Origin of the sequence: Arthrobacter sp. 1088 (genome assembly GCF_031455315.1) — a bacterium.
GTDB lineage: Bacteria > Actinomycetota > Actinomycetes > Actinomycetales > Micrococcaceae > Arthrobacter.
Window position 1 is genome coordinate 1 of the sequence record NZ_JAVDSM010000013.1, and the last position, 113,608, is coordinate 113,608.

A 113,608-nucleotide genomic window follows, 5' to 3' on the forward strand; every position below is an offset into this window, starting at 1 on the left:
ATCACCCGGCCCGGGCTCGAAAGCACCTACAAATACGACGGGCTCGGCAGGAACCTCACCACCACCGACACCACCCACTACGGCACCCACGAAACAGCCACGGCGTTCAACGGGCTCACACCCCTCCAAAACACCGACAACCACGGCGCTGGCAGCCAAAACACTACGAACCTGATCCCCGACAACCTCGGACACGTCACCCTGCAAACCGGCACCACCACCATCGAAGACCGGTGGGCACTACTCGACAAACTCGGCTCCACCATCGCCCAAACCACCGGCACCAACGACGGCAACGGTGTGATCAGTGAGCTGTCCGAATACACCGACTACGGCATCCAGGAATACGGCACCACCGGATGGGACGCCGACCCCAACTACACCGGACAAACCACCAACTCAACGTATGGCACCCACCGCTTCCACGCCCGCACGCTCGACCCATCCACAGGAACCTGGACCGGACAAGACACATGGCGCGGACTCCTCACCCAACCGAAGTCACTACACCGCTACAACTACGTCAACAACAACCCCGCAACATTCATCGACCACCTCGGCTACGACCCAGTCCTATCCGACGGCACCGACTGGAACGCGATCAGCCCGTCATCCTACGGCTACGCCGACGACTGGGTCACTCCCATACCCAGCAATCCCGGCCCCTGGCGAACCGGATACGTCTACCCAACACCGGTGGCACCCACACCGCCGCCACCAGCACCCGCCCAAAACCAGACTGGCGAAATGATCGGCGGCGCAGCGGGAGCCCTACTCCTGGGCGGTTTGTGTACTGCATTGACGCTAGGAGCCTGCGCTCCCTTCGCGATCGCGGGCGGAATCATCGGCGCAGGCATCGGCTACGGCCTCTCCAACCAAGGACACACAACGGCAAACGGATACATCAACTCCATGGCCGGGGGTGCCCTCTGGGGCTTGCCTCTGCCCGTAAAGGGCCCCGGTGCACTCAGTGCATTCCCTCTTCGGCACCCTCAATACACGGCAAAATTCGGTGGCGAATCGTACCTAGCGGACCATTTTGCCCGGCATGGATCTGCCCTTGGTGCTACATCTGCTGCAGGATACGAGAAAATGGCCGCAGAATTTCTACAGGGCCCAATTTCACCTTCGACCATCGAGAAGGTTAGGACCAACGGGGATATCGTCCGATTTAACAGTTCAACCCAAGAGTTTGGCATCCTTAGTAAGGATGGGGTCGTCAGGACCTACTACGTTCCAGATCCCACGAAAACTGGCATGTCCAACCTGGAATACTTCCTTAAAGAAGGCAGCAAGTGACGTATTTTTGCCCGGTATGCGGGTTTCCAGGCATCAACGAACCTCCTTACTCATTGAATGAAATCCCAAGCTCTGAGATCTGTCCTTGCTGCTGGATCGAATATGGCTATGACGATGGAGGCCGAGTTGGGGAAAGTCTCCAAAGTGTCCTGGCCAAGCTAAGGGACGAATGGATCGAAGCCGGAATGCCCTGGACTAGAGGTGCTCCACCCGTTGGGTGGGACCCGACCGCTCAATTAAGAAACCTGCTGATGGACCGAGGTCCGGAAGCCGGACCTGAGCGCTACCGGTACGAGCCGTGACCCCTCCGTGGCCGGTCGCACCCCGGAACTTACCTAATGATGCTCAACCTAAGGTCCTCGAACGAGGAACCGGAGAACAGGCCGGACCGGATTGAACACATCCTTGGAAGGCACCTAGACGATTTGGCAGCAAGTGGTTCCCTTCGGTACGGCTGGATTCCGTCTTTGGCAAACCGCCGTCACGCACAAAGGTCGTTCATGAGGGCCCGGTGTGGCGCTCCCAGTCGCGCCCAACCGGCGCGTCATGTTCTTGAATGACGTGTCCCCTCCAATTCGCGATGATCGCCGGGGTAGCAATCTGAACGCTGGAGATTGCGCAGGCCCAAATGGTTATAGGCGCCTAGCTCGTGCCGCCAGCCGCCGAGCTCTGCGCAACATTTTCGTCCCGAATGTTGTCCCAAATCTCCTGCCGTGGACAGCAGCCACAAAGATAGCTTCCGGGACAGTTCCTTTGTGGGCCTCAGGAGTCCATGGCTAGGTATCGGTAGACGGTGGCGCGGCTGGCTCCGATGATCTTTCCGATGTCCGTCGGTTTGAGCCCGCGAGCTTTCAGTTCATGCGACCTTTTGACCTTCTCGTGGTCTGTCGTGATTTCCCGGCGGCCTGCTTTGCGTCCGTTAGCAGCTGCAGCCGCCATGCCGGCCTTGGTGCGCTCGGAGAGCTGGTCTCGTTCAAGCTGGGCGAACGCGGAAATGATGGTGACCATGGCCTGGGCCATCGCTCCCCCGACCTCGCTGGCTGGGTCGGTGGCGATGCCATCCCTTAGGGAACGGAACTTGATGCCTCGCACCTTAAAATCATCCAGGAGCTCGAGCAAATGACGGGTGTTTCGTCCCAACCGGTCCAGTTTCCACACCACGACCTCATCTCCTCGGCCGAGACGGTCCAGCATCCGGTCCAGCTCCGGACGATTGACCCGCGTCCCGCTGATCCCCTGGTCTTTATAGATTCGCTCGCACCCAGCTGCTTCCAGTTCCCGGATCTGCAAATCGGTGTTTTGGTCAGCCAGGCTGACGCGGGCGTATCCAAGGCGTGCCATCACTTCTCCGGGTCTTATCAAAGGGCCAATATGGGTGATGTTGAGAATACCTTAGTGAGACACATTGTTGGGACAATCGACGTGCCGGAAATCCGCGAGCCTGAATCCTTAACCAGGCCCGGCCCTGCGGTTCTTATCAAAGGATCCTTTGCTGAGACCTGCGGGACTGTGGGTGGTCGACGGTGCTGGCTCGCGTGTGAATCGCAGCGGTAAGTGGTGGCATTTTGGTAGCGCTAAATGTCGCTCTGGGTGCCCGAAAGCCGAAGGGGCCGGAGACTGGCCATCCCGCCCAGGCCTGTTGACTCAGCCATTAGGCGCTGATTGCGGAGGACGAACAGTGGGCCTGCCTCTGCCCATGGGAGTGGGTGAATGGCTGCACGAACAGGTCGGTGGAAATCCGCAGCGGATTGCATCACTGAGGCGCCTACGGCACGACACCCATAAAATCGACGACCGCGGGCGGATCTGCATCCTCGATTGGGGCGGGCATGCTTGGGGCCGGACTGGGTCGATGTCGTCTGCCTGCTTCTGGAGTCCGATGCCGGGTCTCAGGACCTGCAGGGCTTGTTCGGTCAAAACGAACGGGTTGCGGCCGCGGATCCACTGGCCGTTGACGCTTTCCTCACGGTCCTTGCCAGCTGCTGGCGGCATGCCGCCACCCTCACCGATGGCGTGCCCTCTGAGCTGAAAGGCCGCCGCGAGTTCTCCAGCAAGAGCACCCTCCAATGGCTCCAACAGCGGTGGCACAGCTAATGCCACAAGGAGCGGTCAGAGGCTTGTTGAGGGGACTCCGATGGTTGAAGCCTGGGGCACAGTAATGATTTCACCCGCTACTGGCGGCCTCGTCGGTGGCTTAGGGCGAATGATCCCGACGCTTTTGCCTCAGACGGTGACGTTGAGGGTTGCGGTGTAGCCGGTGGTGGTTGCGCCTGTCATTGTTGCAAGCTGGTGAATGGCGCCGTCGTCGCCGAATACCATGTCGGAGTGCAGTGGCGTTCTGGGGAAGACGCGGGCGCTGGTTTCGTAGCCTGCCGTGGCGTAAACATCGGCGCAGGCAGTTTCGGGGAGGGCAATTTGGGATACTCGTAGGATTTGTCCTGCGTTGGTGGCGTTGTTCAAGGCCTCGAATACTTCGAAGTGGATGTGAGGCCATCGGCCTCTGTAGGCGCCGGGGAAGATGGTGGTGAAGGTGATCCGGCCTTCGGGGTCGGTTTCCTGGACACCTCGGAGGTAGTTTTCGTGTTCAAGGTTAGTGTCGTACATGGAGTACCGGCCCTCGCTATCGCAGTGCCAGACATAGACCGCGGCGCCTGCTAGTGGCTTGCATCCGCTGCTGTTGTCCAGAAGGGTCAGGGTCACGGTGAGGGGAACGCCGGTGGCCTTGGTGTTGGAAGTCCCGAAGCTGGTGGTGATGTCTTGCCGGACGACGCCGGAGGCCTCGAGCACGTTGGGTCCGTTGGATCCGTCGCCGGGGAAGGGCCCGGCGGTTTCTTCGGTAATCTCGATGCCGCACTCGGCGATTGCCCGGGTGACCGAGGGGGTAGTCAATCCGGCAGGGGGAACGGTGGCCTGTGCCGGGCTTGCAGAGGTCGGGGTCGGCTCGTTAGTCGTGGTTCCCGGCGGAGGCACGAAGCCGTCCGGGATGCAGGCGGCCAGAGCGGTTGCGGCAGCCCCTCCAAAGAGTACGCCGAGGGTTCTGCGTCGGCTGAGCAAGGTTGAGAGGTCGAATTCCAGCCCACGGTCATGGTCCGGGTGCGGCTGAGGGGACTTCGCTACTGTAGGTCTCCGGGATTCGTCATTGTTGGTCATGGGACCGTCCTTTCGGTGTGTGGCCATTCCTGACGTCGGTTCATGCTGTTGGCGAAGCCAATGATGATCGCGGTCCAACAGAAAGATTGCGAGAGCAGCAGTGCCGCTAGGTGTGTCTGGTACCGAGGACGGCGCTGACGTCCTTGAACCGGGTGCCCTCGGGAAGGGGGCATGGAGGCGCCGCATGAGGACCCGCCAAAGTGGATGGGCGTGATTGCGGGTGTGTGCCGTGTGGGTTCAGTATCCTGCGAAGGAATCCGTTTGGATGCGTTTGGCGCCGGCGGTCCGCGCGGCGGTGCGTAGGAAGCTAACGGCGGATGGTGAGCCTGAAATGTAGACATCACGGGCAGTGATGTCCGGGACCAGGTCCCGGAGTCTGCGGTGGTCGATCCTGTGCGGTCCCGCGTTTTCCATGAATGGTGCGGGGGCTGAGCCGTCTGAGGTTCTTGCGATGATGCGGGCGCTGGCGGCTTCAAGTTCTGGGGAGTAGGAAAGTTCCGTGTTGCTTCTGGCCAGGTACAACAGCACCGCGTCACGCTTTCCGTCTGAAGCCTGGGCTAGATGAGCCATGAACGGGGTGATCCCGATACCTGCCGCAATGAGTAGCACGGGTGTGTCTGGATTGTGTGGGGGCAGGAAGTCCCCGCCGATTGCTGTGGCGCTCACCACGTCGCCAGGTTCAAGGGCCAGCAGGGATTGTTTCGCCGCAGAGACCGGCCCGGCTGTGCCGACGCCGACCTTCACCTCGGGCGAGCCGGGTGCGCTGGTGATGCTAAATACCCGCCGTTGTCCTTTTCCGTCGGAGCGGCGGTGGGGCAGGTGGAGTTCGATGAACTGGCCCGGGGCGTGCCGAACGGGCCGGCCAGGTTTGAAACGGAACTCGGTGGCGGACGTGCTGAGGGGACGGGACCCCGTGAACGTCAGCAGGACAGCGCCCCGTTGTCCCAGAAGGAACGCGACGAAGTTGCCAACGAGCAGGGCCAGCTCCGGGGAATTGGCGATGACGCCCAGGTGGTATGGCACCGCGAACAAGACGGCAACGACAACGGCCAGCGCGAGCTGCTGCCTGCGGCGCGGCGGCAGCGTGAGCGGTTCCGTAAGCATGAATCCGACGAAGAAGAGCAGCGGCCTCTGAGCCAACGTTTGCCAGAGTGCAGCACCAGGATCAGCCACGGTGGGCAGCAGTTGGATGACGATGATCATCGTGCTGGTGAACATGAATACAGCGGCCATTAGGGACTTGCGGGTGCGGCGCACCACCAGCACGACGCCGGGAACGAGGAGCCACAGCATGGCGGGGGTTGCTGCCCACCACGTTGCGATGTTCAAACCGGTGAGGCCTGTGATGAAGGCGCCAGCGGCTGCAGGGTTGAGAATGTGCCGGCCACGGAACGCCAGCACGTATTTGGAAGCCGTTGCCAAAAGGCATGCCAGAGCGATACCGGCGACATCCGACACCCTCATCGAGGGGTTCAGTTCCGTCGGCCAGAACAGGAAGTACAAGAGGAGCCCCGTGATGAGCGAAGACTCCGAATGCGGGTGGACCTTGAACAGCTTGGCCATGAGACTGTTGGAGCCATAGGTCAGTCCCAGGCACAGCCCCAGGTGCGCCAGCATCTCGGGCAGGCCAAACGTCAGCCAACCCAGGAGGTTCAGCACCATGCTGTAGACCGCAAGAACCGCAAGAACCCACAGAACCAGCCTGTACATCGTGAGCTTGCCCAAGGCAGTGTCAAGCCGCGTCTTCATGGCGTTCATACAAACAAGCTCCTTTTAAATCCAGTTGAAAACGCTGCGCTGCCATCGGAGAAAACCTGCAGCCAGTCAAAGTTGAATTCCTTGGCAAGGACAGCGGGGTCCATCAGGAACAGTGCTGTGGCAAAGGCATCGGCTTCCATGGCCGTCGCTGCCATGGTCCAGGTGGCTACGACAGTCTGCACTGAGCGTCCGGTGACGCCGTCCAGGACATGATGAAGGCCATCGCCCCACGCACGCCGGTTTGCCGCAGACGCGCAGAGGGCTCCGCCGTCGATGGTAACTACGCCAATCGCCTGGCTGGAATCGTATGGGTGTTCCAAGGCGACTTCCAGCGGTTCAAAACCGGAAAAGAGCATGTCACCACTGGCATCGATAAGGTACTCGGTGATCCCGGACGAGTTGAGGGTGCCGGCCACGAGATCCACCAGTTGACCCTTCCCGGCGGCGCCGATGTCAAGCGTGACCGGGGCGCTGGGGTTGGCTCTCCGCAAGGTATCAGGGAGTAATCCGCCCCGTAGCCCAGCCGTTCAAGGCTGGCACCAATCAGGGGTGTCATGGCTCCGCTGCTGAGCCGGTACAGCTTCGTGAACAGTGCTTCCAGTTCATTGGCCTCCGCCGGAAGGATGATCGTTCCGGGTTCTGTTGCCAGAGGGGCAAGCAGGGAGTCCTGACGGAACCGTGAGTAGCTTCGGTCGTAGTCCTCCACGACACCGAGGACATCGCGGCGGGCCGCAGGCGTGAGCGGTTCCGGCGTGGAGATCTCCCATTTGGTCCCTATCCCGGCGAAGCTGAAGTCGCTCCAGCCTGGATGCGCCATGACGCTATTTGGCCTGAGCCTTGATGGTTTCCAGGGCCTGGTTAAATCCGCCGCTGGTCAGGGATGAACCTGCGACTTTGGTAACTTTTATCTCATCGAGCTTCTTGCCCACAATCTGGGCGGCAATGCCGTCTTTAAACTCGCCCTGGAACTTCTCGCTCATCGGGTTGGTCGCATGCGCGGTGACTTCCACCGCCGAAACCGCGCCGCTGGTCAGCGTCAGCTGGACGCCGATGCTCTCCTGGCCGTTGGGCGACGTGTATGCCCCGTCGGCACTGAAGGCACCGTCCTTGTACCCGGAAGTCTGAGCCAACGGAGCGGACGACTCCGCGGATTGGGTTTTTGTTGGACTGGTCGCCGGAATTGAGTCGGCGCTCAGGTTCACCCCGGGCGCGCAACCCGCTACGGCCCCCGTGAGAGAGAGACCGGCCACACCAACAAGAAGACCTTTACGGACAGACGACGAAATCATTCAGACTCATTTCAAAGAGGAAGCCGGTCATAGGACAAGATCCAGTTCATCTAAGTTGAACCGTAAACTAATCCTGTAAAGGGACTCACTACCGGGCCTTTCGTGACGCAGAGGTTCTCAGCGCGTTCCGTCCTTAGGTTTTCCGACAGGAAAGTCACCTGACGAAACCCCAGCAGAGGATCCATTGATGAGATGGCCGCAGAGAGTCGACAAGTTGCAGAGCTCCCCCCCGGTCATCGTGCATTTCATCGTGCGGCTCCTACGTACATGTCATGGCGGCCAGCAGCACGAATCCTGGATGAGGGCTTCGCTGGCACGGTGAGGGACCGATGCTCCTATGGATCGTCAAGCGGCTTTGGCGAGTTCCTCTGTGGTGTGGGCAGGTTGTAGGGCAGCGTAGATTTCACGGGCGACGTAGCCTTTGAGGCAACGGATGATTTCGGGTTTGGACAGGCCTTGCTGAGTGCGCCGGTCAGCGTAGGCGCGGGTGCGTGCGTCGTAGCGCAGGCGTCCGAGAACGACGATGTAGAGAGCGTTGTTGGCGGCGCGGTCACCGCCGCGATTGAGTCGGTGACGGTGGGTGCGGCCACTGCTAGCCGGGATAGGAGCGGCTCCAGAGGTGCGCGAACGCAGCCTCGGAACGTGGCCGGTCGGGATTGTCCCCGGCGGTCACGAGTAGTTGTCCGGCGACCTCGGTGCCGACACCAGGAAGGGCAAGCAGGTGTGGTGCGGCTACGGTGATGAGCTTCTTAAGCTCGATGTCGGCCTCTGCGATCTCTTCTGTGAGGTGTTGGTGACGACGCGCCAGACGACGCAACGCGGTCTTGGTAGCGTGGTCTGGTTCGCCGAGATGACCGGTGGGCCGCATCCTGGCACAGGTCATGATCAGTACCGTCGTGCTCAGATGGCGCAGCTGCTCTCGTAGCTGGGCCGGAGCGGTGATCAGCAGGGCTTTCAGCTGGTTCGTGGCTTGGGTGCGGGCTTTTACGGCGCCGTTGCGGGCTACCCGAAGCGCACGGATCGCTTCAATCTTCCCGTTCCGTCTTGGGTTGGCCCTCGGCGGTCCCTGATAGCGCAGCCCGGGCCGCAGCGTACGCATCAAGCGGATCGGACTTTCCCTTCGCTCGGCGCGCTGAGCGATCAGGCCGATTGACCTCCACCACCTTCACGCCGGCTTCTTCCAGGTGCCGGGTGAGCCCGGCGCCATAGGTGCCCGTGCCTTCAATTCCGACGCGCTCGAGCTGACCGCGTCGATTCAGCCAGGCGCTCAACGCCTGGTAGCCGGCGGGCGTCGTGGGAAACTCCCCGGTCGCCGAGGTGGCGACCGACGTGGTCCAGGACCGCGGCGTGATGAGTATGTCCGTGGGTGTCGATGCCGCCTGTAACGATGCCGGCAGTGGGGGATCATGCGGGTCATGGCCGTACCTCTTCTCGATCGCGTTCAACTTCATCCATTGAGTTGGCACACGATGTTCGAGTGGGACGGACAAGCCAGTGATGGGCGCCTTAAACGCACGCTCCTATGAGGTCACGCCACCGAGCCATTCGCATGCATTGGCACCAACCCATCAAGTCGACCAATCGGTCCAAGGACAGCAGAATCGCGTCAGGCTTACGGTGAAAGGCCGGTTGTTTCTCTACCCCGGCGACGGAAAAGGAGGCTGGCTTGCACCGAAACAGGTCGGCTCCGGGTGGCACATCTTCGACAAAATCATCGCCCCCGGTGACACCAGCGGTGATGGAGCGGTCGACATCTTCGGCCGTGACCGCAGCGGCGTGCTCCGCCAATAGCCAACCGACGGCCACGGCGGCTGGAAATCCCCATCCGCGGTAGGTCTCGGATGGGGTGTCATGACCGAAATCAGCAGCGCAGGCATTTTCGGTAAGGCTACATATCCGACGTTCCCCTCCAACGAAGTCATCGCCGTTGACCAAGAAGGCAACCTCCACAACTACTACGGCATAACGTCCGGTGGACTATACGGCGGAGACCAAATCGGCACCGGCTGGGACATCTTCAACACCCTCATATAAGGCCCCCGAACCGAAAACACGGGTCCTCCAGCGCGCTCTCCTGCTTCACCGACGCACGCTGGAAGATCCTTTACGGTGCAATGGCCCCTCTAGTACTAGCCTCGTTCTCGCCGTTCCAGGATCACCCCGTATAAGGTAACGCCCAGCATTGCCGGAAGAACCCATGGCCCGGCCGCGAACGCCTGCCGTGGATCGAAACCTGTGAGAAGAAGCGCCAGCAGGTAACCAATAGCGAGGCCTATCAGTCCGCTACCATGCCGGACCCGGCGCGTACCTCATAGCTTGAGTTGTTCTCGAAGATCACTAAGCTCTGCGCCCCAGTCCGGACCCTGGCGGAAGTCATCTTCGAGGGCTAGCGCGACAATCTCGCTCGTCCCGACGCCGCATATCTGATTCCCCACGTCCTCGGTCAGGATGTGGTTGAAGTCGAATGAGCCCTCGAACCCGAACCATGCGAACTCGGCACCAGCAGCGATAGCCCACTCGATCCAAGAAGTGAGGACGGACTCGAGATCCGAAGGCACCCGGTCAAAGACCAAGTCGTATTCATGAACCTGACGGGCGCCCAGTCGGTGATCGACATCTTCGAGCCTGTAAGTGCGTAAGGTCTCGGGCCTGGACACATCTACGGGTCGGTGGCATGGGGCCTGGCGGAAGCGGGGAACGCGGCGAAGAGGGTGACAGTGTGGTCTCGCCCGGACCAAGAGAGCGCATCAGTGAGTCTCGTTATTTACTAATCCCATTGCCTGGATTGCGGGTGGTAGCACCTTTGGGGGTCTGCGTAGTGACCAGAGGCTTCTGATGGTGTGCACGGTCATGATGACGATGAACAGGGAGAACATCAGCAGCACGATGATGATCCCGATGGCAAGGATGCCGAGGCAGTGCACGATCAGGACGGCGGCCATTACCCCGTGGTGCGGGTCGATCAGTTCCATATGTAGTTCCCCAGTAATGTGCGTGGATTGTCAGTGTCAGGCGCCCGAAACGGGTCCCTGACCGGCCTCGGGTTGGTTGTGTGTGTTCAGAAGTTCGGCGTATGCGGCGCGCAGGCCTTTACGGGCACGCAGGACCAGGGCGGAGACCGCGTTGGGTGCGATGCCCAGCAACGGCGCGATCTCGCGTGGCTTGTACTGGAGCACGTCGGTGTACCAGAGGACTTTCTGCCAGCGTTCGGGCAGGCTCTGCAGCGCCGCGAGTACGTGGTCGTGGGCGCCGTGCTCCATGATGGCCTCCAACCGCCGGATCCAGGGCGACGGGGAAGTCCAAGTCGGTGTTCTCCGCGGGCAGTTCCCGCAAGGAGCGTTTCCACCAATTCGCGGCCTTGGCCCGGATCGCGGTGGAAAGGTACGCCGGGAGTTATCCGAAGGCCCGGCCCCGTTGGCGATCGCGTTCATGGTCTTGGTGAACGCTTCGTGGAAGAGGTCTTCGGCATCGTGGTTGTTCCGGACCAGTGACCGGGCGAACACCAATGCATTGTCCCGGTGCGTTTGGTAGAGGACGCCCAAAGCTTCCTGATCGCCTGCCCTGACGGCGAGGATCAGGGCTTGTTCCCTGACGTAGTCGTCGGCGATGGCGAAGACGGATGTGTTGGCGTGCGTGCGATGGTGCCAGCGCCGGAGCTGGTGTGCCCATGAGGGTCCCCCTTTGTCAGTAAAGCGTCAGGGATCGCGCACACCCACTTGGCGCTTCTATTGCCTCTCTTACGGCGGGGGCATTGATTTCGTGACGCGAAACGAGGTCACAGTTCCGCATAGGTGTTTGGGAGGGTGGGCCGACGCTCCGTTGCCCAGCGCATGGTCAGCCGGCCGGGATCGGAGAAAACCTGCCGGCAGGAGGCCCCGCCAGGCCCACCCTCCACCCGGGCCGCAAAAGGTCCGCATCTGCAGGCCGGGACTGCGCGGGAGAACTAGGGATGAAATGGGGGGACAATCCCGTTCCCGCACATCAGCCTTAACTCCCTCCCTTCCGGAACGTGACGTCGCACCCAAATTGCCCGATTCCTAAGAATCTGTTCATCCGGGGGGAAACGATGGTAACAGGAAACATAGTTTCTACTGTTTCCGATGTGGTAATCTGGTGGGAGTCAATGAGAGGGGCAGTAGTGAGCAGCGAGCGGGTCGCCGGGCAGGAAGTTTCAGAACAGCAGGATCCCCAGCGTCGGGCCTCGGATGCTGCCGAGGCGCTAGCCGCCGAGGGCGAGGCAGTGACGGCCCGCGCCGTCCGGGCAAGATCCGGTGTGCGGATGACCGTGGCGGCGGAGGCCGCCAGGGACTGGAACGAGCGGGAGTCCCAGGCCCGGGCAGTGCCTGAGCCGCCTGCCGCGGTGCAGACCCGGTTCACGGCGTTGTGGCGTGAAGCGTTCACGATGGCCCGGGCCGAGTTTGACCAGTCCCGCGCCGGCTGGCTGGCCAAGGTCGCCCAAGCCGAGGCCGAACGGGACGCCGTGGCTGAGGAGATCGAGAACGCCGAGACCGAGCGCGACGAAGCCCGCCGTGAAACCGTGACCGGTCGGGAACAGGCAGCGGCCGCGGCGGACGCAGCACGTGAGGCCCTGGCGGCGGAACGGTCCCGGGCCGATAAGGCCGAAGCCCGACTGGAGGCTATCGAGGCCGAACGGGACCGGCTCATCGCCGAACGCGACCGTGAGCAACACCGCCGCGAGAACGCAGAAAACCAAGCAAGAAGGCTGCAAGCAGAATTGTCGGCCGCTCATGAGGGCATCCCTGCAGTGAACGACCAAGAGAACTGATCGAGCGAGACAATCAGAGGTGCGGGCGTGATGGTGTGGCTTTTCAGTGGCGCCGGCAACGTGACGCGAAAGCGCTAAGGAACTGGGAAAACCCCGGAAAATTGGCGCGGCCCGGCCTTCCAGGAACGCCTCTTGGGCGCAGGTCGGGTAAATCCGGTGAACGGATCTTCCAGAGCGGCTGAGCCGGAAAGCGAAAAAATGACACCGGGTCCGGACGTCGTCCAGATCAACCCACACATCCCCCGAAATCAACCTCCGCTTCCGCCCCAAGCGCGTGTTCCTGAGGCACGAAGGCTTCCACGGGGCCGTCCCCGGACTCAACCGCTATCGAGGCCCCCGCAGGCACTGACGTATTGTCGGACCGCTGAATACGAGATGACCGCCGAGTGTTCATCCCACCAGACAGTCAAAGACCCGTTGCGCGGTATGGCGTTGTTGTTTCCGCGGAGCATCAGGATCAGCGAGCAACATCGCATCGATGGCTGGCTTCAAGGGCCCCAACCTCGGGGCTTGGCGCGCCGGCGGCTTCCGCTCAGGAGGCTCCTCAGCGGCCGATGTCTGCCGGACAGCTCTCCTTGCAACCCCGTACCTCTTTGCGAGGGCGCGAATCGACATGCCAGCCACCCTGGCGTCCCGACGGATCCTCGCGAACAGCTCCACTCTCAACTTCATCACTGCCTTCCATCCCTTGCGATAAACACTCTGATGAAGTCAACGGTGTGCGCGCCGCCGTCCGCCTAGACGTTGAATGGCTTGAACACCATCAAAACCAGTATCGCGCTGACGATGTCAAGTATCGCCAGGACGACCCCAGTGGTGGCTTTGACGCCATGGGTCTCCGCTTTGCGGGAATAAATGAAGGCAGTGATGCCCAAGGGAACTCCGAGGATGAACAGGCCCATGACGCCCAGAATGATTGAGGCTTTCTTGTATGTCCGACCAAGTCTCCGTTGAGACTCAATCTCTGTGGTGTCGGTTGTAGACGTCATGTTCTCTTCCCTATTTTGCTGATTTCCGAGTTCAAGGTGGTCCTGAATGAGGGTGTCATATTCAGCGGGTGCCGCCGCCAGGATGCCGGTGGGTCAGTTTTCAGCCGCGGCGGCGGAACTGGAACGTAAGGGATCTCGTACGTTCCAGTTCCGCAGTATGGGGTGCTCGACCTAGGCGACGCGTACGAACGATGCGCCTGGAAGCCAGCTGATGGAGTGCACGGCGGTCTGGTAGCCGTTGACACCGCCACTGACAACCTGCCCGTTGCCGGCGTAGATGCCGACATGTCCGGGGGTGATGACCAAGTCACCGGGCGCTGGTGTGCCCACAACGGTCCCGTACTGGAAGAACTGTGTTGGGGCCAGGTCGCCGACGCTCTTACCGACGGAACGAAGCGCCTTTTCCACCATTGCGGTGCAATCCTGCTGTACACCGAGCTGGGAATAGGCGGAGGCAAGGAGGGCGGAACCAATGGAGCTTGAAGCCACCGGCGTGGAGGCTGAGACCAACAAGGTTCCGCCGCTCGTGGTCGCCGTAACCGATGCCCTTGCGGGTGCGGCCGTGGACCCGGTCGCGGGGATCCGGAGCTGGTCACCGGGGAAGATGATCGAAGAGATGCTCAGACCGTTAGCGGCGAGGACACCATCCAGGCTGACGCCATACGCTGCCGCGATGCGCCCAAGCGTATCGCCGGAAACTACCGTGTAAACTCGCCCGCTGTCCGATGCCGACAGGACAGACGGAGCACTGGCCTGCGCCTGAAGAGCACCGTTTGACCCCGGGATTTCCGGGCCGTGAACTCCGGCGTGGGCTGGTGCCCCCATGCTGAAAACAAGACCAGAGGCGGCAACTGCTACCAGTGCCGGCCGTCCCAGCGCCCGCGCCTGGGTTCGGGCGGTGACGGACAATCCTTCAAGCACGATTGAATGGCCAGGAGTCGCACGATGACGGGCGGTAGTGGACTTCTTTGACATGGTGGGGCTGCCTTTCCAATGCCTGCGGGGTGAGCTGTCGGGTTCGGATTGGAAATACCCGGCCAATCACGTTTCCGCGCCATGCGCAGCGATCGGCTTAACCCCAAGGTCCTGTGATAAGGGCCGTGATGAATGTGGTTCCCCCGTCCCTGCCAACCTCAAATACGGTGGATTCCGGTCAGTGGCAGGGCTCGGCATGCTGACCGGGATGCCCCGGCTGAAGCCAAGACAATCTACTTAATCAGTACAACCGCCATTCATGACGGCCCCAATGCAAGGGGGCGGTACGCTTCGAACGGGAGGCGGTGACGGAGAATGCCGATGAGAAGACTGATCTTCCTCTCGCTGCTACCTCGTTGTCATGTGATTGGGTGGTTGCTAATGTCCTAGGCCCGTATGGTTCATGGGCCGTCCCGAAACAAGGATCGCACTCCCTCCCTGCTGTGTGAGAACGTCGCCGCACGCCGGGACGGGTTAACGAAAAGGCCTTCCTGTTGCTTCCGCTCGTCGGATTCGGGGTGTGAAAATGGCGGATGGGTGTGGGTCGGGTAGGTTGCAGCCATACCACGCCCCCGGCTAACAAGGCGAGCTCAATCGGACCTGCTGCCAGCGGGAGCGGGCGGTAATGGGGATACCGAAGGTGTTGGTCCCGCTCCTTCGCTCAACCCGGTCCGGGGTCAATAGTGACGGCAGGACAGCCATGTGGGGATTTTATTTGGGCGAGTCTTAAACGACGGTTTGTTGGGTTTGCGTTCAACTTCGGTCACTTGATGAGGCTGTCGAGTCGTTGGCGTAGCTTGTCGTCGGGTTCCGCAGCATGTGCCCGCAATAATGCGGTAAGAACATTGGGTCCCCAGTGGGTGGGTGTCCACGCTTCGAGAGTGTTGATGGCCATGTTCCGGTTGCGGATGACGGGGCTGCGCAAGCACGTCTCGACCAGGTCCCATCCCTCTCCAGGGAACTTCGCGAGTCCGGTGACGATCGTGTCGAGAGCGTGGTGTGCACGAAACCGGTCACTTTGCGCGTCTTTATCGTCGGGGCCGGATCCGAGTTCCCCGAGGGGAAGGGACTGCCGGGCGTAGGCCAGGACCGCGGGGAGGCGGTGCTCGTCGACTTCCTGCAAGAGTGCGAACCAGCTGCTGTCACAGGGATAGGACTGGACACGGCGCCAGTGGGCTGGATAGGTGTCCAGGCCCAGGGCGCGGGCGATCCTTTCAGCTTTGTAGAACTCGGTGTTGTTCGCCGATATGAGTCCCTTTTCGGCGAGGGCGGCCCATCCTGGGTGTTGATTGATGCGTTCGCAGCGGGAGGCAAATTCTTCGCGGATCGATATTGTCCAGCGGGAGTCCTTGCCGGCCTCCCAGTTTTGCTCCCGGCGGAGAAACACGGCTATGTCTTCTGTCGCCGTGAAGTGGGAAAGCCTGGGGCCGTGTTGCTCAACATGAGTGATAAAGCGCTCCAGTGCTAGTGGGCCCTCAAGGTAGTCGTCCATTCTTTGGACCGGCGGGCCAGCGTCATTCGAGAGTGCGCCGAGAATTTCGGCGGCGGCATCGAGAAGATGAAGGGTGACATCCGGGTTGGCAAGGGCCTCTGCTGGTTTCCCTGTGGTAGCGACGATGTAAGCGGTGTACTCACTACCGACGATATTGCGGTATCCGTCACTGAGCATCCTTTCCTGCACCTCAGGGTTGGTTGATCCTTCGAGCCGTTCTACCGCGTGAACACGGCCCCAGCCTTCCACACTCTTCGCCATAGAGAGGAGCACCTTATCCCTGGAATCCGGCGGTTCAACATTGGAGATCGCAATCGCACAGTAGAGGGTGAACTCCTCGTGTCGTCCAAGGGTCAGAAGCAGCTCGCGGTCAGCGTTGTCGCCGATGAGGCCGAGGAGAGCGATGCCCAGCTTGACCGGCTCCCTGTGCTGTCCTTCACGTACGAGGCGCCGGCCGAGCTGCCGGATGCCTGCCCCGGATAGCGCGTGGGACGAGCTCACTGTGCTGAGGACGTCGATATAGGAAAAGATGAATTCCTTAGACCGGGCCAGCCCGTAGAGGGCGTCGAAGTCCTCGGCCCGGAAACCCCTGAGGATGTTCCGGCTTATGAGCCCGGACATGGCGGCAGCGGTTTCCTCGTCGGAGCTGATGCCGAAGCCGTGGGTGAGGATTCCTTCCCAGGCCCCCGGTGCCCAGCGGATTTCGTTGAGGCTGCCGGATTCCGCATCTGGCAGATCCTCGCCTCCTGGAATCAGGCCGCTCCCGTCAGGATCCAAGTGGGCAAGGATGTGGGCAAGGATCGTCCCTTCGAGCGGACCTTCACGAACCGCGATGAGTTCCGATATATGCAGGACCCGGCCCTCGAGCCGCATGCGGGTGGCATTGCCTGGCGGCATGAAGCGTGCCTGCAGTCGTTGTTCGATTAACTTCCTGACCATGTGAAGCCACGGCAGAGGCCAAGTAGCAAGCTCCTCGTCTTCGGCATGGATGAGCATCTGCTGGCGGTCCCTTCGATATCCGATAAAGATGGCGAGGAACCCGACCGATAGAACGGCCAGCAGGGCGGGAAGCGAGAAATTATCCGTGACACTCTCTTCGACCCCAGGAGTGCGAGAACGTGATGGTCAGGATGATCATGGACACCGCCAAAACGACCCTTTGCTTGGTAATGCAGACGGCTTCTGAAAAACGCGAAAGGTGTGACTTTCAGCGGCGGGTGGCGGCGCTTGTACGGCACTATTTGGCATGGGTAGCCTCCATGAGATCCCCCTCATTGAGACACGCTTACGGCGGAGGGACGGGATTCACTTAGAGAAAGACGCTCGGCTTGCCACTAGAGATTGACGACGAGCTCCCGGGCCCACAGGTCCCCCGTTGCGCGTTCGAGGTCCGCTTGCCAAACACCGTCACCTACACGTATTCCTGAGGCGTAGCAATGTCAGCCTCTGAAGCTGACGCAACTCTTGGCCAGAGCTCTCCCTGCCAACCGCACGTGCAAGCGTCGCGCCAGCTCATAGTCAGATTGTCAGAGATGATCTCCTGATCAGGAAAGAACTCCCCTGCCGGTTTATAGCCGCCGTGATCCCATCGACAATCATGCCGCCTGCGATCGAAGATTCCCGTAAGTGCAATGGCAGCAACCCAGTCTTCCGTGTCTGTAGTCGTTGGATGTCCAGCCCACAGCCCACTCCTTCCTGGCAGGGTCTCCTGGCAGGAAATTCCTCAGGAACCTCTGACAATGAACAGAGCAACCAGTTGGGGCTGTTTCAACTCCGTTAGTGAGCTGGACTCCAGACAAGGCCTACGGTTTTCTGCAGGAAGTCCTGGCTGCGGCCGGATCGGGGTTAGCATCTTGGATATGCCGCTGCGAAAGTCCCCCGACGTCCAAAAGCCGACGATGAAGGATGTGGGTCTATTAGCTGGCGTCTCGCAGAGTACCGTGTCGCACGTCGTGAACCGGACGGGCAAGATCCCTCCGGAGACTACGAAGCGGGTTCGGGAGGCAATCCTGCAGTTGGGCTTCCGGCCGAACGACACGGCGAGGAACCTGCGCCTGCAGCAGAGCAAGACCATTGGGTTGATCACGGACAGAATCGCAACCACGCCTTTCGGGGGGAAGGTTCTGCTTGGAGCCCAGGAGTATGCCTGGGAGCGAGGGTACCTGCTCCTCGTGGTCGACACGGGCCTGGATGCCGATATCGAGGTTGCGGCTGTCGACGCGATGCTTTCTCGGCAAGTGGATGGACTCCTTTACGCGTCTATGTCGTGGGGTGAAGTCGATACGCCCGCCGCGGTCTCCAAGGTTCCGACCATGCTGATCAACGCGTGGTCGGCCACGGACCAGAACCTTCCGGCAGTCGTGCCGGACGAAGTGGCCGGCGGCCGGCTTGCGGCTCGGGTGGTGATTTCGGCAGGTCACCGAAGGATTGCGTACCTCGGAGGGCCTGACGATGACCAGGCGCGGATTGAACGTGAAAGAGGCTTCCGGGAGGAACACGAGGCTTCCGGCTTGGCAGTGGACCCGCATTTGGTCCTTACCGGTGATTACCATGTCGATACTGGGTACCGTCTCGCCAGTCGTCTGCTCACTGAGCCGGATCCGCCGTCGGCGCTTGTTTGTGGGAATGACCGGATGGCGCTTGGCGCCATAATGGCAGCCCTTTCGATGGGTCTTCGGGTACCCGCTGATCTCTCGATCGTCGGCTACGACGACCAAGAGGAAATCGCGGACCAGATCACACCGAATCTGACGACCGTTTCGATTCCGCATTATGAGATGGGTCGAACGGCTGCAAAGCTCCTCCTCAAGGCCATCGAAACCGGAAAGCCCCCGGTCGGTACCTCAATTCCTGGTGCACTCATTCTCCGGGACTCCGTGGCCCCGCCCGCCTTGACCTGACCGTTCCGTCAGGCCCGGGGTGTCCCCGGGGTTTTCTCGAGTTCCTGATATCAGGGGGTCTGAATCAGGGATCTTCAACTGCCCCTTGGGTTTGTGACTTGAATGTGACTCGGTCCGGGCTGGAGGCCCGCAAAAACTCTTGACAGCAAAGTGAGGTTTGGATCACACTCTTCTTGCTTGCATTCATACGTATGAACAGAGAGGTTCGCTCCATGAATTCCTTCCTTTCGACGCCGGTCAACCGGCGCGGGATTCTTCTCGGGGGTGCTGCACTACTGGGCGCAGCAGGCATAGCTGCCTGCAGCCCTGGAGGCTCCAGCAACAGTTCAGGTTCAGGATCCAAGACCCTGAATGTGTTGTTCTTCGGCCCGCAGGACAAAGCGGACCAAACGTCCAAGGTTGCGGAACCGTTCCGTAAGGCCAATCCAGGGGTGGAGGTGAAGTTCACCGGCGTCAATGGCACCGACTGGAACGACTTCTTCACCAAGGTCCTGACCCAGATCGCAGCGGGCAACGCGCCGGACATCGTCTCGGTTGCGACCGAGGGCGTGCAGCTCTTCGCCCAGAAGAAGCTCGCTCTCCCGCTGGACGACTACGTCAAGCGTGACAAGGACCAGCTGGCGCCTTACTTCAAGGACGTCCACCCCAGCCTTATCGAAGCAATGATGTACAACGGCAGCCTCTATGAGCTGCCGACCGACTTCAATGCCGGCAACATGTACTTCAACACGAACCTTTTGAAGAGCTCCGGACTTGAACTACCAGGGCCTGACTGGACCATGGACGACTTCAAGACCATTGCCGGCGGTCTGAAGAAGAACCCGGACGTCGTCCCGTTTGACTGGGTAGTGCGCCTGTGGGGCTCCTGGACCTCCTTCATGTACGCCAACGGCGGCAATCTGGTCAAAGAGGAGAAGTACTCCGGAGGAGACTGGTTGTGGAACGACTTCTACACCAACGACGCCGCGGCCAAGGGCCGCAGCGGAGGCTGGAAGTGGGGCGAACCGACGGCCAATTCGGACGCCGTCCTGGAGTCCCTGGACTTCATGCTCGAACTGACCAACGGCGGTCTCAGCGCCAAGCCCGACGTCGGCGGAGGCGCCACGTTGCAGGGCCTCTTCTCCTCGAACAAGATCGGTATGAGCATCGGCGGCGGCTTCTGGGCTGGCGGCCTGCACAACGCAGGCATGGCCAACGGTTCCTTTGATGTCCAATACTTCCCCAAGTGGAAGCAACAACGCCACCTCTTCGGTACCGGCGGTTACGGCATCTTCGAGTCCTCGAAGAACAAGGACCTGGCCTGGGAATTCCTCAAAACCCTCATTGAGCCTGCCTCGATCGAAGTCCTGACCGCAGGCAACTCGACTACGCCCTCGCGCCGTTCGATGATGACGGCTGAACGCTATTCGACCACGACTGGCCCGAAAAACTGGAAGGTGTTCTACGACACACTGGACAAGCTGCCGGATACCGCCCCCATCCCGGCACCGCCGTACTACAACGCCATGGCCACCGCACTGAACCAGCGCACCACGGAGGCAATGTCTTCCGGAAATGTGAAGCAAGCACTCAACGGGCTTCAGGCCGATCTTGAGTCAGCAGCCAAGGCCATCGGAGGCTGACCGTGTCCACGGCCGCCGTCGACCGAACGTCCCCCAGGGTCACGCGCCCTGGGGGTCCTGAGCCCTCCCATCGCAACCGCACCCGAGCGGCCCGCCGCGAAGGTGCTTTCGGCTGGGGCATGATTTCCCTCTCCGTGCTCATCATCTTGGTGTTCACCGCCCTTCCGATCATTTTCACCTTCGTTTTGTCGCTCTTCACCTGGGACATCATCTCCCCGCCGCAGTTCGTGGGCGCCAGGAATTTCGAGCGCCTGCTGGTGGACGAGAAAGTCATCAACTCCTTCAGGGTCACGGCTGTTCTGTCGTTCCTTGTTGTCGTGCTTCAGGTCGTCATCGGCCTGGCCATGGCCCTGTTGGTCCAGCAACGGGTCTCCACATGGGCCCGTTCCATCTTCCGCACCGCGTTCTTTCTGCCGCTGCTCGTCTCGGCGGCGTCACTTTCGATCGTCTTCAGCTATCTCTTTGACGACCATTTCGGGGTTGTTAACTACTACCTCAAACTCGTGGGACTGCCGCAGATCGACTGGCTCAGCTCGCCGGGTGGCGCTACGGCAACGATTGTCATTGTCGCGGTGTGGCAGAAACTCGGCTTCGTGTTCATCCTCTTCGTGGCGGCCCTTGGGTCACTCCCGAAGGACGTCCTGGAAGCCGTGGCGCTGGATGGCAGCGGCCCGATCCGCACCTTCTTCTCGGTGAAACTGCCGCTCATCAGCCCTACGGTATTCTTCGCATCCGTGATCGGCCTCATCGATGCGATGCAGATTTTCGACCAGCCCTACGTCATGACAAAGGGAGGTCCGGGAGATGCGACGACGACGACAGTGATGCTCATCTACCGCACGGCTTTCCAGAACATTGAATTCGGCTACGGGTCGGCAATCTCCGTCGTCCTTTTCGTCGTGCTGCTCGTTATCACCGGGATGCAGTTCATGATTTCGCGGAAGTGGGTGTTCTACTCATGAGCACAGTTTCCAAAGCGCGTAAGACCAACAAGGCCATCATCCCGCATGCCGGCACCAGGAAGATCTGGCGGGGTTCGGGCCTGTTCCTCCTGATCCTCATCGCCGCGGCGTTTGTCTTACCCATACTCTGGGCGGTTTCCACGTCGCTGCGCAGCCCTGCGGACTCATTCAGCAACCCGCCGGAATGGATCCCGCTTGCCCCGATCTGGTCCAATTACACCGCGGTTTTCCAACAGGTCCCCCTGGCGACCTTCTTCCTCAACAGCGTTATCGTCACCGGTCTGATCGTGGTCTTGCAACTCATCACATCAACCATGTCCGGCTACGCCTTTGCACTCGTCCGTTTCAAGGGCAAACAGTCCATCTTTGCCATCGTCCTGGCCACGCTGATGGTCCCTGCACAGACAACGATCATCCCGATCTTCATCATGATCCGCTACATGGGCCTGGCCGATAATCTCGGTTCGCTCGTCATCCCGGCGGTTGGCGGAGCCTTCGGCACCTTCCTGATGCGCCAGTACTTCCTCCAGATGCCCGCCGAGCTTGCCGAGGCTGGTCGCGTGGACGGCGCATCGCATTTCCAGATCTTCGCCAAGCTCTACGTGCCAATCGCGCTGCCACCCATGGCGACGCTGGCGGTACTGAACTTCTCGGCGTACTGGAATGAGTTTTTCCGCCCTCTGGTGTTCCTCCAGTCAACGAACACCTTCACCCTTCCGGTCGGCCTCGTTTCCCTGCAGGGAAGCTTCGGCACCGGGAGCATCTCGATCGTCCTGGCCGGAGTGGTCATCGCACTCATCCCCAGCATCGCGATCTTCCTGCTCGCCCAGCGGTACTTCGTAGAAGGTATCACTGCAGGCTCCTTCCGCTGAGCGAAAACGTCCACAGGACCCCTCACCCCTGAGATCGAATACAGCTGCCTCGGCAGCACAACCCCGCAAACAAGTCCCCACAAAGGAATGAGCTTATGCGCAAACACAAACGCGCGCTGCTTGGGTACACGCTATTAAGCGTGGGCCTTGCAGCGGCACCCATGATCCAACCGACACCGTCACAGGCCGCTCCAAAACAGGTAAGTCCCGTTCAGGTCTGGCTTACCGACGTTGGAAGCAACCAGTGGGTCGCCAAGCAGGAAGACGTGTCATTCAAAGCCCAACAGCCGACCAGCCCGCTCACGATCAAGGTCGACGAGAACGTCAAATACCAGGAAATTACCGGTTACGGCGCAGCACTCACCGACACGTCGGCCTGGCTTATCAACCAGCTGCCGACGGACAGCAAAAACACGTTGATGCAGAACCTCTTCGACCCCTCAAAGGGTATCGGCTTGAACATGGTCCGCTCGCCCATGGGCGCAACGGACTTCAACGTGGGCGGGAACTACTCTTATAACGACATGCCGGCCGGCCAGACTGACCCGACCTTGGCGAAGTTCTCCATTGAACACGATATGCCGTACATCATCCCGCAGTTGAAGCAGGCCCTTGCGCTGAACCCCGATCTGAAGGTCACGTCGACCCCATGGAGCCCACCCGGCTGGATGAAAACCTCCGGTTCCATGATCGGAGGTACCCTCCTGGACCAGTACTCCCCGGCCTTGGCCAACTATTTCGTTAAGTACATACAGGCTTACGGCAAGGCCGGTGTGCCGATCTCGTACGTAACACCCCAGAACGAGCCGCTTAACGCTCCCAGCTGGCCTGGGATGGCACTTACCCCTGGACAGCAAACCAAACTGATCCAGCAATTGGGCCAGGCGTTCGAGGCCAATAATATTTCCACGAAAATCCTGGGATGGGACCACAACTGGGATGTCCCCTCCTACCCCGAGTCCATCTACAACGACCCTGCCACAGCTGACTACGCAGTGGGAGCCGGATTCCACATCTACAGCGGCACCCCGACGTACCAGACCCTGGCCCACAACGACTACCCGGGTAAAGAGATTTACCTCACTGAGGCCACCGGCGGTGTGTGGCAAGCCAACAACCAGGTCGCCTTCCATGATGCCTTGAACACCTGGATCTTGGACGCCACGCGCAACTACTCCAACGGCACCATGTTGTGGAACATCGCACTGGACCCTGACATGGGGCCCTTGAACAGCGACACGAACGGCATCGGAATGTGCCGCGGACTTGTAACCATTGATCCCAAAAGCGGTGCCATCACCTATAACCCGGAGTACTACGCACTCGCACAAGTCACCAAGTTCGTAAAGCCCGGGGCCCACCGGATCTACTCGAACACCTTCGGTGACGGGAACGTTAATAACGTCGCCTTCCAGAACCCTGACGGTTCCAAGGTCCTGGTCGCATACAACGATTCGAACGCCGAGCAGACGATCAGCGTGGCAGACGGATCGCAGTCTTTCGACTACAAGCTGAACGCCGGCAACGCCGCCACCTTCGTCTACTCCCTGCCCAAGAACGCTGACAAGGGAAATGCCAAAGCTGCGGACGGGGGTCGCGCTGCGACGGATCCCACCTACGACTTCGCGTTCAAGTCGGGCTCCGAATCCCAAACCATCACCTACGATCCGAAGCTGCTGCCTCTTCAGAACTCTGTAACCGCAGGGGACAAACTCACCACATATTCCCTTCCGGTCGGGGCAAGCATCCTGGCCCCAGGAAAGGAGCTCAACCGCAGCGGATGGACACTCACATCCTCCCCGAACGAGCCCGGTAACCCGCCCACGAACGCCATTGACGGCGATCCCAGCACACGATGGCGCACGGCAGGAAAGATGAAAAGCGGTGACGGGTTCGAAATCAACCTCGGTAGCCCGACCAGTTTCAGCCAGATCACACTGGACAACACAGCTGACAATGCATTCGACTCCGTCTTCCAGTACCAGGTGTACGTGTCCAATGACGGCGTGAACTGGGGTAGCGCAGTCACAAACGGCAACGGCGCCCTGGGCAAGACGACCATCACCATGTCACCGCAGAAGGCACAGTACATTCGCGTCGTCAGCACCGCACCATCGTTCTTCTTCCGCTGGTCAATCGGGGAGATCAACGTCTACGGAGCACCGGAAGGGACAGGCTCCATCCAAGCACCGACAGCGGTTTCCAAGGGCCTTCAGCTCCAAAGCTGGACCAGCCAGGACGGCGCGAATGTCTCCGTCGTCTACAACGGGACCAAAGCCAGCCAAAGTTTCCCGGTATCGGCAGACAGCAAGTACACGTACACGCTGCCCAGTGGAACTTCGGCAATGTTCACCACCAAGACCCTGCCAAAAGATCCGGCTCCTGCCCTCGACGGCGTGGCACCGGCCCAAGGCATACCCGGCTATAAGTTCAAGATCACCGGTTCACACTTCGGTGCGACCCAAGGCCTGGGTACCGTGTACTTCGGAGGGACCAACGCCAAGATCGAGAGCTGGTCAGATACGACCATCAGCGCATACGTGCCAAACGATCTCCCCTCTGGCGCATACACGGTTTCTGTGAACGGGGCATGGGGTCAACCGGCGGGTGAATCAACGTTCACCGTCAACGGCCTGGGCACGCCATTGCCGAAAACCGGCTGGACAGCGACAGCGTCGCACTCAAACCAATCCCCGGGCGATGCGATTGCGAACATGGTCGATGGTGATACCGACACCAGGTACAGCTCCGGAACAGGGCAGGCCAGCGGCATGTCCATACAGCTGGACATGGGTCAAGCACAAACCTTCGACACCGTCACCTTGGACTCGGGAAGCAGCATGGGAGACTACGCCCGCCGGGCCGACGTTGAAGTTTCCTCTGATGGAAACAACTGGACTAAAGTTGCTTCCCTCGTGGCGGACGGCCAACAAATCCAGGCCGTATCCTTCCCGACGCAGACGGCACGCTACATCAAGGTCATCAACACCGGCAGCGCCGGTAACTGGTGGTCAATCGCCGAGTTCAGTGTCTACGCAGGTGGAACCGTGCCCCCGGTCGACGGTGGCGGATCCACAAACCCTGCCTACGGCACTCCCCTGTCAAGGACTGGCTGGACCCCCACGGCCTCCAACACCAGCCCATGGCCTAACGATGCGCTTGAGAAGATGCTCGACGGTGACGCCGCCAGCCGCTACAGCTCCGGCGCAAGCCAGACGGTCGGCATGTGGGTGCAGGTTGACATGGGCCAGGCGCAGACCTTCGACAAGGTGGTGTTGGATTCCGGCACCAGCATCGGCGATTTTGCGTCAAGCGCAGACGTAGAGGTGTCCTCAGATGGGACCAACTGGACAAAGGTTGCTTCGATCGTCTCGGATGGACAGCAAATCCAGGTAGCGTCGTTCGAAACGCAAACAGCCCGCTACATCAAGGTCATCAACACCGGCAACTCCGGTAGATGGTGGTCAATCGCCGAGTTCAACGCATACGCCTGACCGCGTACATCGCGCTCCGAGCCCGCCAAGCTTTCCCGGCGGGCTCGGAGCGCCGTCGCCTGGCAACTTACGCACACCAACACGCCGCCGCCCACGTCAACCAGACAAGCCGCGCCACCAGCGCCTGGACATAGAACACTGAAAGAAATCTAAGCGCATAAGTCGCCGATCCACCTGCACGATGAAAGAGGACCCACGCCATGACAGCCGTTTCTTCACTTGTAAACGAAGCATTCCGACCCGCATTCCACTATGCCAGTAAAGACACCTGGCTGAACGACCCCAACGGGCTGATCTTCCATGACGGCACGTACCACCTCTATTACCAGAACAACCCGTTCGGGAATGTCTGGGGAAACATGTCCTGGGGCCATGCCACCTCGACTGACCTCGTGACGTGGACCGAGCAGCCTGTCGCCATCGCCTGCGACGAATCCGAGGACATCTTTTCCGGCAGCATTGTCTGGGACGAGTACAACACCAGCGGACTCGGAGGCCCGCTGGCTGCCCCTCTTGTGGCCATCTACACCAGCGCGTTTAAGGAGGACTCGCCGCACTACGGACACCAGGCCCAGTCGCTCGCGTGGAGCACGGATGGCGGCTACACCTGGACCAAATACCACGCCAACCCGGTTCTGGAGCGCGAGTCCGCAAACTTCCGGGACCCGAAGGTGTTCCGCTACAGTGGCCCCCGTGGCAGCTACTGGGTCATGGTCGCCGTCGAGGCCCACGATTACACGGTGGTCCTCTACCGTTCCGATGACCTGAAAACGTGGGAATATCTCAGCAGTTTCGGACCCGCCAACGGCACGGGGGGTGTGTGGGAATGCCCGGACCTGTTCCCCCTTCCCCTGGACGGAAATGAGGACAACATCAAATGGGTCCTCACCGTCAACCTCAATCCCGGCGGGCCCAACGGGGGCTCAGCCGGGCAGTACTTCGTCGGGGACTTCGACGGCGTAAGGTTCTCCTCGGAAACCACCGTCACCGAGGGTCTGCAGGATCCGGCACGCCTGAGCGAGTACCTTTGGCTCGACTGGGGCAGGGACTACTACGCCGCGGTATCGTTCAACAACGTCCCGGACGGGCGCCGGCTCATGATCGGGTGGATGAACAACTGGCAGTACAGCAACGACATTCCCACGTCCCCATGGCGCGGTCCGATGTCACTTGTGCGCGAAGTCTCGCTCGTAAGCTTCAACGCACAAATCCGCCTCCGCCAGCGGCCGGTCTGGGAAGCCAATGCCGATCCCGGGCGCACCGTCTCGTATACAGGGCTCGACCTCGACGCCGGCCTCCACCCCGTGGAGGGCGGCACCGCCGTGCAAGTCATCGAGGCGACGTTTGTTCCAGGTTCCGCGGAAGAGTTCGGCCTGATGATCCGAGGTAACGGCGATGACGGGACCCGGATCGGCATCCGTCCAGGCGAGGGCCGGCTCACGGTGGACAGGACGACCTCGGGCAACACGGACTTCCACGAGGACTTCTCCTCCATCGACAGCGCACCGCTGCAGCCAACGGGAGGATCGTATGACCTGCGTATTTTCGTGGACCACTGCTCAGTGGAGATCTTCGCGCAGGACGGACAGGTCACTATGACCGAACTGATCTTCCCCGACCCGGAAAACGTCGGCTTGGCGCTCTACGCCTCCGGAGGAACCGTGAAAGCTTCCTCGCTGACTCTCACCACGCTGGACTGACAAAGGCTGCAGCTTCCAGAGAGACGCCGTACCCCGGAACTGTGCTTTCCATGGTTTCTGGTGGCATCGCGATGTGGGGAACCCCCGGCCAGTTCGGGCCGGGGGTTGAAGGCTGGCTGATATCCAAAACACAAGGGGCCAATCATCGCCCGCTCATGGGGCATCGCACCGAACGCTGCCTCACCCCTGGTCGGACATACCCCGAGCGGACTAACTTGGCTCGAGGCAGAAGAAGACCAAAATGACCCGGGACGACTCCGGGCCCCGTCGGCAGCAACCAGCACCGCCCGGAGGGGCGCAAAACCACCCTTAAACCAGGAACCGGCATATGTCGTGGTGAGGATTAATGTCCTCACGGATGCTTCACGCCCTATTGTTAAGCGCATAGGTTCTCTGGAAGGAAGCATTAGCGATGGTCAAGGGTCCGACAGTGTATGACGTTGCCGAGCAGGCAGGGGTTTCGATCGCGACAGTTTCGTTTGCCTTCACGCAGCCCCACCGCGTCAAGGAGTCAACCAGGAAATCGGTTCTGGATGCCGCCCGGGCGCTGGGATATGTGCCCAGCGCCAGCGCCCGCGGGTTGGCCAAGGGCCGGACCGGAGCCCTTGGACTGTTTTCGTTCGACTATCTGAATCTGCTGCCGGAGGCAGAGGGTGACGGCGCTGGCGCCGGCTCGGAGCCCAATGATGATTGCCGGCTGTTTCCGATATGGGTCGACGAGGTTCAGCGCGGGGTCGAACTGGAGTGCTTCAGCCGGGGATACGCGCTCATGCTTGGTGGCGGCAACAAGGCAAGCAGTGAAAGGGCCGTAACGGACATCGCCGGTCGGGTGGACGGACTGATCGTTTTTGCCCGCACCATTCCCACCGAAGTAACCCGTCGGATTTCTGGCCGAATCCCCGTTGTTGAACTTTCCGACCCATCCGGTGACAGCAGCCTCCACCACGTCACGATAGACAATGTCTCGGGCGTCCGGCAGTTGATGGAGCATCTGATCGGCGTTCACGCTTTCCGGAAATTCATGTTCGTCAGCATCCAAAACGCCGAGACGGAGGCCAGGTACAACGGGTTCAAGTCTGCCCTGAACGCGCACGGCTTGGAAGTTTTGCCGCCCCTGGAGAGCCGTCCCTCCACGAGTGCTGTAACTGCCGAACTCATCGCGGATCTGCTCGGCTCCGGTTCTCTGCCCGACTGTTTCGTCTGCGCCAACGACCAGGAAGCCTTGGTCGTCATGGAGACGCTCAAGGCCGCCGGAATCCAGGTCCCGGGCAGGGTGGCGGTTACAGGTTTTGACGGGATAGTTGCCGGCCGGCTTGCCCGGCCATCCCTGACCACCGTTCGCCAGCCGATGGAGCTGATTGGACGCACGGCAGTCGAGATCCTGGCCGGCGCCCTGACAGACCCCGGCGCTGGGCCTTCAAACAGGCAGCTGCCTGTCCGGCTTGCCGTGCGCGAAAGTTGCGGCTGCAGCACAGGGGAAAACTAACGGGTCGATTGCGGGAAAAGTGTTGTAAAAGTCACAGTAATGCGCTTAGATTGAATCTCATCCCGCCGATCTAAGCGCATTGAGAAATCTCAGCCTTTCATATCCAAGCGCATCAATCGGGGACTCGTCTTACTGTTGGCGCCCTAGGCGCCTGATTGAAGGGAACGAACATGATCCAGGCCCCTACGGACACAGGTGTCCGGCTTAGGAAGGCGGCTGCCCTCGGGCTTGTTGCCGGGTTACTGCTGACGGGGTGCGGCCGCGACAATGAGGCCGCCAGTGGTACCGAAACCGGCAAGGCTGTCGCGGCTGGGGCCGCCACAGGCACGATCAATCTCTGGGCTCAGGGCGGGGAGGCGGAGTTGCTTCCGGAGTTCGTGAAGGATTTCGAGGCAGAGAACCCCGGCGTCAAGGTAAATGTCACGGCCATTCCCTGGGATGCCGCGGTCAACAAGTACCAGGCAGCCATTGCCGGAGGCACCACCCCGGATATCGCCCAGATGGGCACGACGATGATGACTGACTTCGGTGACGCCTTCGATCCGAAGCCTGCCGAGATCGACACCTCAGGGTTCCTGCCCAGTTCAGTCAAGTCAACAGAAGTGGGTGGTACGGCGGTGGGTGTCCCTTGGTACGTCGACACCCGTGTCTTCTTCTTCCGTAAGGATCTGGCCGAGAAGGCCGGCTATACCGAATTCCCGACCACCTGGGATGGCCTGAAGGAGATGGCGAAGGCTGTAAAGGCCCAGCCCGGCGTGAAGGAACCTTTCCAGCTGCCGGTCAAGGACTTCCAAGGCATGCTTCCGTTCCTGTGGTCCAACGGCGCTGAATTCATCACCAAGGACAACTCAAAGTGGACCTTCGACACTCCTGAAATCGTTGAAGCGCTGAAGTACTACCAGAGCTTCTTTACTGACGGGCTGGCCAACAAGAACCCCGAGACGGGGGCTGGCGCCGGTGAAGCGGCATTTGTCAACGGCACCGCTCCGGTGCTGATCGCCGGACCGGGCCTTCTCGGGCAGATCAACAAGGCCGGCGGGCCGGGCTTCGAGGACAAGTACATGGTGGCGAAGATCCCCACAAAAGTTACGGCGACCTCCTTCATCGGCGGATCGAACCTGACGGTTTTCAAGGACGCCAAAAACCGGGACGGAGCCTGGAAACTTGCGGAGTGGTTCTCCAAGCCCGAGGTGCAGGCAAAGTGGTACAAGGTCTCTGGAAGCCTGCCCGCAGTTGAAAGCACCTGGAAGGACCCTGTGCTGGCCAACGACAAGAAACTCGCCGTTTTCGGTGAGCAGTTGAAGGACACCAACTTCCCGCCCACGATCCCCACCTGGACCGAGGTGGCCGGCGCAGCCGACTCCCAGCTGGAGCAGATCGTCAAGGCGGGGAAGGACCCCGCAGTGGCAATGAAGGAGTTGCAGGCGACCGCTGACAAAATCGGGACCAGCAAGTAATCATGGTCACCACTGAAACCGGGCGAGCGGACAGCAAGCCGGCTGTCCGCCCGCCCAGGGCCCCCGAGCGTCGCGGCCCCGCCGCCAGACGCCGCCGGCAGTCTGTCATTGCATGGCTGTTCGCCTTGCCGTTCATCATCATTTTTGGCTTCTTCATGCTGGTCCCGCTGTTCTCCTCCTTCGTGCTGTCATTCACGGACTTCACCAGCAAGGACGTCCGGAATCCCCTCGGCGTAGGCTTCGTCGGGCTGGACCAGTTCGCGGCGCTCTTCGGCAACCAGCAGTTCCTCCACTCCCTGCTGAACACCGGCTACTTCGTAATTATCGGGATCCCGTTGACGATGGCCGTCGGCCTGGCCCTGGCAGTGGCGCTGAACAATGGCATTACGCGGTTCCGAAGCGCCTTCAGGGTCGGCTTCTACACCCCGGTGGTAACCAGCATTGTGGCTGTGGCCGTTGTGTGGAGGTTCATCCTTCAACCGGACGGGCTTCTGAACATCGTGCTGGGCTGGGTTGGCATTGCAGGGCCGGACTGGCTGAACAGCACCCAATGGTCGATGCCGGCGATGATCATGATGGCTGTTTGGCGCAACATGGGCACGCTCATGATTATCTTCCTGGCCGGTCTGCAGAACGTTCCCGTGGACGTGCTGGAAGCGGCGCAGGTTGACGGCGCCAACGCATGGCAGAGGTTCATCCGGATCACCCTGCCCATCCTGCGGCCTACCCTGCTGCTGGGCGCGGTAATGCTGTCCGTAGGCTTCCTCCAGTTCTTCGAAGAACCCTTCGTGATGACCAAGGGCGGGCCCCTGGATTCCACCCTGTCGGTGAGTTACTTCACCTTCAACCAGTTCGGATACGGAAAATACGGGCTGGCGTCGGCCGCCAGCTACGTGCTGTTCGTGGCCATCGCGCTGCTGAGCCTGATCCAATTCCGTGCCCTCCGCTCCAAAGATTGAAGCGAGTAGACAATGATCGATACAAGAACCGCACCGCTGCGGGATCACCCCAAGGCCCGGCCGTCCACACCGCGCCCCAAGCTCTACCCGGAGTGGGCAAAGCGGGGCTGGGTTTACGCCGCGCTTGTTCTCGCCGGAGCCGCGACGGTTCTGCCCTTTGCCTGGATGCTGCTTGGGTCCTTCAAAACCCAGGGGGAACTGCTGCGGCGGCCCGTGACGTGGTGGCCGCAGGACGCGACCCTGGATAACTACGTTCGCTGGTTCACCGAGCTGCACATCGACCGCTTCTTCATGAACAGCCTCCTTGTGGCCGTCGTGACGGTCCTGGGAAATCTGCTGTTCTGCTCAATGGTGGGCTACGCGCTGGCGAAAATGGACTTCGCCGGAAAACGCATCCTATTTCTTGGCATCATGGTCACCCTCATGGTGCCCGGCGTGGTCACCTTCGTGCCGCTGTTTGTGATGGTCAGCAAGCTGGGTCTGGTCAACACCTACCCGGCGCTGATCCTGCCCTTCCTTGTCTCGCCCCTGGGGGTCTTCCTGATGCGGCAGTTCATGATGGGGATACCGGAGTCGCTGATCGAGGCAGCCAGAATCGACGGGGCCGGAGAGCTGCGGACCTTCACCCGAATCGTCATGCCCTTGTGCGGGCCTCCGCTGGCAACCCTCGGAATCCTCACCTTTCTCGGATCCTGGAACAACTTCCTCTGGCCACTCGTAGCCGCTCAAAGCGAAGAAAAATATACGCTGCCCGTCGCTTTGTCCCTGTACTCTACCGGCCAGAACGCAACAGACTACGGCCTGCTGCTGGCAGGTGCGGTGCTGGTCATCACCCCCATCGTTGCCCTGTTCATAGCCCTGCAGCGCTTCTTCATCCAAGGCGTAGCGGCGACCGGCATCAAGTAGCCAGCCCCAAGCAAACCTAGCCCCACCGACTACCAAGGATACGAATGCACTATTCCATCCAGCTGTATACCCTGCGCGATGCAATGCAGGAAGACCTGCCCGGCGCCATCAGGAAAGTCTCGGAGATCGGCTTCACGCAGGTCGAACCCTACAATTTCGTGTCCACGGCCAAGGAGCTCGGCACAGCCCTGCGGGAGAACGGGCTCACGGCACCATCGGGCCATGCCCCACTGTTGAGCGAGGACCAGGACAGGATCTTCGCCGCGGCAAAGGAACTGGGCATCACCACCGTGATCGATCCATACCTGCCCGCCGAACACTGGCAGTCCGCCGGAGACATCCAGGCCACCGCCGCAAAACTCAACGCCGCAGCCAAAAAGGGTGCCGAATACGGCATCCGCGTCGGTTACCACAACCACGCTTGGGAGTTGGAGTCCCTCATCGAAGGCAGCACGGCCCTGGAGTACTTCGAAGGCCTCCTTGACCCGGAACTGGTCCTGGAAGTCGACACCTACTGGGCCGCCGTCGGTGGCCAGGACCCTGTGGAGCTGCTCGCCCGTCTCGGTGACCGTGTGAAGTTCATCCACATCAAGGACGGCCCGGCCACCACGGACACCAAAGCCCAGCAGCCAGCCGGCCAAGGCAAAATCGCCGTGTGGGATGTCATTGGCGCCGCGAAGTCCCTTGAAGTGGGCGTCGTGGAGTTCGACGACTACACCGGAGACATTTTCGAAGGCATCGCCGAGAGTCTCGCCTTCCTGAACGCTGGACAGGACGTGAGTGCATGAGTACCGAAACGAAACAGTCCAGCCCTTCCACCCGCCGGGGACCGGTGGGCGTCGCCGTCATCGGGGCAGGCAACATCAGCAAGGCCTATCTGGACAACCTGACGGTCTTCCCGGACCTGAAAGTCCATGTCATCGCGGACCTGTTCGAGGAAGCCGCGAAAGCGCGGGCGAAGGAATACGGCATCTCGGAGTGGGGCGGCGTGGACGCGGCCCTGAACCACCCCGACGTCGAGATCGTCATCAACCTGACCATCCCGTCCGCGCACGTCGAGGTTGCCACCGCCGCCGTGAATGCCGGCAAGCACGTTTGGACCGAAAAGCCGTTCTCCCTGGACCGCGAATCCGGGCTGGCCCTGCTGAAGACTGCCGACGCCGCAGGCATCCGGCTGGGTTGCGCACCGGACACCTTCCTGGGCGCCGGGCTGCAGACCGCCCGGCGGATCATCGAACGCGGTGACATCGGTTCCCCGCTTACCGCCCTGACGATGTTCCAGACCCCGGGTCCGGAGTCCTGGCACCCGAACCCGGCGTTCCTCTTCGCCCACGGCGCGGGCCCGCTCTTCGACATGGGCCCGTATTACATCACCGCGCTCGTGCAGACCTTCGGCTCGGTCCGCAAGGTTGCCGCCGTCGGTTCCAAAGCCAAGGACGTCCGCGTGGTCGGTTCCGGGCCCAAGGCCGGCGAGGAGTTCGGCGTCGAGGTCCCGACGCATGTCTCCGCCATGGCACAGTTCGAAAGCGGCGCATCCTCGCACAGCGTCTTCAGCTTCGAATCCCCCCGCCTGCGGACGGGTTTCGTGGAGATCGCCGGCACCGAGGGCACCCTGGAGCTGCCGGATCCGAACTTTTTCGGCGGCGACCTGAAGCTCTGGCGCCCCGGGGCGGAAGAACCCGAGATCATTCCCGCAACGGGACCGGCCAACGGTCGAGGGATGGGTGTGTTGGACATGGCCCGTTCCTTGCGCGCCGGTGTCCCGCACCGCGCCCAGGGAACCCTCGCCTACCACGTGGTCGATACCCTGGTTTCCATTTCCGAGTCCGCAGAAACCGGCGCCTTTGTGGGCGTCGACAGCTCCGCCGTGACGCCCCAGGCTCTCCCCGAGGACTGGGACCCGATGGCCGCCACCCTCTAGGAAACACTCATGACCAGCTCCGCCCCACCCCCCACCGCCCCTCACAACGGCCACCCGGGCAAGACACCCCTGGGTGTCGCCGCGATCGGTTACGCGTTTATGGGGAAGGCCCACTCGAACGCGTGGCGGAATGTGGCCAGCTTCTTTGACGTCCCGGCCTTCGAACAAAAAGTCCTCGTCGGCCGGGACGCAGCTGAGGTTGCCTTCGCTGCTGGAAAGTACGGTTGGGCCGAGTGGGCGACCGATTGGCGGAGCGTGATCAACCGGGACGACATCGACATCGTCGATATTTGCGCCCCGGGCTGGATGCATGCCGAAATCGCTGTTGCCGCGCTGGCCGCCGGCAAACACGTGTTGGTGGAGAAGCCACTGGCCAACAACTTGGCCGAGGCTGAACTCATGACCGCGGCCGCCGTCAATGCCCGCGCCCGGGGTGTGCAGTCCATGATTGGTTTTAACTACCGCCGCGTCCCGGCGCTGGCGTTGGCCCGGGAGCTGATCGCGGAAGGCCGGCTCGGCACCGTCCGGCACGTCCGGGCCGCCTACCTTCAGGACTGGCTCTCCGATGCCGAATCCCCCATGACCTGGCGGCTCCGGAAGGAAACCGCCGGCTCCGGGGCTCTGGGCGACATCGCCTCCCACGCCATCGACCAAATCCAGCACCTCACCGGACAAACTATCCTGGAATCATCCGGCGTCCTGAGAACCTTCGTGACCCGCCGTCCGGGACCGGACGGCCCGGAAGAAGTTACAGTCGACGACGCCGTGTGGGGGACTTTCTGGCTCACCGGTGACATGGGTGCCTCCGTCGAAGCATCACGGGTCGCGACCGGCCAGAAAAACTCCTTGCAGATCGAGATCTACGGAACGGGAGGATCTTTGATGTTTGACCTGGAAAACCTCAACGAACTCATGTTCCTGGACGCCACAGCACCGGTCAGGGAGCAGGGCTTCCGCCGGATCCTGGTCAACGAACCCGAACACCTGTACATGGGCGCGTGGTGGCCCCAGGGTCACGTCATCGGTTGGGAACACACTTTCACGCACCAGATCCGGGACTTCCTGACCGCGATCGCCTCGGGCGAGGCGCCGTCGCCGTCGTTCGAAGAAGGCCTCCAAGTCCAACGCGTGCTCGCCGCCGTTGAAACATCAGCAAATAACCAGAGCACCATCACAGTCGTCGAGGACGCATCCCTCTTTACTGAAGGAGCCTGACATGCCCCGCCCGTACACCCTGTTCACCGGCCAGTGGGCCGACCTCCCGTTCGAGGAAGTCGCGCGCCTTGCCTCAGGCTGGGGCTATGACGGCCTGGAAATCGCCGTCTCCGGAGACCACCTGGACGCCTGGCGCTGGGATGAGCCCGGCTACGTCGAGTCCAAACTCGCCATCCTGGAAAAGTACAACCTCAAGGTGTGGGCCATCTCCAACCACCTCAAAGGCCAGGCCGTCTGCGATGACCCCATTGACTTCCGCCATGAAGCCATCGTGGGATCGCGCGTGTGGGGTGACGGCGAGCCCGAAGGCGTCCGGCAACGCGCCGCCGAAGAAATGAAACACACCGCCCGCCTGGCTCGCGCGCTGGGAGTGGACACCGTCGTCGGGTTCACCGGTTCCTCCATCTGGCAGTACGTGGCCATGTTCCCGCCCGTCCCCGAAAAGGTCATCGACGCCGGCTACCAGGACTTCGCCGACCGCTGGAACCCCATCCTGGACGTCTTCGATGAATGCGGTGTCCGCTTCGCCCACGAAGTGCACCCCTCCGAGATCGCCTACGACTACTGGACCACCGTCCGGACCCTCGAAGCGATCGGCCACCGGCCCGCGTTCGGCCTGAACTGGGATCCCTCGCACTTCATGTGGCAAGGCATTGACCCTGTCTCCTTCATCTGGGACTTCAAGGACCGGATCTACCATGTGGACTGCAAGGACACCAAGCTCCGGCCCACTGGCCGGAACACCGTGATGGGCTCCCACCTGCCCTGGGGCGATCCCCGCCGGGGCTGGGACTTCGTCTCGGCCGGACGCGGCGACGTGCCCTGGGAATCCTCCTTCCGGGCCCTCGCCGCGATCGGCTACACCGGACCCATTTCCGTGGAATGGGAAGACGCTGGCATGGACCGCCTGCACGGCGCCCCCGAAGCCCTCGCCGCCCTGAAGAAGTTCGACTTCCCTGCCTCGCAGACCTCCTTCGACGCCGCCTTCAGCAGCAAAGACTAACCGTGTCTGGTTCTCTGGAAGTGTGACGAGTTCGGCCGGCGCGACAGACGCCTCCAACGTAGTCGTTTGTCACGTCGTGGACTCGGGTTGTTTCTTTGAGAACCCGGCCTTGGAAGGATCCTGCGTGACGATCTCGTTCGCAGGCCATCACACTCCAACTGAGAAGCCGCGTTTCCGTGCCTTCGGTGGAGTGCGATGTTTGGGCCATGATCGTGAGCGATGAATGGGCACCGCTCCCTTTACCGGGCGGTGACCCTCTCCGGAGTGAAAAGTGCCGGCAGGCTCTCCACGGTCCACTACCGGCTCTTCCTGAACGGACACGGGGATCCCGTGATGAAACCAAGGCATCGAGAACGAATAATTGCGGCACCTCAACGAACTCTGAAGGCCTACTTAGGCGAGAGTCCCGCCGTCCGATCATCACTCCAACGAGACGGCCAGGCCCGGACCACGCCCGGTCCTGGCCCGGCCGTCTCTATGCACCTGGATTGTGTTGGAAGGTAGCAGGGCCCCAGCAGGTGCATATGCGGGCAATCGCTGCCGACGTACTCAGCATCGGAGGCGACCGAGGAGCCAGAATAATTCCTCACCCACGCCGACATAACCCCCGAACCGGCAAACCATGACGCCAGCCGGACTGTCAAAGCAGCCTTGGCGTGGGAGTACAAGCCGCCCAAAGATGGTGGTTGCCGATCTTGCTGCCGGACTGGGCAGAGCGCGATGGGCAGGTGTTTCCGAAGGCAGGGACACCGGCTTGGGCAACGGGCTGTAGCCTGGACGCTCCTATCTCTACGCCAGACATAACCGACCCCGCCGGACTGCCCAGGCGTACATGGACTGGGCCGGCGCGAAGGTCATCCGCTGCTACCTGAATGCAGCCTCACGTATCATCGTGCGCGGGGCGGGCACATCCGCAGCTTTGACGGAGGTCGGGTAATGGGAATCTTCATCGGTGACAGCAAGAATTCGAATGCCGCCAAAGCCGCCTTGAACATCTCCTGGGCGGTCGACGAAGTCATTAACCCGCCCTCAGGAGAAGTGGAACACTTTCAAATAGACGGTGGGCCACGGAGTAGCCATCGACACGGGCAAAGCCATACTCATCCACGGTGAGAACGACATCGTCGCCGTCGGCGCCGCCCCGAATGTGGCCGCGAACCCAGCGAGATTCGGAACGGAAAGACCATCAACATTTCCGCCGCCGTCTACAACCACCTCAACGACGCGTCAAGTTTTTCCAACAAAGACGACATGTAAACGGCCATGGGCACCCAAATCTACGGCAACAAGACAGGCAAGTACTACGGCTCCTCCTACGGGTGGAAACCATGATCCATTGGCTGGCTGGACGCTGACCAAGCGCACCGCTGGCTCGTCCGTAATGGCATCCTGGACCCGGGGCAGCCTGCCGATGCCTTCTTCCCACTGGCACTCTACGGGCGCTCCATCCGCGAGCACGCGAGCGAACTCGTCACCGAGATGAGGAGCCGGGGCTGGGCTATCGAGTTCGTCCAGGAGCGGGCCACGTCGCTTCATCCGGCCGGGACCTCGGGCTACCTTGTTGGTGCGGGCACACGCAGGGAGTCGGCGGCTCCGTGCTCGGAGATCCGTTCGGACTCAACACGCACAAGGGATACATTTTCGACCCGTACCCCACCTTTGAGCGGCTCGCTGGCATTCCTTCGGACGCCGCTGTCGGGATCCTCGGAACCGGACTGACCGCGGTCGACGTCGCGGTCTCCCTCAAGGCCAACGGCCATACCGGACCCGTGAGCCTGTGCTCGCGCTCAGGCGTCCTGCCGTTCGGGCGCCGCCCCGGCCTGGATTGGTCGCCTGAGCACCTAACCGCCCGGGCTGCTACCTATGCCTCCTCGCCGGGTTCCCTTCGCCTGGGCGACCTCGAGCAGCTTTTCGGCAATGAGGTCCGGGCCATGGGAGACCGACCCAATGGCCTTTTCCATCGGCCGCACATTTCTGAACCGATGTCGTGGCTCCGCTGGCAACTGGGGCATCCACACGGCCCAGATGACTTGGAAGCATATTTTCCAGAAGTGTGCACCCCACCCATTGGGAGATTTTTGGTTCGCCCTCCACCCCGACGACAAGCACAAGATCATGGGTTCCCCCAATGGGGTGCGGGACATCATGAAACGCTGCAGTCCAATGCCCGCGGCAAACGCCGGAAAGATCCTAGCCATGCTGGAATCCGGCCAGGCGCACCTGAAAGCAGGCCTTCGGTCGGTGCAGCCCTCACGGGGCGGTTTCGACCTCCATTTTGATGCGGGCCAGGCGCGAGCGGACTTCATTGTCAACGCCGTGACACCAGCCAGCTACGGGATCCCCCGGCGCACAGGAACTAGTAGACTGCGCCGTCGGCAATGGTCTTGCAAAACGGCACATTTACGGCGGCCTGGAGATCGCAGGGACCTCCGGTGAGGTCTTGGGCCGCCACGGATCGGACCGACTCTACGCCCTGGGCGACCTTACCCGAGGCGCGTTCTTCTTCACCTTCGGCATGCCAGCGCTCGTGCGTCGCAGCACTGACATCGCCGACGCCATCAGGGAAGACGCCAACTATGCGACCCATCGAATCACCAACGTCCCCTTCAAAGCAACCGCCGATGTTCCCGCCCCTTCCTGACCTCGCAGAAACGAAGCCCGTGATCGATCCGGACCTTGTGCACACCCTGCCGTCGAAACCTTCCAGCCCGGACAGGGGCCACTTCCGGTGCTATCGGATCCGGGCGAGCGGCAAAAGCCATCGGTGGCGTCCCGCCTCGATAGCACAGAGTGGCACTGATCGGAGGGATCCTCAGGACAGTCAAGGAGGGCCTAGAGCCGGCAGCCGGGCACGCACGACCCCACTGCGCGCGGCACTATCGAGAACTTCCTGCCCTACTCGGCACGTGGAAGTACATTCGCTCACGGAACCCTAGGTAGAAGGCGCTCAGCGCAGCCTTTGAGGGTTGGCCAGAAGCTGGTTGCCGATTCTGGATGGAGCTTTTGGTGGCTCACCAGATGCCGCCCGGAACGGGCCCACTCCACTAGTCCGGAACTCAGAGTTCATCCTGACGGGCCATTGCTTGCTGCGCCGGTACAGGGTGGCCCTGCTCCACCCGACCAGCTGGTCTGCTTGCTCAGCCGTGCGGCCCTTGGCCCGTTCCTGCTCCACAATCTCCTGCTGGCCGACGGTAACTGATGGATCCACCACGGGCCGGCCGAACCTGGTCCCGTTGCCTTTGGCGGCAATGCCGGCGTTGACGCGTTCGGTGATCAGCTCGCGTTAATAATGCCAGGGTCCAGCATGTTCAGCAGCAACCGCCCCGTCGACGTCGCAGGGTCGATGCCGTCCGAGATCGAACGGAGCGCCACTCCCCTGCCCTGCAGCAAGTTCACCGTGTTCAACACAGCATCAGGGAGCGCCCCAGACGGTCCACCTTCCACACCACCAAGGCGTTTCCCGCTTCGACGTATTCAAGTAGATTCCTCATCTCCGGCCGGTCCACAGCTCTGCTCCCTGAAGTGACATCGGAGAATAGGTCGCGTTTCTGCACCCCGACCGGCAGCACGCCGTCCAGCTGCAACTGCGAATCCTGGAACGCAGTATTAGCCCTCGTATACCCAAGTAACCTCATCCTGCCCCTACTGTCTCAACAAACCCAACACCCAACGTAGGTAACGTAGGTAAGGCATCTTGCGACGGATGACTTATCGAGACAAGACGAAGCGCGATATCCCAGCTCCAACGGTCCCGAACTGCCGGAGCGCGCGAATATCTCGTTAACCTTTAGCTTTTCGCAGCAGATTCATCAGACTGAGTCGTCCGCGTGGCCGCCTGTTCTAACAAAGGATCAGTAACGGGGGCGGTGCCGCCAGCTCTCAGCTGCCGGCACCGTCTGGCTACTGCTTCGCCTCGTCACGTTCCAGTCTGCTGAAACACACAACTGCTGTCTAACTGATATCAGATCGATAGCATCTGAAGGATTTCTATTCGTAGCTATCCCTGACTTGCTCAAGCCCTATCCTCAAGGCACGCAAGGCCATGGGATGCTTCTTTCGGCCTTCCAGTGTTGCCACGGTAGATAGAAGTTCAACAAGGTCAAGATCATTGTCGAACCGAAGCAACATCGTCCTGGGATGCTCCTTGTCCCTTAGGTCACTCAGTTCTGGCGTAACGCTGGGTCGAATGGGAGTTACGCGTTCACTTTTGACAGCCGGTGTCGACAGAAGTGGTTCTGCTGCATTACCAAATGCCTCGATTGCTGCATCCCGCTCCCGTTCAGACGCTGACCGTTTCTTGAGCGCCATCAGCCAATCAGCTCCTCTACCAATCCTCGGATTTCTCGGGCGGCCTTCGGATTCTTCCATTCAACGACGCCCAAGCCCTCCCCTACTACGTCCCGATAGGCCTTGCGCTCGTAAAGCACGGTCGTCAGCGGCTCAATATTTGGGTAGTCAGCGAGGTATTCCCGCGCATCAGCGCTTTCGGACTCGAAAGCATTCGTCGATACACGAGTCAATGCTCCACGAACGCGCAGGGAGGGATTGAAGTCGCGAGCGGTTTCGATGAGTCGATCGACGGTCTCCAACGTGTCCAGATCAAACTGGCTAGATTGCGTAAGGATCAACAACTGATGCGCTGCCGTCATAGCGGTTCGCATCTCCTTACTGTCCTTGCCGGCAACATCTACCAGCACCACCTCGTAGCTCGAATCGAGTTCTCGCAATGTTTCGTGAAGACTCCCCAGCTTTTCAACGACAAAAATGCGTGGTTCATGGCCGGCCTCTTCACGATCGACCGCCCAGCGAGCCGTTGACCGTTGCCGGTCACCATCCACCACAGCCACTCGCAGCCCACGTTTGGCAAGCTCCACGGCGAGGTTAGTGACAACGGTGGACTTACCCACGCCGCCCTTTTCGCTTCCAACAACAATGATCATGATGCTCAGGTTAGTGGACTATGGCTATCGAACTACTACCGACACGCTACTTGTTTGATATCAGTTGCAAAGTGATATCAAACAAGTAGCAATGCCCGGCATGCTTGTAGTCCAGGGCAGCGCAATCCGGACCAAAAAGGACTGAAGGTGTGGAATTGATTGCATATTGCTAGCACTATCAAAGTGCTATTTAAGTAGTAGCAACCTCGCCTCGCCTACCCATCCTCTGGAGCAACGCGCTCTGGAGGCAGGGTAGTGCTTGCATACTGCTATCACTTTCAAAGTACTAGCAGTATGCAAGCACTCCGCAATCACGAATCTCCCGATGGAGCGCCCCGTCCAGTTAGGGGGCAGTTCGCTTTATGCCCCCATCGGGAGGCGCGATCCCAGCCTGCACAAGAGAGTCAAAGGTAGCAATTTGATACTGATATCAAACTGATATCAGTATCTGCTTCAGTCTACTAACACCGCGTCGTTTAGGGCTCGATATGAGACACTCAGTTTCGAACCGCTAGCAATTTAATATCAGTTTCGAACCGCTAGCAAACCGCTATTGGTTCCGAATCTCACAGCTGTCGACCCACAGAGGCCAACCTCTACCAATGTTTGATACTGCTATCAAAGCACTATCTTTTGGAGGATCGATGTCTCCTTATGTGAGGATTGGAATGTCAGGGTTTCCTGACACGTATAGCAGATGAAGCGCCCTGGTTATCGAGAGGCTTTCACATAGACAGGTTGGAACTATGCCTTGGGACGTGCTGGATGGAATCCACGAAGGATGGTTGAGCGCAGTTATCCCCGATGGGCGGACCTCAACCGACGTCAGAGCAGGCGGCGTTCATGTTCAAGGACTCACCGGGGCGTATCCACGTCATCCACTGATGCCTAACCATGAAATTGTCCCGGATGACCAGGTCATGGGTTGGCAAGCTGTCTGTGCCTGCGGTTGGACCGGGCCTCTCTGGGAACGTGTTCAGACGCCCAAGGAAGTGAGCATCTCGAAGCGACAGGCATTCGTGCCCTTTCTCGGTGACGCAGTGCCTTCGGTCGCCGTGGAGGAGGCCATAGGCAAAGAGTGGTCCGGGCACGCAGTGCCCGCTGCTGCCGTTGCTGAGTTGGAATCGGCATACCGTGCCCTGAAGAATGCGGAGTCTCGCATAAGCAGGGGAGTCAAGTCGGCACGATTAGCGGGCGTGTCATGGGCACGTATAGGTGCCACCCAGGGGATTAGCCGGCAGTCAGCCCACGAGCGCTGGAATTCCTAGCTACAAAAGTGCGCCCCTATCCCCGGCTGGTGGCGATATTAACCTGCGGAAAACCGATTTAGGCACAAAATGTCATTGGCCCAGCAAAGCCTTAGGCAGCAACGTGCCAAAGCCCAAGGTGATCATCTGGTGGTAACCAGTAGCCCTCGATTTCTGCATCGTACAGGTCAGGTTCGTTTATCAGCGTTTCGCGGAACCGGTCGAGGTAGGCGTGCCAGGCCGCACGTTCCTGGCGATTGCGGCTGATGTGCTCAAGGTAATCGTCCAGAACACCGAGTCGGGCGGCGAGCAAATGCAGGTTAGCGGTGGTGGTCGTCCAAGTGCGTCCTTGGCGTTGAATCATGCCCAGGGCTTCCATCTCTGCCAAGGCTGCTGAGCATGTGTTGCGGCTGATGCCAGTTGCTCGTACGAGGTCTGCGGTGGCGGGGGAGTGGCGGCCCCGTTCGATGGCTTCGTAAACCAGTGCTGTAGCGTCGCTCAGCGCGCGGAATACCGGACGGATGGCATGGATTTTCCCTTTCCGCCAAGTCAGTTCACGTGCCAGTTGCTTGTACGGGTCGGGGAGCTGAATGAGGTAGACGTCGGCGGCTTTGTGGCGTGCGTCAGCGATCTTGGTCAGGATCCCGTCGGAAGCCGAAACCAGGACGGGCAGGAGCCGTGCGATAGTGACGTGGTGCTTACCCATCGCTGCGGCCAGGGTACGGCAACCGACGTCTAGGATGTCTGTTTCCTTCGCCCTCATATAACCCAATAGCCCGCGAATGAGCAGCCGAAGGCTAAGGCCTTGCCGCCCCTTGGCTTGAAGTCTGTGGTCGAGGACCGCGTAGAGGACATTTTCCAGATCATTCACAAGCTGGTGCACGCCGGCTGTGCTGAGGGTTCCCTCCCCCCCTGTGGTTAATGTGTGGCTTGTGTTGTTAATAAGGGCATTCTTTTCCCCGTGTTTTCGGGGCAGTTGTTTGAGCGGTGCTTGGGTGGAGGTAAAAGCTTGGGCTTTGGACCACTCGTGCGGCAACAGCCGGGCTTGGCGTTCCGGAGACCCGTAGAGGGCTGCCAGGCCGGGGAACTGGCCGGCGAGTTCGTTCTCAACGTTCTGCAGGGACCAGCCACAGGCGCTGAAGTGATTTAGCACGGCCATCCGAGCCTCGGACGGGCTCTTATACCGCGCCGTGTCATAAAGGCCGGTGCGGGCGACCCTGCGCAGCGGTGCCTCACTGCCAGGAGTCAGAGGCAGTGGCAGGACCCCGGTGCGCTGCGTAGCGACGATCTTGGCGGCACGGGCTTTGAGTGCACGTTTCCGGGTCAGCTCCGGCGCCAGCGCAGCACGCAGCTCCACCACTACGGCGGCCGGGTTGCGGCGACGCAAGATGTCGTACGCCCGGGACAGGGGAGTGATCAGGGTCTGGTGGCCACCGGACTTATGTACCGACCCGGGGACACGGATACACCCATCGGTGATGTTTTGGTGCGGACTCGGGTCAAGACTCGTCGCAGTAAACGCCAGCGCTTCCACTAGCTCCCTAGCCTCGGCAGCGTCCATGCGCTCTGCCAATGGGATATAAAGGTGCCGGCCACCGGTGGGGGAGAAATCCTCAACAAATAACACCCCGCACGCCGACAATAACCGACCCACCTTTGAGGCATCGGCGTCGACAACGCCCTTCACGGCTTTGGAAGTGTCAAAGTCCAGGCAAAGCGTGGCAACACTGCCATCCGCGCCATGCACCATCACCGCTGCGGGATGCCCCGGAAGCGACCGCGTGATCTTCGGCGCGTTCTTCGGTCGTGGGTACTGGAACCTCTGCCCAACCCAACGCCCCAAACGGTACGATGGCGCACCCGCAATCAACGGAGCGAGACTCCAAGCCTGCTCCGGGGACGATTTTGTCGCGACACTCGGTTGTGGGTGCGTTGACGCCAAAACGGCATCCGGTACCATAGACAGCAACAGCCTCTCTTTGAGGGTATGGAAAATCCACCCACCAGGGTGGATGTTCTACAAGTTCAGATCTGATCCCGCCAAGAACTGGATCTGAACAAATACTTAGATGAAGGCCCGCTTATGCGGGCCTTCAGTTTTTAACTAGCCTTCGCGATAGGCAATGTCTCCTGTATGTGCTCGGCGCGAAACTTCTCCAGGTCGATGGAGTCTATGTGGGCAGCAACTAGGGGGGTTAGGTAATCCACTGCGTTGCAGTCAAGAATCTCTAGAATGTCGCGCAGTTTTTCGGCGCGAGTGATGTCCGGTTTGACATTGAATGTATGCCGTGGGCCCTTAGACGGGCGTCCACCCTGTGCGAGCTTTCGGAGTGCCATAGTGCTATCTAATCGGTTTTTGTTATCGAAACCCCTGATAGCGGTGGGCGTGTCGCGCCCTTTGTTGAGTGGAATGTTCCACAGCTCACATCCCCATGGGATGGTTGCGGACGATTTCCCAAGGTTTAGCTGGAAACGATCGGTGACTAAGTCGAGGATTCCAATGCTTCCTGGCTGAAGGGTCCTTTCACAGCTGGTGGTTGCGCGGTTTTCACGGGCACCGTCTGCGATATCACTACCTTCCATGAGGTGGGTTGGCAAGGGAGGGCGCTTCAGTGGCGCGTTCCTCTCAATGAGCTGGGGCGTGCGGTATCCCATGTGTGAATCACCCTAATCCGGCTTCCGAGAACCTGTAGTGAAACAGGGGCGTGTTGCGGCGGCATCGCCTTGAGTCCCCAAGAAATCAAGTACGCGACAGCCTACATACATGCTCCGCACATGCACAACTCACTGCCTGTACCCTTCGGAGGGCATCAGGTAACATTTTGTGTCAGCTGCGCCTGCTCTGTGTAGCGGTGATACCTAAGCAGCTGACCTTGGCTGAAGGAGCTTGAACGATGGCAAATGGGGGCCGCAGCGTGTTTCTTACGCAACAACAGAAGAAAGAGCGCCTTGCCGATCGCATGGGCATCCTGGTGGATATCTGGGAGTCCGACAACAACACGGCGCTCACTTACCCTCATGTGGAAGAAGCACTTTCGGGCCACGGAATCCATCTGTCGCGAACACGGTGGTCGTATTTGATCAATGGCACTGGCAGCCTGGTAACCGACCAAGAGCTCCTGAAGGGCATCGCAGAATACGTTTTTGCCGTGCCGGCCAGTTATCTCCTTGACCTCAACAGTGAGACTCCGCCTGAGGTAGAAGCGCGGATGGAGTTCCTTGTGCAGATGCGCAAGCTCAAGGTGAAGAACTTCGCCGCGAGAAATCTGGGCGTGACTTCGCCGGAAACACTGAGGACGATCACGAGGATTATCGATGCGTCGATGAACGGCGAGAATGAATGACTCTGCCTCCGGTTCAGGACAAGGTTCGGGAGTTGTGCGGTACCGGCACGACGTCGATGAAGGAAGTCGTCGAACGCTTGACCGTGATCTGCGAGAAGCCGATCAACCTCATCGAGTTCAAGGAAGATTGGGGAGCGTTGACGGCTTTCAAAGCCGAATTTGAAGATCGCATAAACGTCTACTTCCCCCCGCAAAAATCGCAGCAATACAAACTTCACTGCATATATCACGAGCTCGGACACATCTACTTGGAGAACCTCCGGATTGCCTTGGCCCTGCCGGATCTTTCTGAAGAGATGCTGAGGGAAACCGCGGACGCCATCAGTGTCACCTGCCGTTCCGTCCCGAATCATCCTGTCGAACGGTGGGTGGAGGATTTCGCTTTCGAGATGTCGAAGAAGACCCGTTCACGCAGCTCGTCCGACCCTGAACCGTTCCTCTGATAGCCATGAAACTGTTGCTCTTTGCGCTGCTGACTGCCCTATGCCTCCTTCGTATCCCCTCAGTGGTCAAGGTGGCGGAATCCCGGGCCTCGTGGGTGGCATCGATGTTCGGCCTCGCGGCGCTCTATGTCCTGGGAACGGTCACACCGCTGGAGGACATTGACCGCTACCTCGGTGGTGTCAACGTGACAAATCTGCTTCAGGCCATCTTCGCGCTGCTGGCCATCTTCTTCTTCAACGACAGCGTGCGGCGTTTAGCGAACGTGCCCATTGTCAGATGGACCTACTACGCACCGTTGCTGAGCATCCCCGTCATGGTTGTCAGCTTCGCCCTGATTGAGGACAAAGCTCCAACGGCTGCTGACTTCATTGATATCCGCATGGACCAGCTCGCAACTGCCGTATACAGCGGCACATACATGCTCGCGTTGTTGTTCACCGTGCTCAGGATCATCTACATGCTTCGGCACAAGGCGAAGGGCCTGTACGCAACATTCTCAGTCGGCCTGCTGGTGGTTGCGGTGGCTGTTTCATGCCATATTACGTACGTGGTGCTGTTCCATTTCTCGCCCTGGGACGTCTTGGCCCGAGAGATCGGATCTTGGTTTGACCGCCTTTTCTATGTCGGCCTCTCAGTGACAGCGGCAGGGTGGCTGATTCTTTTCCTGTCAAAGCAGCTCCCGAGACTGCGCCTCTGGATGATCGATGCTCTTTGGCTGACCGCGCTGAGGATGCGGGTTAATGCAGATCGGTCACGAGTCAGTCCGGCATGGGATCTCTTCAACGAGACGCTCGAAAATGGCGTCTATAGAAGCCTTATTGTGCTGCACAACTACGAGCGGGTGAACATGATGGACTTCCCGGAATCCGTGCAGGGCAGGATCAGCCAGATTGAGGCCAAGCTCGACGCGCGGACCTAGCCATCTTCGCTCAAGATCGTCTTGCTGATCCAACCCGCGAGTTCCTTTGTGAAGGTAGAAGGCGACGCATTCCACTCCTGGGTGTGGTGAGCCTCAGGGAGCGAAATCAAGGTGACGGTGTCCGGATTCGCACGTTGGAACGCGGCCGATATCTCCCAGGGCACCTCTTGGTCTGCCGTGGAGTGCAAGACCAGGGTGGGGACTGCCACCCGGTTAGGCATGTCCACCCAGTCGAGTGCATCGAAATCGAGCGGTTCCTCCAGCCCGAGCACCTTGGCAAATGAGGGAGCCTGCAACAGGCGCATAACAAGGCTGGCACCAATCGCCGGCACCCCTGCCCGCACCGCCCCTGCTGCGATGGCCTTACGCCAGCTCGTGACAGGACCTACCAGGACAAGCCCTACGATCCGGTCCCGGTGCACGCTGCGCTCTGCTGTGAGCAGGGCAATGGTTCCGCCCATTGACCAGCCGGAGAGAATAATGCGCTTGGCTCCATGAGCTACGGCATAGGACACGGCGCTTTCCACGTCACGCCATTCTGTTTGCCCAAGGTGGCTCGATTCGCCCTGTGGTGGGCTGACCTCCAAGTCGCTGCGAAATGTAGGGACCAAGGAGGTGAATCCCAAGGAACTGAATGCGTGGACGTCTCGGAACATGATCGAGCGGTCGGTCCAACTGCCATGGATATGGATCACCCATACGTCCGTGTTCTCAGATTCGAATAGCCATGCAGGCGCCGCACCGTAGTCCGTGGGGACGTCCACCTCTTCGTATAGTCCTCCGACAGCGGAGGGCTCGAAAAACACGTCCGGGGTCCAATCGACGATTGGCCCCAAACGCCCCGTCGCGGACCCAAGAGGATCAATCCGCCGTTCTACATACTTTTGATCCTCATTGATCAGCGTGACCTCACCGACTCGCGTGTACTTCTGTGTCGAGGGGTCGAACACCCCGAAGTCGCCAGGAGCCTTTGTGTAGTCATCCAGATCAATGCGGATTCGTCGTCCGTCTCCGGTCAACACTGCCTGACGGTAATCCTTTGGGCCCCGCTTGACGATCTTGCGAGCCATGATGACCGCGAACCCGGACAGCCCGGCCACCGGCACAACGAACGCCAGGCCGGCCAGAATGCGCCGAGTTGTCAGCATTAAGTCTTTATCCTCCAGCGTCGATCAGGGCAGAACAACTGAACCCCAGACATCGTAACGTCCCTTCGCTACCCAATACAGGCATAAACCATGCCCACTACAGGCGTTGCACATGTTCACCGCCTGCATGTAACGTGCTTAGGGAATCAAGAAGGTATTGCTCTTTGACAAAGCTTGTTATGAACGGCGGCCGCTCATCTGCCGCGGAGGTAGTTGACATAGGCAGGAAGCATCTCGAACTCTACGGCGTCGATGTTGGCTTCGTATTTCACGCGCTTGCCGTGCCGTTGGCCCGCGGGAAAGTCGGCCGTAACGGCGCCGGTCGCTTCCAGGGCTTCCAGGTGATGCTGGAGGCTGGGCCGCGTCAGCTTCTTCTTGTCGCCCAGGACGATTCCCTTGAGGATTTCGCCCGTGGTGCAGGGGCCGTTCTGGTGCAGGTAACGCAGGATGGCCGCGTGGGCTCGGTTTCCGAGAACTTCTATGGCTGCCTCAACCTCCTGCGGATGATTGGGCTGGATGAGGCGCGGCATGCGTCTATCTTGCCCGATTATCTGGATAGCTCTGAGTCGCAGAACAAAGTGTATCGCTAAATGATGCACTTTGAGCTACAGTCAAATTGTAGGCCCTGTTTGAAAGAAGCGGCCCGACGGTAACCGAAGGTCGGCACTTGCAAGGCGGAGGCCGCCTCGGGCCGTTGCCAAGCATGGCAAGCGGCCATTGGAGAATTGCCCGCTGGTCCATCGAATGGAAATTTGTCGGTGGGTGCCGGGAGATGTAGAAGCAGTGCCCAAGGGGGAGGGACAGGAATGAAGGATCAATGGTCGTTGGAGACACCTCGGCTGAAAGGTAGCAACCCGCTTAAGCCAGCGTCCCCGGACCGTGAAGCCTTCCGTTCCTGGATGGTTGCACTTGCCGGAGTCGCGTCATGAGCCAACGCAAAACCTTGGGTCTCGTGGCCCTCATCGCCATCCCAAGCCTGTTCTTTGGGCTGATCTTCTCCTTCATCCTGCTCCTCGCCCCCGCCAAACCTGCCGCCGCCGACTGCGGACCGGTGTCCGTAGTCGTTGACGGCAACACGAAGGTTGATGGATATACCGCTGAGCAGTTGAGGAACGCCGCTGCTGTCATGGGCGCGGGTAAAGCGCTGAACCTCTCCGTAAAGGGCCAGACCATCAGCATCATGGTGGCCCTGGGGGAGTCGGGGCTGCGCGGGCTGGACTACGGCGACGGTCCCGGGCCTGATTCCCGGGGTTTATTCCAGCAGCGTGACAACGGCGCATGGGGCTCCTACAAGGACCGCATGGACCCGACGATCAGTGCAACGAACTTCATCAAGGCGCTGCAGGCCGTACCGGGCTGGGAACAGTTGGAACCGACCATTGCCGGTAACAAGGTGCAGCGCAACGCCGACCCGTACCACTACCAGAAGTACTGGCCCGACGCCGTGAAGATCGTCCAGGCGCTCTCGGACGGGAAGTTCTCCCTCGAAGGCAGCGACTGCGCGATCCCGGGCAAGTCCGGTGCCGGGGATGACTACCCGTGGAAGGACTCTCCGACCTGGTTGCAGGTCGGGGCAGGCTCAGCGGCCGCGTCACCTTTGGGCATGTTCTACCGCGAATGCGTCGACTTCGCCCTCTGGCGGGTCAACCAGCAAATGGGCTCAACCAGCACACCGTTCAAGTTCCTCAACGGCAACTTCCGCCCGGACGGCCAAGGCCTCGGCTCTGCCGTGACATGGAAGTCCGGCTGGGACGCCAAGGGCTGGCCCACTGGCAAAACCCCCAGGGTCGGCGCGGTCGTCTGGTACGCACCGGGCACCGGGGGAGCGGACCCGAGCTTCGGCCACGTGGCCGTAGTCAAAGAAGTCAAGGACGACGGGACCTATGTCGAAGAGGGCTACAACGGCAACCCGCCACCGGATGACCACAACTACTACACCCGGACCGTCAGCAGCAGTGCCCCGTCCGCGTTCCTGTACCTGCCCAGCCAAGGGGAGAAGAAGTGAAAAAGCCCCTGGCCCTCATCGCCGTGGCCCTGCTGTGCGCCGGATGCGCACCGGCGTCAAACACCACACCGGCACCAGCAGCGACAACGGCCACGCCCTCTGCCCCGGTCTCCCTCAGCGTCGATAGCGGCCCGCAGGCGCCAGGTGGGACCGTCCCTCCCACCATCGGCATCTCCTGGGATCAAGCCAGCAAGGATCAGGCCGTGGACGTCGCGCAGAAGGCCATGGCCGACTTCGCCCGCCCGAAGGCCGAGGAACAACAGTGGGCCAACGATCTTGCCCGCTGGCTCACCCCGCAGGCCACCGCCGGTTACTCGGCAGTGGACCCGGCCAACATCCCAGCCAGCCGCGTCACCGGCCCGGCCACGCTGACCGTCGATGAATCCAACGGCTACGGCGTCGCAGCAGCTGTCCCGACCAACGCCGGGACCTACACGCTGCAGCTGCTCCGCACGGGCAAGGACGCACCGTGGAAGGTCAACCGGCTGACACCACCAACGCCCTAAGCGCTGCACCTCCGTCCCACACACGTAAGGAAGAAGTTCATGGGTACTACACCAACCGAGGTCCTGGCTTTTCCAAGCATCAGGGCCATCGTCCGTGATAACGGAACCGCTGAGGTCGTCGTCGCCGGTAACTCCCGCGTCGTCCCTGACGGGGAGACTCTGCAGGACCTCCGCAACAACGCCCTCACACTCGTGGTCGGAGAAGCCCAGACACTGCAGCGCCCCGTCCGGGTCCAGATCGAAGATCCCGAAGGGCACGGCGAACTGATCGTGCACCCGGACAACAAGATCGAATCGGTCAGGTACGAACAACGTCCAGTACGACGTCGGGCGCAGGCCCCGGAGACCACCCCCGAGACTCTAGCCCCGGCCGTCACTGAGACCCTCCCTGTCGCTGCTGTTAAGCCGAAAGCCGCTCCTGCCCAGCCTGCCCCTGTCGACGCGACGGCAGCGGCAGTGGAACGCCAGCCGTGGCCGCCCACTCCGGTAGAGGCCGAGGAGAGGGGGCCTGTCAGTCCGAAAGCCCAGAGGAATGCCGCGGCTGAATCACCAGCTGCAGTTGCTCCGGAGGAGCCCCTGACCCGTCGCAGCTTGAAAGAGACTTCCTTCCTGGTCAGTGCCCCGGTCCTGGAACCGGCTACCAAGGGTTGGCGGGGAAGTCTTACCCGCCTTGGATTCCGGATGGACCCCTCACCGGAAGAATTGTCTGAACGCGAAGATATCCGCACCGTCAGCCAGCACTGGCCCGGTCCGCGGACCATCGCCGTGGTCAACCGCAAAGGTGGGGCGAACAAGACGCCCACGGTTGTGATGCTCTCGGCCATTCTTGCCCGGTACAGTGGAGCGGCCACCGTTGCCTGGGACAACAACGAATCCCAAGGCACCCTGGGCTGGCGCACGGAAAAAGGTGCCCATAACCGCAGCGTCCTGGACCTGATCGATTCCTCCACGGAACTGCTCTCGCCTTCAACGAACGCGGCCGAGATCGCCAAGTTCGTCCACCACCAGACAGCCGACAAGTTCGACGTGCTGCGCTCGGATGAGAACGAAGAAGGCGACCACGAAGTCACCGCCGAGGAAGTCGACATCGCCCATCAGGTACTGACCCGTTACTACCGGCTGGTGGTCATGGACTCCGGTAACACCGCACGGGCCGCGAACTGGCGCAGGATGATCGATCACACCGACCAGCTCGTCGTCCCCGTCACTGCTATCGAGGACCGCGCCGAAGCCGCCCGGCTGACCCTGCAAACCCTCGAATCCCGTGGTGGCCACGACGCGGAGCTGGCACGCAACGCCGTCGTGATCGTCTCGGAGTCAACCGACGCCAAGCGCAGCATGACCGGAGACGCACTGAAGCGGGCGAAGGCAGAGGCCCAGCGGATTGCGGATGGTTTTGAACCGTTCGTCCGCGCCGTCGTACGCATTCCTTATGATCCCGCCCTGGTGAACGGCCCCATCCGCCATGAAGCCCTTCAGCCCGCCACCCAGCGGGCATGGCTGGCCGCTGCCGCGGCCGTCGCCAAGGGCTTCTAACCACCCCACAGCCGACCGAAGAAAGGAGGAACCATGCAACTGTCCCTGAACCCCTGGGTCACCAGCCCGGCCGAAAGCATCGAAGAGGAAACACTCGATGTGTACGTCCCGCCGGCTGCCGTTATCAGCGCACCGCTGAAGGGCATGGTCGAACCCGACACCGCAGATCGTCTCGCCAGCCGCACCATGTCCAGCTCCGCCGCGCTCTGGGTTGTCGGCAGCCACGGGGGAGCGGGCGAGAGCCGCACCGCTGACCTGCTCGACGGGGCACGCCCCACCGGGCACCGCTGGCCCGTCCTGCAGGACGCCAGCAAACCCCGCGTGCTGTTGGTCTGCCGGGCAGACATGCGCGGACTCACCGCCGCCCAAAATGCCCTGACGCAATGGGCGTCCGGAGCCACCCCTTCAGTGGAGCTGCTCGGCCTCGCCGTCCTCGCGGACGCACCGGGAAAGACACCCAAAGCGCTCCGGGACTTCACGGCCATCGTCGGCGGGGGAGCACCCCGTCTCTGGACCCTTCCCTGGGTTGAGGCATGGCGGCACGGAGCCTCCACGACACCACCCACAGCCGGCGAATACCAGCGCTTCATCACTGACCTAGCCTCCCTAACTACCGAAACCAACCCAAGCACCAACCACTGAAAGGTCTCCCACCATGAACTCGATCACTGCAATCACCACCAGTGTCATTCCCGACCCCACCCCCGTGGTGCCAGACCAGGCCGGCGGACTGCTCACAGGCCTGAATTGGGCTTCCGGTATCGGCCTCGTCCTCGGTGTTCTCGGTGTGATCATCGTCGGTATCGGCATGGTCATTCAGCTCAATCGCGGCGAAGGCGGCCAGTCCATCGCCAAACTCGGCTGGGTCCTGCTTGGCTGCATCATCATCGCCAGTGCTGGCGGTATCGTCCGCGCCTTCGTCTAAGCCAGCACCAACAACGGGAGGTTCACCCTTGAGCCAATCAACAGAGAGCACCACCGAAAGCAATCCGTTCACCAAACCCGGTTTCATCATTGCTGCCGCGCTGGTGATCGCACTGATCGCAGCAACTGTCGTCATCTTCCTGGTCCCCAAAGGACAAGGAAACGCCCAACCAGCCCCAACGGAGTCCAGCAGCTCGGCCACGGCCAAAGCCAGCGGTTCTGCTGAGCCAGGCAAGAGCGTCTGCGGGCTCCGTGCTGGGACTGAGAAGTCCTTGGGATCTGCTCCCACTTCCAAGTGGGAGTTGGTAGGGCGAATGGCGACGCCCACCGATCCGAAAACCTTCGGGCCAGGTGTAACCGATGACAGTGGGTTCCGGTCCTGCTTTGCGCAGTCCCCTACGGGGGCTCTTTATGCTGCGATGAACGTGGCCGCCCTCGGGTCAACGGGATCTCGGGAGATTGTCGCGAAGCTGGCCGACAAGTTGCTGGTACCTGGAACAGGCCGAGACAACGCCATGCGCGAGGCCGCCGCAACGCCTGTTTCTCTTAGCGCAGCTTCCATCCAGGTGCGCGGCTTCTTGATCAAGTCCTACACACCTTCAGAGTCAAACGTTGACCTCGCATTCGAAACCAACTCCGGAGCCTTGGCTCATCTGACTCTGTCAATGCGGTGGATAGACGGAGACTGGAAAGTAATGCCGGCCGACGACGGTAAGACCTACAGCGGACCCTCCCAAATCCGTGATCTGAGTGGCTTTATCCTCTGGTCTGGGGTCTGACATGGCTGAATGCAGTTTTGGAGACATCGGATGCGGCATAGGTAATGCCGTCTCCGATCTGACTGACGACGCCATCGGCAATCTAGCGAAGTCCATCATGGAGGGCATGAGTCAGATGGTGACGACTCTGTCTTCCTTCTGGGTTTCCATGCCCACAGTGAACCTGACTAGCGCGGATGGCTCAATAGCTAGTCCTATTGTTTCCGCGGTAAATAGTGAGTTGATGCCGTGGACCTTGGCGCTGGCAGTCCTTGCTGTCATCCTCGGGGGTATTCGGTTGATCTGGGAGCAGCGCGGGGCACCCCTAAAAGACCTGCTCCGGTCACTGCTGACGCTCACCTTGGTATCGGGCCTAGGCCTGGGGGTGATTTCGATCCTGGTGATCGCAGCCGACGCCTTTTCTGCCGAGATCATCGACCGCTCCACGGACGGCAAGGGCTTTGCCGAGTCGATGAATGTCTTGGTCATGGTGAGCCAGCCTGGTATCGGGGTCTTCATCCTCATCGTTCTGGGTCTTATCGGCCTGATCGCGTCACTTGTCCAGATAGTCCTCATGGTGGTTCGCAGTGGCATGTTGGTGATTCTGGCGGGCATTCTGCCCACCACAGCCGCGTTCACGAACACCGAGATGGGCAGGCAGTGGTTCCAGAAAGCTGTGGGTTGGACCGTCGCTTTCATCCTCTACAAACCTGCCGCTGCCATCGTCTACTCGGTGGCGTTCCTGCTGATGGGTGACAGCGGGGGCAAGGACGCGTTGATCGGTTCCATCACCGGTTTCACGTTGATGGTTGTTGCATTGTTCGCGTTGCCTGCTTTGATGCGTTTTGTAACGCCAATGGTCGGTGCCGTTGCCTCTGGGAGCGATGCTGCAGGGGGAGCAGCTGTTGGGGCCATTGCTACGGGTGCTGTGTCGCTTGGCCGTGGTGGTAGCGGCAGGGGCAACGCTTCCCCTACCCCCTCGTCGTCAACGAGTACGTCGAACACCCAAAGCACGCAAACAGGCAGTCCGCCGAAGGGCAGTGACGGAACGTCCGGCCCGCGCGGTGGGGGCGGCCAGCCTATCCCGGGTGCTACGGGTCCGGGCGGAGCTGCTGGCACCGCTGCAGCGGCAAAGGCAGGCACGACAGGGGCCGGAACAACCGCTGGAACCGCAGGAGCGGTAACTGGCGCCGGTGTAGGGACGGCCTCAGCCAGTGGGGGAGCTGCGGCAGCTGGCCCTGCCGGTGTGGCTGTAGCTACAGGAGCAAAGCTGGCGTCCAGGACGTCAGAGGCAATCGAAAAGACCGCGCAGGATTCAACCGGGGAGGGCCCCAGTGGCAGCAATTAGCACCGAATACAAAGAACCGTCGTACGGGAACTGGCGCGTACCGCGCTCGGCAGGGCTGGCCAACCTCGGCGCGATCGGTACCGCGATTGTTTTTGCCGGGCTGTTGATGGGCATTGTGAGTTTCGCTATTTGGGGCTTGTTCGTTGGCCTGGGCGTCCTTGCCTTTGCCGGTGTCAGCGCTCTGCTGCTGACGGTCAAGGACAAGCATGGCCAGTCCGTCGTTGACCGCTTCGGCACCCGACTGGCTTTCAAAATCTCAAGGTCTTCCGGGACGAACCTTTACCGTTCCGGCCCGCTTGGAGTGACGGAGTGGGGAATGTACCAGCTCCCGGGGCTGGCCGCGAAGTCGACCCTGTATGAATTCACGGACTCCTACAAGCGCCCGTTCGCGTTGCTGCACGTGCCAACGACGAGTCACTTCACGGTGATCTTCTCCACCGAACCTGATGGGGCATCGTTGGTGGATCCGGAGCAGGTCGACGCGTGGGTTGCGAACTGGGGTGGCTGGCTCGCCGGGCTGGCCGATGAGGCGGGCCTGGACGCTGCGGCCGTGACGGTGGAGACCGCCCCGGATTCGGGGTACCGGCTGCGGAACGAAGTGCTGATGAACATTGACCCGGACGCACCGGCGTTCGCGAGGGAAATGCTGAACGAGGTCGTGGACACGTACCCGGAAGGATCGGCAACGGTCCGCGCCTGGGTGTCTTTGACCTTCAACTCCGCTATCCGTGCCGGGGCCAAGAAGCGGACCCCGGAAGAAGTTGCACGCGACCTGGCTTCCAGGATCCCCGGCCTGTCAGCACGGCTGCAGTCCACGGGTGCCGGTATCGCCCGGCCCATGTCCGCCCAGGAGCTGTGCGAGGTCGTGCGGATCGCCTACGATCCGCCGGCAGCGCTGATCATTGATGAAGCCCACGCCGCCGGGTCCCCGGTGTCGTTGAACTGGGGCGAGGTTGGTCCCACGGCGACGCAGGCAAGCTGGGACGATTACCGGCACGATTCCGCGTTCTCAGCGTCCTGGACCATGACAGGTGCTCCGCGTGGTTCGGTGAACTCCTCGGTCCTGTCCCGGTTGCTGGCCCCGCATGGGGACATTGACCGCAAACGCGTCTCCTTGCTGTACCGTCCGATGGATTCGGCCCGGGCTGCTGCCGTGGTCGAACGGGATCAAAACAACGCGAACGTCCGCATCACTTCCGGTACACGCCCGTCCGCCCGTGCCTTGGTTGATGCCCGTTCAGCGGCGCAGACCGCGCAGGAAGAAGCCCAAGGTGCCGGGTTGGTGAACTTCGGCATGGTCGTCACGGCCACGGTGACCGAACGGGAACGACTCGCTGATGCCGTGGCCGCGGTGGAGCAGACCTCCGGCACCGCCCGGGTGTTGCTGCGCCGTGCCTACGGTTCGCAGGACACCGCGTTCGCCGCGTCCCTGCCTCTGGGTCTGGTGCTGCCCAAGCACAGCATGGTCCCGTCCGAGATTAAGGACGCTCTCTAATGGCCCGATTCAAACTCTTCGCCCGTTCCTCGAAGCACAGCACCAGCCCTACGAAGGCCGCTCCGAAGAAGGCTGAGAAGCAGCCCCGTGAGGCCGGGCCGGGTGCCCGTGGCTGGCCCGGTCGCGGCGGTGGCATGGCCCAGCTCGTCCCGTCCGTGAAGGAATACCGGGGAACGACAGTGCAGGTCTGCGGCCTGTGGCCGTTCTCTTCCGGCGCGTCCTCACCGATGATCGGTGTCCCGCTGGGACGGCATGAAGAAACCCAGGCCACGGTCTGCTGCGACCCGATCAGCTGGTTCCAGCGTGCCCGCCTGATCTCCAACCCCTCGGCGTTCATCCTCGGCAAGCCCGGACTGGGGAAGTCCACCGTGGTGCGGCGGATGTTCATCGGACTCTCCGCACACGGTGTTCACCCCCTGATCCTCGGTGACCTCAAAGGCGAGCACGTCAAAGCCGTCAGGGCACTCGGCGGCCAAGTCATCAGGCTCGGCCGTGGCGTCGGGTACCTGAACATCCTCGACCCGGGCCAGGCTGTCGAGGCCGCCCAGCTGCTGGAGGACAGCGGCCACCACGAAGACGCAGCCCGCGTCCGGGCCGACGCGCACGGGCGTCGCCTGATGATGGTGGTTTCGCTGATCACGATCAGCCGGAGCAACCCGCCCACCGACCAGGAACAAACCATCCTGGACCGCGCCTTGCGTGTTCTCGATGACCGATTCGATGGCGTCCCGGTCCTGAAGGACCTTCTGGACGTGATCGTCTCCGCACCCGACGAGCTGCGACAGGTCGCCCTCGACCGAGGGGACATGAACATCTACCTGCAGGAAACACGGGCGCTGGAGGCAACCCTGCTGGGATTGACCGGTGGCGGGAAGCTCGGAGAAATCTTCTCCCGCCAAACCAGCCAACCCATGGTCCGCGACCGTGCCGTGGTCTTCGATGTCTCCAGCATTGACGAGACCGAAACGGACCTGCAGGCCGCCATCCTGCTCGCGTGCTGGTCCTACGGTTTCGGCACCGTCAACGTCGCCAACACCCTCGCCGACGCCGGGCTGGAACCGCGCAGGAACTACTTCGTCGTCCTGGACGAGCTGTGGCGTGCGCTGCGCGCCGGTAAAGGCATGGTGGACCGGGTGGACGCCCTGACCCGGTTGAACCGGTCCGTGGGCGTCGGGCAGATCATGATCTCCCACACCATGTCCGACCTGCTGGCGCTGCCGGCAGAAGAGGACCGGATGAAAGCCCGCGGCTTCGTGGAACGCTCCGGCATGGTCATCTGCGGCGGCCTCCCTGCCTCTGAAATGCCGCTGCTGACTTCCGCCATTCCGCTGTCCCGGCAGGAGCAGCAGAAACTCATCGGCTGGCAGGACCCTCCCGCGTGGGACTCACGCGGCGTCGACGTCGAACCCCCGGGGCGGGGAAAGTTCCTGATCAAGGTCGGTGGCCGTCCCGGGATCCCCGTCCGGGTCGGACTCACCTCCTTGGAAAAAGGCCCGGAAGGCGTCAATGACACCGACGGTAAATGGCATTCCGAGGTTGCGAAGTTCGCGTGAATTTTGACGGTTTTGGCGCGAACGTGAGCATGCGGGGGTGCTTCCTTCGGGATGGGTTCTCAGGTTCGGGGAACCTGAGGACCTGCGTCGGCAAGGTGGGGGTGCTCGATCGTGTTGAGGTAGCGGGTTGCGCCTTCGACGCTGAGCCCGAACAGATCGCAGACGCGGCGGACGTCCCCGCCGGTGGCGTGGATCTCGTGCAGGATGCGGTCCTCCCGCAGAGCCCGGGGTCTGAGCGTCACCCCGGCCCAGGGGTAGTTGTTGCCGACGGGTACGAGTCTGGGGGCGGTGCGCCGGTTGATGAGCAGGTGAGGGTTGACGCTGTCCGGCCAGGTCTGGTTGCGGTGGTTGAGCCATGTAGCCAGACGGGTGCGCACGGGCGCGGCCAAGGGGATATCGCGGTTGCCGAGGGTCAGGTGTCCGTCGCTGGTGTCCGTGAGCCGCAGCTCGCAGATCTGTTTACCGGTCAGCGCATGGAAGGCGACCAGGGCAACCGCGAGAGCTACGACGGGGTCAGGGGAGTTGAACTCGCCGCGGATGACCGCGGCGTTCAGGGCCAGTGGGATGGTGCTGGATTTGGGGGAGGCTTTCAGTCCACGGGTTGGGTTCGCGAAGATCAGACGGCGGCCTTTGAGGATGGTGAACAGCGATTTGAGCCCGTTGCCGGCGATATGGCGGCGGGACGTTGTTTTCTCCAGTGCGGCCGTGACGTCGGACCGGGTTACTTCCGCGAAGGACTGCAGGCCGGCGTCGGCCCATGCATGGATGATGGGTTCGATTCCGAGGATGTGCGCTCTGATGGTCCTTGGATTGCGTGGGCTCTGCCGTGGCGGTTGGAGGGAACCATTCGTCAGGACCTCTACCCATATCTCGAGCTGGTCTTTCATGACACGGGGCAGAGTGGATGTTTTGGCAGTGAAGTAGCGTTCGAGAGCGGTGGGCCGGTCCTCGATCAGCAGGCCAGCTGCGGCCAGCACATCAATGGTGGACAGAACGTTGCCGGAGTATTGACGCAGCTGAAGGACATCGGTAGCTCGGATCTTCGCGGTCGGGCTGGACCGCAGGCCTTCGAGCATCCGCAAAGAACGGGTGACGTCGTTGCGTTGCCGTTTGCTCCAACCGAACCTGATGGCGTGGTCACGGACGATGGAGGCGCAGTAGCGGGTCAGTTCGCGGTTCTCTGCCCGCAGCCGGGCCGCGAGGACGGCAGGATCCGGCGGCATCTCGAACAACGGCTGCGTACCCGGATCGGCCACGGACGCCACATCACCGAGCTTGTTCTGCATCCGATGCGCCCAGGGAGCGCGCTGTTCCGGAGTCAGTGCTGGTGCTCCACGGCGGTGGAAGCTCATGTTGGCGAAGAAGAGTTGCTGGCCGTTCTTGTTGGCTCCGACCAGATCAAGGCCATGCCCTGGCTCTTGGAGCATGCGGGCCTGTTCCAAGCAGAGCCTGCAGGCCCGTCGTTCGCCGATGCGGGTGGTGCGTCCGCAAAAGTCGCAGATGCCCTCGGGGTTATGGGGACGCCACCAACGACAGGGCCAGCATGTCCAGTTGTGCCGGCGGTACACGCCCCATGCCAGGCAATCCTTGCAGGAGCCCGGGTATTGCGGGCTGCCGGGATGGCAGCTGGTGCAGAGCCCTTGGCTGAAGTAGCCGGAGCGTGTGCCGCATTTGGAACATGGGGGTGGTGTGAACGGGCCGCCAGGCAGGCAGTTGTAGCAGTAGTCCACCCGTGGGTGGGTCCACGCGACACGGTTGATCTGGCATTGGGAACACATGGATGGCGGGCGAAGCGGCGCCTGAGGTCCTGGGGCCGGACTCACAACAGCCTCGCCTACAGAGGCGGTTCGGACCGTGGCGGGCCGAACCTGGGGGTCACGACCGGCGGGACCATGCCAGACCGGGTTTCGTCGCCGTTGACGGTGGCCGTGGTGCTGGGCCGGCGTGCGGCGACCTTTTCGGGTTCGGGGCTCATCAGGTCCGTCGGCGTGCACTCCAGCACGGAGCAGAGCACGTCAAGGTCATCGAGCTTCAATGTTGCCGGTGTTCCGGCCCACCACGAAGACATCTTCCCGGCGCTGATTTCCAGCCCGGCGTCGGCGAGCATTCGGCGCATCTGCGCCGACTTCCAGATTCCGCGTTCCGCGGCTCTGATCCGGAGATTCCACTGCATGGGATCATCCTTCCTTGTGGGTGATCTCGAAGCGGGACTCAACCCGCTCATTGGCGGTTTTCCAGGCTTGCTCAACATGGTCGCTGCGCACGTGGATGTAATGGGAGGTCGTTGCGAGCCATTGATGGCCCAGCAGTTCCTGGAGGGCCTTGATGTCCATTCCGGCCCCGTAGAGGGAGGAAGCGCAGTAATGCCGCAGTACGTGTGGTGTCATTCGTCCCGACCATGCCGGCATCCACTGCTCGACCTGCAACCTCAGGCCGCGTCGGAGCGCGTTGCCACCAACCCGTCCGCACCTGCCCAGGTCCTGATCGAAGCGTTCCGAGGGAAGCAAGGGGGCGTCCGGGTCGGACCAGTCCTCACCGTATTGATGCCGGACATCACCCAGCCACCAATCAATGAGTTCGGCTGCGCCGTTGATCGCCGGAATGAGGCGGGGTTTCGGTCCGCGGCCGTGTGTTCCTTTGCCGAACCGGACATGGAGCTTGCCGAAACCACCCAAGTCCGGGCGCCAGTCACGAATGTCGAGCATCACCGTCTCGTTGATCCTCAATCCCAGACGCCGCCAAAGCGAGGCAGCGAAGTAGTCCCGCGCTGCAGGCAGATACTTGCGTGCAGCCGGGATCGAGTGGCGCCAAGCTGTAAACAATGCGTCGACTTCCGCGTCCGAGGGAGGAACTCTGACCTTGCCCAGCGACGCGCCGGACTGGCGGTTGAACTCATCAATGGGCTGTTCGACGAGCACTCCCGTGAGCCGATGGATCTGGCCCTGGTAGCGGCTGATCATGAACTCGTAAAACAGCGCCAGCGTTCCAGCCTTACCTGCTCTGGTGCTCACGCTGTGTCCCAGCCGTCTCTGCTCGGCGAGAAATCGGTCTGCGTCCTGGCAGGTCACCGCCCACAGCGGTACCGTCACCGACCGGGCGAACTCGATAATCGTCGCCCGGGTTTGGCGGATATGGGCGTCACTCAAACCAGCAGCTGCCATTGCCATCGCGTGTTGGTCGACGATCTCTTGTTCGAAGTCCTCGGCCGCTTGCGCGCTCCAGTACCCCGGATCAACTGCGCTGTTACCCGGCAGCGCCACCAGCACCATCAGAGTTCAACTTCAGAAGGAGCGAGCATGCGTCGACAATACGCCAAAACCGTCATTCCCGTCGACGGTTTTTCAAATCAATCGGATGGTGTCTGGGACCCAGTTTCACCTGCTCAAACGCGTAGCTCAGCCCTAAACAGGGCAAAAGAACCTGAGCGCATAGAGACTTTTGGAAAACCTGCTTGAACCGGCAGCCCCGGTCCTGCCAGTGGATGGAGGCGCACAGTGAGCGCACCAAACCGTAAAGGACTGGGCCTGGGCGATGCCGTGCTGGTCTGGCTGGCCATTGGCTTCATCGTCGTCTTCGGCGGCGGCACCTACGCCGCGGTGCATCTCGGGTCGTGGATGGCAGGCGTCGGCGCCCCGCCAGCCCACCCTGTGGATCTGATCGCAGGCCTGGCCAGGGGCCGTGTGCCGTGGCCCACCGAAGCCACGGTCGTTGCCTGCCTTCTGGCCGGTCTGGTGCTGGCCCTGGCCATTGTTGTACTCGTGGCTTGGAGGAAGGGTGCGTCAAAGCGCGCCCGCGTCGACAAGGCGGCCCGGTACCTGGGCCGCGGGAAGGCGCTGGCCGCGTTCTCGGAAAAGGGGGCCAAGGCCACGGCCGAGCGCCTGGGTGTCACGGACACTCCGGGCATCGTGGTGGGGAAGGTTGTCTCCACGGGGCAGAAGTTCATCCAGTCGTGGGAAGACTTGAGCCTAGATATCTGGGGACCCCGTACCGGCAAATCGACCTCACGGGTCATGCCGGCCATTCTTGACGCACCAGGTGCTGTGGTCTCGACGTCGAACAAGCGCGACGTCGTGGACGGCACCCGTGGCGTCCGAGAGAACACGGCCCCGGTGTGGGTGTTCGATCCGCAGAAGATCGCCCAGGAAGAACCGGACTGGTGGTGGAACCCGCTCTCGTACGTCACCGACGAAGAGAAGGCCTACAAACTCACCCAGCATTTCTCGGCAGGCTCCCGTGTGCCCGGTTCCAAGCCCGACGCCTACTTCGACCCGAAGGCCGAAGACATTTTGTCCTCGTATTTCCTCGCGGCCGCGCTCGGGGACCTGCCCATCACGCAGGTGTACGTCTGGGTCACCGAACAGGTCAGCCAGGAACCCATCGAGATCCTCCGCGAGCATGACTATGAGCTGCAGTACAAGGGCCTTGAATCCACCTTGAAGCTGGCCGATAAGCAGCGCGACGGGATCTTTGGCACCGCGGAGAAGATGATCCAATGCTTAAAGAGCCGGAACACGCTGCGCTGGGTCGCCCCGACCGGTGGGGCAACGGTGGCAACGGATGCCCGCCGCCAGTTCAACCCGGCAGCTTTCGCCGCGTCCCAGGAGACGATCTACATTCTCTCCAAGGAAGGCGCCGGCTCGGCCGCGCCCCTCACCACAGCCCTGACGGTAGCCATTGCCGAGGCCATGGAGGAACGCGCCGAGCGCAGCGGCGGCCGCCTTCCCAAACCGGCATTATTCGCCTTGGATGAGCTGGCCAATGTTGTCCGCTGGGCTGCCCTGCCGGACCAGTTCAGCCACTACGGCTCCAAAGGACTGATCGTCATGGGGATCCTGCAGTCCTGGTCCCAAGGGGTCGAGCTGTGGGGAGAGGCGAACATGCGGAAAATCTGGTCTGCCGCGAACGTGAAGGTCTACGGCGGCGGCGTCGCCGAAGAAGGCTTCCTCCGCGCTCTCTCGGACCTGATCGGCGACTACAGCTACATCAACATCTCCACCTCTACCGGCAAGACCGGGTCCAGCCGCTCCCGCCAAGAGAGCAAGGAACGCATCTTCGACGTCTCCAACCTCGCTGAACTGGACCGCGGCCGCGCCGTAGTCCTCGCCTCAGGCGCACCCGCCACCCTCGTGCGAACCATGCCCTGGTACACCGGCCCCCACAAAGACGCCGTCGAAGTATCCCTCACAAAATACAGCCCACGCCCGGAACAAACCCCAACACCGGTTGCGGCATCGGCTAATCCATGGGTGACCGGGTAAGAGAACCCAATTCATGAGCATCAACATCGAACGCTTCAGCGAAACCACAGAACCCACCCCGTGCGAACCAGCTCGGACGGCCAGTAGAGGGGAGAAGGCCCCGGAGTTGGTCTACGGCTCAGCCGAAGAATTCCTGCACGAACAACTGCTGCCCACCTATGTCAGGGATGTCGACGGCCGCGCGGCGAAATGGTGTACCGAATGGTACTTCCACCCCGAAGCAGTCTCCCGCGTCGAAGCACTCTGGCGGGCCTGGGAACACCTGAGGCTCGACGGCGCCACAGGCATCAGCGTCTGGTGGCGCGACCACGCCGACCACCACATGAACGTCCTCCTGGATCCCCGCGGCCCGTTCTACAAATGCGACATGCAAAAACACCGAGACCCCGAACACCTCGAACCCCACAAAGCACCCGCCGGCTGGTTCCCCGACGTGCGGACCATCCAACCGTGAGTCCGTACTTCAGCTCCCTCGAGCGAACGGCCTGGTATCAGTGGAACGGGGCACGGATGATGCGAACCGCTCGATAGTGCAACAAGCTGTTGCACTATCGACTGTCCATCCGGACGACCGAACCGGGGCACGATCCAACCCCAACAAATACCGAGTGAGATGAAGCTCCTAACAGCGCCACAGCCTGTCGCGCAATTGTCCAGACAGTGTCTGGATAATTGATCTTGAGCGTCCGTGGTCCCCGTTAGGGTGGAGTGCATGACGGACTCGCGTGAATTGGACCTGCCCTTCGGCTATCTAGATCTTCTCGAGGATTTGAAGGCAACAGTCAAGGCGGCCAGGACCAAGGTACTACGGACCGTCAACACCCAACTCATCGAGCTTTATTGGGCGATCGGTCAAGGGGTTCGGCAGCAACAGGAACAGCAGGGCTGGGGGAGCGGAGTGATCAAACGACTCTCCGAGGACCTACGCCAAGAGTTCCCTGACATGAAGGGTCTCTCGCCCCGAAACATCCAGTACATGACAACTTTCGCCGCGATGTGGCCCGACGGCGCAATTGCGCAGCAACCTGCTGCGCAATTGCCCTGGGGACACATCATGGTCCTGCTCGACAAGAAACTCGGGCAACAACTCACGAACGCCTACGCTGCGGCGGCCGTGGAATACGGATGGTCCCGCAACGTGCTCCTGAACATGATCATGAACCGGACCTTGGAACGCACAGGGAACGCACCGTCGAACTTTGCGCAGCAACTTGCTGCGCAATCTTCTGAACTGGCCCAGCAAGTAGCCAAGGACCCCTACAACTTCGAATTTCTCGGACTGTCGGGGGAAATCGCCGAACGAGACCTGGAAAATGCCCTGACCAGCCGCATCACCGAGACCCTGCGTGAACTCGGACCCGGTTTCTCCTTCGTAGGACGACAGGTGCACTTCGACGTCGACGGCGACGACTACTACGTCGACATGCTTTTCTTCCACATGGACCAGAACCGCTACGTCGTTATCGAACTCAAGACCGGCAAATTCCAGCCCGAGTACGCTGGCAAACTCAACTTCTACGTCGCGTTGGTCGATGACATGCTGCGCCGCGAGCATCACAACGAAACCATCGGAATTCTCATTTGCGGCACCAAGAACGACCGAAGTGTCAGGTACAGTCTGGGCCGATCAACCTCACCCATGGCCGTGGCCGCCTACACCTACGACAAGCTCCCCACGTCGGAACAACGGGCCCTGCCCAACGAAGGCCGCCTCGTCGCGGCCCTCGAATGGGTAGAACCAAATGATGGACAGCCCAACCCCGCCGACATTTTGACCGCTCGTAGTCCTGCGCCATGGGCATCCGTGCCGAATCCCAGCCGAAGCCTTGGCCCGATAGCGATCGTTCGCGAGACATTGAAATCGTGTTCCGCAAGGCGCGGAATTACTGACCGTATTTTGTAAACCTCCCGTGTACGAGCCTATGTAACGCCCACTCAGGTTAGTGATACGTTGTGTTGATGCGAGTCGGATACGGACATGTTCAACACGTGAGCAACACCCGGAAGCCCAGCATGACGCCCTGACCGCTGCCGACTGCGAGCAGATATTCCTTGACACCGCATCAGGGAAACTCGCCCGCCGGACAATTCCTTGCTCTCGGTCAACAGGGCAGGTGACCAGCTCGTGGTCACCAAGCTCGACCGGCTCGGGCTATCGTTGGAAAACCTCATCGACCTGTCCAGGATGCTGCAGGAGCGCGGCGTGGATCTGCTGGTCCTGGACCAGGGCATCGACACGTCCACCGCGCTGGGGCGCATGTTCTTCCAGATCATCGGCTCGATCGCCGAGTTCGAACACGCCTTAATGTCCGAGCGAACTCCGGAACCAGTATCAAAGCTGACTGGGGCCAGGAGTTGAGGAGGCGAAGGGAGCGTAGCGGCTGGTCAGCGGTATCTGCCGGAAAGTTATATCTGCTCTCGGCACATGCCACAGCGAGCCTCCCGCAGTCTTGGCGTCGCGCGCCTTCATTGCCGGCTCAAAGAAACCAGTTTGTGAGCAAAAGTGATGCGGCAGGTTCCCTTTCGACACTATTCTGACCACTGATCTGGACAATGCTGCTGCAAAACAAAAGGGCGGGAACCTAACGCTGTGACGCAACGATCCTTAGCCGCGTTCCTTTAATGACTGCGCGTCGGTTGCTTCCTCGTTCAGGGAAGCTAGCACCTCCTCAAGGGAACGAAGAAGTCCCCCAGTAAGCCGAAGGGCATTAATAGGATCCACTTGACCGGGCGCCTTCCCTGCGGCCGCTTGGTAGTCCGACCATCGACGGATCAGTTCCTCGAACTCCTGACGGCCCACAGAAAATGTGAGCCTTTCGTTCGGTTCTTCCGGCATGTCTATCCGCCCCAAATCGTACGTATGCTGATGAGTTCTCATGCTACCTGTATGCAAAGGCCTCGTGAGGCAGTCTAGTGCGTTGTTCAGATTCAGCGACCGGGTTTCCTGCGGCCGAGGCCTGGCGCTGTGTCTCGGGTTATCAGGTACCGATGCACCAAAGAAACCACCTATTACATTGAGGATCCGGCGGTCCAGGTGTCGACGTGGATGTTGGTTGCGGCCTGGGTGAGGAAGCTGTGGGGCTAGGTGTCGACGTGGATGTTGGTTGCGGCCTGGGTGAGGAAGCTGTGGGGCTAGGTGTCGACGTGGATGTTGGTTGCGGCCTGGGTGAAGAAGCTGTGGGGGTGGGTGTCGACGTGGGGCGGGTGGTTGGGCTGGTTGACGGAAGAACGCTCGGGATGGCCGAGGGTGAGGGGTAAGCCCGCGCGGAACGAACCGGTGGGGCTGTTCTGTCTGTTGCACGTGCTGTCCATTCTGTGCCCCGGATGTCGGGTGGTTGAACAGGGGCACTCACGAGCGGGTCGGTTGCTGCTGATGGGCTGCCCTGCAGGGGGTCAGGCTTACCGGAGACGCTTCCGGTGGGAGTGGACTGCGCCGGGTCCTGTATTGCTGTAAGAGAAGGGGACGGTACAGCCTCCAGGATGCGGGGAGTTACCTGGGGTTGGACATTTGAGGTTGTCGTCATGCCTGTGAACACGAATACCGCAGCGATGATTACGCCAACTACCCCTGCACTCATTGCGACCCAGCGTAGGGGGTCCGGTAGGGGACGGTGCCCAACATAAGGGGGCAGGCCATTGGCAGAGCCAACCAGCAGTACCGGTGCAATGATGCCTCGCATAGTCTTGCCGACGTCAGACATGGCGGCAATGGTTTTTGTGCATTCATCGCAGTCCTGGGCGTGTTCTTTTACCACCTTGCGATCCCTGGATGATGCTGTGCCCAGCACGTGGGCCGCCAGCAGCGGAAAGGCTCGCTCGCATTCCGGGGCCCGCGGTGCCGTGGCGCAGGTTCTTAGGTAGGCCTCGCGGAGGCCTTTCCGGGCCCGTACCAGCAGAGCCGACACAGCGTTCGGCTCGATACCGAGTAAGGGTGCGATTCGTCGCGGTGGTTCGTTCTCAACTTCGGCATGCCAGAGAACAGTTTGCCAGCGTCCGGGAAGAGATTCGAATGCCCGAAGGACGGTTGATTTGTCTTCCCTGTCCAGCACGGAGGCAAGGAAAGGGTCCTCATGTCCAGTATCAGGTGTCTCCTCGCTGGGCGTCTCCCTGGCCTGGTGTTGCCATCTATCGGCTGCGGAGGTCCGGACTGCCCTGAGAAGGTATGGTCTGAACAGTGACTCAGGACCGCCTCCTCGAGCTATCGCCAGTACTGTCTTTGTGAATGCTTCCTGAGCAACGTCTTCCGCATCGGCGACATTATCCAGAAGCCGGCGTGCGTATTTGAAGCCTGCCTCATGATGCCGTTCGTACAACGTTCCTGCGGCGTCCCGGTCACCGTCCCGGATGAGTGTTATCAGGTACTCGTCGTCAACCTGCAATGTGTTGGAGAAGCTGATGGTAACCCCCGGATGATGTCGCCGGAACGAAATGAACGGCGAAGAGGACTGACAGTTGCCTTAACCGCCGAGAAGTGGAATGGTGACGCCGAACGGGCGTTGGCAAAAGCCCGGATTCTGGGACTTTGGCTAGGTAGCGGTGCTGTCGACTGCACCGGAACCGGACCAGAGGGTGCGATAGAAAGCGGCGATGCGTTCTCCGGACGCTGTTTTGGCCAAACAACACACTTCCTGCAGGTCCGCGTGGGACAGCAGCCCGCCCGCCGGCCATGCGGATTCGATCCGCTTCAGGGTTTGGGTGTAAGAATCGGGCCAGGGGTGGAATTGCCCTCCCAAGGTGTCACCTGCTGCCAGGTATCCAGCCGCGAGCCCGTTTTCAAGAATGCGCAATACACGTAGCCTCAGGGCGTCGCCTTCAGATGTTGATGCCGATTCCACGAGCCGGGTGAACGTGCCAAGGCCAAGGTAGCTTTGATGGTCTTCTGAAAGGACCTGTGCGAGCACACCGTGGGCAGGCGCCCTGGGAGCCTTTACTGTTAGTTGCATCTGCTCAGCCCAAGCTCTCAGGAGGAAGCTGCCGTGTCAGCCATTTCGGCGGCTGCGATCACCGTGCTCACGGCCTCCAGCACTGCCCCTGAGCATCGCAAGGCGGCGACCGGGTCAACAGCCTGGCCCTTGCGGTCTGATACGTGGCGCAGCGCCTGCCAGCGCATGGTTAACTCGCGGAACTCGGCAGCCCCCACTGTTACCGTGTCGCGGCGGCCGGACGAACTCGTGCTGGTGTTTCCTTGGTCTATTTCCATGTCAAGTCAACTCAGTTGGTCCAGCTTCGTGACGGAAGCGCCACTGTAGATGTCCCTTGCGGAGTCTTACGGAGTCGGCCCGGTTCCTGTCCTGAGCAAACTGTCCCTGTGCAACTTCCGACTGCGTATATGTGGCGGCAGCCGCAGGATGACCCGGCGCGTGCTTCGTTCCAGGTTCGAATGAATGCCGTCTGGTCAGAAGGCAAAAAACGATTCCCCGCCTTTGGTTTCCTGTGCTGGCTGTGAGGGCATGCCGCGCAGGTATTCTCTGCCCGGTTGGCCTGTCCACGTCGGTGGCTCTGATCAACGAATGACGTGTGCGACGACGGTTGTGGTGGAGCGGAGGTTTTTGGGCACGTCACTGTGATGGGATCTTCCGGTTTTGGTAGTGGAGGCGCGTACCGAAGTCGATCGAAGGGATCTCATGAGAATTGCAATGGTAGGGCTTGGTACTGCGGGGGCGTGCATGTTGGACGGCTTGGAACAGGCTCTCGGGAATCAGTCCGATATCAGTCTGACCTTGTACGATGCCTCCGCTGAACCGTGGAGAGGGCGCGTCTTTCAGGCGGACAGCCCGTGCGTTCTGGCAAATATTTCGGCGGCCGGCATGTCGATCCGCTACGGTGACCCTTCACATGCCGAGCAATGGCTTACTCGAAAGGGCTATATGGCTGGGGTCAGGGCCCAGGATGCTTTTCTGTCGAGGGAGATTTATGGAAACTATATTGCCGAGCATGCGGGCGATCTCGTGCGGGACCTGAAGCGTCGCGGCTGGCGTGTGGAAATCGTCCAACAACGCGTGACATCGGTTGCTCCCATCGGATCGTCCGGTTACATTCTGGAGACAGATGCCCGGCGTGATGAATTCGACTATGTCATCCTGTGCGCAGGAGGAAGCGTCCTGGGCTGCCCCTTCGATCTCGACGGGTTCGATGGCTACATCGCAGACCCATATCCTGCGCGCGAGCAACTGTCCGGCATACCTGGCGACGCCGCGGTGGGTGTTCTGGGAAGCGGCCTGACAGCGGTGGACGTCACCGTAGCATTGCGGGAACGCGGCCACATAGGACCCATCAGGATGTACTCGCGATCCGGGACCCTGCCATTGGTGCGGCGCAGTGGCCCCAGCTGGACGGGGAAATACCTGACCACTGAGAATGTGCTCACCCTCGCACGATCCGGCACCTATCTTCGCCTGGACGATGCGGAACAGCTTTTCGACCAGGAAGTGCGTGCCTGGGGAGGAGAGCCTCGCGGCCTGTTTCCGCACTTGCGACTGTCCAGGACGCGGGACGACCTCCGCTGGCAACTGGAGCGGCCCTACGACAGCACGGATCTGGAAACGTACATTTTTCAAAAGTCGATACTTGTCTGGCAGGACATTTGGTACTCCCTGAGCCCCAACGACAAGAACCGAACACTGGCCTCACCTTCCACGATGCGCTCGATCATGAGTCGTTGCTGCCCAATGCCACCCCAAAACGGCGAAAGAATCCTGGAGATGCTGGAGGCGGGCCAGCTCGAAGTGAAGGGTGGCCTGAAGCACGTCCAGTACCGCCGGGAAGCTTTCGGGGTGCAGCTGGCCACCGGCAGGGAACAGGTGGACTACGTCGTCAACGCCGTGACGCCCCCTAGCTACGGAGTACACCCCAACGTGGAACAACTCGTGAACTCCGCTGTCACTCACGGTCTCGCCCGAAGACACCATGCCGGGGGACTGGAGGTAGCAGCCAGCTCCAGCGCTGTCATCGGCGGCCGCGGGTCAGGGAACCTATTCGCATTGGGAGACCTGACCCATGGCGCCTATTTCTTCACATCCGGCACACCCGCTCTGGTGTACCGCAGCGCCGACATCGCCAAGGCCATTCATGACGACATCAAGGAAAGGACAACGCGACACCGGACTCCGGTACCCGCGACGGTCTAAGCCCTTGGCGCCTTGTTGGGCTGCCGTGCCGTAGCAGGAGCCACGTCCTCGCCGCGGCCGGTCTTGTGGCCTGCCACGGAAGGAAACTGAGACCGCCACATGGAAGTGTGCCATGCTGGCGTCTCGGCCAGCGCGGCATCGTCCCGCCGGAATCGCGATTGCGCACGGCGCCGAGCCGCCGCGTGCTCTGAAGGCAGTGGCCGGGCAATTCCATGCTGACAGTTCACGATGCCCAGTTCCCAATGCGAGTCTGGTTCCAGCGCGGGTTTATGCCGTTAAGCGCATAAGCTGGGTGTGAAGGCGAGTGATAGCGGTGGTCAAGGGTCCAACGGATTATGACGTTGCCGAGTAGACGGGGGTTTCCATAGCTACCGTGTCCTTTGCCTCCACCCAGCCTCACCGCGTGAAGGAATCGACCAGGAAGACTGCTCTGGAGGCAGCTAGGGCACTTGGATATGTGCCCAGCGCCAGCGCGCGGGGCCTTGCCAAGGGCCGGACGACAAAAGACCGCGCCGCAGCCGTAGTTGCTCCCAACGATGACTGCCGGTTGTTCCCTGTTTATGTTGATGAAGTCCAGCGGGGCGTTGAGTTGGAAACGAGGCCAGCAGCGAACGGGCGGCTACTGACATTGCCGGCAGGGTTGATGGGGTTATCGTTTTTCCCCGCACGATTCCTCCAGAGGTAACCCGCCGCATCTCTGCCCGTATCCCCGTTCTCGAGCTGTCTAACCCTCCGGCCAGAACGAACTACACCACGTCACCATTGACAATGCTTCCGGCATGCAACAGCTGATGGCGCACCTGGTTGACTTCATGGCTTCCGGAAGTTGGCGTTTGTCAGCGTCCCCAACGCGGAGACCAAAGCAAGGTACGACGCTTTCAGCGACGCCCTGCACGTCCGCGGATTGGAAGTTTCGCCACCCTTGGACGGCCGCCCCGGCGCGAGTGCCGTCACCCCAGAACTGGTCGTGGAACTCATGGACCGCGGTTCGTTGCCCGATTGCTTCGTCTGCGCCAACGATGAAGAGGCGCTGGTCGTGATGGAGACCCTGAGGGCAGCCGTATTCTCGGTCCCGGGGCAGGTGGCGGTGGCCGGCTTTGACGGTGTTGTCGCTGGCCGCCTGGTTCGCCCGTCGTTGACCACCGTCCGCCAGCCAATGGAGCTGATGGGCCGCACGGCAGTGGAGCTGCTCGTGGACGCGATTGCCCGCCCGCTTGCTGCTCCAGCCAGTCGGGAACTGCCGGTCCGTCTCGTGTCCGCGAAAGTTGCGGCTGCCGCCCGGACTGATCCCTCACTGGCGATCCCGGCCTCGTAATACTGTTGTCAAAATCACAGTAATGCGCTTAGATTGAGTTCCACCACCTGATCTAATGGGCGCATTGAAGGCCTCCTTTTGGCGAACTTCTAAGCGCATAAGTTATCACCGCGGCCAACAGCGCGAAGCGTCTTTAGAAGGGACAAAGATGATCCAAGCCCTCCCGGACCGGCGGGTCCGAATCACGAAAACTGCGGAAAAAAGCTGCTCAACATCGACCTGGCGACCACAAACGCCCGCTATCTCCGGATCTCCTCAAGTGGCAGCGCAGATAACTGGTGGAGCATCGCAGACCTACGTCTATACCGCTAGCGCCCCGGCAGAGGACACCGTGAGTCGCATGAAATCCAAAGACGTTGAAGGCTGCGTGAGACCAGATGCACAACATCGACCACAAAATGAACCATCGGATCGGCTGTGCCCCGGCGATCTGCCTGGCAAGCGGGGGAGTTGAGCACCCCATGGGGACACCTGGCTTCATAGCGCCCCGACATCGGTCACTCTTCGGACAGGAAGTAGCGCTCGACAGGGTCAGTGGTGCGGCCGGAACCGCGAAGATTCAGGATTCTGTGGCCACAGGCCCGTTTACGGGACAGGGGCCGGGCTCCGACTCCTTTGCCCCTGCGCCGGGGGGAGGCCCGGGACCCGGCGCCTCCCCCAGCACGAAGAGGACCAGGAGGCTGGCCCTCATGGGTCTGTTGGAGCATGGAAGCCTCCAGGAGGCTGGGGAGACTGTCCCTTCGGGCGGGTCCGGCACACGCTGGCCGATGTTCGAGTACGAACGGCTAGCGCTAGCGATGCACTCGTTGCCGGAACCATGGCGGACCTTGCTATGGCATGCAGAAGTGCTGGGGTCCCCACCCAGCGAGATAGCGTCGGCGCTGGGTATCGACCCGGACGCCATCAATGCGTCATTGCAGCGGGCACGAAGGGCCCTCCGGGCCGCTTACGACCAACGGCACGCCGATGCGCCCAGCGCGCCCTAGTCCGGTGATGGGCTTTCTTCGCTTTGCGGGCTTGTACAGGGCCAGCCCGTGCCGGTTGGCCTCGGCCTTTGAAAGGGCCCGTCCGGAGTGGGCACGATGGCCGCGTCCTGCCTGGTCGCCTAAAGGACTCTGCAGGGACAGGATCTGGGTAGAGTGCACCAGGCGTTTTTCCGGGTGGGTCGTCTGCAATGCCCAAAGGAACAGCCGTATTCACTATCGAACGGGTTATCCCGCAGCAGTGAAGACGGCTGTGTTGGTTCCTGGTTAGGGGGTCGGGCGGATGGCGGTGTCGGCGCTGTAGGAAGTTATTTTCGAAGCGGGGCCGCTGTCCAGCACTTTTGAGCGGACAGTGGAAGCGTCGAGAACGACATTCTGTGATTCGACATTGCTCACAACGTGAGTGAGTGCAACCACGTTGCTTTCGCCTCCAGCGATGAGGATCATTGTCGGCTGGGCGTTCGCCGGTACGATCCTGTCGGGGGAAACGTCGTACGCGATGAGGTTGTTGGAGAGAAGGTTGTTGTCTCCGGCGACGTGAATGACGCCGTAGAGGTCGTCCAAGCCATTGGATTTTCCGAGGAACGGCGGGAAGCCTTCCATCCCGCGTCGGAAGTGGTTGCCGGTGATCAGGTTCTCTTTGCAGTTATTGACAAGTCGCATCATCCCCGGGAAGAATCCCTGGAACCTGTTCGAGGTCACCGAACACCTGTTGCAGCCGCTCAATTCGACAAGGCTCCTGCCGCGGGGGAACAGGTTGTTGCCGGTGATGAGAAGACCTTCGTGATTTTCAGCCAGTAGGGTGACCCCGTCCGGTCCGGCTCCCATGAGGTTGTCGCTGACAATTGTCGCCTGGCCGGCTCCGGTGAGTTCGACGCAGTTGCCGCATTCGGCGATCATGTTGTCGTGGACACGCAGAGCGTCGGCGCCACGGACGATAAGTGCATGTTCGAGATATACGAAGCCCATTCCCGTGATGTGGAAGGAATCGTTGTCCGATGCAACTTCAATGCCGGTCTTGCCGTTACGGTAGCTGTTGCCGTCCGGGGGGAACTCGACACCATCAAGGCAGAAGTCTCGGAACACAACCCCGGACAGGCGTGGGCTTCCATCACGACGGACAAGGAAGGCCTGGGGGGCTATCGACGGAGTCAGGACACGGATGTGACTCCCGCCTGGCTGCCGTTCGAGCCACCCGGAGGTGTCTACGTTGTCTTTGATGCTGCGGGAGAAGAACCCATGGCCGAACCCCGCGATTGTCAGGTAGCTGATGTCCACGACGACCCGGGTGCGAAGATCGTAGTCGCCCGGAGGGATCGTGATAACGGCGCCGGGCCTGGTATCGGCTGTGGTCTGGCGCTTCTTGATGTCCGCAATGATGTCATTGATCACAGCACCAATATCAGACTGCGCCGTGACGTTGGGCTGACCCGTTATCTTCCAAGACGTAACATCGTAAATGTTCGCTCCTTGTGGCTTGTCCGCGGCCTGGGCCGATACTGCCGTTCCCAGGGTCAGTGCTCCTGCAAGGGTAGCAACAGCGCCTGCCCCCAAGAGTCTGCGTCGGCTCGTATCGCCGGGTTCCAGGTTCGTGTTAGTCACGTTTGTCTCCTAAGTGCACTCTGAAATGTTTGGATTATCCGGAACCGCGCCCGTTCCTTTGCGGGGGTCGGAGATCGTCATGATTGCTGTCCGGCTCCGCTTTTTGCGCCTCTGAGGTCGGGAAGACTTCCTTGTTCCCGCCGAGAGACGAAACGGTGTGTGGCCTTGCCAAAACGATTATTCTTCGGCCACAAACGAGATTAGAAGGCTAAAACCTCTGCTGTCAACGCCAAAATTTCACCAAGGTGTTTGGCAATCGTTCGCGGGTTGCGTTACTTCCACGGACCAGCAACAGCCTGATTGCTTCCTGCTCGGCGAATTGGGCCTCAGGGTTACGTGGCGCGAACTGGCCGGTATTGGTACGAATCGCTGGCAGTGATAAATCCGCAAGCCTACCTACGGGGCAAAGGTTGGAAGGCTGATGCCTACCTACCCGTGCTGCTGGCATCAGGGAAGATCGTTGTAAACGGGGCAGCGCATCGAGTCAATCAAGATTGCCTCAAGAATAGGTGTTTTGAGTCCAATACGCGTCATGTTTCAGCTGCAACTTATGTAGTTTACTTGGGCCTCCGGTGGTTATCCCGGCCGCCTCCCCCTCACCCACAGGTGCTTTGGGGCCACAAAGTGACGCGCTTCTTTTCCATGAGTACTACGCGTCCAGAAAGAAAGATCATCCTTTCACTGCATTTAACTCGATTAGGCGCAAGGCGGGCTTCACTGAACACGCCAACGTTATCCCGCGTCGTCGCGGGTAGCACCGCGGTACTCGCTGTCGCCATTGGATCTGCTGCAGTTGCTTCCGCGACACCAGGCCCGGCAACGTGTTTGAACCCGTTGGCCCAAACTCACAACTTCACGGTCGTTGTAGAAGATGATGCTTCCCTCGGCACAACCGGAGCTGGTGGGGAGATTGAGGGAAGCCTGGTGGCTGGCAGAGACGTCAGCTTTGGCTTGTACAACTTTTTGGGCAACACCGATGGCAGCGCGATGCCTTCTGTTGGAGGCCCTTCCACCCAGCTCTTGGTTGGGGGAACAGTTGACTACTCCAGCGGGCAGAAGCTTGATCTGAATGGTGGTTTCGGCAAGATCAGCGACACAGCCGGCCTGCACGTCACCGATGATGGACGCCTCTTCCGGGACAACCCCAATCGCTACCTGAATTCTCAATTTGGCGCCGGACAAAAAGCGTGTCGGACTATTCGGCCGCCGCCGAGGCCTTCAATGATGCCTTTCCCGCCGACTATTTCGACCGTCTGCGAAGCCTTTCCGCTTACTACGCCAACCCGGCCGAAGGAAACAACACTTCGATTGTCACCGCCACCGGAGACAGCGAACTCCATCTCCTCCTGCAGGAGGGAAAAACCAACATCTGGAACACGAATGCCACCCAGCTCAGCTCCCCCCCCAGATGCCGCCTTGGACTACAACCGCACCAACCCCCTCCGCGGTCAAATCATAAGCGAGAGCCTCAACATCACTGGGGCCGGGGAAATCCACCACTGGAGCCATGAATCGACGCCCTGCTCCGCTCAACCCGAGCCGGTCGTCACACCCTCCGCAACCCCAACGCCGAAGGCAACCACCACACCCACGGCGGCCCCCACTGCCGACTCCACTGGACCTCAGCCAACCGAGCCTGTAGCACCGACTTCTTACCCAACGGAGACCACCCCGGGGAAGTCGTCCAGGACGCAGCACAAGCCCAGCTTGCTGAGACCGGCTTTGACCGTATCTGGATTGTCGCTGCCGCTCTCTCTGATTCCGATCGGGGGGCTGCCGTACTGCTGAGCCGAGCACGGAAACAGGGCAAGCGCGTCGCCTAACGCACGATAGCAGTTGGCGCTTTCCCACACTTCCACCCCGCAAAGGCCCGTCGATAAACCGCCGGCCCCCAGCTGTGGCAGTCTGCCATCCCCAAGGACCAAACAGCGCGTGCAGGTTTCAGCTTCCCACGGTAGCTATTTTCAGATACCAGTAAAATCCCTCGCGTTGACTCATAAAAAACCTCCGCGAAGGGGCATACGTTGCCTCATGAATAATCCTCCGGCTGGTGCGGGGTTGCCGGGCGGGTGCGTGCGGGTTACGCAGGGTGGATGGGTTTGACGATGGCGGAGCGCAAGGCCGTGACGAAGCAGCTGGCAAGGTCCTATCGGGCCGGTGACCGGATCCGGAAGGGCAGGATTCTGGACGAGGTCGTTGAACTGACAGGCTGGCACCGGGACTACGCCCGGGCGGTGCTGCGGCACGCCCTCGATCCGCCGAGGCCGCGACCCGTTCGCCCCGGACGGGCGCCCGTGTACGGGGCGGATCTGCAGCAGGCGCTGGTGCTCTGCTGGGCGGTGCTGCGGGCTCCGGCGGGAAAGCTGCTGGCCGCGGAAATGCCCGAGCTTGTTCCGCTGCTGCGGGCAGAGGAGGCGCTGCAGGTCACCGATGCTCAGGCGGCCCTGTTGGCACGGATGAGCGCGGCGACGATCGACAGGCGCCTGGCCGGGGAGCGGGCCAAGCTGCTGCCGCGCGGGCGCTCCCATACCAAGCCGGGATCGTTGCTGAAGTCGCAGATTCCGATCCGCACCTGGGCTCAGTGGGATGACGCTGTGCCGGGGTTCGTGGAGATTGATCTGGTCAGCCACGAGGGAGCCAACAACTCAGGGCAGTTCTGCTTCACGCTGACTGTCACGGACATCGCCACCGGCTGGACGGTCAACCGGTCCGTGCCGAACAGGGCGCAGAAGCACGTGTTCGCGGCCCTGCAGCATGCCATATCCGTCTTCCCGTTCCCGGTGATCGGCATCGACTCGGACAACGGGGGCGAATTCATCAACAACCAGCTCTTCGACTTCTGCCAGGACCAGCGGATCACCTTCACCCGTTCGCGTCCGTACAACAAGAACGACGGGGCCCACGTGGAGCAGAAGAACTGGTCCAGGGTCCGCGAGCTGGTCGGCTACCTGCGCTACGACACGCCCGCGGAGCTGGAGCTGCTCAATCAGATCTGGGAACTGGACCGGATCTTCACCAACTATCTGCTGCCCCAGCAAAAACTCGTGTCCAAGGTCCGTGTGGGAGCCAAGGTCAGCAAGAGACATGACGCCCCGGCCACTGCGCACCGGCGCACGGCCGCTGCTCCCGATGTCTCACCAATGGCCCTGATCCGCATGGATACCGAATACCAAAAAGTCAGACCCGCCGCCCTGTCCCGCCAAATCCTGTCCCTCACCCGCAGGCTTGAAACGCTCTCCACCGCAAAGCAGCCGGCACCGGTCAAACCACCCGTCAACGAGGACTGGAACCGCCGACCCAACCGGAGGTTTTCCAATGACGCAACGTATGCCCCTTCCCGGAGGTATTGACGTGAGGCAACAGGTCCCTGGCCTCCGCAAAGCGTCTCTGGAGGAAGCGTCGGATAAGCAAGTTGGAAACTCAAGAGGGGCGGACGGGCAACGTGGACCCGGTTCGACGTTGCCCGTCCCTCCAATAAACCCCAGCCCCACAGTGGTCAGGATCCTTAGAGACTTTGGCGAGCGCGCAACATGGAGTGGCGCAGCTGTGTGAGTTGGCTCATCCTTGGCCATTGGCGCAACCGGCGACGCCACTCGTGGCCGTCGGAATGCTGACAGTTGACGGTCACGCGAGACACCGGCATTGAGTTCAAGCCTGCCTGCAGCGACCACTGGGGCGTGTTGCTAAACCGTGATTCTGGCCTACGTCGCGGCTGTTGGAGTACTTGATAGTTCGAGTGGTGCGTATCGCGCGGCTGTTTCTGATGTCCATGGCAATGTTTGCTCTCAGAGCGCTGCTCGAATCGATAGCCATTGATGGCGTTAAGCGAGCGAAGACTCTCCGGGCAGCGTCAATGGCGGCAGGACCGACACGGTAATGCCACCGCCGCTCAAGCTAAAGGAACGGTGAAACATAATGCCCGCGGTGAGGGCTCGCTGGCAAGGCGGCCCCACCACTTCAAGGTGGGTCTACGTAGTTCGATTCTCGCACTGGCATCACGAACAGATCAGCAGTTCGTTTTCCTGAAGCCACCGAATGCGTGAGCGATGGAAGTTGGCTCATGGAAGGAACGCTGATGAATACTGAGGGCACACCGGTGACGATGAGTGCGCGCAACGGTTCCTTGGGCCCGTTGGAGGTGATCGAGGATCGCCTCGGGAGGATCGAGGGGCTGCAACTCCAGGCGATTTACCCTCTGGATACTGTTGCCGGGGTGTGGGCTCAGTCGCAATTGGCCCAGGTTGAGGTACCCTGGCTGGTACGTACACTCCGGGAGTCCCTCCTCTCCAAGGAGACGTTGGATCAACGTCTAGCTCGTTCCTGCGAACGATGTGGTGGACCCATGGAGGCCCATGGGCGCGCCGCATAGGGCACTTGTCCCAGGCTGACGGGCGATCGGACTGCCAAACTGACGCTGCAAGCCTTTTCCAGTACCGGCCTGTTCGTCGGGGAGCCAGCAGGGCAATGGTCTCTGTCTCCCTGACCGGGACGGATGCCCGGGCAGGAGGGGAAAGCGGACTGCTTCACTCATCTCCCACCTGCCCGGGCAGGCATACGCGTTGAGTTCCTACGTCTTCCACCGGTTCTCTTCCCAGCTGTGTCGACTACCCTGCAAGGGGTGCCCCGAACCCCTGGCCCGCGTATACCGGATAAACCGAAAGGTCTTCCGTTCGTGACGTTCCTGATACCTGGTCCCAGGATGACGAAAGAGGCGTGGGCTCTCTGATCATGGTTCGGCCCGTATCGCTCCGTCAGTAGGAGGAAAGACGCTACACATACACCCCATGTGGGGCAAGGTGGGGGTTGAACACACATCCTGCGGCGGCACGTCAGCGGCGACGGTTACCGGGTAAGAAATAGCAGCGCTACATCCCGATATGTATGCCGGCATGCACCTGATGACCACCGCGGGCGCCGGTGTATGGCAGGGACGTGGACCCGCCCTGCGCCGGCGCATTTCTCCACGCCCAAAGGCGCTGCCCGGGCTGTGGGAGGAAGGCGACCAGTACAGGCGAAAAGTGGTTAGGTCAGTCGCATGCAGGGGAGCGGAACCCGAAACAGCTATTCGTTGGAGGGCAATTCACGTCCACAGGTCAACTCCAGTCTTGGTGCTTGCGTCACGATCGTGCCAGATCCGTGTGTTAGTGGAGAGCGCAGCGCTCTCTACTTTTTGACACATGGGGACGGGCACTACCAATGGGCACACTTGAATACGTTTCAACAGGTGATGGGTCTCAGCACATCACAACAGGGCAGAAACCGCTTGTTGGCGGATTGGATGCTGAGGAGACTTCGGCCGCCGTCGGCCATCCCACATGGGCTTTGGGGGCAGAATCGGAGTTGATTGAGGGAGTGCGGTCAGGGGATCCTGAAGCGATGGCGGCCCTGTATGGCAGGCACAGGGACCGGGCCTTGGCATTTGCCGGATCATTGATGACGGGAGCCCATGAAGCGGAGGACGTTCTGCATGAGGCGTTCGTGAAAACCGTGAGCGCCATCCGCAACGGCCGCGGACCTTCAGACGTGTTTGGCCCGTACCTGAGCACCGCGATCCGGTCCGCGGCAAACAACCGTTGGGTGGCACGCGGTCGTGAACTGCCGACCGGTGACGAGAACCTGGACCCTTACCCAGTCGACGACCCCAGGTTGGAAACAGTGCTCTCCGTGGTTGAGCACGAACGGATCGCAGAAGCGATGCGCTCCCTGCCGGAAAGGTGGCGGACGGTGCTCTGGCATGCCGAAGTCATGGGCCACATGCCCAAGGAGATCGCGCCCGTCCTCGGGATTGCCCCAAACGCTGTGTCTGCGCTGCTTAAACGGGCCCGGGCAGGACTGCGCGCCGCCTACGGGGAGCAGGCGGCCGCCGGACCCAAGGAGCGCGTAACCCGCGGCGGACCCAAGTGAGGGGAACTCGGCAGCCGTCAAAGTTCACTCCTCCGGCAATCCGTCGCTCCCGAAAAGGCTGTGCTGGCATTCCACGCGCAGTGATGCGCGTGGACTGCCCGTCCGAGCTGCGGCTAGGCCCTGGACGCACCCTTTGACCATGCCCAAGAACTGCCCTAACCAGAAACGTTGGTGAAGTCGCGTACCGGTCATCACAGCCGCATCCGACGGTCCCCGTTCAGGTTTGCCCTCCCACTGCACCTTGACTATGAAGGGGCCACGACCTGTCTCATGAAGGCACAGTCGGCAGTGCCGCATCGTCATGATCGGCTGATTGCCCCGTTAACAAACCAGTGCAGGGGAGCGCCGCGCATGCCATCACCGTAGGATCCCCATGACCCACGGTGATACCCTGCACACCCGGACGCGGACGTGAGACCCCCGAAGTCCAGGACAGGCGGCACCACGTGACCCTGTGCCGCCTGTTCACCCGCCAAAAAGACCTGCCCGAAGGGGAGCGTTGAATTGAGTGATCAAACGTAGATCGACGAGACGCTGTACCCCCGCTGGGGCAACGTTTTGCGTGAAGCCGGACCCTGTTCCATGAGGGCCGCTTCCCTGACGTTGTGATTTTTGATACCCACAAGCACGGCCGCAGCGGATGCTTCCTTCGATGTGGTCATTGCGATTCCACGCACGCCCGATCCGACCTGTGCCGCCGGGGACTGTTCATCGATGTCTTCTCTCGGCATTGCACTCGCGTCCTTATCTCTGTGGTTTGACGGTGAATCAATGCGGTTTAGCTTGTGCAGGCCGAAGATCTTCGCAGGAACAGCTTCCGCCGGCGGCAGTTTTCCCCGCAGGTCACTGCTTGCGTCACCGCATCTCCGGATATATTGGTCGGTTTCGGCGCTGGGCTGGCCTCGAAGGACGATTCTCCGCCTGTCCTGTGGCTGGAGCGGGTATGGAACGTGCGCAAGCCGACCAGGCCAGTGTCCTGGGCGTTGACGCAGTCCTGGACACCCAAATCCCTGTAGGCTCTTTCGTGCTTCCGCCTGAATGACCCAACACCTTCCTTCGGTGTAGCAGCGGTCGACTTCAGGGCACCGATCCCTGCAAGGGCATGCCATCGGAGGACAAACGTCACTCTCTGCCAAGCGCCTCCGGCGGAGACTGCGCAAACTCAACCTGGCCGTTCTGTTGGACCTAGCTTCTTGTCGGGTAAGGGGCGGGCTTGGCAAGCGCGCGAAGGTACGAAACCCCGCAAACGAGCCCCCGTCCCCGAGCGGGGCGCGACCTCTCCGGAACGTACCCGGGACCAGGGGACTGCCCTGGCTGACGATGCGCCTCAGCTCGAAGGCACCTTTGGTCCGGGACTTTCCTGTCCCTATGTCCGTGGCCGGCCCCCGTTATCAGCGAGTGATCCTGCCGGGACTCGGGGCGTGCGTCACGAAGGACTTCCCTTCAGGTTACGCGGTTGTGATCTGGCGCAGGGAGAGCCTTTGCGACTCAACAAATGGTTTCAGGGTTAGCTCTGGATGTCGTCTGACGGCGTTCTGATTCGTTGGCTGGTCTTTCCGGCAAGTGGTCTCGCGGCGTTCCCTGGTTCCGGCGAAACAAGGGAACGATATGTCCGACATTCTGCAAGGGCGAAGCGGCACCTCACCTGGTCGGCGGGTGAAGGAGAGGGGCCGCCGGAAAGCCACACCCGGAGGCCGCTATCGGCAGGACCGGCATCCGGCATCACGCCGCACCACCGCGGCCTCGCTCGTTATCACTCTTCTTCTGGGTCTTCTTGCTGGTGTACTGCCAGCCCTGACCTCAGCACCGGCCCAGGCAGCGCCGGGAGACCCGTTCAACTCGGCTTCCCCGACTGTTTTCATCTCTCAGGGAAACCCTACGAGGCTGTACAAGGCGGTGACGGACGGTTCCGGTGTCACGTCGTTTGTTACCGAGGGACCAACAGCGAACTTCAACTACAACGCCATTGCCTACAACACGACCAACAATTACATCTACGCGCTGTCCGTCTCTGCCGGAACCGGGAGCAACGGCGCAGCCATCCCTGCCAATGCGTTGATCCGGATCGGACAGAACGGCTACATCACCCGTGTCGGCGCAACCACGTACACAACCGGCGGCACAACAGTGCCATTTAACACGGCAGCTTTCGGTGCCGACGGAAACCTGTACGCAATGACGAGCGACAGCACGATCATGCGTGTCATCAACCCAACCACGGGCGCGCTGGTCCGGTCCATCACTCTGTCCGCAGTACCGAATTCACCGGACTTTACGTACGCGAACGGGTTTTTCTGGGGCGTGAACACCACCTCCGGCATCGTCCGAATCAACCCCACAACGGGTGCGGTGACCTCCTTTCCAAGCGCCATACCGGCTGGCTCCTACGGGGGTGCCTGGACGTACGGAAACGGCAACCTCGGGTTCTCCAACAACACCACCGGCACGATCTACCAGGTCCGGGTGACAAACCCAGCAGCAGCCACCCCAACCTTCACCCTCGTTGCCACCCAAATTGGCCCGGCCAGCTCAAGCAACGACGGAACCTCCTCTCCGGGCGTCCCGACGGATCTGCAGATCGTCAAGGACGGCCCAGCTACTTTCCCAGCGGGGGGGAGCGTCGCCTACTCCCTGGCGGTGACCAACAACGGCGCGGGGGTTTCCTCCGGGTTCGTGGTTACCGACACCATCCCCGCACCCCTGACCAACCCGACCACGACCAGCCCCGGGTGCACGGTCTCCGGACAGACGGTCACCTGCGTCAGCGGAACACTGGCCGTCGGGCAAACCCAGAACTTCGCGATCAACGCCACCGCACCGGCGACCATGACCTCCTGCGTCACGAACACAGCAACGGTCCTGGCGAACGAGACGGACAGCAACCCCGCCAACAACACCGACACTGCAGAAGGTTGCGTTGGTCCTCTCGTGACCTGCCAGACGGACGCGAGCTTCTTCAACACCGGCTACAACGCCGCTACGGGCGGAGTGCTCGCCAACGGTGCCCTGGACGGGCGCTGGAGAGTCGCCGGCGGCGTCACGGGATTCAACGGCCCTGCAGGCACCATCCCGGCCAACGCCGTATCGCTGCCACCGGCTGGAGCTTCCTTCGTTCGCGCCCAGGTCGGTAACCAGGTCCCAACGGCGTGGGCTGCCAGCCCGTTCGGAAACGCCCAATGGATTTCAGCGAACTACACCGGAGTCGGCGGCAACCAGACCCTTGGAGCAAACGCCGACTGGTACTACCGTTACGACTTCACACTTTCCACGGCAGTGCTCCCGTCCTCGTTCAAGCTGAAGATGAACTGGTTCGCGGACAACTCCGTGGCCGGGGTATGGGTCAACAACGTACCCCAGACCGGCACCAATCTTCCCCAAGCACCCGGAGGATCCGGGCCGTCCATTCCCCTTGACCCGAACGACCCCTACTTTTACGCAGGGTTCAGGACTGCCGCAACCGCATCCACGCTCCTGGACAGCAACTGGCAGACCGGCCTGAACTCCATCATCGTCCAGATCAAGTCCGGGGCGCCATCAGAGGGGTTCCTCGCCCAGATCCAACCCCAACCCGTTTGCCCCGTCCCGGCGATCACGTTGGACAAGTCTGCTGACAAGACCGGCCTGGTCGCCGGGAAGGCCATGACGTACTCGTTCACGTCCGTGAACACCGGCAACGTGACCTTGACGAACGTAGCGATCACCGACCCCCTCCCGGGGTTGTCGACCTTGACCTACACCTGGCCGGGCACCCCGGGCACTTTGCTCGCCGGCCAGACCGTCACCGCCACCGCCACCTACGTCGTGACCCAGGCTGACGTCGATGCCGGCACCGTGTCGAACACCGCGACCGTCACCGGCACCCCATCGACCGGTCCTCCGGTCACCGCTACGGACAGCGTCCAGGTCCCGCAAGCACCGGCACCGTTGATCACGTTGGAGAAGTCTGCAGACAAGACCGACCTGCTCGCGGGGGAGACCATCACGTACTCGTTCTCCTCGCAGAACACCGGGAACGTGTCCCTGACGAACGTCGCGATCACCGACCCCCTCACCGGGCTCTCGGCGCTGACTTACACCTGGCCCGGAACCGCAGGAACCCTACTGCCCGGCCAGACCGTCACCGCGACCGCGACCTACATCGTGACCCAGGCGGACGTGGACAACGGGACCCTGACGAACACCGCGACCGCCACCGGCACCCCGCCGACCGGCCCGGCCGTGACCGCCACGGACACCCTCCAGATCCCCCCGGCTCCGCAGTGGACCATGAGGAAGGACGCCATCGTTGACGGCAGCCCTCCGCACGGCACATCCGTGAACCCCGGGGAGACGATCACTTACACGGTGACTGCCACCAGTCTGATCGGCCAGATCGATGGTGTGGTCCTGACGGATGATCTCTCCGGGGTCCTGGACCACGCATCCTTCGTACCCGGCTCAGCGGTCCTCGTCGTAGGTCCCGGGTCACCCACGCCTGCGGCTGATCCCGTGGCGCCGTCCACCACGTTGACGACTGTGGCGTTCACCCTACCTGCCGGCCAGGTCGCGACTTTGCAGTATCAAGTTGTCGTCAAACAGGACGCATGGAGCAAGGAATTCGTCAACACAGTGACTGGCACCGCAACCACCGCTGGCCCGCTCAGCTGCGCTGCTTCAACTAGGCCCGTAGACCCGGGGTGCACCACCACCCACCGGACCCCGGCGAAGTTCCTGATCCAGAAGATCGGGGAGTCCTCGGACTCGACATGGGTGCCCATGGCCGGGTCGTCCTGGGCCATCCATGACGACACGGGCGGCGCGCCCGGGGTTGCAGACCCTGCCTACCAAGTCGAAGCGATCCCCACCCAAACAGGCATGTTCCAGCTCAAGGGCATCGAACCTGGTGTGTATTGGCTTGAAGAGACGACCGCCCCGGACGGCTTCAGCCTGCTGGCCGAACCCGTCCAACTCACCATCGCCCCCAACGGGTCCGTCACTCTCGGTCAAGGCGGCGGCGCGGGTGTCGTCACCACCGGCGACGAGGACGGGGACGGCATCTTCCTCATCACGGTCCGCGACGTGCCAGCACTAACGATGCCCGAATCCGGTAGTACCGGTTCCTTGCCATTCGCCATGGCCGGCTCAACCCTGCTGCTCACCGCCCTTGTCCTGGCCATCGCCAGCAACCGACGCCGACGGAACCAACCAGCGGCCTCACCCAAACGGCAGTAAACCCTTGGTCATCGTCATCCACATCAGAGACCGTCACCAAAAGTGTTCGCATCAGCACCACCAATGAGAAAGAGGAAAACACTGTGAGTAATCACCACACCGGGCGGCTTTGGAAGACCGCCGCCGCCACGATCGCCGGGGCGGTGTTGGCGATGTCCTTCTCCGTGGCCCCGGCTTCGGCCGCGCCCCTGGTTGACGGGGACACGACCGGTTCCATCACGGTCCACAAGTTCGAACGTCCCGCCACCCCGACGGGCCTGCCGAACAACGGCACGTCCGTGGATACCACCGGCCTGACACCGTTGGCCGGTATCGAGTTCACGATCCAGCAGGTCAACACCATTGACCTGTCCACCAACGCCGGCTGGGACGCGGCGCACAACCTCTCGGGCGTGTTCGCTCCGGCCAACGCCGCTGGCTCGATCACCGGCGCCGGTTACACCCTGGGTACTGCGCAGGCGAAGACCACCGACGCTGCCGGCACCGCAGCTTTCACGGCCTTGCCGGTCGGCCTGTACCTGGTGACGGAAACGAACTACCCGGCCGGTGTGACGCCCTCGGCCCCGTTCCTGGTCTCCGTGCCGTTGACGGACCCGGATAACAAGGACAACTGGATCTACGACGTCCACGTCTACCCGAAGAACTCCGTTGCCGGGGCTGAAAAGACCGTCACGGACGCCCCCGACGTGAAGCTCGGGGACCAGATCGACTTCACCATCACCGGTGACATCCCGAACGAAGCCGTCATCGATGGCTACAAGATCGTGGACGCCCTGGACCCGAAACTGACCTACATCGGCGCGTCCGCGACCCTCGTTGACGGCACCCCGCTGACGGCCGGCACGGACTACACCGTGAACTTCGACGCCGCGAACAACACCGTCTCGGTCATCTTCACCCCCGCCGGCCGGGTCAAACTGGCAGCCCACACGGACACCCGTGTGCAGGTCGTGGTGAACACCAAGGTCAACACCATCGGTGAAATCGAAAACGAAGCCCTCGTCTACCCGAACGCTGCCAGCTTCACCGTCGCCCCGGGCCAGCCCGGCGGCCCGGTCGTTACACCCCCGGTCGTGACCAAGTGGGGCGAAATGACGCTGCAGAAGGTCAACGAGAACGGTGCAGCCCTTGCCGGTGCCGCGTTCTCCGTCTACACCAACGAAGCCGACGCCAAGGCCGGAACGAACCCGGTTGACCTCAACGGCCAGAGCGTCTTCACCGTCGCCGCAGACGGCACCCTGACCATCTCGGGCCTGCGCTACTCCGACTGGGCCAACGGCGCAGCCGTGGCACCCGGAAGCCCCGACTACCGCACCTACTACCTGGTGGAAACCACCGCCCCGGCAGGCTATGAACTGCTCGCCGAGCCGGTCTCCTTCCTGATCAACGGCACCACCACCGCCGTCGGTATCGACCTGCAGGTAAAGAACATCCCCTCCAACAGCGCCTTCCAACTGCCCCTGACCGGTGGCGTCGGAACCGGCATCCTCTACGCAGCAGGAGCCCTCCTCGTCGCCGGCGCGGCACTGATGTTCATCCGCTCACGCCGGACAAGCAACAAGTAACACCAAAGGACCACATCAGCGGTCCTCATTCTGAACACCAAAGTGGGGAAGAACGCCGAAAAGCGCTCTTCCCCGCTTTGCTTCATCCCGGTACAACCCCCTCCAGGAACCTGATGACACAGCCCCAACTTCCCCAACTGCGCCCACGGCGAACAGCCCAACAACCGAGCCGAGCACGCTCCGCATGGAGCAAGCAACGCATCTTCATCGTGCTGGCCGCAATCATCGGCGTCGGTGTGCTCCTCTACCCAACCGCGGCTGCTTGGTTCTCTGATCGGGTCCACGCAACGGAAATAAGCGGCTATATAGAGACGGTCGAAAACCTTTCGCCCTCAGCACAGAAGTCCCTGTTGGACGAAGCCCGCCAGTTCAATAAAGTTCTCCCTTCCGGCCCCCTCCGGGACCCCTACTCCCTGAACGAGCAGGGCGAACAAACAGTCATCGGCTCGGGCTCGGACGCCTACAAGAAGATGTTGGACATTGGGCCCGGAGGCATGATGGCACGCATCAGCATCCCCGCCATCCACTCGGACCTACCGATTTTCCACGGCACCGACCAAGCCACCCTCGCAAAAGGCGCAGGCCATCTCTTCGGCTCAGGATTGCCCGTCGGCGGCACCAGCACCCATAGCGTCCTCACCGCACATACAGGGTTCGTCAACGCCACCCTCTTTGATGACCTGGACAAGGTTGCCGATGGTGACGTCTTCACCATCAACGTACTCGGCGAAGAGCTCTACTACCGTGTAAACCAGATCAAGACCGTGCTTCCGGAAGAAACAGACGACCTCCGCAAGGTGGACGGGAGAGATTACGTCACCCTGGTCACCTGCACGCCAAAGGGCATCAACAGCCACAGGCTTCTCGTCCGTGGTGAACGCATCGATCCCCCCGCACCGGAGGACGGCGACCGAATGCTCCCCAGTCAAGTGCTGGACCCTGGCTTCCCTTGGTGGGCACTGGCTTTGGTGGGCGCAATCGTCTTGGCCATCCTAGTGACCCGGCCACGCAAGAGCTCGCCCGGAGAAGCAGCAACACCAGACAGTGACGACGATGAGGACCCCCCATCCACCTTGGCGGGGGCACCGCGTCACGATGACGGGTGTGAAACTCAGTCGTGAATCCGAAGGGCTTGCTGCCGACCGCTGAGATTCCATGCTCGGGCTACCGGCTTCACGCCTGAGAATTACGTCCTTCTCGTAAGTCTCAAGCGCAGATCAGCCAAGGCAGTCAAGCACCGTATGTTCATTATGACCAAAACAACCGGCAGAAATCAGCATGCGCTTTTCTAGTTACAACTTGTTGGGATCAGAAGAAATCGAGTGGCTCCTTAAGCCAGACGATCCCGCCTCCCGGCGCCACTTCTTGACCCATGCAATCCTCGGCTATTGCCACCATTCTGCAGCGACGCTAAGTTCTCGACACTAGTGTTACCGCTAACAGTGAACCCATGGAGAGTCGGGAATGCTCCTACACATTCGTCCGCAGCGAGATCAAGGCAAACATCCATGGGAACACCACCTAAAGCAGCAAATAGCGTTAGGCCCGCATCGACGACGCTGACGGGCAATGGTGCCAGAGCACAACTCAAAGCAGGGGATTTGCCGACTCCGGTTCCACACGAACGCATAATCGCTGCGATGGAAGCCCTGCCGAGGACATCGCGGGTCGTGCTCTGGTACTGCGATGTTCTAGCAGAGGAACCAGAGACCATCGCCGGGCTCCTTGATCTGGAAACAGTCGTTCTGAAGGCACTGCATTGCGGGCCCAGCGCTGGCTGCGCACCGCATACTTGGAACAGGCACGGCATGATTCCGTCAGGAAGATTCCGACCGGCAATCGGACCGACTGCTGCAGTGCTGATCGCCCGCGCTGGGAGGGGGAGGAAACGTGATGTCCGTTGATAGAGGGTGTGGGGCGGGGGTTGGTGTCGCCTCGCGCCCCACACCGGCAACAGGCGAACTCAATTACCTCTTACCGCGGAACCGATCCCGGCAGTGCGTGAGTACCGAATGGGCTTTGTTCCGCATTTCCTAAACCGCGGGCGCCGGAAAACGTGACGGGGTAGCTTGGCTCGATAAAACCTCATTGCCCGGAAGGTTTGCTTCTGGAACCAGAATAGGGGGTGTTAGTCGTGAGTCTGAGCGCCGAGAACTGGGGGTAAGCCTCTTGCCGACGGGATCAGATCTCCTGGGTCGTAATAGGCAGCGCACGCTCAGCTTCAGAACCTGGGGTCGGGGCAATTGGAGCGCATCCCCTTAAGAGAGGCGGGTGGTTCCGGTACCACGGGAGGAGCAGCCTTTGCACGTCGCCTTGGTCAGCAGGGCGTCTCAGTGCTCGCGGCCAATCGTTCGCAGCCGCGCACGGGCGTGCCGGAGTGGACCAGGGCTTCTGGCCCGGCTGTAGGCGAGGAACAGGACACTGCGACAGTCGCCGAAGTTGTTATGGGGGGTGAGTTTGAAGATATCGACTTTTTCGCCCTCATGGAACAGTACAGTCCCGAGCCCCTGGTCCAGGAAAAACCCAGAAGTAGTAGCCGGATCGCATGAGCATGTCAACCCGGCCCGCGGGGAGGGCGGTGCCGTCCCGGTACACCTCAACGGCGTCTGCGGGTACAAGCTTGTCCCATTGCAGGACGCGCTGACGGGCCGGTGACGCGGAAGTGGGCGGGGTTGGCATCCATGCTTGAAGTCCTTGAAAATCTAATTTGTTGTCCGCACGCATGATCCCTTGCAGCGCTATCTGAGATCTGACTTGTCAACCAGGTGAAGCAACTTGAACGGGGCTTGGTCATTAAACTGACGACCCTCAATCCCTCTACTGGCTATCCCAAGCCGGAAATGAGCACCCTTTCACTTCCCGCATCAACCGAGACCGCACGGGGAACGCCTAACACTCCGTCGACGGTTGATGGTCCAGGCGGGCCTGAAACCGTTCAGGTGTGGCGTGCGGGGCCCTCAAATTAGGTAGCAATTCATGGGCCCCGCGCGTCCTTTTCCGTTTGCGGCTGACTCAAGAAGATCCGCACCAGGTATGCAGGCGAACCCGCCCCGGGGTCAAATGAGCGGCCAATTAGGTCGGGGTACTGCGCAATAGCGTCACCTACTTCCTTTTGACCGTTGATTGGCAGGTTCGTGACTGAAGCCCCCGGACCCAGTTCCCCGACTGCGTTCCTGGCCGGGGCTGGAACCGGTCCCGGTGACAAGGTGATGTACGGCTTCGAGCACGCCTGCGGCGAGGGCCATGGCTTTGGTCGTGTCCCTGGGAGGTTCCAATGCCTGCCGGTACTCGATATACCGGTGAGTGAGGACACGCATCAGCTCCGCGTTGACACCCATCAGCGCTTCACTCCGACCTGGCGGGGTTGTTCGACTCACACTGTATTCCTGTTCGTTCCAGCCGACTCTTCGGCGGTCATGCGCTCAACCTCACAGCCACCGGAACATGACGCCACCTGTTTCCACAGCCTGCGAACCGGGCCAGGCCTATACCTCTTCGTTTTCCATGTGCCGATTATCGCGTCATGAAACGGGCCGGACTGCCGTGTACTGGCTAAGCGCGAAAGCTCTGTCCTACTTGCAACACATGAGGTTAGACGAGGATGGGCCAGTTGGACGATGCTGCGCACACATACGCGGGCCAGGCACGTGACGTTGTCACGGGCCGTTCCGGTGATTCCGAACTGTCATTTTGGGCCCGAGGAGCAGGTGGGGGAGAGTCTGGGGTGCTTGCACGGGTCCGGAGGGGGATACCGAGGCAATGGCCGTGCTGTATGACCATCACCGTGAATGTGGCGTTATCTTCGCCCGGCGGTTGACCTCGAGCGGGCAGGAAGCCGAAGACGTTCTGCACCAGGCGTTCGTGAAGGCGATCTTAGCGATCCGGAACGGGTACGGACCAACAGAATGTGTTCGGCCCTTACCTGAGCGCTTCGATCGGGTCTGTGGCCATGACGTTATGGAAGAAACTGACCGTGAACAGCCCGCGCCGGATGAGCATCTGGACGCCAGCGTGGTAGACCGGCCCTGGGAGGGGGCGTTGTTCGTGATCGAGCATGAACCTGTCGCAGCCGCGATTCGCACCCTTCCGGAACGGCGGCGGACAGTGCTCTGGCACGCCGAAGTACTCGGGCGGAAGCCCCCGGGAGATCGCCCCGGTCACGGGGATAGAACCGAACGCGGTCTCTGCCCTGCTAATCAGTGCCAGAACGGGGCTCCGTACGGCCTCTACGAAAATGCAGGACGAATACATAAGCCCCGGCAGGGAGTTCTTCGACGAACCCAACTAACGACCAATCATCCCCCCATCAACATAACAGGCCATGACGAGCACGTGAGTGAGTACCTCAGCAACTTTGGACACAACATTGGACACTGACGGGTATCAACGTAGGGAGGCCGAGCTGCCGAGCGAGCTTATGCACCGGCATCGAAGTACCCGACGCCCTGGCAGGGCCCGCGCGATCCCAGTCGTCAAGATCAGCTCCAGTGCGGCCGTCTCATGCCCGGATATCTTGTATAACCGATATCCATCCGTGTGTCGTATGAATTCAGCGTCGGGGACGGTCATTTGGTGAGGTGGACGGGTTACGCCGAAATCCGTCCTTCGGGTGTTCTTTTCGCGCTCGTCGGCTGTCCAAAGTTGGACAAACCGCGAAACGCCGGGGTTCCTCGAACGGGAGTCAATTTGCGATAGACGGACTCCGCGACAGGGTCCTAAGGCGGCGACTGGGCCGACGCGGGCGGACCCGAGTTAGGCGGGCTTCGAGGTTGACCGGCCCTGTCAGGACGGCGTGCCGCGTAGTCGATCTTCATTGGATCAAGGACAATTGGATCATCCGATTCTTACGTTGGCTGGCGCGCGCGCCGGTTACTTTTGAGGAAGAAGAGCCGATGACCTGTATTAGAACTGTGGGCTTTGGTGCCGTAGCGAACGCCGTGGCCGCACCTAAGGGACGCTACTCCTGTCCCGATGCCGCGGAGCTTGTCCTCAACGGGCATCCTCGACGTGTGGTTACGGAGGCAGCACCTGCCCCGGAGAGCATGTCCGCCGACGACTTCACCCAAAGCGTCGAAGAACCGGCTCTTGTAGCAATGGCGGCACTGTAGATGCCCCCCGGAAGCGGCGAGCAGGCAGGGGCCTTGGAATCTGCCATCCCGGCACACCTCAGCGTGGAACGGACGCGGACCAGACGTGTGGGAGATAACTACACACCCCCTTACCCGTCCTATTCCGTGCGCTTCGCCGACGGTGTCAGCAGTCTTGTATGCGCCTTCTTCGGCGTCCAAAGCAAGCCGCCACTGTCCCGTGGAGCGAAGGCGGCCTCCGCCGGTATGTGGGAGTTGTGCGCACAAGCGGATGGACCGATATCCCGCGAGCACGCGGTCCACACTGATGAACAGGGTTTCGAGAACCAGGTCATCATCGCTTATTGGGACGATACTGAGGCCTATAGGCGATGGTTCAACAAGCACCGCGACGTACTGATCGGCGCTGGTTTGATACTGGCTGACCACGGCCGCTGGATCGAAGCGGTCACCCCAGATGCAAGCGGTTTGGAGACCCTGTACTCGTCCAACACCTTCCCGGAAGGGGTCGCAAGGGTGGCCGCTGGAGGGTTCAGCGGCGAGATCCAGGAACATGGGTACTGGGGAAGCATGCGTGAGCGCCTTCCACGTGCGCAGACCGAGGCCCTTGACCCGGCGGGCGACCCGTTCGTCGACGCTGGCTCAAGCATTATCCGGGTAGAACCCCACGACAACCTTGCGATTATTCGCTCCGGTCAAGACTGGAGCCTCTGCGAAGAGGCAGAACGTGAGTCGTACTTCGGCGATGTGGAGCCCCATCTGCGCGCGGGCATGGACTTCCTGACGTCGGAGGGCTCGTCGATCGGCTGCTACGCGAACAGGTACATGACCAGCAGCGACGGCGAGGGCGGCGTCCTTGAACAGAGCTTCGGCCTGAGCTTCTGGCACAGCCTGGGGGACATGGAAAGGTGGGCGGAAACTCACCCCACTCACCTCGCTATCTTCGGATCCGCCATGAAATTCCTACAAGCAAACGTCGGTGCCAAGCTCCGCCTCAGCCATGAGGTCGCTGTCGTCGCACGCGACCAGCAATACTTCGAATACAACAATTGCCACGCCACAACGGGGATGCTCGGGGCCGGAAGGCCTGTCGCATCACATACGGACGTGACAAGCTGATGTGATGTAGGGCAAAAGCTTCGTTCTTCTTTGTGTGACAGAATCTGGTGGTATCCGTTGGTCTTGGAGGGTGAATCGCAGGTTGGAGGCAATTTCGCAGCGCTAGCATGTCACAAAGGCCAAGGCGTCCATCCGCCGATCGGCTGACGGGCCGGCCGGGGGAAGATGATTCGTGGCACTAGAGTTTCGTCCATGATTGTTTGGCTCATCGGAGCCTACGCGGCGGGAAAGACGACGAGGTGCGCGTTCGTGCAGGCTCACCCACTCTGGGAAGTCCGTGAATAGAATTTCCCCGACCTGCGCTCAGGAAGCTTTCCTGGAAGGTCACATCGAAGCATTCAACACCATTGGTGGCGTCCCTACCCGACATATCCGCTTGCGCGCCCGCACCGGGCGGTGAGCGCTCGAGAGATCGACTGAGACCCGACCTTTCGTGGTCGAACGAGCACGGTGTTGCCGGTCACGTCTGTCCGAGCGCGTCGGGTCGCCGCACGGACAGGCGTGACCGGGCGGATTCACTCTGCGTCGAGGAAGGCGTAGTCAGTGTAGCCTTGGGCGCCCGTTCCATAGAACAGCTCTGGCCGCGGTTCGTTCTCGGCGTGCCCACCTCGCCAGCGCTCGACGAGGTCGGGGTTGGCGATGAGGGCCCGTCCCACGACCACTGCGTCGGCGTGATTGGCCTCGATCTGATGGAACGCCTGCTCCCGCGTGGTTTGGCCCCCGAGGGGGCCGTTGTTGACGATCACCATGCCGTCGAAGCGCCGACGCAGCTCCTGCACCAGCTCGCCGCCTGGCTCGACGTGCAGGATGGAGAGGTAGGCCAAGCCAAGGGGTCGCAGCTGGTCCAACAGGGTTCCATAGGTGGCCAGGACGTCGTCTCGGTCCGTCTCGAAGACGTCCCCGAGGTCGCCCTCCGGCGAGATCCGCAGTCCGACCCGCTCGGCACCCACGGCCTCTGCTACCGCCGTGACGACCTCGACAACGAAGCGGGTGCGGTTCTGCGGCGTGCCGCCGTACTCGTCGGCACGTTTGTTGGCCGCCGGTGAGAGGAACTCCTGCAGCAGGTAGCCGTTGGCGCCGTGGATCTCCACGCCGTCCGCGCCGGCCTCGACGGCCCGGCGGGCCGCGGCGACGAAGTTGTCCTGGGCGACCCGGATCTCGGCCGCGGTCATCGCCTCCGGCACCGGGTAGGGCTGCTCCCCCTTCTCGGTGAACGTCTTGTTGTTGATCGCGATCGCGCTGGGGGCAAGGATGCGGCGGCCGCCGTTGATGTCGGGGTGGGTGCCGCGCCCGGCGTGCATGATCTGCAGGACGATGCGGCCGCCCTCCTCGTGCACCGCGTCGAACACCCGCCGCCAGCCGGCCGCCTGCTCGTCGGTGGCGATGCCCGGCTCACCGACATACCCCTGCGACGCGTGGTCGGGGTAAGTGCCCTCGGTGACGATCATTCCCACGCTCGCCCGCTGCCGATAGTACTCGACCATGAGGTCGCCGGGGATGCCGGAGGCGCCGGCGCGGACGCGGGTGAGAGGCGCCATGACGATGCGGTTGGCGAGCTCGATACTCCCGAGCGAGACGGGGGAGAACAGGGACGGAACGGGGGAGGCATTCAGGGTGCTGACGGACATGGTCTTCTTTCTGTCGGATGGTGGGACTGGATGAGCGGATGTCAGCCGAGCGGTGCGTCGGCGACGCCCCGACCGCCATCCGGCCGGGAACACTCTCAAGCGTGCGGGGTGCTCCGACATTCACCCAGACCACAGTTCTGCGTACGCACGCGATGCCTACCACTGGTGGGGACAGGATAATCTGCGTCCGCCCGGGGATACTGGATGCATGGACGACTACCCCCTATCGCCGCGCGAGTCAGCCGCCGCCCTGGATGCGCGAGCGGAGGTCGGCGAGTTTTTGCGCACCCGGCGTGCCCGGCTGAAACCGGAGGACGTGGGGCTGCAGAGCTTCGGCCGGTTCCGACGGGTGCCGGGGCTGCGCCGCGAGGAGCTGGCGCAGCTCGCGGGCGTGTCGGTGGCCTACTACACCCGCCTGGAGCAGGGCAATGGGCGACACGTGTCTGCGGAGATCCTCGATGCCATCGCTGGCGCGCTCCGGCTGAGCGACGCCGAGCACGCCCATCTCACGCACTTGGTAAAGCCGAGCCGGAAGAGGAAGCAGGCCGAGCGCACCCCGCAGCTGCGGGGCACCTTGCGGAGCCTGCTGGACGCCATGGGCGACATCCCGGCGGTTCTGGTGGGGCGGCGTGCGGAGATCCTCGCTTGGAATCGGATGGCCGCGGCGGTCTTCGGCGACTGGGCTGAGCTTCCCGCGCAGGAGCGGAACTGGGCACGGCAGGTGTTCTTGAGACCGGAGTACCGCGAGCTGTTCGCGGACTGGGAGGACAAGGCCGAGAACGTCGTCGCTCAGCTGCGGATGGACGCCGGATCCCATCCGGACGACCCCCGGCTTGCCGCCCTGGTGGGCGAGCTCTCCGTGAAGAGCGAGGTGTTCAGGCGGCTGTGGGCGACCCACGACGTGAAGGATCGGTGCTTCGGGGTCCAGCGCCTACGACATCCGCTCGTCGGCGAGCTTGACCTCCACGTCGAGTCGTTCCACCCGGCTGGCGACCACGAAGTGTCGCTGGCGACGTACCACGCCGAGCCCGGTTCGCTATCGGCGGAGGCGCTGCGGCTGCTGGCCAGCTGGGGAGCCGACGCGACGCGAGCGGGATCCGAGATGCCGCGAGTGCGTTCAACCTCGTGACCTGCTGATCGGCGGCCTACGCTCCCGGCCAGCTACTCAGCGCGAGGTCCGCGACATCCCAATGCTAACGCGAAGGGGCTTGCACGCAAATGACACGTCGGGCTGACGCGGTGGGGGTCTTAACCCTCAATGCGGCAATCGAGGTTCCGAAGGTGGTGTTTAGGTTCCGGGCAGCGCCATGTCCTGGAGCTCGCACACACATTCAGGCGGACACGATGTGCCAATGGGAATCGGAATTTCCTTCAGGCCATGTACCACCTCAGCGACCTGGGCGATGTGGCCGCCATCCGGAGTGCGTCAGCTGCGCCACTGCACATCGGGCCCGCGTCGTCGACTCCGCCTCGGTGTTCATCCGGGGTTCCCCTTGGTCGTTAGTTTGTTTCGCTTGCTGATCGGGGACCGGCGGCGGGTGGTTGTTGCTCGTATGCGCGCCGCAGCCCGGCTCTGGCCCGGATGAGCAGTGCAGAAACGGCGTTGGGCTCTATTCCCAGGATCGGGGCGATGTCCCGGGGCTTGTCCGCCAGAACCTCCGCGTACCAGAGCACGATCCGCCACCGCTCGGGCAAGGACCGCATGGCAACGGCGATCTGCTCGTGTTCGAAAACGGAAAGGACAGTCTCCAAGCCGGGGTCATCCGTCGTGCTCAGGTCCAGTTCCTCATCCGGGGCCGGTTGTTCCCTCCCGGTCTTCTTCCAGAACGTCATCGCTACGGACCGGATCGAGGTGTTCAGGTAGGGGCCGAAGACATCCGTGGGGCCGTAGCCGTTCCTGGTGGCATTAACTGCCTTGACGAAGGCTTCATGCAGGACGTCCTCGGCCTCTTGGGCGGTGGACATCAGTCCGCGGACGAACCTCAATGCCGGCTCGCGGTGCCGTTCATACAGTAGGGCCATGGCCTCTGGGTCGCCGGCCCTGAGAGCCGCGATCAATTCCGAGTCCGGTTCTAACGCTCGATTCCCCCCGACTGCTACGGAAACTGGCGGAACATACAGTGCCCCGCTGTCGGGCACGTCGAATGGACTCCGGGTGGACGCCCTACGATTCTCCCACAATGGAGTGAATTCAGTGTTCATATCGGTACGGGGTCCGAGATTCCTGCGGGTCCGCGTATTCACCGACTACTTCTGGCATGAGTCCAGCCTTTGATCTGCTCTGAGGATTTGATGGGTTCCTTGCCCGTTCCGTAGGCCGGCAGAGAGGGCATGCCAAGGAAAGTGCTCAGCCTGCTGCCTTGCCGGTGGAAACGACCACATCGCTGGCCCCAGGTTTCGGAAGCGCTTCCGAATAGTTTGATCGGAAGCGCTTCCGATGTCAAGTCGGGACGGTTGTATGCTCGCTGTGTGACTATTCAGACGACGAGCCTTGCCGATGTCGCCCGCCACGCAGGGGTATCTCTCTCAACGGCCTCCCGGGCCCTGAACAACGCCTATGGGGTGTCCGCGGAGACCCGGGCACGCGTCATCGAATCCGCCCACGCCCTCGATTTCGTTGTCTCACCGGACGCACGGCGGCTCGCCACAGGCACCACCGGACGGGTAGCCCTGGTCGTTCCCCATCTCGAGCGCTGGTTCTTCGGCCAGATCACTGCCGGTATCGAACGCGTCCTCTCCCAGGCAGATCTTGACGTCCTCCTGTACCAGGTCGACGATGAGCAGCATCGCCGCGAGTTCCTCGCCAGGCTCCCGGCGAGGCGGAAGGTGGACGCCGTTGTTGTCGTGGCCTTCCCCCTGAGCGAAGAGGACCGGGCCAGACTCGAGAAGATCGGAGCGAAGATTGTCGCAGCCGGGGCCCGTTCGGACGCTTACCCCAGTGTGGGGATCGACGACTACGCTGCGGGCCGGTTGGCCATGAACCATCTGCTCTCCCTCGGGCACACCAGGATTGCTATGATCGCACTCCGCAACCCCGACCAGCCGGACTGGTCCACAGACCGCGACCGCGCCCAAGCCTACCGGGACGCGCTGAGCGAACACGGCCTTCCACCGGATCCGGATCTAGTCCGGGAAGTCGAACTGGTACCCGCCGACGCAGCCAGGGCCATCAAGGACATCCTCAACACTGCAGCCGAACCGCCCACCGCCATCTACACCCATGCCGACGAAGTCGCCTTTGGCGTGCTGCGCGCACTGCGCAATTGTGGACACCGGGTCCCCGAGGACATCTCCGTCGTCAGCATCGACGATCACCCCATGGCCGAACTACTCGACCTGACCACCGTCGCACAGGACGTGAGAGCACAGGGAGCCACTGCAGGCAGGCTCGTCCTCCGGGAACTCGGACTTGAACCCGCCGACCCGGGGCTGGCCACAACGGCTCCGATCAGGCTCATCCGGCGTGCAAGCACCGGCAGAGCCAGAACGACGACTGGATAAAGATAACGCCACCACTAGGACCACGGTGGCGACGGCCAAGGCCAGGAGCGGTCCTTGAGATTTCCTCGTAGCATGCAGAACACTCATGGATTGGTCGATCCCGACCCCACGGTCCGTGAGCGTCTTTCTCCCTATACGCGCCCAGCGGTGCCAAAGAGCGTGAACTCGCTGGGAGATGACTTCCGAAGCGAGCGGGCACGCAACAGCCGAAACCATCGAATTCAACTCGACCCTGCTGGTCCACGACAACGGCAACCGGCCCGAGATCGTGTTCTACCTGCCCCACGATGACATCGCAGAAACAGTCATCAACACAGCAAGGAGCGCCGGTAACCCGGAACACGCGGGGAAAGGCCTCGACGGGTTGCGCCCGGACCGGGGCGCACGCCTGCTAAGCGGTCAAGCCAGGAAAACCTGAGGCTCAGCGTTGGAAAACCCTGAGAAGACGGACACCTCACACACGGGAACCACTCCCGGGCGCGGGTCCTGGTCTTAGATGGTGGTGGTTTCCGGGTTGGCGGGCTGAGGGGTCATCCACCTCTCGTGGTTGCGGGCATGTCTGCTCCGGGCGCTGGAGTATCTGAATGCCGTGCCTCCGGCGGCAAGGCCCAGACCTTCACGCTCGAGCGCTTCTTCGATGCGCCCGATACCGCCTCTGCCCAGGCCCCTGAAGATTCTCTCCAACGCCGGGCGGGAACATTCGATTAACCACCCGACTGCTTCCACGCCGTGACGGGCTCGGGCCATCACCACTCGCCCGCGCATTCCTAGAACCGAAACAGGCCGGGACTGCAGCACCTGGACCGGCAGCGACGATGAGGACCTTTCTGCGGTGCCGGGTGTAACGCTCAAGACTCCGTCCATCAGCCGTTCCTCCCCGTTCTGTGCTTTTGACCTTCAAAACCGCGCCGCGATCGACGCTGCTGGGCAACATGAGATGCCCACACCCGTTGTCCGAGGCGCCCCGGTCCTCCGTGGTCCGCCGCGAAGCGTCGAGGGGCCCTGTCGTGTGACTGGGCCCGGTCCGGTTGTGGCGGAAACGTGCGGGGCCCTCGAAGGGGGTAATTGTCTCTGGGGCCCCGCGCGTCCGCTTCCGGGTCGGTTGCCGACGCAGAACCCGCACACGGTGCGGCGGCTACACCGCCCGTTCGGGGCCAGATTCGTTACGGGCGACCCGCCGGGCGGGCCAGGGGTCCTTCGAGCAGCACCGGTCTGGACCTTCAGGGATCCCCGGAGGGTTCGGGGATCCCCGGAGGGTTCGGGGGTGCCTTGGTTTGGGCGGGCCAGCTGGGATGTCTCATGTCCGTCGCTGGCCCACCCCTGGCCCGAGAAACAGATATCAGCCATGTATTGGGGCCTGCTGTGGGGCGGACGAAAGTCTCACGGGGGTAGGGTTTTCATCTTGATGCCCATGCGGCCCGCACGAGATAACTCGCCCGTGCAGTACCGGAACGTGACGCGGGCCCGTGGCGTTGCTCGCGGCTGGGGTGTCTGGATGCGGCGATGGATGACGTGGCCCGCCATGCCCAGACTTGACCATATTGGTTGAATCGGGTTTTTCGCGTCATGAAACGGGCTGGGCTGCCGTGTAGTGGGTATGGGCGCGGAAGCGCGGTCTCACTTTTACATTCATGGGGTAGGGCAGGCATGGGCATGTTGGACGATGATTCACCGGCGGGCGGCGGTTCGCCCGATTACGACCGGACAGTGGTAGTCACTGATGGCGGGGAAACCGAGGAGGGTTTCCTTGGCGTTCCCACGGTCCCTGAGGTGCTGTTCGGGCCGGTGGGTCCGGACCTGCCCGCGGGGGAGGAAGCAGCGGTGCTGGCCCGGGTCCGGGCGGGGGATACCGAGGCGATGGCTGTGTTGTATGGCCGGCACCGTGAACGGGGCCTGGGGTACGCGAGGCGGTTGACTTCTGGTGTGCAGGAAGCCGAAGACGTCCTGCATGAGGCGTTCGTCAAATCGGTCGTGGCGATTAGGAAGGGGTACGGCCCTACGGATGTGTTCGGCCCGTACCTGAGTACCTCGATCCGGAACACGGTCATGACGATGTGGAAAAAGGCCGGCCGTGAACGACCATCCCTGGCCGAGGACCTGGATACCTCTCGGGAGGACCCGTACCTGGAAAATGCCCTGTCCGTGACCGAACACGAACGCGTCACCGTCGCGATGCGCACCCTTCCGGAACGGTGGCGGACAGTGCTCTGGCACACCGAAGTGCTGGGCAAGAAGCCCCGGGAGATCGCCCCGGTCATGGGCATCGAACCGAACGCGGTCTCCGCCTTGCTGGTCAGGGCCAGGGCCGGTCTGCGCGCCGCGTACACCAAACTGCAGGACGAACACACCCACCCCAGGACAGGCAGAGGCCGGGGGGTCGTGAACGAATCGAACTAACCCAACCAGCCCAGCAATAGAACAAGCAAATAAGGAACACTCAAGGTGGATACGCAAACAAACCCCGGCAGGGGCGCCCGGACACTGGTCGGTGTGGACGCGGAACAACTCAACGAGCTCACCCACCGGTACGCGCTGTACCGGACCGCCATGGCTGGGCCCTGGGACCCGGTCAAGAGCCTGGCCCTCACCGGAGACGTCCTACGCGCCGTGCAGCGCCTGACCACCGCTGGCGCCCGCGGCGGCGCTGGCATAGGCGACGACGGACCCCTGCGTCAATGACAGACCCCCATGCCCTTGCCTTCCTGGGCATCATCGTGTTGTTCATCCTCAGCGCCCTCACGCTCGTCCTGCTCTTCCTCGCCATCACCGGGCTGGGAGCTCTCTGCGTCTGCGCAGTACGCGCCCTCCGGCAACGGACCAGCGCCGACCGGGAACAAACGCCACACTAACGGATCGAACCCGGCAGCCACCGGGTTTCAACCGGGTAACAGCGCAGCAGAAATGTCCGAATGGCTGAACCTGCAGTTTCGCCAGCTGAGGTCTCTAAGATTCGATGTCCACGATGTTCCCGGCGCCTACGGGCGCGATCCTTCGCTTCTCTCACCAACGTCCCGTTCGAACCAGTGCACTGGTTCCTGACGCGACCTACAGCCGGCCGTCGTACCGGAGGCCAGAGGTAGGCCTCTGGGCTGAAACCGGACATCGACCTCTGTAGTTGCTACGTGGCCAGATGATTGTTTGAACAGTCTCAGCCGCGCTGGCAGAGATACTGCCCGTTCAAGCGTACATGCAAGTCAAGGATGCTGGCCGGCAGTGGTGGGTTCATCTGGTGCTGGCCCTGTGCCGCGACGCGTGGTCACCCAGACCTCGTGGTTCATTACATGCCTGCTGGGTGGTTTTCCGTAACGGAACACTTGCTGCCAGGCGCGGACCTATTAGCCTGACCGTCCATGAATCCAGTGGATCATTCGGTCGTTTGTGGCCCCCGTCGTTGCCGCCTCCCGCCATCTCAGGCGGTCATTCCCTCGATCATGACCGCGGAGGGGAGCCCAGTCCGGCCCGCGCGGATCTCTTCGTGGCTGGGGGAGCCCGCGGTATGCGTGGGCCGCGTCACTGACCGGCTCAGGCCGCCATTCTTCCAAATCGGCCTTAGTGATTATTTGCTGTGATACCGATTCCACCATGCCGCTCAACCCTGAACCCCGGATTATCTCATCTGTTCTCCGCCCCTAGTAGTGTGGGCTGTTGGCGAGAACGCTGAGGAGTCCTGTTGGTTCTGAGGGGAGACGTTCGTAGGTGATTTCTGCCGGGTCCCAGGGAAAGTAGCTGATGCGTGTCAGCGCGGCGTGGCAGGAGATCATCCTGGCGTAGTTGCCGTTGGTGCGTGGCATCAGGACGGTGATGGTGTTGCGTTGGTAGGCCAGTGTCGCGCCGGTGTTGTCGAAGGCTTCCTGGCAACACTGTCCAAGTTCGGCCAGGATCGTCCACCTCAGCGTCGCTCCTTGCGGCAGCGGGGCGAGGTTGATCCGTCCGATCACGAACGCATCGGGGTTGAAGCCGGGGCTGGTGTACAGATCGTGCAGAACCCGGCGGAGGTGCTCGTACGTGGGCAGACCCGTGAGCGGGTCGGTGCAGGAGATTGGTTGGACTGCTTCGGTGGCAGCGACCCAGCCTTCGGTGAGGCGTTGCTGGGCGTTCGTGTCCGCGGGTATGCCGGCCGCGACGAAGAAGGCCTGCAGGTCCTCGATGGTTTCGGTGATGCCGATGCCTTGGAGTGCCCGGGAAAGGCCGAGATCCCGGGCTGCCTCACCCAAAGGCAGGCCGTGGGTGTAGGCGGTTGCTAGGTGGATGGTTTCCGGTACCGCCCAGTCATCCTCGAACCGCCAACTTTTTCGGAGGCTGACCTTTTTCCACCCGGTCAGCAGCACACCAGTGTGTAGTGGGCGGGGACGGCGCAGCAGCTTTGTCATGACTTTCATACCCCTTAACACGCCAGCCCCGGGGTTTTCATGACGGGCACCCATCCCCCGATCACGGTAGACGCCTCAAAGAGGCACCGCGCGATGTTTTCCAGCGGAATGACCGGCCATAGCGGCTTGGACATTTGGGCAAGCGCGGACGGGGATCCTGCCAACGGAGTCAGGAGCACGGCACTCGTTCGGATGCTGGGGCCGGGTTGCCATAGTTTGCACGCCAGACGGGACCGGCCCCAGCACCCTGAACAACACCCGCGAAAGGGTGGGTGACTGCTGCCCGAAGTATCCACACAAGCGGGCAGCAATCATCCCTTAAAACACAGCAAACACGAAATCATGACAGCAAGGGACTGAATCCATGCTTTCCAAGTAGCGCCCGCCTGAGTACCGCTGGCATATCCGTGCAACGTCCCGGTGCCCGGAGACCTCGACAGCAAGCGCGAGGCCGTGCTGAGGAAATTGGCGGGTCGATCGCCCCCTATTCCGCGATGCGGTTCTTCCGGCCCGGCCCCGCCCAGCCCTTTTGGCATAGGCCTGGCGGATCTGCGAGCGGCTGTCGTGGGCTGCAGGGCTAACCGAGCAGGTAGGGCAATCCGTGGCATGGCGCTTGACCCTGAAGCGCCTACCAACGTGACGCTGCGAGCCTCCGATCATACTTGACACCCATGGACAGCCATAGGAGTACCGGGTATTAAGGAACTGGAACACTTCCGACGGTGAGTGTGGTTAGCTTCATTCGTGTGGTGGGAACAGCCTGTCAGTTCCGCTGTTGCCCGTAACGATCCGGTCAGATCGTAGGCAGCAAGTATTTCCATGATTTCTCTGTCAGCAAACCAGGACAATCGGTCCGCCGTGGGCAGAGGAAATTCGGGCCGCTGCCACTGACTGCTCTTCTGGCTCCATAGCTTGCCGCGGGAGAATTGGGATGTGTCCCGGTCAACCCCGATAAAGTCTGTGGTGTATCCAGCCCGCACGTCAGCATAGTGTCGGAGGAGCCCTTCCCACGGGGATCGTGGAGTGTTGCCTGAGCGCGCGCGTAAGAGATTTCTGAATCATTTTTCCTCCCCGGGATGCGATTAAATTCAACAGAAACCCCGAAAGTAGGTAGATCGGCGATGGACATCCTGCATGAGCGCCAGAATCGACATCTCCAAACGTGACGCGAAAGTATGCGTCCGACTGCCCGGCCGCAGAACCGGGCAGTATTCGTCAACGGTGACAACCTAGTCATCCATGACGAACTCAATCGTTCAGCTGCGCGATCACTTGCTCGAGCAGCAGGTCACCCTGGTCGTCATGAGGCAACCGGCGACTACTGGGAGGGCTTTTACTACCTGCTGGAGGACAGGTTGAACGTTGAGCTCGTCAACGCCAGGCAGGACAAGAACATGCCTGGCCGAAAAACGGACGTTTCCGATGCGGCATGGCTTGCCCAGCTCGGCGCGTACGGTCTGGTGCGGGGATCATTCGTCCCTTCTGAACCGATCCGGCAACTACGGGATCTCACCCGAACCCGCAGCGTCCTGATCCTGGCACGCGCACATGAGGTCCAACGAGTGGAGAAGGAACTCGAAGACGCAGGCGTCAAGCTTTCATCTGTTGCCTTGGACCTGCTCGGCATCTCCTCACGGTCGATGCTCGAAGCGCTGATCAGCAGTGAGCGCGACCCAGGCGTGCTTGCGGACATGGCCAGGCAAAGAATGCGCACCAAGATCCCAGAAACTCACGAGGCCCTCACCGGCCACTACGGCTTTCTGATCCGCCCGCAACGGCGGAAAAACCGTTCAGGCAAGTGTGGCATGAGGCGGCGACAAGATAGAGAACCTTTGGAAAACTCTACTCAAAGGAGCATTTGAGTATTTACTCATTCAAGATGATTGGGACTAAAAACACGGGCCCAGGCAATGCTCCTGGCCCTGGCATGGTTTTGACGAGTTTGGCCAGAGCCACAGCAACAGGTGGTTTCAGGATTGAGGGTATGTCCTCGCCCATTGGGAATCCCCCTCGACGTGCCAGGTGGCCGCTGCCGTGGCGTGCCGCTACTTCCGGAGTCTACGTCGCTGACCGCAGTTGCGGGTCCCGGACGAGGTGACGAAAGTGTTCATCGATGATGCTAACCCCCGCTACTATCGAGATTTTGATTGCTCCGCTATGCTCCTGAAACGCATTTGTTAGCGCTAACGAAGTTTACGTGATGGTTGACGCCCGGGGGATGCGCTCACCTCATATGAGAGCAAGGGCGGCACTCATGGGAACAGCACCAGAAGAAGCCATGGAAGACCAGGCTCCGACCTCGGACATTGGCGTGGACCGGAAAACGGTCCCGGTCCCGTGGTTTACCGGCGGGCTGGAACGTCTCGCATCAGCGTTGGAGGCCCTGCCGTTGATGTCGCGGACCGTACTCTGGCGCTGTGGGGTTCTGGGTGAGGATCCCCGGGCCGTGGGGGCAAGCCTTGGCTTGGGGCCAGACGAGATCACTGCCTTGCTGGACCGCGCCACAGACGGCCTGCGCTTGACGTACCTGGACCAAGCAGCCGAGGACCCGCCCCTGGTCGGTGATGAGACCGTTGCCGGTAGGGTCGTGTGAGTTTCACGTCAGGGCGTTGTTGATCCGTGCCACAAAGAGAAGGCTTGGCATCAGGCACGGACGGGCACGGGATGATTGGACGGGCAGGCCCTGAGGCCGACACTCAGCACATGGTCAACCCCCAAGGCGCCGTAGAACAGCCTGGCGGCGAGGCTTCAAGGGCCTACCCGTCCACCCGGCCGCTCGAAATGGGCAAACACTCCGGCCGGGAATGTGCGGCAAGACCATGGTGGAATGTGAACGCCCGGGCAGTTCCCGACCACGCTTCCTTGGCGGGCGAGACTGGAGTTGACTCTACGTTGTCTCGCCCTCCATCGTCAGGATTCCTTGGGGAAACGGATATCAATGTCCAGAGTAAGCGCACATATTTCCATCATCAACGAACCGCTTCCGATCCAAAAAAGATGATGATGCGATCCCCTGCACATTGGACTTGGACATGAGCCACTCAAGTCGAAGGCTGGCCGTGCTATTTGACCCGCGCTGCCCATCCCGCCCCTCTCCAATGACAATTGGCATGTCACGAATCGGGCTGTGGTGGGTTGGAGACGTATACGCAGTGCTCGGGTGGGGAAACAGGCGCCCGGACACCAGTCCGCGCAGCTGACAACCAGCCAAAGCCTCCACCCCGGAATCGCACGAAATCCGCCTCGAAGACGTGCAGGTCAAGGGGCGTGTCTGCCCACTGAAGCCCAACAACAGCGCTACGTCAATCAAAGTATCAATCGACAGGGAGAACACACCTCAATGGTGCTAGAGCAAATCATCCAGTACGCCAACGAATCAGAAATGCAGCAGCGGGAGGCCGAACGCGGTGTGGCGCTCGGAGCATCCATCATTCTGGACTTGAAGCAGGAAGCAGACAGCAAACGGCATGACGCTCCATGAAGATCGTGACGGATCGCGAACGGATAGGGCCCGATGGACGCATTCGGCCCTATCTAAAACTCCGCATCAACCCAGCGTTGGCGACGTCTGAACGCAGCGGTGTCGTGAGCGGGATGCAGATCATTTTGTCCGGGTTAGTTCTCCCTCACTTCGGAAAAGCAGATCGGCCGCAAAGACTCAGAAGAGAACCACGATTCCTCGTTTGGCTTGGTCGGATCTAGGTCAATGACTCATGTCCGGTCGGCACACTCCAAGGTGACGGTGGGCGTCGAGCAGTTCGAAATACGGTGGCGCCCAATGGACGCAGTTCTACCGAGGCGGCTCGGCTTGGGTGAGTAGAAGGGAATGGTCGCGGTGACGAACGCGGTCTGATTCTGCAGGGTCAACCAATTCCTTGACGGCACGAAGCATCGCTGCCAGCCACGACTCGATATTGCCGTCAGAGGCAGCACCGACGTAGGTACCCAGGCCGGGAAGGTTGAAGATCGCGACAGGCCCCCGTTCGGTCGAACCCGCGGGCCCCGCGTAGAGTGTCAATTTGGCTTGGTTAAGGCCCGAGACGGAAAGGCAGAGCTCGGTTCTTTCGGTCAGAGAGGACTCCCACACCGCGATGGCAGCAGGGTCATACGTCTTGATTGTCATGGGTTCTCGTTCTGATGTTTGTCTGGGCGGCCCTCGTATCACCTCCTAAAACAAAGATCGTGACGCCGCTCGAGGTGGTGACGGGCACCGTCACGGCCGGGCTCCTCCTATCAGGCGCCATCACGCCAGCCTTTGGCGCTGACGGACAGCGGACGCCCATGTTTCTCTTTCTGTACGGACCTGCGGCCCCAGTGGATTCGATAGGCCCGGTACTAGGGCGTGAGTATCGTGTGTGGGCTGATTCCGCTCCTGCTGAATCCCACCCCCAGGAAATAGTGACGGACTTTAGGCGCGAAACGAGAGGCCTGCGCCCCTGACCCATCGCGTGTTGGTGCCAGGTTCGCTCAGGTTTTGCTCAGGGCTGGTGAAACTTCAAGATTCCGCGTCATGAAAGGGGACTTGGTTTCCGTGTAAAGAATAGACGTGAGGGCGCTGTCTCATTTTTTGTAGCACTCGTTTCACGCGTGCCATCGCCAAGATAAGCCTGACTGTGAAGACGCCGGATTCCCCACGAGAGGGGTTCTCGCAGCTACTACTACTCCCGTTAGCTCCGGGCTTATCGCCTTGGCAAATCGAAGACGTTGAAGAGCAGTTTTCGTTCGAGTTCAGTCCTGATCATGCGCGGTTTCTGGGTTTCGCGATGCCTATTGGTCCCGGCTGGATTTCGCCTGCTGATCGTCATCTGAAGCTGAAAGTTTGGGCCCCGGTCTGACGTGGGAAAACGTAGAAAGGTAGCTTGGGACGAGTTATCTCACCTACTTCTACTCGTCCTACTTACCTGGCATGCGCGGGTATTCATGAGCCGGGAGTGGCCCCTCGTTCTGAACCTTTCGTCTCCTCTCCGGATGGGCTAAATCGTGCGGATGGTGGACGCGGTGAACAAGCGCCGCTTCAAGTACTGTCAGAGCATGGAACCAATCCGACGCTTTCCCGCTGATGCCTACGTTGCCGCACTCGAGTCTTGGGCATTTCTGGACCTAGCTGGGAAACAGCCGTTGTTCACATCACCCTTTGGGGGTGTTTTCTTTCAAAGCGCCGATGGGTTCTGGTTTCTTGACGTAGTTGGCGGCGAGTTGAATCATGGCTGGTCCACAGAGCAGGAATTCTCGGAGTCCTTGAATACTCGGGCTGGCCAGGATCAGTACCTCATGATCGGACTGGCGAAAGCTGCTGACGAAGCGGGGTTGAAGCCAGGTGCCTCCGAGGTTTACGGGTTCGAAATCCCGCCGGTTCTCGGCGGTGCGACCGAACTGAGCAACGTTGAAGTGAGCGACTTTGTCGTTGCCCTCAACATCACGGGTCAAATTCACAGCCAGGTTCGAGACCTTCCACCGGGAACACCGATTAGCGGCATTTCACTGACTTAAAGGCCGATCTCCGCTCGGGCGGCAATGTATTGCGCGTAGGCGGCGGCTGAGTCTGTGAGGTGGCCTTCGATGGTTGTGGGGGAGTAGCCGAGGGTTTCGGCGATGATGGCCACTGGTGCGAGTTTGGTGAGTTCGTGGAGTGTTCCCAGGCGTGCGGCGCGGGTGCTGAAGAGTTTGCTGAGGCGGGTTGTGAGGTGCCCTGGGTTGATGTGGCGTCCGGGTGATGCTCCGCGGAATACCCACTTGGTGTTGGGGTGCGCGGCAGTCGGTTCGTGGCCCGGGTTTGCGACGAGCTCCCGCCATTGCTGCGCAAGGGGATCTGGCAGTGCGATCTGGAAAGTCCCCAGTTGAATGGTGACCAGTTCGTCGGTGACGCTGACGTCTTCCCAGGTTAGGCGTGCGATGTTCTCTGCCTGTTGTCCGAAGACGAGGATCAGGATAGCCGCGGCGCGGTCGCGGGTGTCCAGTTCATCGGTGTGGATGACTTTTTGGAGTGCTTGGTCTTGTCCGGGCTTTGGGAGTCGTGGGCTGGTGCCGCGGCGGTGCGGAATGATGGTGAGCCCAGCTGGGACGGCTTTGGTTTTGATAGCCCATTTGAGGAAGCGCTCAGCGATGCGCCTGGTCGTGGGTCCTTCGGCTTGCCAGACGTCAAGGTGGGACTGCTGCAGTTCCGGCAGCGTGACGCGATGACTGGTAAGCCAGTTCAGGAAGTCGATGGCGACGGTGACTTTCTGCTTGGCACGAAGAAAAGTGCCGCGCGTAACTTCGTCCATGAGGTTCATGCGACGTTGGTGATGCCAGCGGATGTAGCGGCGGATCACGTCAGGTTCTGTGGGTCGCTGACGCGGTTCATGGCTTGGGCGGCCCAGCTGTCGTAGCGCGTCAGGAAAGCATTTCGTTGGGGGAGCACCCTGTGTTCGATCAGAAGCCCTCGGACGTATTCACGGGTGCGTGAGTCGGGGAGTTCATCGAAGGTGTCATGGCTAATTGTGGGTGCGGTCGCGAGGTTTCGGAGGAAGTCCGTGACGTGCTTTTGCCGGATCCAGGTCATGCCGCTGTTGGCCCGTTTCATCGACTTCAAGGCCGCTGCCAGCGGGATCGTCCGCGGCCATGATTCCCGTGGCCGGGTTGGTTAGCAGGTTGTCTACGATGTCGCCCAGGACGCAGGTCCAGCACCGTGCACCGGTATAGAGTTCGTCTTCGGCGCCGCAGCTCCGGCAGTCGATATTGAGGCGGACGCCTGAGCAGTTACGGCATGCCGGCTGCTCGTCGATGATTCCGGGCAGGACGCCTTCGTGGCCGCATTCGCAGACTCCTCGGGTGCGTTTTGCCTGCTGGTAGCAGTAGCCGCAGACTCCGCCGTCGGGCCAGCGCGCGACGGTTTGGTGGTGCTGGCCGCAGCGGCCGCAGGGGACCGGCCAGCGGGTGGGGGTCCTCTGCTTTGCGTGGCCTACTCACGGTCTTCGGGAGCGACGAGCCGGACGCGTCGTGCGATCGGGTTGCCTGGTTGGATGCCGAGGTCTTCGCTGCGCTTGGGGGCGTTCGCTGTCGCTGCGGCGCGCATGTCAACGAAAGGCTCAAACAAGTCGTTTGGTGTGCAGTTCAGGATGTCGCAGAGCGCGGCGAATGTCCTGGCTGGAATGCGCTCCGGCGTGGAGGTGACCAGCCTGTAGACCTGGCTTTCGGAGAGGTTGATGCCACGGGATTTCAGGAGCGGCATCAGTTCGGTGGTTTTCCAGAGGTTCTGCTTGGCCATCAGGGCTCGCAGGTTCCAGCGGTAGCCGATCCGGCGCTGTTCAGGCATCTGGGTCCTCCAAGTTCGGGATGCGGCGTGCAATCATCTGCTGCACGGTTTTCTGCTTGAAGTCCGACGATACCGAGGTGTAGAGCCCGGTCGTCGAGGCGTATGAGTGGCCGACCTGCGTCTGCACGAATGCCGCGTCGTAACCGGCTTCGATCAGGTGGGTCACGTAGGAATGCCTGAGGCAATGCAGCCCCAGCTCCTTGGGCAGGCCAACCGCATCCCGGGCAGCAGCGAAGGCATCGCCGAAAGAGCCCAGGGACATTCGGGCGCCACGCCCACTCGGCCACAGCGCCGAGGACCGTTCAGCGGTCGGGAACTGTTGCCGCATGCCGCCGATTGTCCAGGTCTTGAGCTGCTCAACGACCCAGTCGAACTCCGGCACGGTCAACACTGTGCGTCTTCTGGGTCCTGAGCCTGCCGTGCCTTTAGCGAATCGCACCTGGACTGCTCCGAACCGGCCGTAGTCGCTGACATGCGGGTTCGGACCGAAATCTTCCAGATCCAGCATGGTCATTTCGCGTCGGCGAAGCCCGTAGGCGTAGCAGACCTTGAACGCCACCGAGTCCCGGAACAGGGGTAGCCAGCGTTTGCTGCCGACGGCGTATTCATGGTCGACGAGGTAGTCGAAAAGCCGTTGCAGTTCCGCCTTGGTGAAGGACCGTTTCTTCGCCGGGACGGCATCATCGGTGGTGTGCCGTGGCGTGTTCCACTGGAAGCAGATCTGGCTTGGAATATCACCGAAAGTGCGTTCGCAGAACTCGCCCCACCCATAGCCAGGATGCGTCAGATAAGAGCAGAACATAGCCACGGCGTTGCTGTACGAGCGCAGCGTCTTCAGGCGGATCGGCTTGTCGCCCGAGCGCAGATATCCTAGGAAATCATCGATGTCGGCGGGGCGCCATTGCCACGGAAATTCATCCGTGAACCGCTGAAACCGTTCCAGCAGCTGGCAGCGCTGCTTGATGGTTTCTGTCGCGAGGCCGCGTGCCAGCATCTGCGCCCGCCAGCCGTCGAGCATGGCCGTGAAAACCCGCTCATCAGCCCGGAACAGCCCGATGTCCGGATCGACCAGCATCCGCGGGACGAAACCAGGAACAGCACCACTCACAACGAACCCCTAAACCATGGAAACATGCATTAGATGCAGGAAACCTACAGCCACAAGCGATCGGAGGGCAAACTCGCATTAGCGCCCAAGACTAGCTGGCTATGGGTCTTGTCAACCTCGCGTTTGGGCACATTGATGCATGCCCTGTGTCGGAGGGTGTTTCGGGGGGGGTGTATGGGAGCGGTTTGGGTGGCTGGGCCGGCGTTGTTTCCGGTCCGCGTCCACGCTGACTTATGCGACCTCGAGGCGTTGGGGCCCCGGGTCATCTGGCGTCGTTCGGGCTGTGGAGTCGGGGCGAAGGACCGGGCACCATGCTAGTCCCGGCGTAACGTGTAGGTGTCCGCCATAGCGAGGTCGGTGTCTGGTCCGGTCCTTCGTCGGTTCCAGCGTCTCACCGCTGTTCTGTGTTGTGAAGGACGGGTGGTAAACCCCTTTCGATTCGTTGACCTCGGGTCTTGCAGGGGCCGCGCAGAAATGATCTGTGACCGGCTCTTCACGGTCAACGTCGTTCGTCCTCGCTGCGCTCCGGGCGCTCCACGTTGACCGTTTGCCGAGCCGACCGACAGAATTCGCCGGTACCCCCTTTGGAAAGGCCGCGGTGCAGGGTGGTCACGCCCAGCGGGAGGGGTCGTAGGCTGCGTGGTCCCGGACCATGGCGTAGGCGATCTTGTTGGCCCGGTGGGCCATCGCGCAGGCAATGATTCCGCCCTGTTTGCCCCGTTCCTTCAGGCTGGCGGCGTACGCCCGGCTGGGGTTGTCGGCCAGCCATAACCCGATACCAAGGTCGATCAGGGCCCGACGCAGGGCCACGCTGCCTTCCCTGCTGATCGTGCCGTCGCGCCGTTTGCCGGCCGATTCGTACTGGGCCGGAGATAAACCAGAGGCCCGGTAATCTGGGACGGGCCAGGCCAACGGGCAGGGTCTCCCAAAGCTCCTCCGTAGTTCCCGGCCCGGACCAAACCCCACCCAGGTGTTGTCGTCAGGGTCGCGAACGGACTCAGCGGCAATAACCTGGCGAACTGGGCCTCGGCCGCGGTGATTTGTGAGCTGAGTTCTTCCAACAGCAGCAGATCAGCAGCAAGAACCTCCCGTGCCACCGCAGCGTCGGTCGTCTTTAGTGCGTCGTTGGCGGCTTGGACCAGCCGCTCAGCCAGAGGGCGGCGCACTTGCAGGCCCCGGTTGGCGGCGAACCGCACGAAGCGGCCAGCACCCAGCGCCGCGAGCCGCTTCGGGTCAGCAAATTCGGCCGCGATGAGCCTTCCCACCTTGGTTCCGAGCACATCCGGCAGAGCCAGCGTCAGCCCTGGGAAGGCCCGGTCCAACTGGCCCAGCAACTGATTCTTTGTCGCCGTCCGGGTCAGCACCCGGCGGGTCCTGTGGGCCGCCCATGCACCAAGTTCACCGATCACGGTCGCATAAGGGATGACAGGTATGCCACGGCCTGCCAGCACCAATTCGGTGATCGCTTCCAGGTCCAGGGCATCAGTTTTGATTCTTCGGCGTCCCTGTACCCGTCTCTGCTCTGCCACGTGCGCGGGGTTGAGCTCGAGCACCTGCCATCCTGCAGGCCATACGGACCCAGACAGCAGCGGTCGATGGTAATGCCCTGCGGCTTCGATCCCGACTCTCACCGGCACATTGGACCCGGCCAGCCGAGAGCGGATAAGCGCCAGCACTGCTTCCACACCGGGACCGGTCATCTGGAAATCCACCGGGCCCAACAAACGGTGCCGACCCGCATCGGTGACCGACAAAGCCACCGCGGTCTTACCGACATCAACAGCGACCACAACAGGCACGCCACCAGGCAGAACAGACTGAACACTCACACCAACCACCTCCGAAACCAGAAGGAAGCAACGGAAGAACCGCGGCCCCCTGAAAGGAACCTGATACACCCGTCCTGACATCTCCGGAGGCGTTTGGGAAGGCTAACTCAACTCATATCAGCGAGCCCAGCCAAATGCGTCCCGACCTGCGGAAACGTCGGATTCGTTGACGGACGGGAGTTCTCGCAGCTACTTCTACTCCCGTTGTTTGACTGGCAGCGGGACGTGTTGACGTGGGACGAGTTAGGGCCTTGGCATTTCGCGCGTCTGCTGGTGCGATCGCATCTACACTTCGGTTATGGAAT

Annotated in this window: 92 protein-coding genes, 8 pseudogenes and 1 riboswitch; of the genes and pseudogenes, 60 read left to right on the forward strand and 40 right to left on the reverse strand. The window is 61.4% G+C overall.

All coding sequences use genetic code 11. The features are described from left to right. Positions 1-1,299, forward strand: a 1,299-nt coding sequence (locus J2Y41_RS18850) for an RHS repeat-associated core domain-containing protein (RefSeq protein ID WP_309930729.1), incomplete at its 5' end; no start/stop codon positions are given. 762 nt (positions 1,300-2,061) lie between these two features. Here the strand turns inward: J2Y41_RS18850 and J2Y41_RS18855 are convergent. Beyond that, positions 2,062-2,640 (reverse strand): recombinase family protein, encoded by a 579-nt coding sequence (locus J2Y41_RS18855; protein WP_309930730.1) that lies wholly within the window; start codon positions 2,638-2,640, stop codon positions 2,062-2,064. 492 nt (positions 2,641-3,132) lie between these two features. On the opposite strand from J2Y41_RS18855, the gene J2Y41_RS18860 reads away from it, so the two are divergent. Then, positions 3,133-3,393 (forward strand): hypothetical protein, encoded by a 261-nt coding sequence (locus tag J2Y41_RS18860; protein WP_309930733.1) that lies wholly within the window; start codon positions 3,133-3,135, stop codon positions 3,391-3,393. 129 nt (positions 3,394-3,522) lie between these two features. On the opposite strand, the gene J2Y41_RS18865 is transcribed toward J2Y41_RS18860, so the two are convergent. From J2Y41_RS18865 to J2Y41_RS23140, 5 genes and pseudogenes are all read right to left on the reverse strand, one after another. Next, on the reverse strand, positions 3,523-4,449 hold the full coding sequence (locus tag J2Y41_RS18865; RefSeq protein WP_309930735.1) for a 3,4-dioxygenase subunit beta: 927 nt from the start codon (positions 4,447-4,449) through the stop codon (positions 3,523-3,525). Positions 4,450-4,686: 237 nt separating this feature from the next. Then, positions 4,687-6,207 (reverse strand): oxidoreductase, encoded by a 1,521-nt coding sequence (locus tag J2Y41_RS18870; protein WP_309930736.1) that lies wholly within the window; start codon positions 6,205-6,207, stop codon positions 4,687-4,689. Continuing rightward, positions 6,204-6,698, reverse strand: a complete 495-nt coding sequence (locus tag J2Y41_RS18875) for an FAD:protein FMN transferase (RefSeq protein ID WP_309930738.1) — start codon at positions 6,696-6,698, stop codon at positions 6,204-6,206. Before J2Y41_RS18875 ends, J2Y41_RS18870 begins: the two co-directional genes overlap by 4 nt. Before the next feature lie 330 nt (positions 6,699-7,028). Further along, complete coding sequence (locus J2Y41_RS18880; protein ID WP_309930740.1) at positions 7,029-7,337, reverse strand: hypothetical protein; 309 nt, start codon at positions 7,335-7,337, stop codon at positions 7,029-7,031. Positions 7,338-7,841: 504 nt separating this feature from the next. Then, positions 7,842-8,885 (reverse strand): annotated as a pseudogene (locus J2Y41_RS23140) (IS110 family transposase). A 462-nt stretch (positions 8,886-9,347) separates the two neighbouring features. Here J2Y41_RS23140 and J2Y41_RS18900 point away from each other — a divergent pair. After that, positions 9,348-9,530 (forward strand): hypothetical protein, encoded by a 183-nt coding sequence (locus J2Y41_RS18900; protein WP_309930745.1) that lies wholly within the window; start codon positions 9,348-9,350, stop codon positions 9,528-9,530. Positions 9,531-9,805: 275 nt separating this feature from the next. Here J2Y41_RS18900 and J2Y41_RS18905 read toward each other — a convergent pair whose 3' ends face one another. The 4 genes and pseudogenes from J2Y41_RS18905 to J2Y41_RS23145 all read right to left on the reverse strand — a co-directional run. Continuing rightward, complete coding sequence (locus tag J2Y41_RS18905) at positions 9,806-10,069, reverse strand: hypothetical protein (protein WP_309930747.1); 264 nt, start codon at positions 10,067-10,069, stop codon at positions 9,806-9,808. Between the two features lie 174 nt (positions 10,070-10,243). Then, positions 10,244-10,468, reverse strand: a complete 225-nt coding sequence (locus J2Y41_RS18910; RefSeq protein WP_309930748.1) for a hypothetical protein — start codon at positions 10,466-10,468, stop codon at positions 10,244-10,246. A 36-nt stretch (positions 10,469-10,504) separates the two neighbouring features. Beyond that, positions 10,505-10,756 carry a sigma factor-like helix-turn-helix DNA-binding protein gene (locus J2Y41_RS18915; protein WP_309930750.1) on the reverse strand — a complete coding sequence of 84 codons (252 nt, stop codon included), beginning with the start codon at positions 10,754-10,756 and terminating at the stop codon, positions 10,505-10,507. A gap of 168 nt (positions 10,757-10,924) precedes the next feature. Further along, positions 10,925-11,038, reverse strand: a pseudogene (locus J2Y41_RS23145) (sigma factor); the annotation flags it as partial. A 596-nt stretch (positions 11,039-11,634) separates the two neighbouring features. Here J2Y41_RS23145 and J2Y41_RS18920 point away from each other — a divergent pair. Then, complete coding sequence (locus tag J2Y41_RS18920; protein WP_309930752.1) at positions 11,635-12,282, forward strand: DNA-binding protein; 648 nt, start codon at positions 11,635-11,637, stop codon at positions 12,280-12,282. A 478-nt stretch (positions 12,283-12,760) separates the two neighbouring features. Next, positions 12,761-12,979 carry a hypothetical protein gene (locus tag J2Y41_RS18925; protein ID WP_309930756.1) on the forward strand — a complete coding sequence of 73 codons (219 nt, stop codon included), beginning with the start codon at positions 12,761-12,763 and terminating at the stop codon, positions 12,977-12,979. Positions 12,980-13,019: 40 nt separating this feature from the next. On the opposite strand, the gene J2Y41_RS18930 is transcribed toward J2Y41_RS18925, so the two are convergent. The 3 genes from J2Y41_RS18930 to J2Y41_RS18940 all read right to left on the reverse strand — a co-directional run bounded on the left by J2Y41_RS18930 (position 13,020) and on the right by J2Y41_RS18940 (position 16,734). Continuing rightward, positions 13,020-13,271, reverse strand: a complete 252-nt coding sequence (locus J2Y41_RS18930; protein WP_309930758.1) for a hypothetical protein — start codon at positions 13,269-13,271, stop codon at positions 13,020-13,022. 171 nt (positions 13,272-13,442) lie between these two features. Then, on the reverse strand, positions 13,443-14,246 hold the full coding sequence (locus J2Y41_RS18935) for a LysM peptidoglycan-binding domain-containing protein (RefSeq protein ID WP_309930759.1): 804 nt from the start codon (positions 14,244-14,246) through the stop codon (positions 13,443-13,445). A gap of 11 nt (positions 14,247-14,257) precedes the next feature. Beyond that, positions 14,258-14,443, reverse strand: a riboswitch (cyclic di-AMP (ydaO/yuaA leader). Positions 14,444-15,009: 566 nt separating this feature from the next. After that, complete coding sequence (locus J2Y41_RS18940) at positions 15,010-16,734, reverse strand: hypothetical protein (protein WP_309930761.1); 1,725 nt, start codon at positions 16,732-16,734, stop codon at positions 15,010-15,012. An 863-nt stretch (positions 16,735-17,597) separates the two neighbouring features. Between J2Y41_RS18940 and J2Y41_RS18945 the strand changes: the two genes are divergently transcribed. The 15 genes and pseudogenes from J2Y41_RS18945 to J2Y41_RS23150 form a co-directional block, all read left to right on the forward strand. Beyond that, the gene (locus J2Y41_RS18945; protein ID WP_309930762.1) at positions 17,598-18,638 is read left to right on the forward strand and encodes a LacI family DNA-binding transcriptional regulator; all 1,041 of its coding nucleotides are present in this window, start codon (positions 17,598-17,600) and stop codon (positions 18,636-18,638) included. A gap of 212 nt (positions 18,639-18,850) precedes the next feature. Beyond that, positions 18,851-20,260 (forward strand): sugar ABC transporter substrate-binding protein, encoded by a 1,410-nt coding sequence (locus tag J2Y41_RS18950; RefSeq protein ID WP_309930764.1) that lies wholly within the window; start codon positions 18,851-18,853, stop codon positions 20,258-20,260. 119 nt (positions 20,261-20,379) lie between these two features. Then, positions 20,380-21,222: a sugar ABC transporter permease gene (locus J2Y41_RS18955; RefSeq protein ID WP_309930766.1), complete on the forward strand. Its 843-nt coding sequence runs from the start codon at positions 20,380-20,382 to the stop codon at positions 21,220-21,222. Beyond that, positions 21,219-22,094 carry a carbohydrate ABC transporter permease gene (locus J2Y41_RS18960; protein WP_309930768.1) on the forward strand — a complete coding sequence of 292 codons (876 nt, stop codon included), beginning with the start codon at positions 21,219-21,221 and terminating at the stop codon, positions 22,092-22,094. The genes J2Y41_RS18955 and J2Y41_RS18960 overlap by 4 nt, the downstream gene beginning before the upstream one ends. 95 nt (positions 22,095-22,189) lie before the next feature. Continuing rightward, a complete protein-coding gene (locus tag J2Y41_RS18965) occupies positions 22,190-25,588 on the forward strand; it encodes a discoidin domain-containing protein (protein WP_309930770.1) in 3,399 nt (1,132 codons plus the stop codon). A gap of 200 nt (positions 25,589-25,788) precedes the next feature. Beyond that, on the forward strand, positions 25,789-27,288 hold the full coding sequence (locus J2Y41_RS18970; protein ID WP_309930773.1) for a glycoside hydrolase family 32 protein: 1,500 nt from the start codon (positions 25,789-25,791) through the stop codon (positions 27,286-27,288). Between the two features lie 412 nt (positions 27,289-27,700). Then, positions 27,701-28,774: a LacI family DNA-binding transcriptional regulator gene (locus J2Y41_RS18975; protein WP_309930775.1), complete on the forward strand. Its 1,074-nt coding sequence runs from the start codon at positions 27,701-27,703 to the stop codon at positions 28,772-28,774. A gap of 170 nt (positions 28,775-28,944) precedes the next feature. After that, positions 28,945-30,231, forward strand: coding sequence for a sugar ABC transporter substrate-binding protein (locus J2Y41_RS18980; protein ID WP_309930777.1), 1,287 nt, complete (start codon positions 28,945-28,947; stop codon positions 30,229-30,231). Positions 30,232-30,233: 2 nt separating this feature from the next. Further along, positions 30,234-31,190, forward strand: coding sequence for a sugar ABC transporter permease (locus J2Y41_RS18985; RefSeq protein WP_309930779.1), 957 nt, complete (start codon positions 30,234-30,236; stop codon positions 31,188-31,190). A 12-nt stretch (positions 31,191-31,202) separates the two neighbouring features. Continuing rightward, complete coding sequence (locus tag J2Y41_RS18990; protein WP_309930781.1) at positions 31,203-32,096, forward strand: carbohydrate ABC transporter permease; 894 nt, start codon at positions 31,203-31,205, stop codon at positions 32,094-32,096. A gap of 44 nt (positions 32,097-32,140) precedes the next feature. After that, a complete protein-coding gene (locus J2Y41_RS18995) occupies positions 32,141-32,884 on the forward strand; it encodes a sugar phosphate isomerase/epimerase (RefSeq protein WP_309930783.1) in 744 nt (247 codons plus the stop codon). Then, positions 32,881-34,017, forward strand: a complete 1,137-nt coding sequence (locus J2Y41_RS19000) for a Gfo/Idh/MocA family oxidoreductase (RefSeq protein WP_309930785.1) — start codon at positions 32,881-32,883, stop codon at positions 34,015-34,017. The genes J2Y41_RS18995 and J2Y41_RS19000 overlap by 4 nt, the downstream gene beginning before the upstream one ends. A 9-nt stretch (positions 34,018-34,026) precedes the next feature. Then, the gene (locus tag J2Y41_RS19005) at positions 34,027-35,232 is read left to right on the forward strand and encodes a Gfo/Idh/MocA family oxidoreductase (protein ID WP_309930787.1); all 1,206 of its coding nucleotides are present in this window, start codon (positions 34,027-34,029) and stop codon (positions 35,230-35,232) included. Position 35,233: 1 nt separating this feature from the next. After that, positions 35,234-36,235 carry a sugar phosphate isomerase/epimerase family protein gene (locus tag J2Y41_RS19010; RefSeq protein WP_309930789.1) on the forward strand — a complete coding sequence of 334 codons (1,002 nt, stop codon included), beginning with the start codon at positions 35,234-35,236 and terminating at the stop codon, positions 36,233-36,235. 1,389 nt (positions 36,236-37,624) lie between these two features. Next, positions 37,625-37,759, forward strand: a pseudogene (locus J2Y41_RS23150) (hypothetical protein); the annotation flags it as partial. 29 nt (positions 37,760-37,788) lie between these two features. Here the strand turns inward: J2Y41_RS23150 and J2Y41_RS19015 are convergent. From J2Y41_RS19015 to J2Y41_RS19035, 5 genes and pseudogenes are all read right to left on the reverse strand, one after another. Beyond that, entirely contained in the window at positions 37,789-37,995 is a 207-nt protein-coding gene (locus tag J2Y41_RS19015; RefSeq protein WP_309930791.1) for a hypothetical protein, read from the reverse strand. 596 nt (positions 37,996-38,591) lie between these two features. Then, on the reverse strand, positions 38,592-38,822 hold the full coding sequence (locus J2Y41_RS19020; RefSeq protein WP_309930793.1) for a hypothetical protein: 231 nt from the start codon (positions 38,820-38,822) through the stop codon (positions 38,592-38,594). Positions 38,823-39,317: 495 nt separating this feature from the next. Then, positions 39,318-39,870: pseudogene (locus J2Y41_RS19025) on the reverse strand (recombinase family protein); the annotation flags it as partial. A 672-nt stretch (positions 39,871-40,542) separates the two neighbouring features. After that, positions 40,543-41,175, reverse strand: a complete 633-nt coding sequence (locus J2Y41_RS19030; protein ID WP_309930795.1) for an AAA family ATPase — start codon at positions 41,173-41,175, stop codon at positions 40,543-40,545. Between the two features lie 1,359 nt (positions 41,176-42,534). After that, positions 42,535-43,983, reverse strand: coding sequence for a hypothetical protein (locus J2Y41_RS19035; protein WP_309930797.1), 1,449 nt, complete (start codon positions 43,981-43,983; stop codon positions 42,535-42,537). A 1,333-nt stretch (positions 43,984-45,316) separates the two neighbouring features. Here J2Y41_RS19035 and J2Y41_RS19040 point away from each other — a divergent pair. From J2Y41_RS19040 to J2Y41_RS19050, 3 genes are read left to right on the forward strand one after another with little or no spacing between them, the layout of a single operon-like run. Continuing rightward, positions 45,317-45,766, forward strand: coding sequence for a hypothetical protein (locus tag J2Y41_RS19040; RefSeq protein WP_309930799.1), 450 nt, complete (start codon positions 45,317-45,319; stop codon positions 45,764-45,766). After that, entirely contained in the window at positions 45,763-46,209 is a 447-nt protein-coding gene (locus J2Y41_RS19045; protein ID WP_309930801.1) for a hypothetical protein, read from the forward strand. The genes J2Y41_RS19040 and J2Y41_RS19045 overlap by 4 nt, the downstream gene beginning before the upstream one ends. 5 nt (positions 46,210-46,214) lie before the next feature. After that, positions 46,215-47,129 (forward strand): hypothetical protein, encoded by a 915-nt coding sequence (locus J2Y41_RS19050; protein ID WP_309930803.1) that lies wholly within the window; start codon positions 46,215-46,217, stop codon positions 47,127-47,129. On the opposite strand, the gene J2Y41_RS19055 is transcribed toward J2Y41_RS19050, so the two are convergent. After that, entirely contained in the window at positions 47,126-48,277 is a 1,152-nt protein-coding gene (locus J2Y41_RS19055; protein ID WP_309930805.1) for an alpha/beta fold hydrolase, read from the reverse strand. The two genes, J2Y41_RS19050 and J2Y41_RS19055, sit on opposite strands and share 4 nt — an antisense overlap. A gap of 194 nt (positions 48,278-48,471) precedes the next feature. Next, positions 48,472-48,807, reverse strand: a complete 336-nt coding sequence (locus J2Y41_RS19060; protein ID WP_309930807.1) for a helix-turn-helix transcriptional regulator — start codon at positions 48,805-48,807, stop codon at positions 48,472-48,474. A gap of 395 nt (positions 48,808-49,202) precedes the next feature. Here J2Y41_RS19060 and J2Y41_RS19065 point away from each other — a divergent pair, with 395 nt between their 5' ends. Genes J2Y41_RS19065 through J2Y41_RS19105 form a run of 9 tightly spaced genes read left to right on the forward strand, consistent with a single transcriptional unit; the run spans position 49,203 to position 58,402 of the window. After that, the gene (locus tag J2Y41_RS19065) at positions 49,203-50,282 is read left to right on the forward strand and encodes a CHAP domain-containing protein (RefSeq protein ID WP_309930809.1); all 1,080 of its coding nucleotides are present in this window, start codon (positions 49,203-49,205) and stop codon (positions 50,280-50,282) included. Beyond that, a complete protein-coding gene (locus J2Y41_RS19070) occupies positions 50,279-50,788 on the forward strand; it encodes a hypothetical protein (protein ID WP_309930811.1) in 510 nt (169 codons plus the stop codon). Before J2Y41_RS19065 ends, J2Y41_RS19070 begins: the two co-directional genes overlap by 4 nt. 39 nt (positions 50,789-50,827) lie before the next feature. Further along, positions 50,828-52,324 (forward strand): chromosome partitioning protein ParA, encoded by a 1,497-nt coding sequence (locus J2Y41_RS19075; protein WP_309930813.1) that lies wholly within the window; start codon positions 50,828-50,830, stop codon positions 52,322-52,324. Between the two features lie 33 nt (positions 52,325-52,357). After that, complete coding sequence (locus J2Y41_RS19080) at positions 52,358-52,966, forward strand: DUF6668 family protein (protein ID WP_309930815.1); 609 nt, start codon at positions 52,358-52,360, stop codon at positions 52,964-52,966. 13 nt (positions 52,967-52,979) lie between these two features. Beyond that, the gene (locus J2Y41_RS19085) at positions 52,980-53,249 is read left to right on the forward strand and encodes a hypothetical protein (protein WP_309930818.1); all 270 of its coding nucleotides are present in this window, start codon (positions 52,980-52,982) and stop codon (positions 53,247-53,249) included. Positions 53,250-53,277: 28 nt separating this feature from the next. Further along, positions 53,278-54,027, forward strand: coding sequence for a hypothetical protein (locus J2Y41_RS19090; RefSeq protein WP_309930820.1), 750 nt, complete (start codon positions 53,278-53,280; stop codon positions 54,025-54,027). Between the two features lies 1 nt (position 54,028). Next, positions 54,029-55,354, forward strand: coding sequence for a hypothetical protein (locus J2Y41_RS19095; protein WP_309930822.1), 1,326 nt, complete (start codon positions 54,029-54,031; stop codon positions 55,352-55,354). Further along, entirely contained in the window at positions 55,341-56,849 is a 1,509-nt protein-coding gene (locus tag J2Y41_RS19100) for an SCO6880 family protein (protein ID WP_309930824.1), read from the forward strand. Before J2Y41_RS19095 ends, J2Y41_RS19100 begins: the two co-directional genes overlap by 14 nt. Further along, a complete protein-coding gene (locus J2Y41_RS19105) occupies positions 56,849-58,402 on the forward strand; it encodes an ATP/GTP-binding protein (protein ID WP_309930826.1) in 1,554 nt (517 codons plus the stop codon). Before J2Y41_RS19100 ends, J2Y41_RS19105 begins: the two co-directional genes overlap by 1 nt. 59 nt (positions 58,403-58,461) lie before the next feature. On the opposite strand, the gene J2Y41_RS19110 is transcribed toward J2Y41_RS19105, so the two are convergent. The 3 genes from J2Y41_RS19110 to J2Y41_RS19120 all read right to left on the reverse strand — a co-directional run bounded on the left by J2Y41_RS19110 (position 58,462) and on the right by J2Y41_RS19120 (position 61,671). Further along, positions 58,462-59,829 (reverse strand): hypothetical protein, encoded by a 1,368-nt coding sequence (locus J2Y41_RS19110; RefSeq protein WP_309930827.1) that lies wholly within the window; start codon positions 59,827-59,829, stop codon positions 58,462-58,464. Positions 59,830-60,236: 407 nt separating this feature from the next. Beyond that, on the reverse strand, positions 60,237-60,575 hold the full coding sequence (locus J2Y41_RS19115; protein WP_309930829.1) for a helix-turn-helix transcriptional regulator: 339 nt from the start codon (positions 60,573-60,575) through the stop codon (positions 60,237-60,239). A 4-nt stretch (positions 60,576-60,579) separates the two neighbouring features. After that, positions 60,580-61,671: a tyrosine-type recombinase/integrase gene (locus J2Y41_RS19120; RefSeq protein ID WP_309930831.1), complete on the reverse strand. Its 1,092-nt coding sequence runs from the start codon at positions 61,669-61,671 to the stop codon at positions 60,580-60,582. A 225-nt stretch (positions 61,672-61,896) separates the two neighbouring features. Between J2Y41_RS19120 and J2Y41_RS19125 the strand changes: the two genes are divergently transcribed. The 5 genes from J2Y41_RS19125 to J2Y41_RS19145 all read left to right on the forward strand — a co-directional run bounded on the left by J2Y41_RS19125 (position 61,897) and on the right by J2Y41_RS19145 (position 66,918). Further along, the gene (locus J2Y41_RS19125; protein ID WP_309930833.1) at positions 61,897-63,660 is read left to right on the forward strand and encodes a TraM recognition domain-containing protein; all 1,764 of its coding nucleotides are present in this window, start codon (positions 61,897-61,899) and stop codon (positions 63,658-63,660) included. Positions 63,661-63,673: 13 nt separating this feature from the next. After that, on the forward strand, positions 63,674-64,114 hold the full coding sequence (locus J2Y41_RS19130; protein ID WP_309930835.1) for a DUF4913 domain-containing protein: 441 nt from the start codon (positions 63,674-63,676) through the stop codon (positions 64,112-64,114). Positions 64,115-64,372: 258 nt separating this feature from the next. Continuing rightward, positions 64,373-65,563, forward strand: coding sequence for a PDDEXK nuclease domain-containing protein (locus tag J2Y41_RS19135; RefSeq protein WP_309930837.1), 1,191 nt, complete (start codon positions 64,373-64,375; stop codon positions 65,561-65,563). Between the two features lie 189 nt (positions 65,564-65,752). Then, on the forward strand, positions 65,753-66,019 hold the full coding sequence (locus J2Y41_RS19140) for a recombinase family protein (RefSeq protein WP_309930839.1): 267 nt from the start codon (positions 65,753-65,755) through the stop codon (positions 66,017-66,019). A gap of 683 nt (positions 66,020-66,702) precedes the next feature. Then, on the forward strand, positions 66,703-66,918 hold the full coding sequence (locus J2Y41_RS19145; protein WP_309930840.1) for a hypothetical protein: 216 nt from the start codon (positions 66,703-66,705) through the stop codon (positions 66,916-66,918). A gap of 614 nt (positions 66,919-67,532) precedes the next feature. Here J2Y41_RS19145 and J2Y41_RS23155 read toward each other — a convergent pair. The 3 genes and pseudogenes from J2Y41_RS23155 to J2Y41_RS19155 all read right to left on the reverse strand — a co-directional run. Then, positions 67,533-68,039 (reverse strand): annotated as a pseudogene (locus tag J2Y41_RS23155) (RNA polymerase sigma factor); the annotation flags it as partial. 147 nt (positions 68,040-68,186) lie between these two features. Next, entirely contained in the window at positions 68,187-68,603 is a 417-nt protein-coding gene (locus J2Y41_RS19150) for a hypothetical protein (RefSeq protein ID WP_309930843.1), read from the reverse strand. 17 nt (positions 68,604-68,620) lie between these two features. Further along, a complete protein-coding gene (locus J2Y41_RS19155) occupies positions 68,621-68,860 on the reverse strand; it encodes a hypothetical protein (protein ID WP_309930845.1) in 240 nt (79 codons plus the stop codon). Positions 68,861-69,284: 424 nt separating this feature from the next. On the opposite strand from J2Y41_RS19155, the gene J2Y41_RS19160 reads away from it, so the two are divergent. The 4 genes from J2Y41_RS19160 to J2Y41_RS19175 all read left to right on the forward strand — a co-directional run bounded on the left by J2Y41_RS19160 (position 69,285) and on the right by J2Y41_RS19175 (position 73,088). Further along, positions 69,285-70,787 (forward strand): FAD/NAD(P)-binding protein, encoded by a 1,503-nt coding sequence (locus J2Y41_RS19160; RefSeq protein ID WP_309930847.1) that lies wholly within the window; start codon positions 69,285-69,287, stop codon positions 70,785-70,787. 403 nt (positions 70,788-71,190) lie between these two features. Next, positions 71,191-71,472 carry a hypothetical protein gene (locus J2Y41_RS19165; protein WP_309930849.1) on the forward strand — a complete coding sequence of 94 codons (282 nt, stop codon included), beginning with the start codon at positions 71,191-71,193 and terminating at the stop codon, positions 71,470-71,472. Between the two features lie 141 nt (positions 71,473-71,613). Continuing rightward, positions 71,614-72,102 carry a substrate-binding domain-containing protein gene (locus J2Y41_RS19170; RefSeq protein WP_309930850.1) on the forward strand — a complete coding sequence of 163 codons (489 nt, stop codon included), beginning with the start codon at positions 71,614-71,616 and terminating at the stop codon, positions 72,100-72,102. Positions 72,103-72,791: 689 nt separating this feature from the next. After that, the gene (locus J2Y41_RS19175) at positions 72,792-73,088 is read left to right on the forward strand and encodes a sigma factor-like helix-turn-helix DNA-binding protein (protein WP_309930852.1); all 297 of its coding nucleotides are present in this window, start codon (positions 72,792-72,794) and stop codon (positions 73,086-73,088) included. Between the two features lie 264 nt (positions 73,089-73,352). Here J2Y41_RS19175 and J2Y41_RS19180 read toward each other — a convergent pair whose 3' ends face one another. Beyond that, on the reverse strand, positions 73,353-74,687 hold the full coding sequence (locus J2Y41_RS19180; RefSeq protein ID WP_309930854.1) for a NosD domain-containing protein: 1,335 nt from the start codon (positions 74,685-74,687) through the stop codon (positions 73,353-73,355). Positions 74,688-75,329: 642 nt separating this feature from the next. On the opposite strand from J2Y41_RS19180, the gene J2Y41_RS23160 reads away from it, so the two are divergent. From J2Y41_RS23160 to J2Y41_RS19200, 4 genes are all read left to right on the forward strand, one after another. Next, complete coding sequence (locus J2Y41_RS23160) at positions 75,330-76,475, forward strand: collagen-binding domain-containing protein (RefSeq protein WP_396133569.1); 1,146 nt, start codon at positions 75,330-75,332, stop codon at positions 76,473-76,475. Between the two features lie 305 nt (positions 76,476-76,780). Continuing rightward, entirely contained in the window at positions 76,781-78,037 is a 1,257-nt protein-coding gene (locus tag J2Y41_RS19190) for a transposase family protein (RefSeq protein WP_309930858.1), read from the forward strand. Positions 78,038-78,762: 725 nt separating this feature from the next. Then, positions 78,763-79,056, forward strand: a complete 294-nt coding sequence (locus J2Y41_RS19195; RefSeq protein WP_309930860.1) for a hypothetical protein — start codon at positions 78,763-78,765, stop codon at positions 79,054-79,056. 827 nt (positions 79,057-79,883) lie between these two features. After that, positions 79,884-80,591 (forward strand): sigma-70 family RNA polymerase sigma factor, encoded by a 708-nt coding sequence (locus J2Y41_RS19200; protein ID WP_309930862.1) that lies wholly within the window; start codon positions 79,884-79,886, stop codon positions 80,589-80,591. A 512-nt stretch (positions 80,592-81,103) separates the two neighbouring features. On the opposite strand, the gene J2Y41_RS19205 is transcribed toward J2Y41_RS19200, so the two are convergent. Further along, on the reverse strand, positions 81,104-81,322 hold the full coding sequence (locus tag J2Y41_RS19205) for a hypothetical protein (protein ID WP_309930864.1): 219 nt from the start codon (positions 81,320-81,322) through the stop codon (positions 81,104-81,106). A gap of 877 nt (positions 81,323-82,199) precedes the next feature. Here J2Y41_RS19205 and J2Y41_RS19210 point away from each other — a divergent pair. The 5 genes from J2Y41_RS19210 (at position 82,200) to J2Y41_RS19230 (ending at position 93,573) form a co-directional block, all read left to right on the forward strand. Further along, entirely contained in the window at positions 82,200-85,802 is a 3,603-nt protein-coding gene (locus J2Y41_RS19210; RefSeq protein WP_309930866.1) for a DUF6923 family protein, read from the forward strand. Positions 85,803-85,885: 83 nt separating this feature from the next. Beyond that, complete coding sequence (locus tag J2Y41_RS19215) at positions 85,886-87,367, forward strand: SpaH/EbpB family LPXTG-anchored major pilin (RefSeq protein ID WP_309930868.1); 1,482 nt, start codon at positions 85,886-85,888, stop codon at positions 87,365-87,367. Between the two features lie 113 nt (positions 87,368-87,480). Further along, positions 87,481-88,488 carry a class C sortase gene (locus J2Y41_RS19220; protein ID WP_309930870.1) on the forward strand — a complete coding sequence of 336 codons (1,008 nt, stop codon included), beginning with the start codon at positions 87,481-87,483 and terminating at the stop codon, positions 88,486-88,488. 3,771 nt (positions 88,489-92,259) lie between these two features. Next, entirely contained in the window at positions 92,260-92,475 is a 216-nt protein-coding gene (locus J2Y41_RS19225) for a hypothetical protein (RefSeq protein ID WP_309930871.1), read from the forward strand. Then, positions 92,476-93,573 carry a phenylacetaldoxime dehydratase family protein gene (locus J2Y41_RS19230; protein WP_309930873.1) on the forward strand — a complete coding sequence of 366 codons (1,098 nt, stop codon included), beginning with the start codon at positions 92,476-92,478 and terminating at the stop codon, positions 93,571-93,573. Between the two features lie 515 nt (positions 93,574-94,088). On the opposite strand, the gene J2Y41_RS19240 is transcribed toward J2Y41_RS19230, so the two are convergent. Continuing rightward, a complete protein-coding gene (locus tag J2Y41_RS19240; RefSeq protein WP_309930875.1) occupies positions 94,089-95,201 on the reverse strand; it encodes an alkene reductase in 1,113 nt (370 codons plus the stop codon). Positions 95,202-95,409: 208 nt separating this feature from the next. On the opposite strand from J2Y41_RS19240, the gene J2Y41_RS19245 reads away from it, so the two are divergent. After that, positions 95,410-96,330 (forward strand): helix-turn-helix transcriptional regulator, encoded by a 921-nt coding sequence (locus tag J2Y41_RS19245; protein ID WP_309930877.1) that lies wholly within the window; start codon positions 95,410-95,412, stop codon positions 96,328-96,330. 371 nt (positions 96,331-96,701) lie between these two features. Here the strand turns inward: J2Y41_RS19245 and J2Y41_RS19250 are convergent, their stop codons facing one another. Further along, positions 96,702-97,223, reverse strand: coding sequence for a sigma-70 family RNA polymerase sigma factor (locus J2Y41_RS19250; RefSeq protein ID WP_309930880.1), 522 nt, complete (start codon positions 97,221-97,223; stop codon positions 96,702-96,704). A 447-nt stretch (positions 97,224-97,670) separates the two neighbouring features. Here J2Y41_RS19250 and J2Y41_RS19255 point away from each other — a divergent pair, with 447 nt between their 5' ends. Beyond that, the gene (locus J2Y41_RS19255; RefSeq protein WP_309930882.1) at positions 97,671-98,702 is read left to right on the forward strand and encodes a LacI family DNA-binding transcriptional regulator; all 1,032 of its coding nucleotides are present in this window, start codon (positions 97,671-97,673) and stop codon (positions 98,700-98,702) included. A 175-nt stretch (positions 98,703-98,877) separates the two neighbouring features. Then, positions 98,878-99,120, forward strand: a complete 243-nt coding sequence (locus tag J2Y41_RS19260) for a hypothetical protein (protein WP_309930884.1) — start codon at positions 98,878-98,880, stop codon at positions 99,118-99,120. A 74-nt stretch (positions 99,121-99,194) separates the two neighbouring features. Here the strand turns inward: J2Y41_RS19260 and J2Y41_RS19265 are convergent, their stop codons facing one another. Then, complete coding sequence (locus J2Y41_RS19265) at positions 99,195-99,566, reverse strand: hypothetical protein (RefSeq protein ID WP_309930887.1); 372 nt, start codon at positions 99,564-99,566, stop codon at positions 99,195-99,197. Positions 99,567-100,355: 789 nt separating this feature from the next. On the opposite strand from J2Y41_RS19265, the gene J2Y41_RS19270 reads away from it, so the two are divergent. The 3 genes from J2Y41_RS19270 to J2Y41_RS19280 are packed head-to-tail and all read left to right on the forward strand — an operon-like array spanning position 100,356 to position 101,551. Continuing rightward, positions 100,356-101,099 (forward strand): sigma-70 family RNA polymerase sigma factor, encoded by a 744-nt coding sequence (locus J2Y41_RS19270; RefSeq protein ID WP_309930890.1) that lies wholly within the window; start codon positions 100,356-100,358, stop codon positions 101,097-101,099. A 45-nt stretch (positions 101,100-101,144) separates the two neighbouring features. Then, entirely contained in the window at positions 101,145-101,381 is a 237-nt protein-coding gene (locus J2Y41_RS19275; RefSeq protein WP_309930892.1) for a hypothetical protein, read from the forward strand. Further along, positions 101,378-101,551, forward strand: a complete 174-nt coding sequence (locus J2Y41_RS19280; protein WP_309930894.1) for a hypothetical protein — start codon at positions 101,378-101,380, stop codon at positions 101,549-101,551. The genes J2Y41_RS19275 and J2Y41_RS19280 overlap by 4 nt, the downstream gene beginning before the upstream one ends. 780 nt (positions 101,552-102,331) lie before the next feature. On the opposite strand, the gene J2Y41_RS19285 is transcribed toward J2Y41_RS19280, so the two are convergent. After that, complete coding sequence (locus J2Y41_RS19285) at positions 102,332-103,072, reverse strand: hypothetical protein (RefSeq protein ID WP_309930896.1); 741 nt, start codon at positions 103,070-103,072, stop codon at positions 102,332-102,334. A 1,134-nt stretch (positions 103,073-104,206) separates the two neighbouring features. Here J2Y41_RS19285 and J2Y41_RS19290 point away from each other — a divergent pair. The 3 genes and pseudogenes from J2Y41_RS19290 to J2Y41_RS19300 form a co-directional block, all read left to right on the forward strand. Next, a pseudogene (locus J2Y41_RS19290) lies at positions 104,207-104,826 on the forward strand (transposase); the annotation flags it as partial. Between the two features lie 500 nt (positions 104,827-105,326). Next, positions 105,327-105,665, forward strand: coding sequence for a hypothetical protein (locus J2Y41_RS19295; RefSeq protein WP_309930899.1), 339 nt, complete (start codon positions 105,327-105,329; stop codon positions 105,663-105,665). Positions 105,666-106,412: 747 nt separating this feature from the next. Then, positions 106,413-106,553, forward strand: coding sequence for a hypothetical protein (locus tag J2Y41_RS19300; protein WP_309930901.1), 141 nt, complete (start codon positions 106,413-106,415; stop codon positions 106,551-106,553). A gap of 309 nt (positions 106,554-106,862) precedes the next feature. Here J2Y41_RS19300 and J2Y41_RS19305 read toward each other — a convergent pair whose 3' ends face one another. After that, positions 106,863-107,195, reverse strand: coding sequence for a hypothetical protein (locus J2Y41_RS19305; protein ID WP_309930904.1), 333 nt, complete (start codon positions 107,193-107,195; stop codon positions 106,863-106,865). Positions 107,196-108,070: 875 nt separating this feature from the next. Between J2Y41_RS19305 and J2Y41_RS19310 the strand changes: the two genes are divergently transcribed. Then, positions 108,071-108,562: a T6SS immunity protein Tdi1 domain-containing protein gene (locus J2Y41_RS19310; RefSeq protein ID WP_309930906.1), complete on the forward strand. Its 492-nt coding sequence runs from the start codon at positions 108,071-108,073 to the stop codon at positions 108,560-108,562. Here the strand turns inward: J2Y41_RS19310 and J2Y41_RS19315 are convergent. The 7 genes and pseudogenes from J2Y41_RS19315 to J2Y41_RS23170 all read right to left on the reverse strand — a co-directional run. Further along, entirely contained in the window at positions 108,559-109,344 is a 786-nt protein-coding gene (locus J2Y41_RS19315) for a hypothetical protein (protein WP_309930909.1), read from the reverse strand. The genes J2Y41_RS19310 and J2Y41_RS19315 overlap by 4 nt on opposite strands. Before the next feature lie 35 nt (positions 109,345-109,379). Further along, positions 109,380-109,643, reverse strand: coding sequence for a hypothetical protein (locus J2Y41_RS19320; protein WP_309930910.1), 264 nt, complete (start codon positions 109,641-109,643; stop codon positions 109,380-109,382). Positions 109,644-110,012: 369 nt separating this feature from the next. Then, a complete protein-coding gene (locus tag J2Y41_RS19325; protein ID WP_309930912.1) occupies positions 110,013-110,366 on the reverse strand; it encodes a helix-turn-helix transcriptional regulator in 354 nt (117 codons plus the stop codon). Then, positions 110,359-111,441, reverse strand: coding sequence for a tyrosine-type recombinase/integrase (locus J2Y41_RS19330; protein ID WP_309930914.1), 1,083 nt, complete (start codon positions 111,439-111,441; stop codon positions 110,359-110,361). Before J2Y41_RS19330 ends, J2Y41_RS19325 begins: the two co-directional genes overlap by 8 nt. Positions 111,442-112,083: 642 nt before the next feature. Further along, complete coding sequence (locus J2Y41_RS19335; protein ID WP_309930916.1) at positions 112,084-112,284, reverse strand: hypothetical protein; 201 nt, start codon at positions 112,282-112,284, stop codon at positions 112,084-112,086. A gap of 15 nt (positions 112,285-112,299) precedes the next feature. Then, a pseudogene (locus J2Y41_RS23165) lies at positions 112,300-112,440 on the reverse strand (hypothetical protein); the annotation flags it as partial. Between the two features lie 350 nt (positions 112,441-112,790). Next, positions 112,791-113,384: pseudogene (locus J2Y41_RS23170) on the reverse strand (transposase); the annotation flags it as partial. Positions 113,385-113,608: the final 224 nt, after the last annotated feature.

Bases quoted from the DNA above. Each gene is read 5' to 3' on its own strand.
- J2Y41_RS18855 (WP_309930730.1), bottom strand. From the start codon at position 2,640: ATGGCACGCCTTGGATACGCCCGCGTCAGCCTGGCTGACCAAAACACC.
- J2Y41_RS18865 (WP_309930735.1), bottom strand. From the start codon at position 4,449: ATGACCAACAATGACGAATCCCGGAGACCTACAGTAGCGAAGTCCCCT.
- J2Y41_RS18870 (WP_309930736.1), bottom strand. From the start codon at position 6,207: ATGAACGCCATGAAGACGCGGCTTGACACTGCCTTGGGCAAGCTCACG.
- J2Y41_RS18900 (WP_309930745.1), top strand. From the start codon at position 9,348: ATGACCGAAATCAGCAGCGCAGGCATTTTCGGTAAGGCTACATATCCG.
- J2Y41_RS18910 (WP_309930748.1), bottom strand. From the start codon at position 10,468: ATGGAACTGATCGACCCGCACCACGGGGTAATGGCCGCCGTCCTGATC.
- J2Y41_RS18915 (WP_309930750.1), bottom strand. From the start codon at position 10,756: ATGGAGCACGGCGCCCACGACCACGTACTCGCGGCGCTGCAGAGCCTG.
- J2Y41_RS18925 (WP_309930756.1), top strand. From the start codon at position 12,761: ATGGCTGGCTTCAAGGGCCCCAACCTCGGGGCTTGGCGCGCCGGCGGC.
- J2Y41_RS18930 (WP_309930758.1), bottom strand. From the start codon at position 13,271: ATGACGTCTACAACCGACACCACAGAGATTGAGTCTCAACGGAGACTT.
- J2Y41_RS18935 (WP_309930759.1), bottom strand. From the start codon at position 14,246: ATGTCAAAGAAGTCCACTACCGCCCGTCATCGTGCGACTCCTGGCCAT.
- J2Y41_RS18940 (WP_309930761.1), bottom strand. From the start codon at position 16,734: ATGCTCATCCATGCCGAAGACGAGGAGCTTGCTACTTGGCCTCTGCCG.
- J2Y41_RS18945 (WP_309930762.1), top strand. From the start codon at position 17,598: ATGCCGCTGCGAAAGTCCCCCGACGTCCAAAAGCCGACGATGAAGGAT.
- J2Y41_RS18950 (WP_309930764.1), top strand. From the start codon at position 18,851: ATGAATTCCTTCCTTTCGACGCCGGTCAACCGGCGCGGGATTCTTCTC.
- J2Y41_RS18955 (WP_309930766.1), top strand. From the start codon at position 20,380: ATGATTTCCCTCTCCGTGCTCATCATCTTGGTGTTCACCGCCCTTCCG.
- J2Y41_RS18960 (WP_309930768.1), top strand. From the start codon at position 21,219: ATGAGCACAGTTTCCAAAGCGCGTAAGACCAACAAGGCCATCATCCCG.
- J2Y41_RS18965 (WP_309930770.1), top strand. From the start codon at position 22,190: ATGCGCAAACACAAACGCGCGCTGCTTGGGTACACGCTATTAAGCGTG.
- J2Y41_RS18970 (WP_309930773.1), top strand. From the start codon at position 25,789: ATGACAGCCGTTTCTTCACTTGTAAACGAAGCATTCCGACCCGCATTC.
- J2Y41_RS18975 (WP_309930775.1), top strand. From the start codon at position 27,701: ATGGTCAAGGGTCCGACAGTGTATGACGTTGCCGAGCAGGCAGGGGTT.
- J2Y41_RS18980 (WP_309930777.1), top strand. From the start codon at position 28,945: ATGATCCAGGCCCCTACGGACACAGGTGTCCGGCTTAGGAAGGCGGCT.
- J2Y41_RS18985 (WP_309930779.1), top strand. From the start codon at position 30,234: ATGGTCACCACTGAAACCGGGCGAGCGGACAGCAAGCCGGCTGTCCGC.
- J2Y41_RS18990 (WP_309930781.1), top strand. From the start codon at position 31,203: ATGATCGATACAAGAACCGCACCGCTGCGGGATCACCCCAAGGCCCGG.
- J2Y41_RS18995 (WP_309930783.1), top strand. From the start codon at position 32,141: ATGCACTATTCCATCCAGCTGTATACCCTGCGCGATGCAATGCAGGAA.
- J2Y41_RS19000 (WP_309930785.1), top strand. From the start codon at position 32,881: ATGAGTACCGAAACGAAACAGTCCAGCCCTTCCACCCGCCGGGGACCG.
- J2Y41_RS19005 (WP_309930787.1), top strand. From the start codon at position 34,027: ATGACCAGCTCCGCCCCACCCCCCACCGCCCCTCACAACGGCCACCCG.
- J2Y41_RS19010 (WP_309930789.1), top strand. From the start codon at position 35,234: ATGCCCCGCCCGTACACCCTGTTCACCGGCCAGTGGGCCGACCTCCCG.
- J2Y41_RS19015 (WP_309930791.1), bottom strand. From the start codon at position 37,995: ATGGCCGTTGGCCTTGAGGGAGACCGCGACGTCGACCGCGGTCAGTCC.
- J2Y41_RS19020 (WP_309930793.1), bottom strand. From the start codon at position 38,822: ATGGGTCGCATAGTTGGCGTCTTCCCTGATGGCGTCGGCGATGTCAGT.
- J2Y41_RS19030 (WP_309930795.1), bottom strand. From the start codon at position 41,175: ATGATCATTGTTGTTGGAAGCGAAAAGGGCGGCGTGGGTAAGTCCACC.
- J2Y41_RS19035 (WP_309930797.1), bottom strand. From the start codon at position 43,983: ATGGACGCTGCCGAGGCTAGGGAGCTAGTGGAAGCGCTGGCGTTTACT.
- J2Y41_RS19040 (WP_309930799.1), top strand. From the start codon at position 45,317: ATGGCAAATGGGGGCCGCAGCGTGTTTCTTACGCAACAACAGAAGAAA.
- J2Y41_RS19045 (WP_309930801.1), top strand. From the start codon at position 45,763: ATGACTCTGCCTCCGGTTCAGGACAAGGTTCGGGAGTTGTGCGGTACC.
- J2Y41_RS19050 (WP_309930803.1), top strand. From the start codon at position 46,215: ATGAAACTGTTGCTCTTTGCGCTGCTGACTGCCCTATGCCTCCTTCGT.
- J2Y41_RS19055 (WP_309930805.1), bottom strand. From the start codon at position 48,277: ATGCTGACAACTCGGCGCATTCTGGCCGGCCTGGCGTTCGTTGTGCCG.
- J2Y41_RS19060 (WP_309930807.1), bottom strand. From the start codon at position 48,807: ATGCCGCGCCTCATCCAGCCCAATCATCCGCAGGAGGTTGAGGCAGCC.
- J2Y41_RS19065 (WP_309930809.1), top strand. From the start codon at position 49,203: ATGAGCCAACGCAAAACCTTGGGTCTCGTGGCCCTCATCGCCATCCCA.
- J2Y41_RS19075 (WP_309930813.1), top strand. From the start codon at position 50,828: ATGGGTACTACACCAACCGAGGTCCTGGCTTTTCCAAGCATCAGGGCC.
- J2Y41_RS19080 (WP_309930815.1), top strand. From the start codon at position 52,358: ATGCAACTGTCCCTGAACCCCTGGGTCACCAGCCCGGCCGAAAGCATC.
- J2Y41_RS19085 (WP_309930818.1), top strand. From the start codon at position 52,980: ATGAACTCGATCACTGCAATCACCACCAGTGTCATTCCCGACCCCACC.
- J2Y41_RS19095 (WP_309930822.1), top strand. From the start codon at position 54,029: ATGGCTGAATGCAGTTTTGGAGACATCGGATGCGGCATAGGTAATGCC.
- J2Y41_RS19105 (WP_309930826.1), top strand. From the start codon at position 56,849: ATGGCCCGATTCAAACTCTTCGCCCGTTCCTCGAAGCACAGCACCAGC.
- J2Y41_RS19110 (WP_309930827.1), bottom strand. From the start codon at position 59,829: ATGCTCCAAGAGCCAGGGCATGGCCTTGATCTGGTCGGAGCCAACAAG.
- J2Y41_RS19115 (WP_309930829.1), bottom strand. From the start codon at position 60,575: ATGCAGTGGAATCTCCGGATCAGAGCCGCGGAACGCGGAATCTGGAAG.
- J2Y41_RS19120 (WP_309930831.1), bottom strand. From the start codon at position 61,671: ATGGTGCTGGTGGCGCTGCCGGGTAACAGCGCAGTTGATCCGGGGTAC.
- J2Y41_RS19130 (WP_309930835.1), top strand. From the start codon at position 63,674: ATGAGCATCAACATCGAACGCTTCAGCGAAACCACAGAACCCACCCCG.
- J2Y41_RS19135 (WP_309930837.1), top strand. From the start codon at position 64,373: ATGACGGACTCGCGTGAATTGGACCTGCCCTTCGGCTATCTAGATCTT.
- J2Y41_RS19150 (WP_309930843.1), bottom strand. From the start codon at position 68,603: ATGCAACTAACAGTAAAGGCTCCCAGGGCGCCTGCCCACGGTGTGCTC.
- J2Y41_RS19155 (WP_309930845.1), bottom strand. From the start codon at position 68,860: ATGGAAATAGACCAAGGAAACACCAGCACGAGTTCGTCCGGCCGCCGC.
- J2Y41_RS19160 (WP_309930847.1), top strand. From the start codon at position 69,285: ATGAGAATTGCAATGGTAGGGCTTGGTACTGCGGGGGCGTGCATGTTG.
- J2Y41_RS19175 (WP_309930852.1), top strand. From the start codon at position 72,792: ATGGGTCTGTTGGAGCATGGAAGCCTCCAGGAGGCTGGGGAGACTGTC.
- J2Y41_RS23160 (WP_396133569.1), top strand. From the start codon at position 75,330: ATGAGTACTACGCGTCCAGAAAGAAAGATCATCCTTTCACTGCATTTA.
- J2Y41_RS19190 (WP_309930858.1), top strand. From the start codon at position 76,781: ATGGGTTTGACGATGGCGGAGCGCAAGGCCGTGACGAAGCAGCTGGCA.
- J2Y41_RS19195 (WP_309930860.1), top strand. From the start codon at position 78,763: ATGAATACTGAGGGCACACCGGTGACGATGAGTGCGCGCAACGGTTCC.
- J2Y41_RS19200 (WP_309930862.1), top strand. From the start codon at position 79,884: ATGGGCACACTTGAATACGTTTCAACAGGTGATGGGTCTCAGCACATC.
- J2Y41_RS19205 (WP_309930864.1), bottom strand. From the start codon at position 81,322: ATGCCGAGAGAAGACATCGATGAACAGTCCCCGGCGGCACAGGTCGGA.
- J2Y41_RS19210 (WP_309930866.1), top strand. From the start codon at position 82,200: ATGTCCGACATTCTGCAAGGGCGAAGCGGCACCTCACCTGGTCGGCGG.
- J2Y41_RS19220 (WP_309930870.1), top strand. From the start codon at position 87,481: ATGACACAGCCCCAACTTCCCCAACTGCGCCCACGGCGAACAGCCCAA.
- J2Y41_RS19225 (WP_309930871.1), top strand. From the start codon at position 92,260: ATGACCTGTATTAGAACTGTGGGCTTTGGTGCCGTAGCGAACGCCGTG.
- J2Y41_RS19230 (WP_309930873.1), top strand. From the start codon at position 92,476: ATGCCCCCCGGAAGCGGCGAGCAGGCAGGGGCCTTGGAATCTGCCATC.
- J2Y41_RS19240 (WP_309930875.1), bottom strand. From the start codon at position 95,201: ATGTCCGTCAGCACCCTGAATGCCTCCCCCGTTCCGTCCCTGTTCTCC.
- J2Y41_RS19245 (WP_309930877.1), top strand. From the start codon at position 95,410: ATGGACGACTACCCCCTATCGCCGCGCGAGTCAGCCGCCGCCCTGGAT.
- J2Y41_RS19250 (WP_309930880.1), bottom strand. From the start codon at position 97,223: ATGGCCCTACTGTATGAACGGCACCGCGAGCCGGCATTGAGGTTCGTC.
- J2Y41_RS19260 (WP_309930884.1), top strand. From the start codon at position 98,878: ATGACTTCCGAAGCGAGCGGGCACGCAACAGCCGAAACCATCGAATTC.
- J2Y41_RS19265 (WP_309930887.1), bottom strand. From the start codon at position 99,566: ATGGACGGAGTCTTGAGCGTTACACCCGGCACCGCAGAAAGGTCCTCA.
- J2Y41_RS19270 (WP_309930890.1), top strand. From the start codon at position 100,356: ATGTTGGACGATGATTCACCGGCGGGCGGCGGTTCGCCCGATTACGAC.
- J2Y41_RS19280 (WP_309930894.1), top strand. From the start codon at position 101,378: ATGACAGACCCCCATGCCCTTGCCTTCCTGGGCATCATCGTGTTGTTC.
- J2Y41_RS19285 (WP_309930896.1), bottom strand. From the start codon at position 103,072: ATGACAAAGCTGCTGCGCCGTCCCCGCCCACTACACACTGGTGTGCTG.
- J2Y41_RS19295 (WP_309930899.1), top strand. From the start codon at position 105,327: ATGGGAACAGCACCAGAAGAAGCCATGGAAGACCAGGCTCCGACCTCG.
- J2Y41_RS19300 (WP_309930901.1), top strand. From the start codon at position 106,413: ATGGTGCTAGAGCAAATCATCCAGTACGCCAACGAATCAGAAATGCAG.
- J2Y41_RS19305 (WP_309930904.1), bottom strand. From the start codon at position 107,195: ATGACAATCAAGACGTATGACCCTGCTGCCATCGCGGTGTGGGAGTCC.
- J2Y41_RS19315 (WP_309930909.1), bottom strand. From the start codon at position 109,344: ATGAACCTCATGGACGAAGTTACGCGCGGCACTTTTCTTCGTGCCAAG.
- J2Y41_RS19325 (WP_309930912.1), bottom strand. From the start codon at position 110,366: ATGCCTGAACAGCGCCGGATCGGCTACCGCTGGAACCTGCGAGCCCTG.
- J2Y41_RS19330 (WP_309930914.1), bottom strand. From the start codon at position 111,441: ATGCTGGTCGATCCGGACATCGGGCTGTTCCGGGCTGATGAGCGGGTT.